This window comes from Mesorhizobium sp. B2-7-2, assembly GCF_006440775.1.
Lineage (GTDB): Bacteria > Pseudomonadota > Alphaproteobacteria > Rhizobiales > Rhizobiaceae > Mesorhizobium.
Map to the genome: position 1 here is coordinate 1 of NZ_VFTZ01000021.1, position 93,958 is coordinate 93,958.

98 protein-coding genes and 2 pseudogenes are annotated in these 93,958 nt (G+C 64.1%); 54 read left to right on the forward strand and 46 right to left on the reverse strand.

What is annotated here, in order from left to right:
- Nucleotides 1-113: 113 nt before the first annotated feature.
- Nucleotides 114-599: a hypothetical protein gene (locus tag FJ425_RS24040; RefSeq protein ID WP_140546656.1), complete on the reverse strand. Its 486-nt coding sequence runs from the start codon at nucleotides 597-599 to the stop codon at nucleotides 114-116.
- A gap of 189 nt (nucleotides 600-788) precedes the next feature.
- Between FJ425_RS24040 and FJ425_RS24045 the strand changes: the two genes are divergently transcribed.
- Both FJ425_RS24045 and FJ425_RS24050 read left to right on the forward strand, forming a co-directional pair.
- Nucleotides 789-1,154, forward strand: a complete 366-nt coding sequence (locus FJ425_RS24045) for a RidA family protein (RefSeq protein WP_140636903.1) — start codon at nucleotides 789-791, stop codon at nucleotides 1,152-1,154.
- A 118-nt stretch (nucleotides 1,155-1,272) separates the two neighbouring features.
- Nucleotides 1,273-2,512: pseudogene (locus FJ425_RS24050) on the forward strand (amidohydrolase/deacetylase family metallohydrolase).
- Between the two features lie 206 nt (nucleotides 2,513-2,718).
- Here FJ425_RS24050 and FJ425_RS24055 read toward each other — a convergent pair.
- Entirely contained in the window at nucleotides 2,719-4,509 is a 1,791-nt protein-coding gene (locus FJ425_RS24055) for an NAD(P)/FAD-dependent oxidoreductase (RefSeq protein ID WP_140726512.1), read from the reverse strand.
- A gap of 387 nt (nucleotides 4,510-4,896) precedes the next feature.
- On the opposite strand from FJ425_RS24055, the gene FJ425_RS24060 reads away from it, so the two are divergent.
- From FJ425_RS24060 to FJ425_RS24090, 7 genes are read left to right on the forward strand one after another with little or no spacing between them, the layout of a single operon-like run.
- On the forward strand, nucleotides 4,897-4,986 hold the full coding sequence (locus tag FJ425_RS24060) for a K(+)-transporting ATPase subunit F (protein ID WP_036257910.1): 90 nt from the start codon (nucleotides 4,897-4,899) through the stop codon (nucleotides 4,984-4,986).
- A gap of 21 nt (nucleotides 4,987-5,007) precedes the next feature.
- A complete protein-coding gene (gene kdpA / locus FJ425_RS24065; protein ID WP_140726515.1) occupies nucleotides 5,008-6,711 on the forward strand; it encodes a potassium-transporting ATPase subunit KdpA in 1,704 nt (567 codons plus the stop codon).
- A 7-nt stretch (nucleotides 6,712-6,718) separates the two neighbouring features.
- Entirely contained in the window at nucleotides 6,719-6,949 is a 231-nt protein-coding gene (locus tag FJ425_RS24070; protein ID WP_140546651.1) for a hypothetical protein, read from the forward strand.
- Nucleotides 6,946-9,042, forward strand: coding sequence for a potassium-transporting ATPase subunit KdpB (gene kdpB / locus FJ425_RS24075; protein WP_140546650.1), 2,097 nt, complete (start codon nucleotides 6,946-6,948; stop codon nucleotides 9,040-9,042). The genes FJ425_RS24070 and kdpB overlap by 4 nt, the downstream gene beginning before the upstream one ends.
- A gap of 12 nt (nucleotides 9,043-9,054) precedes the next feature.
- Nucleotides 9,055-9,618: a potassium-transporting ATPase subunit KdpC gene (kdpC, locus tag FJ425_RS24080; RefSeq protein WP_140726518.1), complete on the forward strand. Its 564-nt coding sequence runs from the start codon at nucleotides 9,055-9,057 to the stop codon at nucleotides 9,616-9,618.
- A gap of 54 nt (nucleotides 9,619-9,672) precedes the next feature.
- Nucleotides 9,673-12,396, forward strand: coding sequence for a sensor histidine kinase KdpD (locus FJ425_RS24085; RefSeq protein WP_140726521.1), 2,724 nt, complete (start codon nucleotides 9,673-9,675; stop codon nucleotides 12,394-12,396).
- Nucleotides 12,393-13,085, forward strand: a complete 693-nt coding sequence (locus FJ425_RS24090; RefSeq protein WP_140546647.1) for a response regulator transcription factor — start codon at nucleotides 12,393-12,395, stop codon at nucleotides 13,083-13,085. Before FJ425_RS24085 ends, FJ425_RS24090 begins: the two co-directional genes overlap by 4 nt.
- Before the next feature lie 287 nt (nucleotides 13,086-13,372).
- Here FJ425_RS24090 and FJ425_RS24095 read toward each other — a convergent pair whose 3' ends face one another.
- Together FJ425_RS24095 and FJ425_RS24100 are read right to left on the reverse strand one after the other, a co-directional pair.
- Nucleotides 13,373-13,969, reverse strand: a complete 597-nt coding sequence (locus FJ425_RS24095; RefSeq protein ID WP_140546256.1) for an invasion associated locus B family protein — start codon at nucleotides 13,967-13,969, stop codon at nucleotides 13,373-13,375.
- A 31-nt stretch (nucleotides 13,970-14,000) separates the two neighbouring features.
- Nucleotides 14,001-14,321: a hypothetical protein gene (locus FJ425_RS24100; RefSeq protein WP_140726523.1), complete on the reverse strand. Its 321-nt coding sequence runs from the start codon at nucleotides 14,319-14,321 to the stop codon at nucleotides 14,001-14,003.
- Nucleotides 14,322-14,431: 110 nt separating this feature from the next.
- On the opposite strand from FJ425_RS24100, the gene FJ425_RS24105 reads away from it, so the two are divergent.
- From FJ425_RS24105 to FJ425_RS24150, 9 genes are all read left to right on the forward strand, one after another.
- Nucleotides 14,432-14,722 carry a hypothetical protein gene (locus FJ425_RS24105; protein ID WP_246677994.1) on the forward strand — a complete coding sequence of 97 codons (291 nt, stop codon included), beginning with the start codon at nucleotides 14,432-14,434 and terminating at the stop codon, nucleotides 14,720-14,722.
- A 250-nt stretch (nucleotides 14,723-14,972) separates the two neighbouring features.
- Nucleotides 14,973-15,440 (forward strand): NUDIX hydrolase, encoded by a 468-nt coding sequence (locus tag FJ425_RS24115; RefSeq protein WP_140688345.1) that lies wholly within the window; start codon nucleotides 14,973-14,975, stop codon nucleotides 15,438-15,440.
- 140 nt (nucleotides 15,441-15,580) lie between these two features.
- Nucleotides 15,581-15,904: a metalloregulator ArsR/SmtB family transcription factor gene (locus FJ425_RS24120; protein ID WP_140726529.1), complete on the forward strand. Its 324-nt coding sequence runs from the start codon at nucleotides 15,581-15,583 to the stop codon at nucleotides 15,902-15,904.
- Nucleotides 15,901-16,305, forward strand: coding sequence for an SRPBCC domain-containing protein (locus FJ425_RS24125; RefSeq protein WP_095769285.1), 405 nt, complete (start codon nucleotides 15,901-15,903; stop codon nucleotides 16,303-16,305). Before FJ425_RS24120 ends, FJ425_RS24125 begins: the two co-directional genes overlap by 4 nt.
- Nucleotides 16,306-16,383: 78 nt before the next feature.
- The gene (locus FJ425_RS24130; RefSeq protein WP_140726532.1) at nucleotides 16,384-16,776 is read left to right on the forward strand and encodes a VOC family protein; all 393 of its coding nucleotides are present in this window, start codon (nucleotides 16,384-16,386) and stop codon (nucleotides 16,774-16,776) included.
- A 39-nt stretch (nucleotides 16,777-16,815) separates the two neighbouring features.
- Nucleotides 16,816-17,049 (forward strand): hypothetical protein, encoded by a 234-nt coding sequence (locus FJ425_RS24135; protein WP_095769283.1) that lies wholly within the window; start codon nucleotides 16,816-16,818, stop codon nucleotides 17,047-17,049.
- On the forward strand, nucleotides 17,049-17,492 hold the full coding sequence (locus FJ425_RS24140; RefSeq protein WP_181176034.1) for a DUF1801 domain-containing protein: 444 nt from the start codon (nucleotides 17,049-17,051) through the stop codon (nucleotides 17,490-17,492). The genes FJ425_RS24135 and FJ425_RS24140 overlap by 1 nt, the downstream gene beginning before the upstream one ends.
- A gap of 78 nt (nucleotides 17,493-17,570) precedes the next feature.
- The gene (locus FJ425_RS24145) at nucleotides 17,571-17,969 is read left to right on the forward strand and encodes a DUF1801 domain-containing protein (protein ID WP_140726538.1); all 399 of its coding nucleotides are present in this window, start codon (nucleotides 17,571-17,573) and stop codon (nucleotides 17,967-17,969) included.
- Between the two features lie 300 nt (nucleotides 17,970-18,269).
- Nucleotides 18,270-20,747, forward strand: coding sequence for an EAL domain-containing protein (locus FJ425_RS24150; RefSeq protein ID WP_140726541.1), 2,478 nt, complete (start codon nucleotides 18,270-18,272; stop codon nucleotides 20,745-20,747).
- Here the strand turns inward: FJ425_RS24150 and FJ425_RS24155 are convergent.
- Nucleotides 20,744-21,304 (reverse strand): GNAT family N-acetyltransferase, encoded by a 561-nt coding sequence (locus tag FJ425_RS24155; RefSeq protein ID WP_140726544.1) that lies wholly within the window; start codon nucleotides 21,302-21,304, stop codon nucleotides 20,744-20,746. The genes FJ425_RS24150 and FJ425_RS24155 overlap by 4 nt on opposite strands.
- Before the next feature lie 188 nt (nucleotides 21,305-21,492).
- On the opposite strand from FJ425_RS24155, the gene FJ425_RS24160 reads away from it, so the two are divergent.
- A complete protein-coding gene (locus FJ425_RS24160) occupies nucleotides 21,493-21,948 on the forward strand; it encodes a DUF2214 family protein (RefSeq protein ID WP_140636930.1) in 456 nt (151 codons plus the stop codon).
- Nucleotides 21,949-21,960: 12 nt separating this feature from the next.
- Here the strand turns inward: FJ425_RS24160 and nth are convergent, their stop codons facing one another.
- A complete protein-coding gene (gene nth, locus FJ425_RS24165; RefSeq protein ID WP_140726547.1) occupies nucleotides 21,961-22,770 on the reverse strand; it encodes an endonuclease III in 810 nt (269 codons plus the stop codon).
- A 22-nt stretch (nucleotides 22,771-22,792) separates the two neighbouring features.
- Here nth and FJ425_RS24170 point away from each other — a divergent pair, with 22 nt between their 5' ends.
- The gene (locus FJ425_RS24170; RefSeq protein ID WP_140726550.1) at nucleotides 22,793-23,287 is read left to right on the forward strand and encodes a DUF2244 domain-containing protein; all 495 of its coding nucleotides are present in this window, start codon (nucleotides 22,793-22,795) and stop codon (nucleotides 23,285-23,287) included.
- A 12-nt stretch (nucleotides 23,288-23,299) separates the two neighbouring features.
- Here the strand turns inward: FJ425_RS24170 and FJ425_RS24175 are convergent, their stop codons facing one another.
- Nucleotides 23,300-24,115, reverse strand: a complete 816-nt coding sequence (locus FJ425_RS24175; RefSeq protein ID WP_140726553.1) for a class I SAM-dependent methyltransferase — start codon at nucleotides 24,113-24,115, stop codon at nucleotides 23,300-23,302.
- 115 nt (nucleotides 24,116-24,230) lie between these two features.
- Here FJ425_RS24175 and FJ425_RS24180 point away from each other — a divergent pair, with 115 nt between their 5' ends.
- The 8 genes from FJ425_RS24180 (at nucleotide 24,231) to FJ425_RS24215 (ending at nucleotide 30,503) form a co-directional block, all read left to right on the forward strand.
- A complete protein-coding gene (locus FJ425_RS24180; protein ID WP_181176036.1) occupies nucleotides 24,231-25,136 on the forward strand; it encodes a methylated-DNA--[protein]-cysteine S-methyltransferase in 906 nt (301 codons plus the stop codon).
- A 236-nt stretch (nucleotides 25,137-25,372) separates the two neighbouring features.
- Complete coding sequence (locus FJ425_RS24185; RefSeq protein WP_140546268.1) at nucleotides 25,373-25,846, forward strand: hypothetical protein; 474 nt, start codon at nucleotides 25,373-25,375, stop codon at nucleotides 25,844-25,846.
- 23 nt (nucleotides 25,847-25,869) lie between these two features.
- Nucleotides 25,870-26,262 (forward strand): hypothetical protein, encoded by a 393-nt coding sequence (locus FJ425_RS24190; protein WP_140546269.1) that lies wholly within the window; start codon nucleotides 25,870-25,872, stop codon nucleotides 26,260-26,262.
- Nucleotides 26,229-26,780, forward strand: coding sequence for a hypothetical protein (locus FJ425_RS24195; RefSeq protein ID WP_140726556.1), 552 nt, complete (start codon nucleotides 26,229-26,231; stop codon nucleotides 26,778-26,780). Before FJ425_RS24190 ends, FJ425_RS24195 begins: the two co-directional genes overlap by 34 nt.
- Nucleotides 26,755-27,237 carry a hypothetical protein gene (locus FJ425_RS24200; RefSeq protein ID WP_140726559.1) on the forward strand — a complete coding sequence of 161 codons (483 nt, stop codon included), beginning with the start codon at nucleotides 26,755-26,757 and terminating at the stop codon, nucleotides 27,235-27,237. The genes FJ425_RS24195 and FJ425_RS24200 overlap by 26 nt, the downstream gene beginning before the upstream one ends.
- A 194-nt stretch (nucleotides 27,238-27,431) precedes the next feature.
- Nucleotides 27,432-28,337 (forward strand): ribokinase, encoded by a 906-nt coding sequence (locus tag FJ425_RS24205; RefSeq protein WP_140726562.1) that lies wholly within the window; start codon nucleotides 27,432-27,434, stop codon nucleotides 28,335-28,337.
- A 5-nt stretch (nucleotides 28,338-28,342) separates the two neighbouring features.
- On the forward strand, nucleotides 28,343-29,794 hold the full coding sequence (locus tag FJ425_RS24210; RefSeq protein WP_140726565.1) for an amidase: 1,452 nt from the start codon (nucleotides 28,343-28,345) through the stop codon (nucleotides 29,792-29,794).
- 94 nt (nucleotides 29,795-29,888) lie between these two features.
- On the forward strand, nucleotides 29,889-30,503 hold the full coding sequence (locus FJ425_RS24215) for a LysE family translocator (protein ID WP_140726567.1): 615 nt from the start codon (nucleotides 29,889-29,891) through the stop codon (nucleotides 30,501-30,503).
- A 164-nt stretch (nucleotides 30,504-30,667) separates the two neighbouring features.
- On the opposite strand, the gene FJ425_RS24220 is transcribed toward FJ425_RS24215, so the two are convergent.
- A complete protein-coding gene (locus FJ425_RS24220; protein WP_140726569.1) occupies nucleotides 30,668-31,609 on the reverse strand; it encodes a nucleoside hydrolase in 942 nt (313 codons plus the stop codon).
- A gap of 242 nt (nucleotides 31,610-31,851) precedes the next feature.
- Between FJ425_RS24220 and FJ425_RS24225 the strand changes: the two genes are divergently transcribed.
- On the forward strand, nucleotides 31,852-32,277 hold the full coding sequence (locus tag FJ425_RS24225) for an Hsp20 family protein (protein ID WP_095769269.1): 426 nt from the start codon (nucleotides 31,852-31,854) through the stop codon (nucleotides 32,275-32,277).
- A 63-nt stretch (nucleotides 32,278-32,340) separates the two neighbouring features.
- Nucleotides 32,341-32,598: a DUF1150 family protein gene (locus tag FJ425_RS24230; RefSeq protein ID WP_036257920.1), complete on the forward strand. Its 258-nt coding sequence runs from the start codon at nucleotides 32,341-32,343 to the stop codon at nucleotides 32,596-32,598.
- Nucleotides 32,599-32,728: 130 nt separating this feature from the next.
- Here the strand turns inward: FJ425_RS24230 and ptsN are convergent, their stop codons facing one another.
- From ptsN to lptC, 6 genes are all read right to left on the reverse strand, one after another.
- Entirely contained in the window at nucleotides 32,729-33,193 is a 465-nt protein-coding gene (gene ptsN / locus FJ425_RS24235) for a PTS IIA-like nitrogen regulatory protein PtsN (protein WP_140546444.1), read from the reverse strand.
- A 61-nt stretch (nucleotides 33,194-33,254) separates the two neighbouring features.
- Complete coding sequence (gene raiA, locus FJ425_RS24240; protein WP_140546445.1) at nucleotides 33,255-33,842, reverse strand: ribosome-associated translation inhibitor RaiA; 588 nt, start codon at nucleotides 33,840-33,842, stop codon at nucleotides 33,255-33,257.
- 305 nt (nucleotides 33,843-34,147) lie between these two features.
- Nucleotides 34,148-35,677, reverse strand: coding sequence for an RNA polymerase factor sigma-54 (rpoN, locus tag FJ425_RS24245; RefSeq protein WP_140726572.1), 1,530 nt, complete (start codon nucleotides 35,675-35,677; stop codon nucleotides 34,148-34,150).
- 176 nt (nucleotides 35,678-35,853) lie between these two features.
- Nucleotides 35,854-36,672: an LPS export ABC transporter ATP-binding protein gene (gene lptB / locus FJ425_RS24250; RefSeq protein ID WP_140636952.1), complete on the reverse strand. Its 819-nt coding sequence runs from the start codon at nucleotides 36,670-36,672 to the stop codon at nucleotides 35,854-35,856.
- Nucleotides 36,672-37,265, reverse strand: coding sequence for an LptA/OstA family protein (locus FJ425_RS24255; protein WP_140636954.1), 594 nt, complete (start codon nucleotides 37,263-37,265; stop codon nucleotides 36,672-36,674). Before FJ425_RS24255 ends, lptB begins: the two co-directional genes overlap by 1 nt.
- Entirely contained in the window at nucleotides 37,252-37,965 is a 714-nt protein-coding gene (lptC, locus tag FJ425_RS24260; protein ID WP_140546448.1) for an LPS export ABC transporter periplasmic protein LptC, read from the reverse strand. The genes FJ425_RS24255 and lptC overlap by 14 nt, the downstream gene beginning before the upstream one ends.
- A gap of 394 nt (nucleotides 37,966-38,359) precedes the next feature.
- On the opposite strand from lptC, the gene sppA reads away from it, so the two are divergent.
- The 4 genes from sppA (at nucleotide 38,360) to FJ425_RS24280 (ending at nucleotide 41,280) form a co-directional block, all read left to right on the forward strand.
- Nucleotides 38,360-39,316 (forward strand): signal peptide peptidase SppA, encoded by a 957-nt coding sequence (sppA, locus tag FJ425_RS24265; protein ID WP_140546449.1) that lies wholly within the window; start codon nucleotides 38,360-38,362, stop codon nucleotides 39,314-39,316.
- Between the two features lie 77 nt (nucleotides 39,317-39,393).
- Nucleotides 39,394-39,678, forward strand: coding sequence for an integration host factor subunit beta (locus tag FJ425_RS24270; RefSeq protein ID WP_027165368.1), 285 nt, complete (start codon nucleotides 39,394-39,396; stop codon nucleotides 39,676-39,678).
- A 117-nt stretch (nucleotides 39,679-39,795) separates the two neighbouring features.
- On the forward strand, nucleotides 39,796-40,128 hold the full coding sequence (locus FJ425_RS24275; RefSeq protein WP_140726575.1) for a LapA family protein: 333 nt from the start codon (nucleotides 39,796-39,798) through the stop codon (nucleotides 40,126-40,128).
- Nucleotides 40,129-40,317: 189 nt separating this feature from the next.
- Nucleotides 40,318-41,280: an ornithine cyclodeaminase family protein gene (locus tag FJ425_RS24280; protein WP_140726578.1), complete on the forward strand. Its 963-nt coding sequence runs from the start codon at nucleotides 40,318-40,320 to the stop codon at nucleotides 41,278-41,280.
- Nucleotides 41,281-41,368: 88 nt separating this feature from the next.
- Here FJ425_RS24280 and FJ425_RS24285 read toward each other — a convergent pair whose 3' ends face one another.
- Both FJ425_RS24285 and FJ425_RS24290 read right to left on the reverse strand, forming a co-directional pair.
- The gene (locus tag FJ425_RS24285) at nucleotides 41,369-41,740 is read right to left on the reverse strand and encodes a VOC family protein (protein ID WP_140726581.1); all 372 of its coding nucleotides are present in this window, start codon (nucleotides 41,738-41,740) and stop codon (nucleotides 41,369-41,371) included.
- Nucleotides 41,741-41,810: 70 nt separating this feature from the next.
- Nucleotides 41,811-42,521 carry a YafY family protein gene (locus tag FJ425_RS24290; RefSeq protein ID WP_140726584.1) on the reverse strand — a complete coding sequence of 237 codons (711 nt, stop codon included), beginning with the start codon at nucleotides 42,519-42,521 and terminating at the stop codon, nucleotides 41,811-41,813.
- A 101-nt stretch (nucleotides 42,522-42,622) separates the two neighbouring features.
- Here FJ425_RS24290 and FJ425_RS24295 point away from each other — a divergent pair, with 101 nt between their 5' ends.
- From FJ425_RS24295 to FJ425_RS24325, 7 genes are all read left to right on the forward strand, one after another.
- A complete protein-coding gene (locus FJ425_RS24295) occupies nucleotides 42,623-43,108 on the forward strand; it encodes a DUF1772 domain-containing protein (RefSeq protein ID WP_140726587.1) in 486 nt (161 codons plus the stop codon).
- Nucleotides 43,109-43,196: 88 nt separating this feature from the next.
- Nucleotides 43,197-44,282, forward strand: a complete 1,086-nt coding sequence (locus FJ425_RS24300; protein WP_140726590.1) for a class I SAM-dependent rRNA methyltransferase — start codon at nucleotides 43,197-43,199, stop codon at nucleotides 44,280-44,282.
- On the forward strand, nucleotides 44,283-45,143 hold the full coding sequence (locus FJ425_RS24305; RefSeq protein WP_140635627.1) for an RNA methyltransferase: 861 nt from the start codon (nucleotides 44,283-44,285) through the stop codon (nucleotides 45,141-45,143).
- 10 nt (nucleotides 45,144-45,153) lie between these two features.
- Nucleotides 45,154-45,642 (forward strand): signal peptidase II, encoded by a 489-nt coding sequence (gene lspA, locus FJ425_RS24310; RefSeq protein WP_140726593.1) that lies wholly within the window; start codon nucleotides 45,154-45,156, stop codon nucleotides 45,640-45,642.
- Nucleotides 45,643-45,697: 55 nt separating this feature from the next.
- Nucleotides 45,698-46,687, forward strand: coding sequence for an MDR family oxidoreductase (locus FJ425_RS24315; protein ID WP_140726596.1), 990 nt, complete (start codon nucleotides 45,698-45,700; stop codon nucleotides 46,685-46,687).
- A 125-nt stretch (nucleotides 46,688-46,812) separates the two neighbouring features.
- Nucleotides 46,813-49,092 (forward strand): PAS domain-containing hybrid sensor histidine kinase/response regulator, encoded by a 2,280-nt coding sequence (locus FJ425_RS24320; RefSeq protein WP_140726599.1) that lies wholly within the window; start codon nucleotides 46,813-46,815, stop codon nucleotides 49,090-49,092.
- Nucleotides 49,093-49,275: 183 nt separating this feature from the next.
- Nucleotides 49,276-50,163, forward strand: a complete 888-nt coding sequence (locus tag FJ425_RS24325) for a GNAT family N-acetyltransferase (RefSeq protein ID WP_095769253.1) — start codon at nucleotides 49,276-49,278, stop codon at nucleotides 50,161-50,163.
- Between the two features lie 99 nt (nucleotides 50,164-50,262).
- Here the strand turns inward: FJ425_RS24325 and FJ425_RS24330 are convergent, their stop codons facing one another.
- Complete coding sequence (locus tag FJ425_RS24330) at nucleotides 50,263-50,895, reverse strand: trimeric intracellular cation channel family protein (RefSeq protein ID WP_140635620.1); 633 nt, start codon at nucleotides 50,893-50,895, stop codon at nucleotides 50,263-50,265.
- Between the two features lie 103 nt (nucleotides 50,896-50,998).
- Nucleotides 50,999-51,631 (reverse strand): nucleotide exchange factor GrpE, encoded by a 633-nt coding sequence (grpE, locus tag FJ425_RS24335; RefSeq protein ID WP_140547057.1) that lies wholly within the window; start codon nucleotides 51,629-51,631, stop codon nucleotides 50,999-51,001.
- 218 nt (nucleotides 51,632-51,849) lie between these two features.
- Between grpE and FJ425_RS24340 the strand changes: the two genes are divergently transcribed.
- Nucleotides 51,850-52,050, forward strand: a complete 201-nt coding sequence (locus FJ425_RS24340) for a hypothetical protein (RefSeq protein ID WP_140726602.1) — start codon at nucleotides 51,850-51,852, stop codon at nucleotides 52,048-52,050.
- Between the two features lie 23 nt (nucleotides 52,051-52,073).
- Here the strand turns inward: FJ425_RS24340 and FJ425_RS24345 are convergent, their stop codons facing one another.
- The 6 genes from FJ425_RS24345 to cysG form a co-directional block, all read right to left on the reverse strand.
- On the reverse strand, nucleotides 52,074-52,694 hold the full coding sequence (locus tag FJ425_RS24345) for a DJ-1/PfpI family protein (protein WP_140726605.1): 621 nt from the start codon (nucleotides 52,692-52,694) through the stop codon (nucleotides 52,074-52,076).
- A gap of 217 nt (nucleotides 52,695-52,911) precedes the next feature.
- Nucleotides 52,912-53,445 (reverse strand): DUF934 domain-containing protein, encoded by a 534-nt coding sequence (locus FJ425_RS24350; RefSeq protein WP_140726608.1) that lies wholly within the window; start codon nucleotides 53,443-53,445, stop codon nucleotides 52,912-52,914.
- Nucleotides 53,446-53,542: 97 nt separating this feature from the next.
- A complete protein-coding gene (locus FJ425_RS24355) occupies nucleotides 53,543-54,304 on the reverse strand; it encodes a phosphoadenylyl-sulfate reductase (protein WP_140726611.1) in 762 nt (253 codons plus the stop codon).
- Nucleotides 54,279-55,949 (reverse strand): nitrite/sulfite reductase, encoded by a 1,671-nt coding sequence (locus FJ425_RS24360; RefSeq protein ID WP_140726614.1) that lies wholly within the window; start codon nucleotides 55,947-55,949, stop codon nucleotides 54,279-54,281. The genes FJ425_RS24355 and FJ425_RS24360 overlap by 26 nt, the downstream gene beginning before the upstream one ends.
- Nucleotides 55,950-55,990: 41 nt before the next feature.
- Nucleotides 55,991-56,296 carry a DUF2849 domain-containing protein gene (locus FJ425_RS24365; protein ID WP_140726617.1) on the reverse strand — a complete coding sequence of 102 codons (306 nt, stop codon included), beginning with the start codon at nucleotides 56,294-56,296 and terminating at the stop codon, nucleotides 55,991-55,993.
- Nucleotides 56,293-57,741 (reverse strand): siroheme synthase CysG, encoded by a 1,449-nt coding sequence (cysG, locus tag FJ425_RS24370; RefSeq protein ID WP_140726621.1) that lies wholly within the window; start codon nucleotides 57,739-57,741, stop codon nucleotides 56,293-56,295. Before cysG ends, FJ425_RS24365 begins: the two co-directional genes overlap by 4 nt.
- A 4-nt stretch (nucleotides 57,742-57,745) precedes the next feature.
- Between cysG and FJ425_RS31700 the strand changes: the two genes are divergently transcribed.
- The 3 genes and pseudogenes from FJ425_RS31700 to FJ425_RS24380 all read left to right on the forward strand — a co-directional run.
- Complete coding sequence (locus FJ425_RS31700) at nucleotides 57,746-57,907, forward strand: hypothetical protein (protein ID WP_181176038.1); 162 nt, start codon at nucleotides 57,746-57,748, stop codon at nucleotides 57,905-57,907.
- Nucleotides 57,908-58,157: 250 nt separating this feature from the next.
- Nucleotides 58,158-58,598 (forward strand): host attachment family protein, encoded by a 441-nt coding sequence (locus FJ425_RS24375; RefSeq protein ID WP_140726624.1) that lies wholly within the window; start codon nucleotides 58,158-58,160, stop codon nucleotides 58,596-58,598.
- A 53-nt stretch (nucleotides 58,599-58,651) separates the two neighbouring features.
- Nucleotides 58,652-58,845, forward strand: a pseudogene (locus FJ425_RS24380) (sodium:proton antiporter); the annotation flags it as partial.
- Nucleotides 58,846-58,851: 6 nt separating this feature from the next.
- On the opposite strand, the gene FJ425_RS24385 reads toward FJ425_RS24380, so the two are convergent.
- Nucleotides 58,852-59,658 (reverse strand): helix-turn-helix transcriptional regulator, encoded by an 807-nt coding sequence (locus FJ425_RS24385; protein WP_140635601.1) that lies wholly within the window; start codon nucleotides 59,656-59,658, stop codon nucleotides 58,852-58,854.
- Between the two features lie 126 nt (nucleotides 59,659-59,784).
- Between FJ425_RS24385 and FJ425_RS24390 the strand changes: the two genes are divergently transcribed.
- On the forward strand, nucleotides 59,785-60,621 hold the full coding sequence (locus FJ425_RS24390) for a zinc-binding dehydrogenase (RefSeq protein WP_246677995.1): 837 nt from the start codon (nucleotides 59,785-59,787) through the stop codon (nucleotides 60,619-60,621).
- Complete coding sequence (locus FJ425_RS32170; protein WP_246677996.1) at nucleotides 60,564-60,707, forward strand: zinc-binding dehydrogenase; 144 nt, start codon at nucleotides 60,564-60,566, stop codon at nucleotides 60,705-60,707. The genes FJ425_RS24390 and FJ425_RS32170 overlap by 58 nt, the downstream gene beginning before the upstream one ends.
- A 10-nt stretch (nucleotides 60,708-60,717) precedes the next feature.
- Here FJ425_RS32170 and FJ425_RS24395 read toward each other — a convergent pair whose 3' ends face one another.
- The 6 genes from FJ425_RS24395 to FJ425_RS24420 all read right to left on the reverse strand — a co-directional run bounded on the left by FJ425_RS24395 (nucleotide 60,718) and on the right by FJ425_RS24420 (nucleotide 66,638).
- Entirely contained in the window at nucleotides 60,718-61,467 is a 750-nt protein-coding gene (locus FJ425_RS24395) for an SDR family oxidoreductase (protein ID WP_095769240.1), read from the reverse strand.
- Between the two features lie 65 nt (nucleotides 61,468-61,532).
- Complete coding sequence (locus tag FJ425_RS24400) at nucleotides 61,533-63,812, reverse strand: transglycosylase domain-containing protein (RefSeq protein ID WP_140726627.1); 2,280 nt, start codon at nucleotides 63,810-63,812, stop codon at nucleotides 61,533-61,535.
- Nucleotides 63,813-64,042: 230 nt separating this feature from the next.
- Nucleotides 64,043-64,189, reverse strand: a complete 147-nt coding sequence (locus FJ425_RS24405; protein WP_140644594.1) for a hypothetical protein — start codon at nucleotides 64,187-64,189, stop codon at nucleotides 64,043-64,045.
- A gap of 60 nt (nucleotides 64,190-64,249) precedes the next feature.
- Entirely contained in the window at nucleotides 64,250-64,456 is a 207-nt protein-coding gene (locus tag FJ425_RS24410; protein WP_140726630.1) for a hypothetical protein, read from the reverse strand.
- 40 nt (nucleotides 64,457-64,496) lie between these two features.
- On the reverse strand, nucleotides 64,497-65,117 hold the full coding sequence (locus FJ425_RS24415) for a ribonuclease D (protein WP_140726632.1): 621 nt from the start codon (nucleotides 65,115-65,117) through the stop codon (nucleotides 64,497-64,499).
- 135 nt (nucleotides 65,118-65,252) lie between these two features.
- Nucleotides 65,253-66,638, reverse strand: coding sequence for a M20/M25/M40 family metallo-hydrolase (locus FJ425_RS24420; protein ID WP_140635589.1), 1,386 nt, complete (start codon nucleotides 66,636-66,638; stop codon nucleotides 65,253-65,255).
- A 430-nt stretch (nucleotides 66,639-67,068) separates the two neighbouring features.
- Here FJ425_RS24420 and polA point away from each other — a divergent pair, with 430 nt between their 5' ends.
- The gene (gene polA / locus FJ425_RS24425; protein ID WP_140635587.1) at nucleotides 67,069-70,032 is read left to right on the forward strand and encodes a DNA polymerase I; all 2,964 of its coding nucleotides are present in this window, start codon (nucleotides 67,069-67,071) and stop codon (nucleotides 70,030-70,032) included.
- Between the two features lie 235 nt (nucleotides 70,033-70,267).
- On the opposite strand, the gene FJ425_RS24430 is transcribed toward polA, so the two are convergent.
- From FJ425_RS24430 to FJ425_RS24465, 8 genes are all read right to left on the reverse strand, one after another.
- Nucleotides 70,268-70,672 (reverse strand): Fur family transcriptional regulator, encoded by a 405-nt coding sequence (locus tag FJ425_RS24430; RefSeq protein WP_042640862.1) that lies wholly within the window; start codon nucleotides 70,670-70,672, stop codon nucleotides 70,268-70,270.
- Between the two features lie 142 nt (nucleotides 70,673-70,814).
- Nucleotides 70,815-71,861, reverse strand: coding sequence for an L-glyceraldehyde 3-phosphate reductase (mgrA, locus tag FJ425_RS24435; protein ID WP_140726635.1), 1,047 nt, complete (start codon nucleotides 71,859-71,861; stop codon nucleotides 70,815-70,817).
- A 213-nt stretch (nucleotides 71,862-72,074) separates the two neighbouring features.
- Nucleotides 72,075-73,217: a Gfo/Idh/MocA family oxidoreductase gene (locus FJ425_RS24440; RefSeq protein ID WP_140635584.1), complete on the reverse strand. Its 1,143-nt coding sequence runs from the start codon at nucleotides 73,215-73,217 to the stop codon at nucleotides 72,075-72,077.
- A 5-nt stretch (nucleotides 73,218-73,222) separates the two neighbouring features.
- Complete coding sequence (locus tag FJ425_RS24445; RefSeq protein WP_140635582.1) at nucleotides 73,223-73,975, reverse strand: sugar phosphate isomerase/epimerase; 753 nt, start codon at nucleotides 73,973-73,975, stop codon at nucleotides 73,223-73,225.
- Between the two features lie 36 nt (nucleotides 73,976-74,011).
- A complete protein-coding gene (locus tag FJ425_RS24450; protein WP_181165031.1) occupies nucleotides 74,012-75,121 on the reverse strand; it encodes an ABC transporter ATP-binding protein in 1,110 nt (369 codons plus the stop codon).
- The gene (locus FJ425_RS24455) at nucleotides 75,121-76,053 is read right to left on the reverse strand and encodes a carbohydrate ABC transporter permease (RefSeq protein WP_140726638.1); all 933 of its coding nucleotides are present in this window, start codon (nucleotides 76,051-76,053) and stop codon (nucleotides 75,121-75,123) included. Before FJ425_RS24455 ends, FJ425_RS24450 begins: the two co-directional genes overlap by 1 nt.
- On the reverse strand, nucleotides 76,046-76,939 hold the full coding sequence (locus tag FJ425_RS24460; RefSeq protein WP_140544557.1) for a sugar ABC transporter permease: 894 nt from the start codon (nucleotides 76,937-76,939) through the stop codon (nucleotides 76,046-76,048). The genes FJ425_RS24455 and FJ425_RS24460 overlap by 8 nt, the downstream gene beginning before the upstream one ends.
- A gap of 84 nt (nucleotides 76,940-77,023) precedes the next feature.
- Nucleotides 77,024-78,262, reverse strand: a complete 1,239-nt coding sequence (locus tag FJ425_RS24465; protein ID WP_140544555.1) for an ABC transporter substrate-binding protein — start codon at nucleotides 78,260-78,262, stop codon at nucleotides 77,024-77,026.
- Between the two features lie 384 nt (nucleotides 78,263-78,646).
- On the opposite strand from FJ425_RS24465, the gene FJ425_RS24470 reads away from it, so the two are divergent.
- Nucleotides 78,647-79,693: a LacI family transcriptional regulator gene (locus tag FJ425_RS24470; RefSeq protein ID WP_140726641.1), complete on the forward strand. Its 1,047-nt coding sequence runs from the start codon at nucleotides 78,647-78,649 to the stop codon at nucleotides 79,691-79,693.
- Between the two features lie 309 nt (nucleotides 79,694-80,002).
- On the opposite strand, the gene gndA is transcribed toward FJ425_RS24470, so the two are convergent.
- From gndA to FJ425_RS24500, 6 genes are all read right to left on the reverse strand, one after another.
- Entirely contained in the window at nucleotides 80,003-81,490 is a 1,488-nt protein-coding gene (gndA, locus tag FJ425_RS24475) for an NADP-dependent phosphogluconate dehydrogenase (protein WP_281407519.1), read from the reverse strand.
- Nucleotides 81,491-81,678: 188 nt separating this feature from the next.
- A complete protein-coding gene (locus FJ425_RS24480; RefSeq protein WP_140726646.1) occupies nucleotides 81,679-83,307 on the reverse strand; it encodes a copper resistance CopC/CopD family protein in 1,629 nt (542 codons plus the stop codon).
- Nucleotides 83,308-83,359: 52 nt separating this feature from the next.
- Nucleotides 83,360-83,878, reverse strand: coding sequence for a YcnI family protein (locus FJ425_RS24485; RefSeq protein WP_140726649.1), 519 nt, complete (start codon nucleotides 83,876-83,878; stop codon nucleotides 83,360-83,362).
- A 31-nt stretch (nucleotides 83,879-83,909) separates the two neighbouring features.
- Nucleotides 83,910-84,467, reverse strand: a complete 558-nt coding sequence (locus FJ425_RS24490; protein WP_140726651.1) for a copper chaperone PCu(A)C — start codon at nucleotides 84,465-84,467, stop codon at nucleotides 83,910-83,912.
- 88 nt (nucleotides 84,468-84,555) lie between these two features.
- Nucleotides 84,556-84,903, reverse strand: a complete 348-nt coding sequence (locus FJ425_RS24495; RefSeq protein WP_140726654.1) for a hypothetical protein — start codon at nucleotides 84,901-84,903, stop codon at nucleotides 84,556-84,558.
- Between the two features lie 144 nt (nucleotides 84,904-85,047).
- Nucleotides 85,048-85,950 carry a GntR family transcriptional regulator gene (locus tag FJ425_RS24500; protein WP_140544539.1) on the reverse strand — a complete coding sequence of 301 codons (903 nt, stop codon included), beginning with the start codon at nucleotides 85,948-85,950 and terminating at the stop codon, nucleotides 85,048-85,050.
- 355 nt (nucleotides 85,951-86,305) lie between these two features.
- Between FJ425_RS24500 and FJ425_RS24510 the strand changes: the two genes are divergently transcribed.
- From FJ425_RS24510 to FJ425_RS24530, 5 genes are all read left to right on the forward strand, one after another.
- On the forward strand, nucleotides 86,306-87,811 hold the full coding sequence (locus FJ425_RS24510; RefSeq protein WP_140635569.1) for an altronate dehydratase family protein: 1,506 nt from the start codon (nucleotides 86,306-86,308) through the stop codon (nucleotides 87,809-87,811).
- A gap of 337 nt (nucleotides 87,812-88,148) precedes the next feature.
- Nucleotides 88,149-89,144, forward strand: coding sequence for an ABC transporter substrate-binding protein (locus tag FJ425_RS24515; RefSeq protein WP_140635567.1), 996 nt, complete (start codon nucleotides 88,149-88,151; stop codon nucleotides 89,142-89,144).
- 157 nt (nucleotides 89,145-89,301) lie between these two features.
- Nucleotides 89,302-90,855: a sugar ABC transporter ATP-binding protein gene (locus FJ425_RS24520; protein ID WP_140635565.1), complete on the forward strand. Its 1,554-nt coding sequence runs from the start codon at nucleotides 89,302-89,304 to the stop codon at nucleotides 90,853-90,855.
- Nucleotides 90,852-91,817 (forward strand): ABC transporter permease, encoded by a 966-nt coding sequence (locus FJ425_RS24525; RefSeq protein WP_140544531.1) that lies wholly within the window; start codon nucleotides 90,852-90,854, stop codon nucleotides 91,815-91,817. Before FJ425_RS24520 ends, FJ425_RS24525 begins: the two co-directional genes overlap by 4 nt.
- Nucleotides 91,818-91,879: 62 nt before the next feature.
- Nucleotides 91,880-92,896 (forward strand): zinc-binding alcohol dehydrogenase family protein, encoded by a 1,017-nt coding sequence (locus tag FJ425_RS24530; protein WP_140635563.1) that lies wholly within the window; start codon nucleotides 91,880-91,882, stop codon nucleotides 92,894-92,896.
- A gap of 302 nt (nucleotides 92,897-93,198) precedes the next feature.
- Here the strand turns inward: FJ425_RS24530 and phnF are convergent, their stop codons facing one another.
- Nucleotides 93,199-93,942, reverse strand: coding sequence for a phosphonate metabolism transcriptional regulator PhnF (gene phnF, locus FJ425_RS24540; RefSeq protein ID WP_140635561.1), 744 nt, complete (start codon nucleotides 93,940-93,942; stop codon nucleotides 93,199-93,201).
- Nucleotides 93,943-93,958 lie beyond the last annotated feature (16 nt).

Below are 93,958 nucleotides of genomic sequence, written 5' to 3' on the forward strand. Positions count from 1 at the left end.
AGCTTCGCTCCTGCTCCGCCCTGGAATGACGATCGCGATGGCGTTTCGGCAATCTCCACGCATGCCACCAACGCAAAACAGAGCCGACCGGTCAAAATCCCTGTGCAGTGCCACTAGCTACCTAGCGGATGCGGCATGTAGCCGACAAAGCCGGCAATCTTCCAGCGTCCGCCGACCTTGCGGCAGAAGTAGAGCGTCTGCCATTTGAGCCGGTCGACGCCGCCGTCGGCCTTGGCGACCGAGCCGTCAAACTTCTTGTGCAGCACCGCGCGGTCGCCGTCGATGTCGATGTCGCGCATGTTGGTGACGCGAAACAGCGCTTCGCGCAGCGGCTCGGCGAATTTCGTCGCCGCGGTTTCCTTGGCCTGCCGCAGCCATTCGTCGCGATAGACATCCAGCCTGGGGAACTGCAGCCGCCAGGCATCTGCGTTGGCAAGGAAATGCGCATGCATGCCGAAGAAGCTTTCCGCGATGAAATCGTCCTCGACCATCGACCAGTCCTGACCGAGGAAGGCATCGATGTCGCGCCGCACCAGCATTTCCCACAGCGCGTGGCGGTCGGCATCGCCTTCCGGAAACGGATTCTTGTCGAAGGTCATGCCGGATCTCCCTCATATGCGCGGCCGATTTCAAGCCGCGTCGAGCGCAAGATGCTCAGGCTTCTGTAATAAAGCAACATGGATTTCGAAAGAATGTTGCTTTCCGACATTGGCTCTAGGAGGATCGTGCCGACAGGCGTAGACGGCTATGTAACCCCGTTCCCGTCAGTCGATAGAAGGAGGCTCCCCTTGTCCAAGCAGTGCTTTGGGAAATCCCACGTTCCGCTCTCGCCCGCCGTCCGCGCCGGCGATTTCGTCTATATCTCCGGCCAGGTGCCGGTGGGCAGCGACGGGCTCGTGGTCAAGGGCGGCATCGCCGAGCAGGCCGAGGAGGTGCTGCAGAACGTCAAGGCGGCCCTGGCGCTCGCCGGCTGCACCATGGACGATGTGGTGAAGACCACCGTCTGGCTGGAGGACGCACGCGATTTCGGCACATTCAACACCGTTTATGCAAAACATTTCCCGAAGGATCCGCCAGCGCGCACCACGGTCGAATCGCGCCTGATGATCGACATCAAGATCGAAGTCGAAGCCGTCGCCTATCGGCCGGTCTGATCGCCCGGTCGGATCGCTTGAAGCAATTCCAGGAAAAGTGCTTAGCGGTTATGTTCGGCGACTTCGCCGTAGCCTTCCGTCCGGAATTGCGTGAAACGAACAAACAGCGAGGGCACCGATGCAGTTCGATCTCCTGATCAAGGGCGGGCGCCTCATCGATCCCGCATCGGGCCTGAACGCGCCACGCGATGTTGCCATTGCCGATGGCCGCGTCGCTTCGATCGATGCCGCCATCGACGCCGAGGCGGCGGGTGAAGTCGTCGACGCCAGGGATTGCATCGTCACGCCCGGCCTCATCGACCTTCACAGCCACGTCTACTGGGGCGGCACCTCGCTCGGCGTCGATGCCGACCGGCTCGCCGCCAAGAGCGGAACCACCACCTTTATCGATGCCGGCAGCGCCGGCGCCGGCAATTTCCTGGGCTTCCGCCGCCACGTCATCGAGCGCTCGAAGGTCCGCATCCTCGCTTACGTCAACATCTCCTTTGCAGGCATATTCGGCTTCGCCAAGACAGTGTCGGTCGGCGAATGCGGCGACCTCAGGCTTTGCGAGCCGCGCGAGACGGTTGCCGCGGTGCGCGAGCACGCCGATATCGTCGTCGGCGTCAAGGTCCGCTCCGGCAAGCATGCCGGCGGCTCGAGCGGCATCGCGCCGGTCGACCTCGCGCTCGAAGCCGCCGACAAGGCCGGCCTGCCGCTGATGGGCGCATATCGACGAGCCGCCGCCCGGCCGCTCGGAAGTGCTGCCCAGGCTGCGCCGCGGCGACATTCTCACCCATTGCTTCCGGCCGTTTCCCAACGCGCCGGTCTTCGCCTCCGGAGCGGTGCGGCCGGACATGCGGCTGGCGCGCGAGCGCGGCGTCATCTTCGACATCGGCCACGGCATGGGTTCCTTCGACTTCGAGGTGGCGAAGGCGATGCTTGCCGAGGGCCTCGCGCCCGACGTCATCTCCAGCGACGTGCATCTCTACTGCGTCGACGGTCCGGCCTTCGACATCCTGGTCTGCATGTCGAAGCTCATGGCGCTCGGCATGCCGCTGGTCGAGGTTCTGCGCGCGGCGACGCAGCGGCCGGCGGAGGCGATCGCAAGGCCGGAGCTCGGCACGCTGAAGGTCGGCGGCGCCGGCGACGTCGCCGTGTTGAAGCTGCAGCCCGGCCGCTTCACTTTCGTTGACGCGGTCGGGGCGTCATTGATCGCGGATCAGCGGCTGGTCTCCAACGGCATTGTCATCGGCGGCAAATGGTGGCCGAACGAAGCGCCCGACCACAATGAGACGGAGCGCTTCGAGGCGCATGCGCACCATACGCATGTGGATGTGGCTGCGGGGCATTTTGGCCCATCATCGTCGTCATTCTAGGGCGGAGCGACGCGAAGCGGAGCGCAGACCCTAGAATCCATTCCGTGACTGTCGCCGAAGAATGCAGCGGTGTAGAATGGGGTTTGAGACGATCCCGGCGAAGAATCCCGTTCTGGTCCGCTTGCACACGCCACGAATGTCACGGCATGTATCCTAGGGTCTGCGCGCGTCGCTTCGCTCCTTGCTCCGCCCTAGGATGACGACCGCTAGGTTCTCGCATTACTCGGCTCTCCATAAACCGGCGTCGCAATCCCCTCCATCCGCGCCTTGAGCTGCAGCGCAACGAACTTCGAATAGAACCTCGACAGCGCCAGATTGCCGCCGTGGAACCACAGCGCTTCCTGCGCCGTCGGTTTCCACATGTTGCGCAATTCGCCCTGCCACGGACCCGGATCGCCCTTCACGCCGGAGCCCAGGCCCCAGCACGGGCCGACCTTGTCGGCGACCTCGCGCGAGACGATGCCCGCAACCGTCTCGTTCATCGACTGGTAGCCGGTGCAGCAGACGATCGCGTCGACGGCGAGCTCGCTGCAGTCCTCGAACAGAATGCCGTCCGGCGTCAGCGACTTGATGCCGACGCCGCTTTTCACCTTGATCTCGCCGTTCAGGATCAGCTCGCAGGCGCCGACATCGATATAGTAGCCGGAGCCTGTCCGGTAGGCCTTCATCAACAGCCCGGTTTCGTCGTCGCCGAAGTCGATGGCAAAGCCGCTGTCGCTGAGGCGCTGGTAGAAATCCGCGTCGCGCGCCCGGATCACATCATAGAGCGCGCGCTGGCCCTCCGGCACCAGCGCGAAGGGCGTGGAGGCGACGATCATGTCGGCCTTGTCGGTGGTGATGCCGCGCGCCAGCGCCTTCTCCGAGAATATCTCGAAGCCGACATCCATCAGCGTGTCGGACTTCACCACCGTCGTCGGCGAGCGCTGCACCATGGTGACCTTGGCGCCCGCTTCCCACAGATCGACGCTGACATCGTGGCCTGAGCTTGCAGCACCTATCACCGCGACGCGCTTGCCGCGGAATTTCTCGCCGGTCGAATACTGGCTGGAATGCAAAAGCTCGCCCTTGAAGCTGTCGGCGCCGGGCAATTCGATCCGCCGCGGCGGCCCGTATGCGCCGGTGGCGAAGACGATGTGCTTGGGCTTCAGCGTGACACGCTGGCCGACCCGGTCGACTACGACGGTCCAGGCCTTCTCGGCCTCGTCATAGGCGGCGTTGATGCATTTGGTTGCGACCCAATAGTTCAGCTCCATGACGCGTGTATACATCTCCAGCCAGTCGCCCATCTTGTCCTTGGGCGTGAAGACCGGCCAGTTTTCCGGGAACGGAACATAGGGCAGATGATCGTACCAGACCGGGTCGTGCAGCACGAGCGAGCGGTAGCGGTTGCGCCAGGAATCGCCGGCGCGCGCGTTCTTCTCGATGATCAGCGTCGGAACGCCGAGCTGGCGCAGCCGGGCGCCCAGCATGATGCCGCCCTGCCCGCCGCCGATCACCAGGCAGTAGGGCTGCTCGTGCACGCCGAGATCGCGCGCCTCGCGCGCCCGTGCTTCCGCCCAGGTCTCGCGCCCGGGATCGGCCTTGTGGCGGATGCCGAGCGGCCGCGCCGGCCCCTTCCGCTCCTCGAACCCCTTGAGCTCGCTCATCGCCGTGAACAGCGTGCGGCAGCGGCCGTCCTTGAGCCGCAGGATCCCCTCGCCGCGCGCCACCGCCGTCTCGAATGTGAACCAGGCTTCGACGGTGCCGTCGTCGACCCTGGGCTCCCCGGACATCCGCCAGTGCGATGGCTGCGCCGATGGCTGCGTGGCCTCCAGCATGTCGCGGATCGCCGCCTGTCCTTCCATGGTTTTGATGTTCCAGGTGAAGGTCAAGAGATCGCGCCAGTAGCAATCCTGCGCGAAGAGGTTCGTCGCCGCCTCGATATCGCCGGCCTCGAGCGCCCGGCCGAATGAGCCGAGCCAGGTTGCCGCCTGTTGCGATGGTGCGATGTCGAGCATTTTTCTTCGTTCCCTTTTTGCATGGTTACAGGCGGATTTTCGCGGCCAGACCAGCTCCGGCAACGCATAGCGCGCTCCCCGCACCCAAAGCGCGCCCAGTCAAAACCCCTATAGAATTCCTATATCTTTCCCACCCGCTCCGTCTCGAACCTTTATGGCGATCGGGTCCATATTTTCCTTCGAAAAACACTGCGAACCGCCGTCGCCGACAAGGCGACGTGGGTCCGCGTAGAGTTTTGAGCCCGCCACTGCGAGCCGGAAGCGCAAGGTGGAAAACAAGGAACGCCTGCCATGGACCTCATAGTTCTCGGGATCGGGATTTTATTCTTCGCCTTGTCCTTAGCCTACGTCAAAGCCTGCGACAGAATCTAAGCAAGGGACCGTACCATGCTTTTCGACTACATCCTCGGCGGCGCGGTGACCTTGTTCCTGCTTGCCTACCTTACCTATGCGCTCATCCGCCCAGAGCGCTTCTGACCGGCACGCGGAGAGCCCATCATGACTATAAATGGCTGGATACAGATCCTCGTCTATTGCGGGATCTTGGCCTTGCTCGTGAAGCCGCTCGGCTTCCATATGCACCGCGTCTTCAGCGGCGACCGCACCGTGCTGTCGCCGCTGCTCGTGCCGATCGAGCGCGGGCTCTATCGCCTCGCCGGAACGAGCGAAAAGGAAGAACAGCATTGGGCCGTCTACGCGACCGGCATGCTGCTCTTCAACCTCGCCGGTTTCCTCGTCCTTTATGCGCTGCAGCGGCTGCAGGGCGCCCTGCCCTTCAATCCGGCCGGGATGACCGCGGTCGATCCTGAGCTTGCCTTCAACACCGCCGCCAGCTTCATCACCAATACCAATTGGCAGAACTACGGCGGCGAAAGCACGATGTCCTACCTCGTGCAGATGGCCGGCCTCACCGTTCAGAATTTCGTCTCGGCCGCCACCGGCATTGCCATCGCCATTGCCTTGATCCGCGGCTTTGCCCGCGCTTCCGGCAAGTCGATCGGCAATTTCTGGGTCGATCTCACCCGCTGCACGCTCTACGTGCTCCTGCCGATCTGCATTGTGCTGACGCTTGCCTATGTCTGGCTGGGCGTACCGCAGACGCTCGGCGCCTATGTCGACGCCACCACGCTGGAAGGCGCCAAGCAGACGATCGCGCTCGGCCCGGTGGCCTCGCAGCTCGCCATAAAGATGCTCGGCACCAATGGCGGCGGCTTCTTCAATGCCAACTCGGCGCATCCGTTCGAGAACCCGGGCGCGATCTCCAACCTGATACAGATGCTGTCGATCTTCGCGCTCGGCGCCGGTCTCACCAACGTCTTCGGCCGCATGGTCGGCAGTGAGCGCCAGGGCTGGGCGATCCTTGCCTCGATGGGCGTGCTGTTCGTCGTTGGCGTTGCCGTCTGCTACTGGGCGGAAGCCGCCGGCAACCCGCTCGTCCATGCGCTCGGCATCGACGGCGGCAACATGGAAGGCAAGGAGACGCGCTTCGGCATCGCCTTGTCGGCTCTCTTCGCCGTGATCACCACGGCCGCCTCCTGCGGTGCCGTCAACGCCATGCATGATAGCTTCACCGCGCTCGGCGGCATGATCCCGCTGATCAACATGCAGCTCGGCGAAGTCATTGTCGGCGGTGTCGGCGCCGGCTTTTACGGCATCCTGATGTTCGTCGTCCTCGCCGTCTTCGTCGCCGGCCTGATGGTCGGCCGCACGCCCGAATATCTCGGCAAGAAGATCGAGGCCAAGGAGGTCAAGATGGCGATGCTGGCGATCCTGTGCCTGCCGCTGGCGATGCTGATCTTCACGGCCATCGCGGTGGTCCTGCCGAGCGCCGTGGCCTCGATGGCCAATGCCGGCCCGCATGGCTTTACCGAGGTGCTTTATGCCTATACCTCGGCGGCCGCGAACAACGGCTCGGCCTTCGGCGGCCTCACCGGCAACACGCCCTGGTACAACGTCACCATCGGCGTCGGCATACTGATGGGCCGCTTTCTGGTCATCATCCCGGCTTTAGCCATCGCCGGCTCGCTGGCCGCGAAGAAGACCGTGCCCGCCTCCGCCGGCACTTTCCCGACCGACGGTACGCTGTTCGTCGGCCTCCTGGTGGGCGTCATCATCATCGTCGGCGGCCTCACCTTCTTCCCGTCGCTCGCCGTCGGTCCGATCGTCGAGCATCTGGCGATGATCCATGGACAGACCTTCTGAGGTGACCATGCCCCGCTTCAACGACATACGCCACAACGACCGTCCCCCGACCGGTGACGGAGCGCCCGACGACGGAAGGGACGAGAAGCCTCGTCCTTTCCCGACACTTTCAACCTTTCTCGGCATGGCGGCCGCGCTGTTCGTGTTGTGGCTGCTGGCCACCGGCCTGCCGCACCTGCTCCCGAAGACCGAACTCCCGGCGCCGTCCAACATAACCGATACCGGAACCCAAAAATGAGCCAGTCCAAATCCGCTGTTATCGTGGATGCGCGCGTTCTGGTGCCAGCCCTCGGCGGCGCCTTCCGCAAGCTTAATCCGCGCACGCTGGCCAGGAACCCGGTGATGTTTGTCGTCGCGGTCGTCTCAGCTCTCACCACCGTGCTTTTCCTCCGTGACCTGATCGCCGGCGGCGGCGATCTCGGCTTCACGCTGCAGATCATCATCTGGCTCTGGTTCACCGTGCTGTTCGCCAATTTCGCCGAGGCCGTCGCCGAAGGCCGCGGCAAGGCGCAGGCCGACTCGCTGCGCAAGGCGCGCACCGAAACCCAGGCTAAGCTGCTCACCAACGGCGAGGACCGCTCGAAATTCAAGCTGGTTCCCGGCACCAGCCTGAAGGTCGGCGATGTCGTGCTGGTCGAGGCCGGCGACATCATCCCTTCCGACGGTGAGGTGATCGAGGGCGTGGCCTCCGTCAACGAAGCCGCGATCACCGGCGAATCCGCGCCCGTCATCCGCGAATCCGGCGGCGACCGTTCGGCCGTCACCGGCGGCACCCAGGTGCTGTCCGACTGGATCCGCGTGCGCATTTCCGCCGCTTCCGGCCAGACCTTCCTCGACCGCATGATCTCGCTGGTCGAAGGAGCCGAGCGCCAGAAGACGCCGAACGAGATCGCACTCAACATCTTGCTCGTCGGCATGACGCTGATCTTCGTGCTGGCGACCGCGACCATCCCGAGCTTCGCCTCCTATTCGGGCGGCTATATCCCGGTGACGATCCTCGTCGCGCTGTTCGTGACGCTGATCCCGACCACGATCGGCGCGCTGCTGTCGGCGATCGGCATCGCCGGCATGGACCGCCTGGTGCGCTTCAACGTTCTCGCCATGTCCGGCCGCGCCGTCGAGGCCGCCGGCGACGTCGACACGCTGCTGCTCGACAAGACCGGCACCATCACGCTCGGCAACCGCCAAGCCACCGACTTCCGCCCGGTCAAGGGCGTCACCGAGCAGGAGCTGGCCGACGCGGCTCAGCTTGCATCGCTGGCCGACGAGACCCCGGAAGGCCGCTCGATCGTCGTGCTGGCCAAGGAGAAATACGCCATCCGCGCCCGCGACATGGCGACCTTGCACGCCACCTTCGTGCCGTTCACCGCGCAGACCCGCATGAGCGGCGTCGACATCGACGGCTCGTCGGTGCGCAAGGGCGCGGTCGATGCGGTGCTCAATCACGTGAACCGGTCGACTGTCGCCACCCACGGCGCGCGCCCGAGGACCGAAACGATCCGCGACCTGCAGTCGATCGCCGACGAGATCGCCAAGGCCGGCGGGACGCCGCTGGCGGTCGAGCGCGACGGCCGCCTGCTTGGCGTCGTCCACCTCAAGGACATCGTCAAGGGCGGCATCCGCGAGCGTTTCGCCGAGTTGCGCAAGATGGGCATCCGCACGGTGATGATAACCGGCGACAATCCGCTCACCGCCGCGGCAATTGCCGCCGAAGCCGGCGTCGACGACTTCCTCGCGCAGGCGACGCCGGAGAACAAGCTGTCGCTGATCCGCGAGGAGCAGGCCAAGGGCAAGCTGGTCGCCATGTGCGGCGACGGCACCAACGACGCGCCCGCGCTCGCCCAGGCCGATGTCGGCGTCGCCATGAACACCGGCACCGTCGCCGCGCGCGAGGCCGGCAACATGGTCGACCTCGACAGCGATCCCACCAAGCTGATCGAGATCGTCGAGATCGGCAAGGCGCTGCTGATGACGCGCGGCTCGCTGACCACCTTCTCGATCGCCAACGACGTGGCCAAGTATTTCGCCATCATCCCGGCGATGTTCGCGATCTTCTACGTCGCGCCCGGCCAGTCCACCGGTCCGCTGCAGGCGCTCAACATCATGCATCTGGCGACGCCACAAAGCGCCATACTGTCGGCCATCATCTTCAACGCGCTGATCATCATCGCGCTGATCCCGTTGTCGCTGAAGGGCGTGAAGTACCGAGCCATCGGCGCCGGTTCGCTGCTCACTCGCAACCTGCTCATCTACGGCCTCGGCGGCATCGTCGTGCCGTTCGTCGGCATCAAGGCGATCGACCTGATCGTCACAGCCCTCGGCCTCGCATAAGGATTTGCCCCAATGTTCAAGCAACTCAGGCCCGCTTTGGTCATGATCGTCTTCTTCACGGTGCTGACCGGCCTCATCTATCCGATCGGCATGACCGGCATCGCCCAGGCGCTGTTTCCGAACCAGGCCAATGGCAGCCTTGTCGAAAAAGACGGCAAGGTCATCGGCTCCAGCCTGATCGGCCAGGCTTTCGCCGGCGACCGCTATTTCCACGGCCGGCCGTCGGCAGCCGGTGAAGGCTACGACGCCGCCGCCTCCGGCGGCTCGAATCTCGGTCCGAGCAATCCCAAGCTCATCGAGCGCGTCAAGGGCGACGCCGAGAAACTCAAGGCCGAAAACCCGAATGCGCCGGTGCCGATGAACCTCGTCACCACCTCGGGCAGTGGTCTCGATCCCGACATCAGCCCGGACGCCGCCTATTTCCAGGTGCCGCGCGTCGCCAAGGCCCGCGGCGTGGACGAGGCCAAGGTGAAGGCGCTCGTCGACAGCCATGTCGAGGAGCGCGAGCTTGGCGTCCTCGGCGAGCCGGTGGTCAACGTGCTGGCGCTGAACCTGGCCCTGGACGACGTGAAGTAACCCGCCCGCGCCGGGGATCGACACGATCCCCGGCGCAATTCATGATTGGACCTGATGCCGGACGACAGGACCGACCCCAAGAACCGACCCTCCCCCGACGCGCTGCTGGAGCATGCCGAGCGCGAGGGCCGTGGCCGCCTGCGCATATTTCTCGGCGCCGCGCCCGGCGTCGGCAAGACCTACGAGATGTTGATGGCCGGCCGCGCCCGCCGCGCCGACGGCATCGACGTCGTGATCGGCATCGTCGAGACGCACGGCCGCAAGGAAACGCAAACCCTTGTCGACGGCTATGAGGCGATCCCGCGCCGCCTGGTCGAGTATCGCGGCCAAACCCTCGACGAGATGGACATCGACGCCATCCTGAACCGGCGTCCTGCGCTGGTCCTGGTCGACGAGCTTGCCCATACCAACGCGCCCGGCAGCCGGCATCCCAAACGCTATCTCGATGTGCAGGAGATCCTGGCGCAAGGCATCGACGTCTACACCACGCTCAACATCCAGCATGTCGAAAGCCTGAACGACGTCGTCGCCCAGATCACGCGGGTCAGGGTGCGCGAGACCGTTCCCGATTCCATCATCGACCAGGCCGACGACATCGAGATCATCGACCTCACGCCCGACGACCTGATCAAGAGGCTGCAGGACGGCAAGGTCTATTTCCCCAACACCGCGCAGCGTGCGATCGAGAATTATTTTTCGCCGGGCAATCTGACGGCGCTGCGCGAGCTGGCCCTGCGCCGCACGGCCCAGCGCGTCGATGAGCAGCTGCTCAACCACATGCAGTCGCATGCCATTCCGGGGCCGTGGGCGGCCGGCGAGCGGGTGCTCGTCTGCGTCGACTCACAGCCTGGCGGAGCGGCCCGCATCCGCTACGCACGCAGGCTCGCCGACCGGCTGCGCGCGCCCTGGACGGCGCTGCATGTCGACACGCCGCGCCTCGCCGGCCTGTCCGAGGAGGACAAGGACCGCCTGGCCAGGAACCTGCGTCTTGCCGAGCAGCTCGGCGCCGAGATCGCCACCATTCCTGGCCAGAACGTCGCCCAGGACATCGTGCGTCACGCGACGGCGAACAACTTCACCCATATCGTCGTCGGCCGGCCGACCCGCTCGCGCTGGCGCGAGCTGATCGAGGGCTCGCTCACCCATGATCTGATCCGCAATGCCGGCGACATCAGCGTCCATGTCATTTCGGGCGCCGGGCGCGATGGCGACGCGCTGTCGGCGCGGGTGAAAGCCGCGCCCGAGCAGAAGCCTTTCCAGATCTGGCCGTATTTGTTCTCGACGGCCTATGTCGCCGGCGCGCTGGCCGTCAGCTCGATCCTCGACCAGTTCTTCGATGTCCGCAATCTCGCCAGCGTCCTGCTTCTTGCCGTGCTGACCTCGGCCGTGACATTCGGGCTCTGGCCGGCGCTCTATGCCTGTTTCCTCAGCGCGCTTGCCTTCAATTTCTTCTTCCTCGAGCCGCGTTACACGCTGACGATCAGGGACCCGGAGAGCATCGTTGCCTTTACCGTTTTCCTCGTCGTCGCCGTGATCGCCAGCAATCTGACGGCACGCGTGCAGCGCCAGGCCGTCGCCGCCCGCTCGCGGGCGCGCGCCACCGGCGACATCTATTCCTTTTCCAGGAAGCTCGCCGGCGCCGGCACGCTCGACGACGTCTTATGGGCCACCGCCTTCCAGATCGCTTCGATGCTGAAGGTCCGTGTCGTGCTGCTTTTGCCGGAAAACGGCACCATCACCGTCAAGGCCGGCTATCCGCCGGACGACACCTTGGCCGAAGCCGATATCGCCGCCGCGCGCTGGGCCTGGGAGCACAATCGGCCGGCCGGCCGTGGCGCCGACACCTTGCCCGGCGCAAAACGTCTCTATCTTCCTTTGCGGACGGGCCGGACAGCGATCGGCGTGGTCGGTCTCGACAATGACAAGCAGGGCCCGCTGCTGACGCCCGAGCAGCAACGTTTGCTCGACGCCTTGGCCGACCAGGCCGCCGTCGCCATCGAGCGCGTCCAGCTCGTCGCGGATGTCGACCGCGCCAGACTTGCGGCTGAAGCCGACCGGCTGCGATCGGCGCTGCTCACCTCGATCTCGCATGACCTGAAGACGCCGCTTGCCGCGATCATGGGCGCGGCCGGCACGCTGAAGGAATTCGCGCCGGCGCTGCCGGAACAAGATCGCGCGGAGCTTCTGGCGACCGTCGTCAGCGAGTCCGAGCGGCTGAACCGCTTCATCGCCAATCTGCTCGACATGACCAGGATCGAGTCGGGCGCGATGGAGCCGAACTATGCGCTCCATTATGTCGGCGATGTCGTCGGCTCAGCGTTGAACCGGGCGCAGAAGATCACCGCCGAGCACAAAATAGAGACCGACATCCCGGCCGACCTGCCGATGCTGAGGCTCGATCCTGTGCTGTTCGAGCAGGCATTGTTCAACCTGCTCGACAATGCCGCCAAATACGCCTTGCCCGGCTCGGCCATCCGGCTGCAGGCGTGGGTAGACAGCGGCGCCGTCATCCTGCAGGTGATGGATGAGGGGCCGGGCATCCCGCCGGACGATCTGGAGCGGATATTCGATACCTTCTACCGCATGCGCAAGGGCGACCAGGTGCGCGCCGGCACGGGTCTCGGCTTGTCGATCAGCCGCGGCTTCATCGAGGCGATGGGCGGCACGGTCGCGGCGGCAAACCGCACCGACCGTCCAGGCGCGATCTTCACCATCCGCATGCCGGTGCCGGCTGAGTTGCCGGCGCTCGGCGCACCGCTTACGGACGATGCGGCATGACAAATCAGACCGTCTCCATTTTGGTCGTCGACGACGAGCCGCCGATCCGAAAGTTGCTGCGCGTCGGCCTCGGCAGCCAGGGCTATGCGGTCTCCGAGGCGCCGAATGCCAAGGCGGCCCTCGAGCTCGTCCAGGCCGAACGGCCCGACCTTATCCTGCTCGATCTCGGCCTGCCCGGCATGACCGGCCTCGAGCTGCTCGACAAATGGCGAAGCGACGGCCTCGACATTCCGGTCGTCATCCTTTCAAGCCGCACCGACGAGCCCGGTATCGTCGCAGCGCTCGAGCTCGGCGCCGACGACTACGTGACCAAGCCCTTCGGCATGAACGAGCTCGTCGCGCGCATCCGCGTGGCGCTGCGCCACAAATTCCAGCAACAGGGCGAGAAGCCGGTGTTCCATACCGGCGACCTTTCGGTCGACCTTGTGAAGCGTATCGTCATGGTCGAGGACAAGGAAGTGAAACTGTCGCCCAAGGAATACGACATCCTGCGCATGCTCGTGCAATATGCCGGCAAGGTGCTGACGCATCAGTTCCTGATGAAGCAGATCTGGAACGACTCGACCGACGTCCAGTATCTCAGGGTCTATGTGCGCCAGCTGCGGCAGAAGATCGAGAAGACGCCGGACCAGCCCCGCTACATCATCACCGAGACCGGCGTCGGCTATCGGTTGCGCGAGGTGGAGTAGCTGAGGCAAGCCGTGGTGGTTGGCCGAAGCATCTCAGGGTCGTCATCCACCGGCGGAGCGGGAGCGAAGCGGACGCGTAGACCCGAGGATCCATGCCGTTACGCCGGCCAAGGAGTGCTGCGGAGCAGAACCTGCACCGTTACAGCGCTTCGAGGTCACGGCATGGATCCTATGGTCTGCGCGCGTCGCTTCGCTCCTTGCTCCGCCATAGGATGACGATCGCGACGGGCGTTTGAGTGAAATCCCTGCATGCGCGCACGCTCACACACAGCAGCGATCCCCACGAGCTAGTCCGCCGACAGGTCCGCCGTCCGGGCGAGCGCACTGCCAAAACCGTTGAGCGAGATGGTGAAGGAGATCGGCTGCGCAGTGTCGGCCGCCGTGGCGTTGACCTTCAGCGTGGTGCCGTTCTGCAGCAACGGCGTGATATTGGCATCGAACGTCACCGGTACCAGGCAACCTACCGCCTGGCAGGTGTTGAACTGCAACGTGCCGTCCAGCTTCTTGTCGTCGATTTCGAACGAGATCCCGTTGGCCAAGGCGAGCCCGAAGGGCAGCGCCAGCGTGCCGGCGGCGTCCTGGCCGGTCTTGGTCGTCAATTCGATCGCCAGCAGCCGCTGGCCGCTCTGCTTGTTGAACTGCTGATGCGACAGGCTGCAGACCTTGTTGGTGCCGGTGACCTGGCAGTTGACCGTCCAGTCGCCATGCGTTTCCGACAGCGCCGAGGCGCCGCCCGGCAGTTGCGGCTTGGCCGCCGCACCGGTGGGCTGGGCCGCTGGAGCCACCTTGTCGGTCTTATTCTGCGCGGCAAGTCCCGCCGCCGGCACACCGGCGATGCAGGCGGTTGCCATCATCGCCGCGAGATACGCGTATTTCGTCCTCATGAGATCCCTTCTTAGCCGCCGCCCGCGTCAGCTAGAAGCTGACCTTCAGAGACGCGCTGACCGCATTCTGCTTGACCGTTTGCCCAAAGGCGCCGTTGTACCTGACAGCCAACCCGACGCCGTTGACGCCATCGAGCTCCAGCCCGGCGCCGACCCGATAGAGGGGCGAATCGATGACTTCAGTCAAGTGCAATGCCGGATTGCGGGGCAGATTCTCGGCGGCGGCGAAACGCCCCTCGATCTCCCACCGCTTGGTGGAGAACTCGACGCCGGCCTTTCCGTAGATGCGGAAACCGGCGATGGCGCTGACCGGGATGTCGGCCCCCGATCTCCAGCGCCGGCGTCGCGGCATAGTCTATCGCGCGGCTTGCGTGAGCCGCATCACGTTTCGCAGTTGCCCATAGCGTTATTGGCCATCCGCACTATATGAAACGCATGGTTTTTCGTATGGGAGCCTTGCGGATGCTTCGTCCGGCTGTTCTGGCAGGCGCCGTGCTGGCCGCCTCGGTTTGTCTGATTGCGCCGTCTTATGCGCAGATCGTCATCCCGACGAATCGCAACGCATTGGTGCAGCAGAATGAGCTGCAGCAGTTGCAGAACAGGTTGCAGCGGCAGCAATACCAGCAGCAGCAGCAATTGTATCGCGAGCTTGACCGGCAGAGCGCGCCCAAGCCCCGGCCCGATGTGCCGGTATACGGCAACACCTGTCGGATGGAATCGGTCGGCAACATTATTTCCAGGGTTTGCCGCTGACATTTTATTCTTTTCAGTTTATTAGCCGACTTACTTACTGGCAAAATGCCGGATTGCAAGGGCGGTGGTTCTAGAGCAATTCCAGGAAAAGTGTGACACGGTTTTCCGTCGGGAATTGCGTCAAAACTAAAGAGATAGAGCGGTTCGCCGTTTCCATGAAACGGTGAAACGCTCTAGGGTTTGCAGGAGAACAGGTTTTTGCCCACGCGGATGGCGTATGGCAGGGATGCTGCTCTGACCGGAATTTGGGATGGCAACAACCAAGAAAAAAGCAGTCCGCAGAGCCAGGAAAGGCCAACGGATCCGCCAGGTGGCGGCCATTCCGTATCGGGTGCGAGAAGACGGCAATCTCGAAGTGTTGCTGGTCACCTCACGCACCACGCGGCGCTTCATCGTGCCAAAGGGCTGGCCGATGAAGGGCAAGAGCGGGCGCAGGGCGGCAACGATCGAAGCCCGCGAGGAAGCCGGCGTGCTCGGCAGGACGCTGAAGCAGCCTGCCGGCACCTATTCCTATTGGAAACGCATGCCCGACGGCTTCATTCGCGTCGACGTTGTGGTCTATCTGCTCGAGGTCGCCGAGGAGCTTGTCGACTGGCAGGAAGCCGCGAACCGGCAGCGCGCATGGCTTCCGGCGGTCGACGCCGCCCTGCTCATTGACGAGCCGGACCTTTCCACGCTGCTGAGGGATTTGACCGTTCCGTCAGCAAACGCGGCATAAGCAACCATCTATTCGGTCCGGCCGTACCGGCGTGGCGGCCCACGGCCGCGGCTTCGTATGCGCGACCTCATTCGCTGCTTGACTCATGCATATCCCAATGGTTATACGTCAATCAATAGCCAACGGGTTATCGGTTAGAAATGACGACCGCGCATGATATGCTGTTCAGGACGCTCGCCGATCCGACGCGACGCGCCATCTTCGAACGGCTCTGCCGCCAGGGCGAGCAGACGGTCGGAGCCCTGACCGTCCAGGCCGGGGTGTCGCAGCCGGCGGTGTCGAAGCATCTGGGCGTCCTCAAGGAGGCGGGACTGGTGCGCGACCGCCATGAGGGCCGCCAGACCCATTACAGCGCCCAGCTCAAGGCGCTCGCGCCGCTGATGGACTGGACGCGCCACATGGTGGGGTTTTGGGAAAGCCGCTTCGACGATCTGGAAGACCTGCTCAAAAGGATGGATCAATGAATGAGGCCGCAACGCGCTCCGTCATCGTCGAGCGCGAGATACCTTTTCCGCCGGAAAAGATCTGGCGCGCGCTCACCCAACCGCATCTCATCGAGGAGTGGCTGATGAAGAACAGCTTCAAGCCGGTCGTGGACCATCGCTTCAATATGAGCGCCGAATGGGGCGGCGTCGACTGCCAGGTGCGGACGGTCGAGCCCAACCGGACCCTGTCCTACAGCTGGGACACCAAGGATCTCGAGAGCGTGGTCACCTGGACGCTCACCCCGACGGGCAAGGGCACGCATTTGCGCATGGAGCAGGTCGGCTTCCGCACCGACCAGGAGCCGTATTACCGCGGCGCCACGGTGGGCTGGAAGCGCAACTTCACGGCCCTGGAGCAGCTGCTTTCGCGGATCGATTGACGTCCGCCGAAGCCTCAAAACACAGACACGGTTCCGGCGGGGCGGCAAAACGCGAGCGTAAGCAATGGAGGCACGAAAATGAAGATCAAGCTGACCAGCATCTATGTCGACGACCAGGAAAAGGCTCTTGGCTTCTATACCGAAATTCTGGGCTTCACCAAGAAGGCCGACTTCACCAATGGGCCGTTTCGCTGGCTGACTGTCGTCTCGCCTGACGATCCGGACGGCACCGAACTGCAGCTGGCCCTCAACGACAATCCGGCGGCAAAGACTTATCAGCAGGCCATCTTCAAGCAAGGCCAGCCGGCGCTGATGCTGTTCACCGACGACATCAAGAGCGATCATGAGCACATCAAGGCGAATGGCGGCAGTTTTGCCATGGCGCCGACCGCGGTGACCGGCGCGACCATCGCGCAGCTCAACGACACCTGCGGCAACCTCATTCAGCTTTCGCAGCTGGCGCGCTGGTAGGCAACTCGATCCGTATCGTCATTCGCAAGGGAGGTTATATTGAACTGGAGCAAGTGGATCAGGCAGCTTCACCGCTGGCTTTCGATCATCTTCACCGTCACCGTCATTGCCAATTTCGCTGCCATGGCCATGGGCCCGCCGCCCGCCTGGATCGTCTATTCGCCGTTGATTCCGCTTTTCCTGCTGCTGTTCAGCGGCCTCTATATGTTCGTGCTGCCCTATGCCGCCAGATGGCGCGGGGAGCCGGCGGGCGAGCGCACGGGATCGGCCTGATGGCAAAGACGAAATCGAAGGCTGCCGAGTCCGCGGACGCGAAACCTGTCCTGCTTTCGGGCGGCAACCCGCAGATCGCCAAAGGCTATGGCGATGCTCCGGTGCAGGCCTATATCGCGGCGATGCCGGGCTGGAAGAGCGAGGTCGGGCGCCGGCTCGACCAGCTCATCATGCAGGCCGTCCCTGGTGTGCAAAAGGCCGTCAAATGGAACTCTCCCTTCTACGGCATGGAAGGCGACGGCTGGTTCCTCGGCATCCATTGCTTCGCCAAATACATCAAGGTGGCGTTCTTCCGCGGCCTGTCGCTGAAGCCGGTGCCGCCTGTCGAATCCAAGAGCAAGGACACACGCTATTTCCACATCCACGAGAACGAGCCGATCGACGAGGAGCAGTTCGTCTCCTGGGTGAAGCAGGCAAGCCAGCTGCCCGGCGAACGGATGTAAGCGCACGAAAAATCAAGCGCCGTCTCCCCGAAAGGGCCATGGTGGCGAACTCTTATCCAGCATCGAGGAGAACCGGGCATGCAACTAGGCGACGTACAGGACGGCAAGTCTGCGTCCGAACTGATCGACGGACGGATCAGGGAGCTGGGCGACTGGCGGGGCGAGACGCTTGCCCGGCTCCGCGCTCTTATCAGGGAGGCAGCGCCTGAAGTCGTCGAGACATGGAAATGGCGCGGCGTGCCGGTCTGGGAGGATGCCGGCATGATCTGCACCGGCGAGACTTACAAAGCTGTCGTCAAGCTGACCTTCGCCAAAGGCGCGGCGCTGCCCGATCCCAAGAAGCTCTTCAACTCCAGCCTGGAAGGCAACACCCGGCGCGCCATCGATTTCAAGGAAGGCGACAACGTCGACGCCGACGCCCTGAAGTCGCTCGTCCGTGAGGCCGTTGCGCTCAACAAATCCAAGACCAAGCGCTGAGACGCGACTGTCGCGCGGCGCTATCGGATTGATGTTGCCGGCTTTTTCTTCCGGCCCTCGCACCGCAAATCGATACTATGCACGAAATATCGGTATCAAGCGCGTAAGCGTCCTTCTTTTGCTGCGCAATAACTCATGAAACAAATACTGGGCAAATTTATCGACTGTTAATCCGGGCACGTTATTTGGATTGATGTCGCCAGTAACCGGACGGCATGTGGGGAAGAACATCGTCTCAACCGGCGGATGAGCCAGTCGGACAGACACCGAGGGGGCCTGCGCACGCGCCATGGGAATGGGATGAAGCTCTCATCGACCGATGCTGCCCCGCGCCTCATCGGGCTGGTCTGGCCTTTCGTCGCGGTCGTCCTGATCCAGGCGCTGGTTGCGACCCTCAGCCTCCACACGTTGTCAGCCGTCCGCGCCTATGTCGGCGGCGAAAGCCAATGGTCGAAGGGGCAGAAGCACGCCATCTATTTCCTCAGCCTTTATGCCGACACCGGCCGGGAAGAGTATTTCAGCGAATATCGCCAGGCCATCGCCGTGCCGCTGGCCGATCGAACCGCGCGGCTTGCGCTCGAACAGGCTGAACCCGACACGAATGCGGCCAGGCTCGGCTTTCTTGGCGGCAACAACCATCCCGACGATGTCGCCGGCCTGATCTGGCTGTTCCGGAATTTTCGCGGCGTCAGCTATCTCGACACCGCGATCCGCCGCTGGACGGATGCCGACGTGATGATCCTCGCCATCGAAAGGCTTGGCGACGACATGCATGGCAGGCTCGAGAAAGGGCCACCATCGTCAGCCGAGATCGCTCTCTGGAAAGTGCAAATCCACCAGATCGACCACCAGATCGGGCCGCTCGCCAAGGCCTTCTCCGACAGTCTCGGCGAGGGGTCGCGCTTCATCAAGACGGCGCTGACGGCGGCCAATCTCGCGACAGCCGCGCTGCTTATCCTGCTCGCCGTCTGGCGCACGCGAAAGCTGATGAAACAGCGCCAGGCATTTCAGACAGCCCTCAGCGCCGAGCGCGAGCGGGCTCAAATCACATTGGCCTCGATCGGCCAGGCCGTCATCAGCACCGATGCCGAGGGGCGGCTGGACTACATGAATGCTGGAGCGGAAAGGCTGCTTGCCTGCTCTTTAGCCGCCGCCAAAGGCAGGTCGGTCGCCTCGTTGTTCCGGCTCGTCGACAAGGACAGCGGTGTCGAGGAGGCCGATCTGATCCCGCGCCTGCTCGCGGGCGAGCCGCGCCGCTCCAATGTTCGCCCGCAGCTTCTGGAGCGCCCCGACGGTTCGGTCGTGCCGGTGGCGCTGAACGGCGCTCCGCTGATCGTTTCCGGCTCGATCCTGGGTTGCGTCCTGGCCCTGCACGACATGACGCGCGAGCAGGACTATATCGAGCGCCTGTCGTGGCAGGCATCGCATGATGCGCTGACCGGTCTCGTCAACCGCCGCGACTTCGAGAAACGTCTGGCGAGCGCGATCTCCGAAGCGCCGGAAAGGTCGCGCCGGCACGCGCTGATGTATCTCGATCTCGATCAGTTCAAGCTGGTCAACGATACCTGCGGCCACGCCGCCGGCGACCAGCTGCTGCGCCAGATCTCGACGCTGCTCGCCAACGAGCTGCCGCCCGGCGACATCCTGGCGAGACTGGGCGGCGACGAGTTCGGCGTGCTGCTCTTCGATTGCGATGCCGACTGTGCCGCCGCCACCGCCGAACGGTTGCGCGCCACGGTCCAGGATCTGCATTTCTCCTGGGAAGGGCGTCCCTTCAACATCAGCGTCAGCATCGGCATGGTCGAAGTCGCCAATGTCGGCATGACGCTGGAGGAAGTGCTGCGCGCCGCCGACGTCGCCTGCTACATGGCCAAGGAAAAGGGCCGCAACCGCGTCCAGCTCCACAGCGACGGCGACAGGGCGCTGCGCGAGCGCTTCGGCGAGATGGCCTGGGTGCAGCGCCTGCATGCCGCGCTGGATGAGAACCGCTTCCGGCTGCATGCGCAGGAAATCGCCCCGTTGCGGGACGATGCTGCCGAGCCGGGCGCGCATATCGAAATCCTGCTCAGGCTGACCGACGAGGACGGCAGCTTCGTCACCCCGCAGAGCTTCATCCCGGCGGCGGAGCGCTACGGACTGATGCCGGCGATCGATCGCTGGGTGGTACGCAACGCCTTCGCCATATTGGCGTCGAGACGCACCGATCCGAGCGCGACGCCGATATCCACCTGCGCGATCAATCTTTCCGGTGCAACTTTCGGCGACGAGACGTTTCTCGGCTTCATGCGCGAGCAGTTCGCCGCGCACGCCATTGCGCCCGAAACCATCTGCCTGGAGATCACCGAGACCAGCGCCATCGCCAACCTGACTGAGGCCATGCGCTTCATCGCCGATCTGCGCGGGCTGGGCTGCCGCTTCGCGCTCGACGATTTCGGCTCCGGCATGTCGTCCTTCGCCTATCTGAAGCATCTGCCGGTCGACTACCTCAAGATCGACGGCGGCTTCGTCAAGGACATGCTCGACGACCGCATCGACCGCGCGATGGTCGAGATGATCCATCACATCGGCAAGGTGACGGGAAAACGCACCATCGCCGAATTCGTCGAAAGCGATGGCATCGTCGAAGCCTTGAGGGCGATCGGCGTCGATTACGCGCAGGGCTATGCCATAGCGAGGCCCCAGCCATTCGATGTGACGACGGTGCTGGGCAGCCGTCCAGGTGCAAAGGCGGACGCGTGGAACGGAGTGGCAGGGGCGTTGCGCCGCAAGGCGGGTTAAGCGCCTCCTTTTCCGGATCCGGCCTGCCGTTCCAGCAGGATCGTCGGCTTCTCGTGATAGGTGGTCCGCAAAATCTCTCTATAGCCGTTCCTTCCAGCCACCTTCTGCGAAGCGCCGTTTTCAGGATCGATGATGCAGACGGTTCTTGCCTGTCCGAACGTCTCGTCGCTCCAGGCGACGATCCGCCCCACGACTTCGCTCGCAAGCCCTTGGCCATGCGCCTCCGAGGCCAGCGCCCAGCCGGCCTCCGGCACGCCTTCGAGAGACGGCACGATCTCGCGCTTCAGGTCGTGGAAGCCGGCCTCGCCGATGAAGCGCCCCGTCGCCTTGTCCTCGATCGCCCAGAATCCATAGCCGATCAGCGACCATAGGCCGGCATGGCGCAGGAAGCGCATCCAGCTCTCCTCGCGCGTGCGCGGCTTGCCGCCGATGAAACGGGTGACGGCGGGCTCCGCCCACATGGCGGCATAGGTTTCAAAATCGTCCAGCCTGTGCGGCCGCAAAACGGTGCGCGCCGTTTCGAGAAGCGGCACGCCGGCTTCCGTCTTGATGCTCATGGCATTGCCCTCCATCGACGCGACAGCGCTTAGCAAAACAGCACGCTCGATCAAGAGCCAGGCCAATGCGTTGGCTCTTCCAGCCATAACGGCCATGGCACGGCTGCATCGCTATGGGCTTTTCGCCCGGCGATGCTAGTTTGCGCACGAAACCGACCCAGAAACGCAAGTCGACCGAAGGAAGAACCATGGACACCACAGACCTGTTGCTGGCGATCGCGCATCACCTTCTGGTGTTCTCGCTGGCCGGCATCATCGGCGCCGAATTCGTGCTGGTGCGCGGCGATTTGGCAGCGGCGACGCTGAAGCGCCTTGCCGGCATCGACCGCCACTACGGCATCATCGCCGCGCTGATCGTCATCGTCGGCATCTGCCGGGTGTTCTTCGGTCTGAAAGGCTGGGAATTCTACGTCTACAATTGGGTGTTCTGGGCAAAGATGGCGGCCTTCGTCATCGTCGGCCTGCTTTCGATTGTGCCGACTATGCGCTTCCTCTCCTGGAACAGGCAGGCGAGCGGCAATCCGTCTTTCGCGGTGCCGGCGGCGGAACTGGCCTCGGTGAAGAACTATGTCCGCGCCGAGGGCTTTATCTTCCTGCTCATTCCGGTTTTCGCAGCGGCCATGGCGCGCGGCTACGGATATTAAAACTTTACTGAGTCAGACGGCCTCGACCGGAAACGTCTCATCCAGCGGCGCGATCGGCACCAGCGGGGCCGGCACGTCGGTGGTCTTTTCCTTCGACTTGCAGATGTCGGCGATGACGCAGACCGGGCAATCGGGCTTGCGCGCCTTGCAGACATAGCGGCCATGCAGGATCAGCCAATGATGCGCATGGCGCATATAGTCGGCGGGGATGACCTTGAGCAGCCCCTGCTCGACCTGTTCCGGCGTCTTGCCGGGCGCCAGCCCGATCCGGTTGCCGATGCGAAAGATATGCGTGTCGACCGCCATGGTGTGCTGGCCAAAGGCGACGTTGAGCACGACATTGGCGGTCTTGCGCCCGACGCCCGGCAGCTTCACCAGCTCGTCGCGGTCCTGCGGCACCTCGCCCGCATGGTCTTCGATCAACGCCTTCGACAGCGCGATCACGTTCTTGGCCTTGTTGCGCCACAGACCGATGGTGCGGATATGGTCCCCGACCTTGGCCTCGCCCAATGCCAGCACCTTGGCCGGCGTGTCGGCCGCGGCGAACAGCGCCTTGGTTGCCTTGTTGACGCCGGCGTCCGTCGCTTGCGCCGACAGCACCACTGCGACCAGCAGAGTGAAGGCGTTGACATAGTCGAGCTCGCCTTTCGGCTCAGGCCGCTGCACGGAAAAGCGCCGGAAGATCTCATGCACCTCGGCGGGGCTGTAGAGCGACCGCGTGGCGGCTTTTCGCGGCCGTCGGCCAGGCGCCCGGCCGCCGCCCGGGATAGCGGGCTGAGGTTTTTTGACAGCTGCGGATTTTTTCGACTTGGGAGGCGCCATTTCCCTCCTATAATATTCCCTCATGAGCGACACAAACGCCTCGTTCCAGGCCGACGAGCCATTTTTCCAGGCCTTGCTGACGCCGCACCGCTCGCTCGGCCGCACCGGCTTCCTGATCCTGATGGGAGCGCTTCTGTTCGGCTGGGCGGTCACCGGCGCTTTCTTCCTGACGCATGGCGCATGGCCGGTGTTCGGCTTCTTCGGCCTCGACGTGGTCGCCGTCTACATCGCTTTCCGCGCCAATTACCGGGCTGCGCGCGCCCGCGAGGAAATCTCGGTCTCGCGCACCAGTCTCGACATTCGCAAGACAGCGCCTTCCGGCCGCTCGGAAAACCATCGCTTCAACCCGTTCTGGACGCGGTTCTCGATCGCCCGCCACAGCGAGATCGGCATCACCAAGATGGCCGTCGAGGCGCAAGGCAAGAGTGTCGCGATTGGCGGCTTCCTCAATCCCGACGACCGCGAAAGTTTTGCTACCGCCTTTTCGCGCGCGCTGGCGACCGCCAAGACGCGCTGATGCGTAAGCGTTTCAGAACCGGTAGCGCAGCAGCCTGCCGACCTTGCGCATCGCGGGAATAAGCCTCCAGAGGCCAACGAACAGACGCGCGGACCAGCCCAGGCGCGCCCCTTGCTCCGGCTTGTAGGACGGAACCTCGCCGATGAAGCGAAGTTTCGGGATGGCTCGCTCCAGTTCGCGCGGATCCTCAATGGCCCAATGGACTTCTGCGCCCGTTGCCTTCAAGGCAGGGCTGAGACGCATCAGCTTCAGTCCGAAATGGCTGTAGGCGTCGAACATCAACTCGCCGCCGGCCAGATGCGAGACAAGGCGCGCAAACAGCCGCGGCCCCTCGTCGGCGGCGAGATACGGCGTCAGCCCCTCGGCCACGATCATTGCCGGGCGATTGCGCGGCACCTCGGCCAGCCAGCCCGGTTCGGTAACCGACGAAGCGATTAGATGATAATGGTCCCTGCTCGGATAAAGCCTGCGCCTAAGCGCGACGACGTCGGGATAATCGACGTCGAACCAATCGACGCCTGGCAGTGGATCGACCCGGAAGATCCGCGTATCGAGCCCGCATCCCAGATGCAGCACGATCGCGTCCGGATATCGCGCAAGGAAATCGCGGACGCGGACGTCCAGTGTCTTCGCCCTGATTGCAAATCCCAGCCCGAGATTGCCGTCGACCTTGAGCCTTGAGAAATCATAGTCGATCCTGCGCACCGCCTCGTCGGCGAAGTGATCCTGGAGCAGCGAATTGGGCAGCCGGCTCTCCAACGCCTTGCCGTAGAGTGTCATCAGCAAGGTCTCCCTTGCCCCGGTCAGATCAACCTTTTCGACGGCCATGATCGTCCTCTTCGGCGCGAAGCTGACTCTATCTGGGTGCGGATGGCGGGAAGGCAAGTTTCGGGTGGTGGCAAAGCTCTGGAGGACCGATATTCGCGATCAAGGAGATATTGCCATGAACGCCCAGATGACCATGAATACGCGGATGAAACCAACCGCGATCCTTGAGAACGACATCACGCCGGAAGGCAGCGACTACGATGTCGTGCGCCGCGCCATCGAGAAGATCAGCCTCGACTATCGCAACCAGCCCTCGCTCGAGGTCCTGGCCGAGGAAGTCGGCGAGACGCCGACCGGCCTGCAGAAACTGTTCACGCGCTGGGCCGGCCTGTCGCCCAAGGCCTTCCTGCAGGCGGTGACGCTCGACCACGCGCGCAGGCTGCTGGATTCAGGCATGCCGCTCCTGGAGACCTCGTTCGAGCTCGGCATGTCCGGTCCCGGCCGGCTGCACGACCTCTTCGTCACCCATGAGGCGATGTCGCCCGGCGACTATAAAACCCGGGGCGCGGGTCTCACCATCCGCTACGGCTATCACATCTCGCCTTTCGGCATCGCGCTGATCATGGTCACCGACCGGGGCCTCGCCGGCCTCGCCTTCTGTGACGCCGGCGGCGAGCGGGCTGCCTTCGCCGACATGTCCGGCCGCTGGCCAAACGCGACCTATGTCGAGGACATGTCCGCCACCCAGGCTTATGCCGCGCGGGTCTTCGACCCGACGCAATGGCGCGCCGACCAGCCGCTGCGCGTGGTGATGATCGGCACCGATTTCCAGCTGCGCGTCTGGGAAGCGCTGCTGCGCATCCCGATGGGCAGGGCCTGTACCTATTCCTCGATCGCGGCAAGCATCGGCGCGCCAAGCGCGAGCCGGGCCGTGGGCGCGGCGGTGGGCGCCAACCCGATGTCGTTCGTGGTGCCCTGCCACCGGGCGTTGGGCAAGTCCGGCGCGCTCACCGGCTATCACTGGGGCCTGACGCGCAAGCGCGCCATCCTCGGTTGGGAAGCGGGACAAGTGACGTCCTGAAAACAATCGATTTTTTCGCACCCTTGCGAGAAACCGCGTATCAAAATATAAAGGGGCACAAGCCAAAACAAATAAACAGCCTTGTTCATGAATGCAACCGGCGACAACCTCTGGTTATTGCCGGCTTTCTTTGAAGTTGCTTTCCGCTGTTATTTCATTTAACGCTAAATTAACCACGATAAAGAGAAGATAACCCCACATTGAGCCGCATTATCCGGCTCGAAAGCGGGGTCTCAATGAAGTTCTTTCGCGCCGTCATGGCTGCGAGCGTGCTCGCCGCCTGCGCCGGCCAGGCAGCATCGGCGGCCACCACCGGAAATGTGCTGTTCAATGGTACGATCACCGCGACCTGCACGGTCACGATCAACTCCAACGGCACGATGACCGTCAGCAGCAATCTTCAGTCGCTGAGCTCGCATAATGCAGGCGGCTCAGCCGGCAGCGCTCAGGTCGATACCACGGGCGGCGTCTCGCTCAGCGTAGACCCGGTAACCACGACGACCGTGCCGGCCTCGGACGTTACGGCGACGACATGGACCCCCACCTTCGCCACTTCCGGCGCTCAGACGATTGCCGAAACCGGCACTGCGACGGCCCTGACGGTGCCAGGCACATCCACGGTCGCCGTCAATCTTGCCGGCACCAAGAGCGGCACGAACCGCTTCTCCGCCGGCAACTACCAAGCAACGGTGACGCTGCGCTGCGAATAGTCTTGTCGCGAAAGGAGTGATCCTTGAGAACGATTGCAATTCTGGCGGCGGGCCTGACTGCCGTGCTGTTTCCCATCGCCGCGACCGGCCAGTCGATGACGCCGATGCGGGGCGAGGTGCGATCCTTCGCGGATGCCTTCGCCGTTCGTGTCTTCCCGGGCAACCCGTATAACCAGCGCATACGTGTCGAGGTTCATGTCTATGACCAGGATTTCCAGCCGGTCGACGCCAAGATCACGCCAAGCGCCTTCCTTCTGGCCGGCCAGGCGTCGCGTCCGGTTCTGGTGGTCGTCCCGTTCGACGGCGCGAACGAGCGTAAAGTGCGTATCTGTACCGAGAGTATCCCCTTTCCAAGCGAGCAGACCCAGATAAGGGCACAGATATGCGGAAAGTTTTTCGGGCATCGCAGGTTCTGACCTTGTCCCTGCTGTCCGCCTTGGCTGTCGTAAGTCAGGGGCTTGCCGAGGACATCCTGAACCTGAATCAGAACCAGACCGGTTTCAGCCTGCCCGGCGTCAGCCTGCCTCAGGGCCAGGACGAGGTTCATGCCAGCGACGGCACGACCTGCCGCTCAGCCGTCTCGGGCAGCGGCGCCTATCTCGACCTCGGCGTCATCCGGGGCAACAACAGCAGCAATCAGGCCAATAGCGACATCGCCACATACGGCCGCGTGGTGATCCCGATCGGGCGGACGCCGAAACGCGTCGATTGCAGCCGCCTCTACGAGCTGGAAGTCGAGCGCCTGCAGCTTGAATTGAAGCTCCTGAAAATGGGCCTTGGCGCCGATGGTCAGACAACGGGGAGCACGACGAGCACCGCTGCCACGGCTTCCGAGGCTCCTACGGCTCGCTCGGCCGCATCGGCAGGATGGGCCAACGAAGGCTGGAGCATTCGAGGCACAACCGGCAATGAAACGAAAAAGAAGCGGAAATAGCCGCGCGCTGCTTGCGATGGCAGCGCTTGCCGGCTTCTGTCTCCCGGCACAGGCGGCGATCATCGGCACCTGCACCATCATGATCGGTGCCTCGGGAACGATGAAGTCGAACCCCTCTATCAACATATTCGGTTCCAGGCAGGCGGGCGGGTCGAGCGCCGGTGCAACCATCATCGCGAACTCGACGCTGTGTTCGATCCTGAACCTGCTAGACTGCTATACCGTCTCCGCGCCGGCGCCGATCGCCTTCACCTCGGCTCCGAGCGGCGGCGACACCGACGTCACTTTCGCCTCCGTCTTCCGCCTCGACGGCTCGGGATTGGATAACCCAGGCAGCTCGCCGCAAAAGCTGACCAACGGCACCCATACGATCCAGGTCGATCTGACCGCCACGAAGTCGCCGGGCATCTTCCCGGCGGGCAGTTACCAGGCGGAGGTCACTGTCCGTTGCGAATGATGCTGTGGGCCAGACCGCGCCAGCGACGACATGATCTGGCAACCGGCGGGCTTTGCGGCTAGCTTCGCGCCCAGCCCGCAATTCCAGGGGTAAACACTCCATGTATTTTCCCCTGGAATTGCGCAAAAAAGCAGAAGTCTTGGAGCAGGTCCCCTTTCAGCACAGGCTGACCCGCTTCACCGGGAGGCAGTTTTTTGATTATCGTTGTCGGCTCGATCAATCTCGACCTCATCGCCAATGTCGACCGCTTGCCGGAACCCGGCGAGACGGTGCGCGGCTCCGGCTTCGCCACCGCGCCCGGCGGCAAGGGGGCCAACCAGGCCCTGTCCGCGGCGCGCGCCGGCGCGCAAGTGCGCATGGTGGGCGCGGTCGGCAAGGATAGTTTTGCTGCCGAGGCGCTCGCCCTTCTCAAGGCCGGCAATGTCGATCTGTCCGGTGTCGGCCAGAGCTTCGCCTCCACCGGCACGGCGTTGATCCTGGTCGGCGGCGACGGGGAAAATGTCATCGCCGTCGTGCCGGGCGCCAATGATTCGGTGGTGCCGGGCGATGTCGCAAAGGCCTATCTCAAGAAAGGCGACGTCGTTCTCCTGCAGCACGAGATCCCGTTGCAGACGGTCGAGGCCACACTCGACGCGGCGCGCGCGGCGGGCGCCGTCAGTGTGCTCAACACCGCCCCCTTCCGTGCCGAAGCCGCCGGCCTCCTCGGCAAGGCCGACTATGCGGTCGCCAACGAAACCGAGTTCGATCTCTATGGCGAGGCGCTGGCGCTTTCGGGGCGCGACCGCCCGGCCCGCATGCGCGACTATGCCAAAAAGACGGGCCGCATCATCGTCGTCACGCTCGGCGGCGAGGGCGTGCTGGCCGCCACGCCGGGCGATTTCCTTGCCGTCCCGGCGTTGAAGATCACCCCGGTCGACACGGTAGGCGCCGGCGATACGTTTTGCGGCTATTTCGGCGCCGGCCTGTCGTCTGGCCAGTCGCTTGAGGAAGCGCTTGCCCGCGCAGCCGTGGCCGGCTCGCTCGCCTGCCTGAAACCCGGCGCGCAGCCGGCGATTCCGTTGGCAAAAGATGTCGACACCGCCTTGGCGGCGGCGCGGTAGCGGCCATGCGTCCGATAACGAAGCATGCAGTGCCGCCGGCCGGCGATATCTGCCGCCTTTCCGCCGTCGAGCTCGCCGGCGAGATCAGGCAGCGCCGTTTGTCGGTGCGCGAGGTGGCCGGCGCCTTCCTCGACCGCATCGAGGCGGTCAACCCGCTGGTTAACGCCATCGTCTCGCTGCGCGAGCGCGCCGATGTCCTTGCCGAGGCCGACAGGGCCGATGCCCATCTGGCGCAAGGCGGCGGGGCCGGATCGCTGTACGGCCTGCCGATCGCCATCAAGGACCTTGCCCAGACCAAGGGGCTCAGAACCACCTTCGGCTCGCCGATCTTTGCCGATTTCATTCCCGACACGGACGACTTCTTCGTCGAGCGCATCCGCAAGGCCGGCGCCATCATCATCGGCAAGACCAATGTCCCGGAATTCGGGCTCGGCTCCAACACCTACAATCCGGTTTTCGGGCCGACACTCAACGCCTTCGACCCGGCGCTGACCGCCGGCGGCTCGAGCGGCGGCGCGGCTGTGGCGCTGGCGCTCGACATGGTGCCGGTCGCCGACGGCAGCGACTTCGGCGGTTCGCTGCGCAATCCGGCGGCCTATAACAACGTCTACGGCTTCCGCCCCTCGCAGGGCCTTGTGCCTGCGGGCCCGGACGTCGATGTCTTCCATTCGCAGATGGGCGTCGAGGGGCCGATGGGCCGCAACATTCGCGACATCGCACTGCTCCTCGACGAACAGGCCGGCTATCACCCGCATGCGCCGCTTTCGCACGACAAGACGGGCTCGTTCCTTGAAGGTTTGCGGACCAAAGCGTCAGGCGGCCGCATCGCCTGGCTGGGCGACCTCGGCGGCCGCCTGCCGACGGAGCCCGGCGTGCTCGGCCTTTGCGAGGCCGCGCTTGCCCGCTTCGCCGATGCTTCCTTCCACAGCGAGGCCTTGGTGCCGGATGTCGACTTCGAGGCGCTGTGGCAGGCTTTTGTCACCTTGCGCCAGGCGAGCAGCGGCTGCGGGCTGAAGGCGCACTACGACGAACCGGCAAAACGCGGGCTTCTGAAGCCTGAGGCTATCTGGGAAGTGGAGCAGGCGATGCGCCTGACCGCTCCGCAGATCCATGCCGCGACCGTCCTGCGCACCTCCTGGCACAGGGCGCTGCTTGCGCTGTTCGAGCGCTTCGACCTGATTGCGCTGCCCACCGCCCAGGTCTTCCCCTTCGACGTGACCACCCACTGGCCGCGCGACGTTGCGGGGCGGGCCATGGACAGCTATCACCGCTGGATGCAGGTCTCGGCCTTTGCCACGCTGGGCGGCTGCCCGGCGCTCAACGTGCCGGCCGGCTTCGACGAGAAGGGCCGGCCGATGGGCATGCAGCTGATCGGTCGCCCGCGCGGCGACCTAGCCGTGCTCAGGGCCGGCGCAGCCTATGAGGCGACGCTGCCCTGGGCGGCGGGGGCTGCGTGACGGGCCGCCCTGTCCGACCAGCTTGCGCGGGCGTCAATCCCGTGCATTGATCGCGCTCCGCGCAAGTCGGCGCTGTCCTGTTCCGAGGAAGATCATGTCGCTGGAACTCTACGCCACCTATGTCGTCGCCTGCATCATCATCATCCTGGTGCCGGGGCCCACGGTCACGCTGATCATCGCCAACAGCATCCGCCACGGCTCGCGCGCGGGCTTGGCCAATGTCGCCGGCACTCAGGCCGGCCTTGCCATCATGATCGCCATCGTCGGCATCGGCCTCAACACGCTGATCGCCGGCATGGGCCATTGGTTCGAATGGGTGCGGCTGATCGGCGCCGCCTATCTCATCTGGATGGGCGTGCAGATGTTCCGCGCCAAAGGCGCGCTGAACCCCGACGGTTCGGCCAAAAAGCCGCGTGGTGGCTTCTTCCTGCAGGGTTTTCTGGTGGCGATCTCAAATCCGAAGACCTTGGTCTTTTTCGGCGCTTTCTTCCCGCAGTTCATCGCGCCGCAGGGCAATTATACGCTGCAGATCGTCGTGATGGGCCTCACCGCGATGATCTTCGCCGCCATGTCGGACTCGACCTATGCCCTTGCCGCGGGCCGCGCCGGGCGCGTTCTGTCGGCCAGCCGCGTCAAACTGATGTCGCGCATCAGCGGCAGCTTCCTGGTCGGCGGCGGACTGTGGCTGGCGTTCTCGAAGGCGAAGTAGCACCTCTCCCTTCTCCCCTTGTGGGAGAAGGTGGATCGGCGCGATAGCGCCGAGACGGATGAGGGGTGTTCCAGCGGAGTGAGACGTCGGCGTTCCCTGGAACACCCCTCATCCGACCGAGCTTCGCTCGGCCACCTTCCCCCACAAGGGGGGAAGGAAAGGCGCTAAAGCCGCCCCAGCCGCTCCACCAGCAGCGCGAAGAAGCCGTCATGGTCGATGTCGCGCATCACCATGGCGTTCTTTGTGCGCTTGGTGACGCCCCACCAGTCGATCACCGTCATGCCCATGGTGAGCTCCGACACGGTTTCGACGCTGACATTGCAGCGGCGGCCCTTGAACAGTTCCGGCTTGACGAGATAGGCGATCACGCACGGGTCGTGCAGCGGCCCGCCATCGGTGCCGTATTTCTCCTCGTCATAGCGCTCGAAGAACTCCAGCATCTCGGCGGTCGCGGTGCCGACCTTGGTGCCGAGCTTGCGGAAGGCCTGGATGCGCTGGGACGTGGTCAGCGCCTTGTGGGTGACGTCGAGCGGCATCATCACGATCGGAATGCCTGATTTGAACACCAGGTCGGCGGCCTGCGGGTCGACATAGACGTTGAATTCGGCCGCCGGCGTGACGTTGCCGCCCTCGAAGAAGCCGCCGCCCATCAACACGATTTCCTTGATGCGCGGCGCGATCCTGGGCTCTCGGATCAGCGCCAGCGCGATGTTGGTGAGCGGTCCGAGCGGGCAGAGCGTGATGGTGCCGCTTTCCTCGCGCATCAGCGTCTCGACGATGAAATCGACGGCATATTGTTCCTGCAACGGCATCGTCGGCTCGGGCAGTTGCGGGCCGTTCAGGCCGGTCTTGCCGTGCACTTCCTCGGCGGTGACGAGTTCGCGCGCCAGCGGACGGATGGCGCCGGCATAAACCTTGATGTCGGGCCGGTCGGCCAGCTCGCATATCTTGCGGGCGTTGTTCTGGGTCAGATTCAGCGGCACGTTGCCGGCAACCGCGGTGATGCCGACGATCTCCAGCTCGGAACTGCCGAGCGCCAGCAATATGGCGACGGCATCGTCCTGGCCGGGATCCGTGTCGATGATGATCTTTCTGGACTGGGGCATTTCAATTCCTTTTGGGAAGTCTTTTTTGGCGGGTTTTAGAGCATGGTTCCCAAAAAGTGGGAACCGGTTTTCGGACGAAATCATGCTCCAATGAAAGGCTGGATGAAGATGACGGTTCGACGAAACGCCATCCTGGTTTGGCGGCTTGAACTTGATCGCGCGACGGACCATATCAAGACCATCGGGAAAAATGCCATCCGGGTTTTTCCAGTTTGTGTCGCTCTTCAGAGGACAGTGTAACAATGAGTCGAATGACGCCTTTCTCCAGCCCGCTTCTCCTGGGTTTTGATGCCATGGAAAAGACGCTTGAGCGTCTGGCGAAGTCCGGCGACAGCTACCCTCCGTATAACATCGAGCGCCTCAATGCCGCCGACGGCAAGGCCGAAAGGCTGCGCATCACGCTGGCCGTTGCCGGTTTTGCAGAAAGCGACCTCGATGTCACCACGGAGGAAAACCAGCTGATCGTGCGCGGTCGTCAGACCGACGACACCGAGCGCGAATTCCTGCACCGCGGCATCGCCGCGCGCCAGTTCCAGCGCTGCTTCGTGCTGGCCGACGGCATGCGGGTGATCGCGGCGGAACTGAAGAACGGTCTGCTGTCGATCGATCTCGATCGGCCGGAGTCCGAGCGGATGGTACGGAAAATAAACATATCGGTGAAAGACTGACCTTTGCCGATGGCTCTATGCGAGGCGGCCGATCCTGGCGTCCTCGCGCCAAGGAGGCTTGAAATGACCAGAACTGACGAAACGATCACCATGACCAGCGGCGAGCTCGCCCATCTCGGCGAAGGTTCGGTCGCTTATCTCAGGAAAGTGTCGAGCGACGACCTGCGCGGCCGCTTCCCCGGCCTCGGCGAGATCGCGCCCGGCCTGGAGCTGTGGGCGCTGTTTGCCGCCAACGGCCAGCCGATCCTGCTTTCCGACGCTCGCGACCGGGCGCTGGCGGGCGCGCTGGAGAACGACCTCACCACCGTCGCGATCCACTAAATCAGACTATGATCCCGAAGGTGGGACCTGTTTTCGGGAAAGGTCGATTAAAATAGCGACTGTGATGTCTGGAATCGAAAGGGCCGCCCCCGGCGGCTCTCGAGAGATTTAAGCCAAGAACCGAAAAACGTCAGGCCGCGTGCGAGGCCTGCGCATCCGACAACAACGCGTGGATCGCCACCGCGTCGCGCGTGCCCCTGATCTTGGCCACCGTGTCGGCATCGCGCAGCACGCGCGCGATGCGCGACAGCGCCTTGAGATGGTCGGCGCCGGCACCTTCCGGCGCAAGCAGCAAAAACACCAGGTCAACCGGCTGGTCGTCCAGCGCCTCGAAATCGACCGGCGTCTCCAGCCGGGCGAAGACGCCGGCGATCCGCTTCACGCCGGCGAGCTTGCCATGCGGAATGGCAATGCCGTTGCCGACGCCGGTCGAGCCCAGCCGCTCGCGCTGCAGGATGGTGTCGAACACCTCCCGCTCCGGAATCCCCGAAATCGCCGCCGCCCTCTCCGACAGCAATTGCAGAAGCTGCTTTTTGGAATTCGCCTTCAACGCCGGCATGATCGCCGGAACGCTGATGAGATCGCTGAGATCCATGCTTGAAAAATCCCTTGCTCGCCTGCCGCGCCAGTCGTCGCCCCCTTGCGCGGCTGGCTTTTTATCCTTGCGCGACTTTGGTCGTCGACGGATCGATCCAGCCGATGTTGCCATCCGGCCGGCGGTAGACGATGTTGAGATGGTCGGTTCCGGCGTTGCGGAACAGGAAGACCGGGCTGTCGCTGTTGTCGAGCTCGATGACTGCCGAAGCCACCGACATGGTCCGCAGCGTCACGCTTGATTCGGCGACAATGACCGGAGCGAAGTCCTCCGGAATGTCTTCCTCGTCGTCGGCGAGGGGAGCCATCACGGTGTAGGCGATATCGGTCGGCTCTTCGCCATTGCCGTTGCCGGTGTTGCGCGACTTCAGCCGGCGCTTGTAGCGCCGCAGCCGCGTTTCCAGGCGGTCGGCCGCCGCCTCGAAGGCAAGCGTCGGGTCCTGGGCGTCGCCGGTCGCCTGCAAAGAAGCGCCGGAATCGAGCCGGACCATGCAGTCGGCGGAGAAACGCGACCCCGATTTGATGACCGTGACATGTCCTGAAAAACCCCGATCGAAATATTTCTCGATCGCCTCGCCGACCCGGTCGTTGATGCGTGTGCGGAACGCATCGCCGATGTCCATGTGTTTTCCCGAAATGCGTAGATTCATCTGAAAACTGACCTTCCTTGCTCAGGCTTCAAACTGTTCCCGAGTTTATACCCGTGGTGCGCGCGCACAAGCTTTGCAGCGGCATGCGCGCCGATTTTAGACCCGAACTTTCCGGTTGATCACAAGTCGCCTTCTTGGCCGTCCATGGCCGTGTCTGACGGACCCATTCGCAAGCGGGCATTACCGCCCTGCTCCATGCGGGCGGGCTTCTAGACACTTCATTGCGGCTTGTCAATGAAACTTGGGAATTGTGAAAAATCAGCACTTGCCGCACCGGCCAGGGCTTGCCGGGATTCGGACCAGGCCTAGCGGCCGGCGTTCGCGAGCGCCCGCTTTTCCCGCCGCCGCTGCACCGACGATGGGATGTTCATGCCCTCGCGATATTTCGCGACGGTGCGGCGCGCGATGTCGACCCCGCTTTCCTTGAGCATGTCGACGATGGCGTCATCGGAAAGCACGTCGATGGGCTTTTCCTCGTCGATCATCTGCTTGATGCGGTCGCGCACGGCCTCCGACGAATGCGCTTCGCCGCCTTCCGCGGAGGCAATCGACGCAGTGAAGAAATAGCGCAGCTCGAAGACGCCGCGCGGCGTCAGCATATATTTGTTGGCGGTGACGCGGCTGACCGTCGATTCATGCATGCCGATGGCGTCGGCCACCGTACGCAGGTTGAGCGGCTTGAGGTGACGCACGCCATGGACGAGGAAAGCGTCCTGTTGTCGCACGATCTCGGACGCCACCTTGAGGATGGTCTTGGCCCGTTGATCGAGACTGCGCGTCAGCCAGTTGGCGTTCTGCAGGCATTCGGCGAGAAACTCTTTTTCCGCCTGGTCCTTGGCGTGGGTCGCAATGCGGGCGAAATAGACATTGTCCACCAGCACGCGCGGCAGCGTATCGGCATTGAGCTCGACCGCCCAGCTGCCGTCATTGGCGGCGCGCACCTCGACATCGGCGACAATCGCATCGCTCGCGCCGCCCGAAAACGCCAGGCCGGGCCGCGGATCGAGCGCGCGGATCTCGGCCAGCATGTCGAGCAGGTCCTCCTCGTCGACGCCGCAGATGCGTTTCAGCGTCTGGAAATCCCGTCGCGCCAGAAGCTCGAGATTGGCGACCAGCGCCTTCATCGCCGGATCGAGCCGGTCGCGCACCGCCAGTTGCAGCGACAGGCACTCGGCAAGGTCGCGCGCGAAAAGTCCTGCCGGCTCGAACGTCTGGCAGACGCCAAGCACCTGCGCTACCGTCGCGCCATCCGTGCCGAGCCGGACCGCGATCTCGTCGAGTTCGGTGCGCAGGTACCCGGCTTCGTCGAGCCCTTCGGCCAGCTCACCCGCGATAAGCCGTTCGCTGGGGCTCAGGGAGGCAAGCGCGATCTGCTCGCCGACATGGTCGCGCAGCGTGATGGCGGCCGCTGCCATGTCGCCGACGTCGAACCCCTCGGACGATGCCGCGCCCGCGCCGCCCCCAGCGGCCGACTTCCATTGCGCCGTGAGATCCGGCCCCAGCCTCTCGCTGGTGCCTGGATCGTCGGGAAACAGGTTCTCCAGGGAAGAATCGAGCTTTTGCGAGATCGCTTCCGCGCTCCACTCCATCTCGCCCGCGAACCAGTCGCCTTCGGTGTCCTTTTCCGGCGACGCCTCGCTTTTCTGGGATAGATCGCCGGCGGCGTCGTCCTGCGGTTCGGCCCGTTCCAGCAGCGGGTTGCGCTCGATCTCCTCGTCGATGAAGCGCTCGAGCTCGATATGAGTGAGCTGCAGCAGCCGGATCGACTGCATCAGCTGCGGCGTCATCACCAGCGACTGGGATTGTCTGAGCTGCAGTTTGGCTGCCAGCGCCATGATGGAATTCAAACGCCTCGTCTACGCGTCGACTGTTTTTCGGTCGGGCATAGAAACTGGCCCGGCTTTTGCTTGTCAAGCAAAACGCTATCAGCTGCGGCTTACCGGAGCGTTATCGATCGCTAAAATAACCGAAAGCCGTGACGAGGCCATCGAAACCGCGTCGAAATCCGCGGTCAGAGCGTGAAACCCTCGCCGAGATAGAGACGCCGCACATCGGCGTTGGCGACGATCTCGTCGGCGCGGCCATGCGTCAGCACCTGACCGGCATGGATGATGTAGGCGCGGTCGATCAGGCCGAGCGTCTCGCGCACATTGTGGTCGGTGATCAAGACGCCGATGCCGCGCGCCGTGAGATGGCGAACGAGCTGCTGGATGTCAGCGACGGCGATCGGGTCGATGCCGGCGAAAGGCTCGTCGAGCAGCATATAGGCAGGCCGCGTCGCCAGCGCCCGCGCGATTTCGAGGCGGCGCCGTTCGCCGCCCGACAGCGACATCGACGGCGCCTTGCGCAGATGGCTGATGTGGAACTCCTCGAGCAGTTCGTCGAGCGTGCGCTCGCGTTCCTTGCGGCTCTTTTCCACCACCTCCAGCACGGCCCGGATGTTCTGCTCGACATTCAGGCCGCGGAAGATCGACGCTTCCTGCGGCAGATAGCCTATGCCGAGGCGGGCCCGCCGGTACATCGGCATCGAGGTGACATCGAAGCCGTCGATCTCGATCGAACCTTCGTCGACGGGAACAAGGCCGGTGACCATGTAGAAACAGGTGGTCTTGCCAGCGCCGTTGGGGCCGAGCAGGCCGACGGCCTCACCGGCGCGCACGCCCAGCGTCACCCCGCTCACCACCTTGCGGCCCTTGTAGCTCTTGGTCAGCCCCTTGGCGATCAGGGTGCCCTTGAACTTCGCCTTGTCGGCGCTGACCGTCGCCGGCGCAGCGGGTTGTGCGGCTGCCCGTCCCGGAAGGCGGGCCAGCAGCGAAGTCACACCGGCCATTACTTGCTCGACGCTCCCTGCTGCTGCGCGTCCTGTTTCTGCGGCTTGAACATCATGATGACGCGAGGACAGCCTTCGACATTGCCGAGGCCGCTCTTCATCTGCACGGTGAGCTTGCAGCCCTTGAGCACATTGTCGCCCTGCGAGAGCACCACTTCCTTGCCGGAAAGCACCAGCACCTGTGTCTTCATGTCGAATTTGCCGGTGTCGCCGGTAGCGATCTGGTCGTTCGATTTGATGTAGACTTTGTTCTCGACCTCGAGGTGGTCGATATTGGCGGAGCCCGTCATCGCCGACGCGCCGGCCGCGGCGCTTTTGCCGGCATTGGCATCCTTGACATAGTAGACCGTCATCTTGCCGGCCTTGAGCAGGGTCGGCCCCTGATTCACGGTCACATTGCCGCTGAATACGGCCATGCTGTCGGCCTGGCGAACCTCGAGCTTGTCGCTTTCGATCTGGATCGGCTGGTCGCCCGACAGCTTGAGCCCGGGAATCTGGCTGGTCGCGCTCGACTGCGCGAGAGAATGCGCCGTTGCCAAAAACAGCAATGCGGAAGCAGCGCCCGGAAGCCATGCGGATTTACTGCGACGCATTCTGTTCTCCACCGTTTACCCCCGCTGCCTTCAGCGCAGCAGGATCTATGTTGACGCGAACCCGGTTCTCGAAGACCACGAGCCTGCCATTGTCCTCGACCGACATCGCGTCCGCGGTGATGCGCGACCCGCCACGGCTGACGTCGACCGGATTGCTCGTCTTCATAGAGCCTTTGCCCATGTCTAGGAAGATCGATTTGAACTTCGCCACCAGGCCGTCCGTCGTCGTCACGCTGACGTCGCTGGTCAGATCCATCGTGTTGGCGTCGCGATTGTAGATACCGTGCGCGGCATCGACCGACACGATGTTGTCGGTGGCCACCGGCAGTTTGGCGTTGATGCCTTCGAGGTCGATGACGGCCTGCTGGCCCACATCCTGCGTCGCCCTTGTCGCCGTCAGCGAATATGGCAGCTTCTGCTTGGTGAAGCCGTTGAGCTTCGGATTGGCCATCACCAGCTTGCCGTTGGAAAACGCCGTGCCGTCGGCCTGCACCGATACGGACACGGGCGCCTTGAGATAGGAATAGACCGGAAAGGCGACGGCGATCGCGACCGCGAGCAGCGGCACCGCGAATTTCAGCACGCGGACGCGGCGCGAGTGCCGCTGGGCGCGGTTGAACGCATCGCCACGCGTGCCGCCTTGGTTCGCGGGAGCCGATGCCTCACCGGCATCGCTCGTTTCGTCAGATCGCGCCAACATGACTTTTCTAATGGACCTTTGCCCGCCCAAACACCGCCTATAGGTGGTATGCCGGCACCTACAAGCAAGCACAAGCGGAGGAAAACTGCAAAAATGTGACAGCTGCCGCCCGCAAAATCGAAAGGAATTCGGCGAGACGGCCTGTACTTCATAGCAGATACGGACTGCTTGCGTTAATTTTTCGTGAGCCCGGCGTCAACGCCGGAGGCCCGAAGCCGGGGCCTTTCGGAACAGTTCCGGGAAAGCTGCGAGCGGTTTCCGACAGGAATTGCATCAGGACAAGAAAGTAGAGGGGTCACCGTTCTGTGAAGCGGATGACCCGCGCCAGGAAACGGTAGCCGTGTGTAGAAGCTTGCTTTAAAAGCGTGCTTTCCCACCACCCATGAGGCTGACAATGGCAATGAGAGCCGACGACCTGATCGACCGCCGCCGCTTGCGCCGCAAGCTGACGTTCTGGCGCGTGGTCGCGTTTCTGGTTCTGGCGGCAGCGATCATCGCCTTCTCGACCTGGGTCTATGACGACAATTTTACCGGCCGGGCGCTCCCCCACATCGCCAAAGTCAAGATCGAGGGCACCATCACCGAGGACGAGGAGCTGCTCAAAAGGCTGGAAGCGATCCGCAAGTCGCCGGAGGTAAAGGGCGTCATCCTGTCGATCGATTCGCCGGGAGGCACCACGGTCGGCGGCGAGTCCACATTCGACGCCGTGCGCAAGCTTGCCGGCGACAAGCCGGTGGTGGCCGAAGTCGGCACGCTGGCGGCATCGGCCGGCTATATGATCGCAAGTGCAGCCGACCACATCGTCGCCCGCAAGACGTCGATCGTCGGCTCGATCGGCGTGCTGATCCAGTATCCCGACGTCAGCGGTCTCATGGACAAGCTCGGCATCAAGCTGGAGGAGGTGAAATCGTCGCCGCTCAAGGCTTCGCCCTCGCCCTTCAAGCCGACCAATGACGATGAGCGCGCCATGGTGCGCAAGCTGATCCTCGACAGCTACGACTGGTTCGTCGGCATCGTCGCCGATCGCCGCAAGATGACGCATGAGCAGGCGCTGGCGCTGGCCGACGGCTCGATCTTCACCGGTCGCCAGGCTTTGGCCAACCACCTGGTCGACGCCGTCGGCGGCGAGCAGGAGGCGATCGACTGGCTGGCGACGAAGGGCGTGGACAGCAAGCTCAAGGTCGTCGAGTGGAAGGACAAGGACAGGCGTGGCGGTTTCCTGTTTTCCCAGTCGATGGCAAAAGTGGCGGCCAAGGCGCTCGGCCTGCCGGATGCCGGCGGCGATATCATTCACGAACTCGGCGCCGACCGCTTGTTTCTTGACGGTCTCGTTTCGGTCTGGCACCCTTAAGGTGCCGTTGGGACGAGCCGAAAAAGCAATAAAATCATCCTGATAATCGGTTGCAGTGGTTTTACGGGGAATGTTCTATGATCAAATCCGAGCTTGTGCAGATCATTGCTGCACGCAACCCGCACCTTTTCCTGCGCGACGTCGAAAACATCGTCGGCGCGATCTTTGACGAGATCACCGACGCGCTTGCTGAGGGCAACCGGGTCGAGTTGCGCGGTTTTGGCGCCTTTTCGGTGAAGAACCGTCCGGCCCGCACCGGCCGCAACCCGCGCACCGGCGAATCCGTCGAGGTCGAGGAAAAATGGGTGCCGTTCTTCAAGACCGGCAAGGAGTTGCGCGAAAGGCTGAACGGCGGCAAATAGGCGCCGGGCGGCGGGTCGAAACGGCATCTTGGCGCCTAAAGGCATGTCTCCCGAAAGTGGAGACCGGTTTCGGGACAAGGACATGCGCGCTTCAAGAAGCCTCTCCATGGAGATTTGATGTTCAATCGCTTCATCCTCGTCGTGGTCTTCGTGCCGCTGGCCGTCATCCTGATCGCGCTCGCCGTCGCCAATCGCGGCCCTGTCGCCTTCACGGTCGATCCATTTCATCCCGGCAATCCCGCGCTGACGCTGAGCCTGCCGCTTTTCATCTTCCTGTTCCTGGCCTTGGCCATCGGCATGGTCGTCGGAAGCCTGGCCACCTGGGTGAAGCAGGGGCGCTATCGCAAGCTCGCGCGCCAGCGCGGCCTCGAGGCGGAAAACCTGCGCCAGGCGGTGAGCCCCGCGCCCGTGGCGCCCAAGGGACCGGCGCTGCCCAGCCCGACGAACTAATGCATGTCGCCAGAAGTGCGCCGCGGTTCTCGGACAACGACATGCATCAAAACAAAGATTTAAAGCGCGTCGCCTGAATCCGTTTCAGCGCGGCGCGCTTTAGCAACTCCAGGCAAAGTGCGTAGCGGTTTTCCGTCCGGAATTGCGTAGAAGATAGTCGAGCGTCATTTCGACACCAAGGAGCTCTCAATGCTGACCATTTCGGCCGCGGAGGTCGACCGCGCGCTGACCTTTCCGGGCCTTGTCGAGACGCTGCGCACCGCCTTCCGCGATGGCGCCGTGCAGCCGGTTCGCCACCATCATGGCGTCGAACGGCCGGACGGCGCCGCCTCGACCCTGCTTTTGATGCCGGCCTGGACCGACTTCAACGCCGCCGGCACCTCTTCGGGAGGCCATATCGGCGTCAAGATCGTCACCGTGTCGCCGGACAACAACGCCATCGGCAAGCCGGCGGTCATGGGCCTTTATCTTTTGCTCGACGGCGTCACCGGCGAGCCGCAGGCGCTGATCGACGGCCAAAGGCTGACCCAATGGCGCACCGCCTGCGCATCCGCGCTTGCCGCCTCCTATCTCGCGCGCAGGGATGCCTCTCGGCTTCTGGTGATCGGCGCCGGCGCGCTGTCGCCCTTCCTTGCCAAGGCGCATTCGGCGGTCAGGCCGATCACATCCATCCGTATCTGGAACCGCACGCCGGCCAATGCCGAAAAGGTGGCCGCCGCCTTGCGCGCCGAAGGCCTTCCGGCAAATGCCGCCGGCGATCTCGACGCGGAGCTCGCCGAGGCTGACATCGTCGCCTCCGCGACCATCACGAACACGCCGCTGGTCAAGGGCGCGCTGCTGAAACCGGGCGCCCATGTCGATCTCGTCGGCGGCTTCACGCCGACGATGCGCGAAAGCGATGATGACGCCATTGCCCGTGCCCGCGTCTATGTCGACACCCGCGCCGGCGCCACCAAGGAAGCCGGCGACATCGTCCAGCCGCTGGCCTCCGGCGTGCTGAAGCCGGAAGCGATCGTCGCCGACCTGCACGAGCTCGCCCGCGGCGAGAAACAGGGCCGGCAAACCGACGACGAGATCACGCTGTTCAAGTCGGTTGGCGCAGCACTTGAGGATCTCGCCGCCGGCATCGCCGTTTACAAGGCGCTCAAATAGGCCGTAGGGATCGGGCAGCAGGCAATAGGGAAGAAAGACCTACTGCCTACTGCCTACTGCCTACTGCCTACTGCCTACTGCCTACTGCCTACTGCCCATTCGGCCAGTAGACGCGCAGGCGGTGATTGTCGGGATCGAGCGCTACGAAGGTGCGGCCGAAATCGAGATCGGTTGGTGCCTGCAGTACCTTAAGTCCTCGGCCAGTCCAATCCGCATGGGTGGCATCGACCGCGCTGGCGTCCTCGACCGCGATCACGATCTCGCCGCCCCCGCCCGCTGCCGCGGCCGCCGGTTCCACCGTGTGGCGCGACCAGAGGCCGAGCTTGAAGCCTTTGTCGAGCACGAACATCACGAAGGTCGGCGAGGATTCGACCGGCTCGCGTCCGAGCAGCGAAGCGTAGAACGCGCCGCTCTTTTCCGGATTGTCGACATAGAGGATGACGAAATTCGGCGTGGTCATATCTGATCTCCAAAGTGTCTGAACCTTGGAGACAATACGCGGACCTGCTGTCAGATTCTGGCAGCAGCGATCAGCCGGAAGCGTCTTTCGCTCCATTTTGGCCCGGCGCATCGAGGGTTGCCCGCCACTCTTTGAGCATCGCCTGGCGGCGGCGCGGGTAGCGGATGTCTGTGGCTGTCAGGCCGGACATCCGGTCGGCGCGGAAGTGCCGGAAATCCTGGCGCGTTTCGCACCACGCCACCATCACCCGCACCTTGTCGAAGAAGGCGAGCGCGAACGGCCAGACCAGACGCTTCGATGCCGCTCCCCCGGCGTCACGGTAAAGGAAGCCAAGCTTGCGCTCGTCGCGGATCGCCTGCCGCACGATGCCGAGGTCGACCGCTTCGGCATTTTCCGAGCGCGGCCCGACGAGCAGTGTCGTAGCGTCGAGATCGTCGCGCAGATCATCCGGCAGCACCGCAGCGATCTTGGCCAGCGCATCCGCCGCGGCGGCCGCCAGCCTTTTGTCCGGCTGCTTCGCCACCCAGCGCGAGCCGAGCACGATCGCCTCGATCTCCTCGTCGGTGAACATCAGCGGCGGCAGCATGAAGCCGGGCTTCAGCACATAACCAAGCCCCGCCTCGCCTTCGATCGGCGCGCCCTGCCCCTGCAGCGTCGCGATGTCGCGATAGAGGGTGCGGATCGAGACGCCGATTGCACCCGCAAGCGTGCGGCCGCTCACCGGCCGACGATGGCGGCGAAGGATCTGGACGAGATCGAGCAAGCGGGCTGAACGGGACATTGATTTGTCATCAGGTACGATCGATCATAGAGCCGGGGCGCACATCGCGGCAAGCGACCTGATGCCAAGGAACGCCTGCGTCCCATCCTCGTTGTCCCCCAATGGAGATGCGCGGGACCCTGCTGTTCTGGGCGGTTCTGACCGCCTTCGTCGCGGCCCTCAGCCTTGGACCGTCCTTTGCCCATGTGCTGGAATCGCTGCCCAGGCTAACGAAATGGTCGCCGGCGCTCTGGCGCGAGGCGACGGTCTTCAACGGTCAATTTCTGCTCTTTGCCGTCGTCGGAGCGCCGCTCGATATAGCGGCGATCCTGTGCCCAGCGTTTCTCGCATGGATGCTGCGCGGCCAAGCTGGGGCGTTCGGCTTCGTGCTCGCCGCCACACTGCTTTATGCCGTCTCGCTGGCGCTCTGGTTCGGACTGGTCAAACCGGCCAACGACATTCTCGCGACCTGGGCGCCCGGACCGATCCCGGACAATTTCGAGGCCGTCCGGCTGCGTTGGGAGACCGGCCACATGGCGGTGGCCGCGGCGAAGGCGCTTGGCTTCATTTCGCTTTGTTTCGGCCTGCTCGGCGTCCGGCATGGTTGATGACAGCACCATTGAATGAGCCGGGCTTTGTTGCGCCGGTGGGCTGAGCTGTGGCAGAAGCGGGCCGAACCGCCGGAGATGACCCTTCTTGAAATCTTTTCGCGACAAACGCCGCGATGGCCGCCGCCCGCATCCCGCAAGGGCGGAACAGCCCCGCCCGCGTGATGCGTTCGCGGCCGGACGGCAGCAGGCCGCACCTGCCGAGCGCCGTGAAACGAAGTCGGCGGAGCGGCAGGAAGCCAAGCCGGCGCCGCGCGTGCTTGCGCGCCGCGAAGGCGCGTTGCCCGCCGAGCGCCTGCCATTGATCCTCGAAGTCGCGCCCAACGCCGATTACGCCCTGCTGGACAGCGGCGCCGGCGAGAAGCTCGAGCAATACGGCCCGTACCGCATCGTGCGCCCCGAGGGCCAGGCGATCTGGCAGCGAGCCCTTCCGGCGAAGGAATGGGAGCGCGCGGACGCCATCTTCACCGGCGACACCGACGAGGAAGGCATCGGCCGCTGGCGGTTTCCCAAAACGCCGCTCGGCGAGACCTGGCCGATGAAGCATGACGGCATCGATTATCTCGGCCGCTTCACCTCGTTTCGCCATGTCGGCGTCTTCCCGGAGCAGGCGTCGCATTGGGACCATATGGCCGGGCTGATCGCGTCGGCGAGACGCCCGGTCAAGGTGCTTAACCTGTTCGGCTATACCGGCCTCGCCTCGCTGGTGGCGGCCCGCGCCGGCGCCGAGGTCACCCATGTCGATGCCTCGAAGAAGGCGATCGGCTGGGCGCGCGAGAACCAGGAGATGGCCGGCCTTGCCGACAAGCCGATCCGCTGGATCGTCGAGGACGCGATGAAATTCGCCGAGCGCGAGGAACGCCGCGGCAGCCGCTACGACATCGTGCTGTTCGACCCGCCGGCCTATGGCCGCGGCCCCAAGGGCGAGGTCTGGCAATTGTTCGAGGACCTGCCGGGGCTCACCGACCTTTGCCGCTCGATCCTGACGCCGAAACCGCTGGCTGTCGTTCTCACCGCCTATTCGATCCGCGCTTCCTTCTTCGCCATCCACGCGCTGATGCGCGACACCTTCGCCGGCATGGGCGGCACGGTCGAATCCGGCGAGCTGATCATTCGCGAGAAATCCGCCGGCCGCGCGCTGTCGACCTCGCTGTTCTCGCGCTGGGTGGCTTGAATGACGGCACATGACGGCGCTCGCCCTGTCGGGCAGGTCAAGGAAGTCACCAGCCTTGCCAATCCCCTGGTCAAGGACATCAAGGCGCTGGCGCTCAAGAAATTCCGCGACCAGCAGAACGCCTTCATGGCCGAGGGCCTGAAGCTGGTCATCGATGCCCTCGACCTCGGCTGGTCGATCAGGACCTTGGTCTTCGCCAAGGCCGGACTCGGCAACCCGGCCGTCGAAAAGGTCGCCGCGCGGACCGTCGCCGCCGGCGGCATGGTGCTCGAGGTTTCCGAAAAGGTGCTCGCTGCCATCACCCGCCGCGAGAACCCGCAAATGGTGGTCGGCGTCTTCGCGCAGCAGACCGTACCGCTGAAGGACATCCGCGCCAGGGACGGTGATGTTTGGGTCGCGCTCGACCGGGTGCGCGACCCCGGCAATCTCGGCACCGTGATCCGCACCGTCGACGCGGTCGGCGCCAAAGGCGTCATCCTGGTCGGCGACACCACCGACCCATTCTCGCTGGAGACGGTGCGCGCCACCATGGGCTCGATTTTCGCCGTGCCGGTCGCCAGGGCGACCGAGCAGGCCTTTCTCGCTTGGCGCCGCGATTTCTCCGGCCTTGTCGCCGGAACCCATCTCAAGGGCGCGGTCGACTATCGCTCGGTCGATTTCTCCAGGGGGCCGGTCTTGCTGCTGATGGGCAACGAGCAGCAGGGCCTGCCGGACAGTCTCGCTGAAAGCTGCGACCGGCTGCTCAGAATTCCCCAGGCAGGCCGGGCCGATTCGCTCAATCTGGCGGTCGCCACCGGTGTGATGTTGTTCGAGATCCGGCGTGGCGCGTTGAAGCTCGAGCCTGCCAACGACATCCGATGAGGACCGCCAAATGAAATCCTGGTCCCCTTACGTCGTGCTGGTCGTCGTCGCCATCGCGCTCGACCAGTGGGTCAAGCAGCTGGTCGAGAACGGTCTCGCCTTTCAGGAGAAGCTCGATCTGCTGCCGTTCCTGGCGCTGTTCCGCACCTACAACACCGGCATCGCTTTCTCGATGTTCCAGTCCTTCGGCGATACCGGCCTGGTGGTCATCGCCGTGCTGGTCGTCGCCTTCGTGCTCTATCTCGCCACGCGCACGCCCGCCGGCTATGTCGTCGCTCGTATCGGCTTTGCGCTGATCATCGGCGGTGCGCTCGGCAACCTCATCGACCGTGCCGTCTACGGTCACGTCATCGACTACATCCTGTTCCACACGCCCGTCTGGTCCTTCGCGGTCTTCAATCTCGCCGACGCCTTCATCTCGGTCGGCGCGGCGCTTGTCGTCTTCGACGAGCTGATCGGCTGGCGGCGCGAAGCCAAGTCCCAGGACCTTGGCAATTGACCTCACGCTGTTGAAACAGCAGACTTCCTCATCAGCCAGAGGCGAGGAGAAAATCATGCCCGACACCTTCAAAGCCATCCTCGTTTCGCGCGATGCGGACAAGAAGCAGTCCGTCGATGTCGTCGACCTCACCGAGGCCGACCTGATGGAAGGCGACGTCACCATCGCCGTCGAGGCGACGACGGTGAACTACAAGGACGGGCTCGCCATCACCGGCAAGGCGCCGGTCGTGCGCCGCTGGCCGCTGGTTCCAGGCATCGATTTCGCCGGCACCGTGATCTCCTCCTCGCATGCCGACTGGCGCAAGGGGGACAAGGTGATCCTCAACGGCTGGGGCGTCGGCGAGACGCATTACGGCGCCTATGCCGGCCGCGCCCGCGTCAAGGGCGACTGGCTGGTGCCGCTGCCCGAGGGCATGAGCGCGCATGATGCGATGGCTGTCGGCACCGCGGGCTACACGGCAATGCTCTCGGTCATGGCGCTGGAGCGGCACGGCATCGTGCCGGACCGCGGTCCCGTGGTGGTGACGGGCGCTGCCGGCGGCGTCGGCTCGGTCGCCATCTCGATCCTGTCGAGCCTCGGCTACCATGTCATCGCCTCGACCGGCCGCAACGCCGAGAGCCCCTATCTGATCGACCTTGGCGCGGCCGAGGTGATCTCGCGCGAGGAGCTCAGCCAGCCCGCGAAACCGCTCGCCAAGGAGCGCTGGGCAGGCGGCGTCGACTCGGTCGGCAGCCATACCTTGGCCAATGTGCTGTCGATGACCTCCTATGGCGGCGCGATCGCCGCTTGCGGCCTGGCCGGCGGCATGGACCTGCCGGGAAGCGTCGCGCCCTTCATCCTGCGCGGCGTCTCGCTGCTGGGCATCGATTCGGTGATGGCGCCGAAACCGGTACGCCTCGAGGCATGGCGCCGCATCGGCACCGACCTCGATTCCAAGAAGCTGTCGACTTTGTCGCGCACGATCGGTTTCGACGGCATTGTCGCTGCCGCGCGCGATATCGTCGAGGGCAAGATCAGGGGTCGCGTCGTCGTCGACATGTAGCTGGCAACGACCTCGTGAAGCTACGGTTTCGCCCGCGCATGCGGGCGGTCGGAATCCGCGCGATTCGCTAAAATTCGAACGATCCCTCCCAGCCTTCCATAATTTCTGTCTGGCATGGTCTGCGCATGGTCGCGGACTCCGACATCAGACAGGACAGCAAAGCCGCGGGCGCTGACAGGCTCATCCCCGATGCGCCGAAGCGGCAGGTGCTCGTCGCGCCGCCGCTGGCTCCCGACCTGCCGGGGGCCAGCCACGACGGCCTGCCCTTCCTGACGATCGTCGCCATTGCCGTTCTGGCGGGGCTGGCGCATCTTACCGGAGCGCCGCTGATCGTCACCATCGGCCTCGCCGCAGCGGCCTTTGCCGGCCTTGCCATGCATCTGCGCAGCCGTCGCGACGAGCGGCGCACTGCAGTGCTGCTCGACGAAACCGCGGCCCGCAGCCGCGCCGAGATCGAGACTCTCGCCGACCGCATGTGGGAGATGCAGGAGAGCGAGGAGCGCTTCCGCGGCCTGATCGACGCGCTTGGCGATCTTGTCGTCCATCGCGATCGCGACGGCCACGTCGTTTATGCCAACAGCGTCTTTGCCTCGCTTGTCGAGCTCGATGCGCGCGATCTTGCCGGCAAGACCTTGTCCGAGCTTGGCATCGATGTCGGCATCGTTCCCGACGCCGCCTTCTCCGATCATGAGTGCCTGAGCTCGACCGATGTCGCGATCCGCACCCCGAACGGACCACGCTGGTTCTCCTGGATCGAATTGTCGGTGCGCGACAAGGACACGGGCGCAGTCTCGCACCGGGCGATCGCCCGCGACATCACCGCCCGCAAGCGCGCCGAATCCTCGCTGATCACCGCGCGCGAACGGGCCGAATATGCCAGCCAGGCCAAGTCACGCTTCCTCGCCACCGTCAGCCATGAGATCCGCACGCCGATGAACGGCATCATGGGCATGGCGAAGCTGCTTGCCGATACCGACCTCTCGCCCGAACAGCGCACCTATGTCGGCGCTGTTTCCACCTCGGCCAGCGCGCTGCTCGCGCTCATCGAGGACCTGCTCGACTATTCCAAGATCGAGGCCGGCCGCTTCGAACCCGAGCCCCAGCCGACCTCGCTGCGTGAGATCGCCGACAACATCATCGAACTTCTGGCCGCAAAGGCCTTCGCCAAGAACATAGGCCTCGGCTGCCATGTCGAGCCCGATGTGCCGCAGATGATCACCGCCGATCCCGGCCGCGTGCGCCAGGTGCTGCTCAACCTCATCGGCAATGCGGTGAAGTTCACTGACACGGGCGGGGTGCTGCTGACCGTGGCGCGCGCCCGCACCGAAACCACCGACCGTATCTGCTTCACCATCGCCGACACCGGCCCTGGTCTGCGCGAAGAGGACATGGAGCGCATTTTCGAGGAATTCGAGCAGTCCGACGGCACCTCGACCAGGGTGCATGGCGGCGCCGGCCTCGGGCTTGCCATCTCGAAGCGGCTGGCGACGGCGATGGGCGGCTCGATCTCGGTCTCGAGCCGGCTCGGCGAAGGATCCGAATTCGTCCTGGAGCTTCCGGCGGTCGCCGCGACCGAGCCGCCGCCGCATCGCCACAACATCCTTGCCGACCGGCGGGCGGTGATCGTGTCGAAAAACGCCGTCGAGGCCGATGCCATCGCCCGCGCGATCAGGGCCCATGGCGGCATCGTCGAGGTTGCCGCGACACCGAGCCAGGCCGCCGCGTTCGCTGCAGGCTGCAACGTGCTCCTGATCGACGCCGCGCTCGAAAACAGCGACGGCCGGCTGCTCAAGCGGCTGCGCGATTCGGGCTTTGCCGACTGCGAGGCCATCACCCTGATTGCGCCGACGGATCGCGGCATGCTAGGCGAATTCCGCGCCAGCGGCTACGCTACCTTCCTGGCCCGGCCGGTGCGTGGCGAGACCCTGCTGCGTGTGCTGTTGACCAGCCATGGCTCAGCGCTGGCCAAGCCGCTGCCGGAGCCGCGCGGTGCCCCTTCGGTGCGCAAGCGCGACCAGGGCCTGTCGGTGCTGATCGCGGAAGACAATGACATCAACGCCATGCTCGCCCGCGCCACGCTCCTCAAGGCCGGGCATCGCGTCAAGGTCGTCGGCAACGGCAAGGCCGCGGTCGATGCCGTTACCGATGCCGGTCTCAAGTTCCGCTTCGATGTGGTGCTGATGGACCTGCATATGCCTGTTATGGACGGGCTGGACGCGATCGCCGCCATCCGTCGCCATGAAGAGTCCCTGGCCATGCCCCCGATTCCGATCATGGTGCTTTCGGCCGACAGCCAGGAAAAGACCCGGCATGCCGTGCTCGCCCATGGCGCCAGCGGTTTCGTGACCAAGCCGCTCGACCCGGACGCGCTCGTCCAGGCGGTCGAAGGCCAGGTTGCCGCCTGAGGAAATTTCTAACCGTCGAACGCCTTGGCTTGCTTGGCTTTCGCGATCACAAGATAGCCGGTTGAGTGTATTGCCCAGCCGACAAAGTATTGCCCGCCACGTCGTATCACGGTACTGTCACAATCCTGTTGCACCTACACCGTATCCCCGTGCCAAGAGGGATGGCTCGAAGGAGAATCACTCGTGCATACAGTCGTGCCTGAATGTGACACTCGGCCGAATGCCGGCGGCGCCCTGCTCGCCGCCCGTACCGCCGACGCCGTCGCAAGCGGCGCTCCGCTGGGCCGCATCGGCAATCTCGAAGTGCGGCTCGCCCGCAACGAGGCCGAAATCGCCGCCGCCCAGGAAGTGCGCTATCGGGTATTCTACGACGAGCTTGGCGCGAGGAAGGACCTGTTCCAGGCGCAGGACCGGCGCGACGCCGACCGGTTCGACCCGCTCTGCGATCACCTTCTGGTGTTGGACAATTCCCTTCCCGGCCCTGAGCACCGCCGCATCGTCGGCACCTACCGCCTGCTGCGGCAGGAAATCGCCGCGACGGCCGGCGGCTTCTATTCCGAGGGCGAGTTCGAGCTCACCAAGCTGATTGCGCGGCATCCCGGCCAGCGTTTCCTCGAGCTCGGCCGTTCCTGCGTTCTGCCGGAATACCGCTCCAAGCGCACCATTGAGGCGCTCTGGCAAGGCATCTGGGCCTATATCAACCACTACGACATCGGCGTGATGACCGGCTGCGCCTCGTTCCACGGCATCGTGCCGGCGGCGCATGCCGAGGCGCTGACCTATCTCGCCCATCATTGCCGCACCAATTCCGCCTGGGATGTTCGCGCGGTTCCGGGACGCTACTGTTCGATGGACCTGATGCCGATCGAGGCGGTGAACGCCAAGGCGGCGATCGCCGCCATGCCGCCGCTGGTCAAGGGCTATCTGCGCGTCGGCGCCCGCATCGGCGACGGCTGCGTCATCGACCACGAATTCTCGACCGTCGACGTCTTCGTCGTCATGCCGGTCAAGGAGATCGGCGCCCGCTATGTCAACTATTATGGCGGCGAAGGGCAGCGTTTCGCGGCGTGATTCCAGTGAGTAGTGAGTAGTGAGTAGTGAGTAGTGATGGACACGACCGCTCGCGCCTTGTCACTACTCACTACTCACTACTCACTACCCCCTACTCCCTCACGGAATATCCTCCGGCCTTCGCCCCGGCCGGCTCTTATAGGCCGGAAACGACCAGCCGAATTTAAGCGCTCCGCCGCGCACCGCGAATGCGCCCGCGAAGCCGAGCAGGCTGGACGCCAGCGCAGGCAGGCCGGCAACATCGCCAAGGGTGAAGATGGCGGCGCCGGCAAGGGCGGCCGTGACATAGATCTCGGGCCTGAGCAGCACCGATGGCTCGCCGGCAAGCAGGTCGCGCAGAATGCCGCCGAAGGTCGCCGTCAGCACGCCGGTGATGACCGACACGACGGGCGAGCCGGTGATCGCCAGCCCCTTGGCCGCCCCCATCACTGAAAAAGCCGCAAGGCCGACGGCATCGAGCCAGAGTAGCAGCTTGTAGCGGGATTCAAACCGGTGGGCGCTGAAGAAGACCAGCACCGCGACAACGGCACAGATCAGCACAAAGCCGCTGTTGGCGACCCAGAACACCGGCAGGTTGAGGATGACGTCGCGCAGCGTCCCGCCGCCGATGCCGGTGACGCTGGCCAGGAACAGGAAGCCGATGATGTCGAGTTCTTTGCGCGATGCGGCAAGCGCGCCCGTCGCCGCGAAGACGGCGACGCCAGCATAGTCGAGCAAGGCGATGGGATTCATGGGAGTAAGGCAGTAGGGGAGTAGGGAACAGAAAACTATGAATAGCACGAAGCCGCACCATTGGTACGGCCCCTCTTCTTCCCATACTCCCCTACTCCCTTACTCACGCATCTTTCTCGGCCTGCTCGTTCACCGGGCCCGGCTCGACCTTGGCCTCGGCGGCCGCCTTCGGGCCGCCCTTGGCGACACCGACCATCGCTGGCCGCAGCACGCGCTCGCCTATCGAGTAGCCCGGCTGCACCACCTGGACGACGGTGCCTGCGGGAACATCCGGATTGGGGATCTCGAACATCGCCTGGTGGAAGTTCGGATCGAACTTCTCGCCTTCGGGCGCGAGTCTCTTCACGCCGTGGCGCTCCAGCGCCGAAAGCATGGCGCGCTCGGTGAGGTCGACGCCTTCGATTAGCGATTTGAAGCCGGCGTCGCCGCTGGCCTTCGCCTCGGCGGGAATCGCGTCCAGCGCGCGGCGCAGATTGTCAGACACCGAGAGCATGTCGCGCGCGAAATTGGCGACGGCATAGGCGCGGGCGTCCTGGACGTCGCGCGCGGTGCGCCGCCGCAAATTCTCCATTTCGGCCGCCGTGCGCAGCGCGCGGTCCTTCAGTTCCTCGTTTTCCTTCAGCAGCCGCACCAGCGCTTCGTAGTCGCCGTCGATGCCACCCTCCGCACGCTCGCCGGAAGCCTCGGCGGCTTCCATCTCTTCGGGCGTGCGTTCGTCTTTTGCCTGGTCGCTCATCGCGTTTCCCGTCATTTCGAATTGCTCTGGATTTGCGCCCGATATCGAGGTTTGGAGGCCAAAAATCAAGGGGCAAGCGAAGGCGGCTGGTGGCAGGCTGCCGTTCCAAATTAATTCAAACTTTACCGTATCACGCAGCTTTGCTTGCTCTCGGACGCTGGCACGGGAACCATGGACTGGCTGCGGGAGTTTCGAAACCGACACAGGATTTTGGGACGATGAACGGCAACAACGGCCATAAGCACGTCGAATTGGCCAACGATATCAGGCGACAGGCGGGCAGCGAGGCGACGAAGCGCTTTCTGCGCACATTGCCGGTATTTCGCCTTGAAAAGGAAATGCCCCGGCAGTTGACCGACCTGCTTGACCGCCTCGACGGCGCCGAGGCGGAGAATGCAGGCGGCCGGCGGCGTCAATAGCCGCGCGCCGCAATTGACATGTTTCAGGCCGCCTTCCTGTCGTCACGCATCAGCACTTCGCCGTGACGGATCTCGGTGCCGAGCACCTTCAGGCATTCCCGCATGAAGGCGGCAAGGCCCGGCCAGCCCTTGGCTGAAACCAGATTGCCGTCGACATGGGCGCCGGCCGGCGCGACATCGATATAGATGCCGCCGGCGAGCGTCACTTCCGGCTCGCAATAATGCAGCGCCGCCACTTCCTTGCCGCGCACCACGCCGTCGACCGCGATCAGGATCTGCGCGCCATGACAGATGGTGAAGATCGGCTTGCCGGTTTCATGGAAATGTCTGACCAGCGCCTGCACGCGCTTGTCGATGCGAATATATTCCGGCCCGCGGCCGCCCGCCGCATAGACAGCGTCGTAGTCGGCAGGGTTCACTTCGGCGAAGGTCTTGTTGAGGATGTAATCGTGACCGGGTTTTTCGGTATAGGTCTGGTGGCCCTCGAAGTCGTGCAATGAGGTCTTGAGCACGTCGCCGGCCTTCTTGTCCGGGCACACGACATGGACGGTGTGGCCGACCGCGTGCATGGCCTGTTCAAAGACGAAAATCTCGTATTCCTCGCTGAACTCGCCAACGAGCATCAATATCTTCTTGCCTGCCATGCTGCTTCCTCCCTTAGGATAAGGCCATTATTTCGCGGTACGAAGTAATGGCCTTATCCTAAGGGCAGGTCGGCCGAAGCGGAAGCCCGAATCACCAATGTGGTCTGACCAGACCAGCACCGCGAGCTTTCCAAACCTATCTTGAACCAAGCTGACCAACAAAATGCGTGACGCTGGTCGGACCACAGCGATTTCATTGGTCGTATGAAATGCCGCGTCAGCTGGGGCGCTTGCGCCGCCAGGAATATTTTGGACCCTTGGCCTCCGGTTCGACCGCCGGCTGGTAGTAAAGCGGCAAGCCGCCGGTGCGACCTTCCTCCAGCCGCTTCAGCAGCACCGGATTGGAGACCTCGAACTCGTCGAAGCCGAGCCGCAGCATATGCGGCAGCTGGTCGACCAGCACCTGCCCGGTGGCGCGCACCGCGCCCTTGAATTGATGCCGGGCGCGCAGCAATTCGCCCTTGGAAAAAGAGCGGCCGTCATTGAAGGCCGGGAAGGCCAGCGCCACCAGCGACAGCTGGTCGAGCAGGCCGGTTATCTTGTCCAGTTCGTCGCCGGGCTGCAGCAGGACGCCGAGACGCTCCTTGGCTGACTTGCGAACGTCTTCATCCAGTCCGAGAAAAGCCTGCAGAGGCAGGATGAAGCGGCCGTTGCCGGCAAGCGCCTCGGCGCTTTCGGCGTGGGTCCACTCATCCTCGCGAAAACCGTCACGGGTCCAGAGGCGGGTCCCCGCTGTCGTCGTTCCTGTCATCAAAAATCCCAAAGTCACAAAATTTCGAGGCGAGCCGGCAGGCCGCCAGCAACCGGAAGCCGCTTGCGGACCGGCATCACGTGAATAGCGATATACCCTAAAGCGAGGCGTCGGTCAGCGACTTCTCTAAGCCCGACAAATGAATGCCGCACTCGGTCTTGGCGTGTCCCGCCCAGCGGCCGCTGCGCGCATCCTCGCCAGGCTGCACCGGCTGCGTGCAGGGGAAGCAGCCGATCGAGAGATAGCCATAGGCGACCAGCGGATTTTCGCGCAGCGCATGCGCCCGCATATAGTCGGCCTGGTCCGATGTCGTCCAATGCGCCAGCGGATTGATGCGGATGCGCGAGCCGACGGCCTCGAAGACGGGCAAAGCCGTGCGCGTCGAAGCCTGGAAGCGCTTGCGCCCGGTGAACCAGGCGCGGAACGGCTCGATGCCGCGCGCCAGCGGCTCGACCTTGCGCACATTGCAGCAGGAATCGGTGTCGGTCTCGTGCAGCCTGCCGGTCGGGTCGACGCGTTGGAGCGCGGTCTCTTCCGGCTTGATCACCCTGATGTCGGTGAGGCCGAAATCGGCGACCAGCGCGTCGCGATAGCCGAGCGTCTCCTCGAAATGCTTGCCGGTGTCGAGGAAGATGATCGGCAGCGAGCGGTCGATCTCCGAAATCATGTGCAGCAGCACGGCGGAGTCCGCGCCGAAGGAAGACACCGCGGCGACCGCGCCGCGGAATTCGTGCGCCGACCGTTCGATGATCTCGATCGGCTTCAGATGGCCCAACAGCGCGTCGAGCCCCGCTGCCTCGGCGGCAACGCCGGTCTCGACTTCGCCCGTCCGGTCAAGCGGCCTTGGTTTCGCCAGCATAGAGCGCCTCCTTGAACGGCGCGGGACCGACACGGCGGTAGGCGTCGATGAAACGTTCGTCGGGACTGAGCCGAAGGCCGAGATAGGTATCGACGATCTGCTCGATGGCATCGGTGATCTCATCCGAGGAGAAGCCGCGTCCGATGATCTCGCCGACGGATGTGTTTTCGTCGGCCGAACCGCCGAGCGTCACCTGATAGAGCTCAGTGCCTTTCTTCTCCACGCCCAGAATGCCGATATGGCCGACATGGTGATGGCCGCAGGCGTTGATGCAGCCGGAGATCTTCAGCTTCAGCTCGCCGATCTCGCGCTGGCGCTCCAGCGAGGCGAAGCGGCGTGAGATTTCCTGCGCTACCGGGATCGAGCGGGCCGTGGCCAGCGCGCAATAATCGAGGCCCGGGCAGGAGATGATGTCGCTGATCAGATTGGAATTGGCTGTCGCCAGGCCGATCTCGACCAGCGCGTCATAGACGGCCTTGAGGTCGGCGCGCGCCACATGCGGCAGGATCAGGTTCTGTTCGTGGCTGACCCGCAATTCGTCGAAGGCGTACTTCTCGGCGATATCGGCAACCGCTTCCATTTGGCTGTCCGTTGCGTCGCCGGGCACCTCGCCGATGCCTTTGAGCGAGATCGTCACCGCCGCATAGTCGGGATGGCGATGCGTCACGACATTCTGGTCGAGCCATTCCGAAAAGCTCTTGGAATCGAGCCTGGCCTGTTTCACCGCATCATCGCCTTCCGGACGGGAAACCAGCGCCGGCGGCGCGAAATAGGCGTTGATCGCCTGGATATCGGCTTCCGGCAGCTTGAGCTCGGCGTCCTTCAGCGCCTGCCACTCGGCCTCGACCTGGCGGGTGATCTCCTCCACGCCGGTCTCGTGCACCAGGATCTTGATGCGCGCCTTGAACTTGTTGTCGCGACGGCCGTAGAGGTTGTACACGCGCAGGATGGCCGTGCAGTAGGACAGCAGCTCCGCCTCCGGCAGGAAGTCGCGGATCTTTCTCGCCACCATCGGCGTGCGGCCCTGGCCGCCACCGACATAGACGGCGAAGCCCAGCTCGCCAGCCGCGTTCTTTTTCAGATGCAGGCCGATATCATGCGTCTGGATGGCGGCGCGGTCGCGCTCGGCACCGGTCACCGCGATCTTGAACTTGCGCGGCAGGTACGAGAACTCGGGATGCACCGAAGACCATTGGCGCAGGATTTCCGCATAGGGACGCGGATCGGCGACCTCGTCGGCGGCGGCTCCGGCGAAATGGTCGGCGGTGACGTTGCGGATGCAGTTGCCGCTGGTCTGGATGGCATGCATCTCGACGCTCGCCAGATCGGCGAGGATCGCCGGGATGTCCGACAGCGCCGGCCAGTTGAACTGGATGTTCTGGCGCGTGGTGAAATGGCCGTAGCCCTTGTCGTATTTGCGCGCAATGTGGCCGAGCATGCGCAATTGCCTGCTGTTCAGCGTGCCGTAGGGCACGGCGATGCGCAGCATATAGGCGTGCAGCTGCAGATAGACGCCGTTCATCAGCCTGAGCGGCCGGAACTGGTCCTCGGTGATCTCGCCGGCAAGCCGGCGCTGCACCTGGTCGCTGAACTCGGCAACACGGGCGTGAACGAAATCCTGGTCGAACTCGTCGTAACGGTACATGCTTCGTCTTTCAGGGCGCGTCCGCCCGCTGCTTTCGTTGGTTAAGCCGCCCGTGCCGGTTGCGGGCTCGCCTGCTTGCCGAGATCGGTGCGGATGGTCGGGCCCGCGGCGCGGATCTTTTCGCGCAGCCGCACCGGTTCGACCAGGCCATCGACCACCGTGACGTCGATCAGGTTGACGTCGACCACCTCGTTGTTGGCTCCAGCCGCGGCGCCGATCGCTTCCAGCCGGTCCTCCGCCGTCTTGTCATGCGCGATATCGGCGTGACCAACCGTCTCCGCCCAGCCGCCATCGGCATACCAGACGGCGATGCCGTCGGAGAGCCTGTTCGCGGTGAGAACCTTCATTGCCGGACTCCTTCGGCCACGGCTGAAGCCGCGCCCTCATGCTTATGTGCCGCGAGCGGCTCGGATTGTTCGAAATTGGCGCCGGCGACGGCGTCGCCGATGATCGTCATCACCGGTCCGGTGAGATCGGCGCGCTCCTCCAGCGACGGCAGGTCGGCAAGCGTGCCGTGGAAACGGCGGCGGTTGCCGAGGCTGGCATTCTCGACGACGGCAACTGCAGTGTCCGGCGACAGTCCCGCTTCGATCAGCCGCCCGGCGACTTCGGCGGCCACCGAACGGCCCATATAGACGGCAACGGTCGCGCCCGAGATGGCAAGCTTGGCCCAGTCGGGCAGCGAGTTGCCCTTGAGGTCGTGGCCGGTGGTGAACACCATCGAGGACGAAACGCCGCGCAGCGTCAGCGGCAGCTCGAAATCGGCGGCGGCGGCGAAGGCCGCGGTGACGCCCGGAACCACCTCATAGACGATCCCGGCCTCGCGCAGCGCCGCCATTTCCTCGCCGGCGCGGCCGAACACCAGCGGATCGCCGGACTTCAGCCGCACCACGCGGTTGCCGGCGCGGCCAAGCTCGATGAGCAGCGCGTTGATCTCTTCCTGGCTCTTGGAATGGCAGCCCTTGCGTTTTCCCACCGGCAGGCGCTCGGCGTCGCGGCGACCCATGGCGACGATCGCTTCCGGCACCAGCGCGTCATAGACGATGGCATCGGCCTCCAACAGCAGGCGATGCGCGCGCAAGGTCAAAAGGTCCTCGGCACCCGGACCGGCGCCGACCAGCGCGATATGTCCCTCGACCGGGGCGTCCTGGGCCAAGAGCTCGAGCGCCGCGCCATGCGCCTCGGCGAGGTCGCCTGCTTCAATGGCCTTGGCCGGCGCGCCGGCGAAGAAATCGCTCCAGAAGCGGCGGCGGCGATTGCCCTTCGGCAGGCGCTCGGCGGCGGCGCGGAAGGACGCGGCAAGTGCCGCCAGGCGGCCGAGCGACGGCGACAGCATGCGGTCGATGCGCCCGCGCAGCATCTGCGCCAGAACCGGTCCGGCGCCCTCTGTGCCGATGGCGATCGCCACCGGCGCCCGGTTGACCAATGCAGGCGTGAAGAAATCGCACAGCTCCGGACGGTCCACGGCGTTGACCGCAATGCCCAGCCGCCGCGCGTCCTCGACGACGCGACGATCGAGCGCCTCGTCGCCGCTGGCGGCGAACACCAGGGCGGCACCTTGGAGATGCGCGGCCTCATAGGCTGCGTCAATGTGAACAGCGCCGGCCGACGCGATGAAATCCAGCAGGCCGTCGCTGGCATCATCGGCAACGATGCGCAGCAGCGCGCTCGATTGCGAAAGCAGCCTTGCCTTGGCGAGCGCCTCCTCGCCATTGCCGACGATGGCTACGGCTTCGCCGTCGACCCGCATGAAGACGGGAAAGGCATTGAGCTTGGCGTTGGCTGGCGACATGGCGATGAGCAATACTGAAACAGTTTGGCAGTTTTACGCGGCCACGCCCAAAATCAGAAGGCAAGCACTCGCGCGCCGCCGAACGGCAGGCAATCGCTTTTTCGCAACCGCGAAGGCCAAGAGAAAAAAATTCTACTTCGAGGCTGAGACGGCCGGACCGGCATAAGAAACCGCCTTGATCCGTCGTAATTTTTAGCGCCCGACGGGGAAAGCCGCAAAGCGGTTTATTCTAAATTCTACTAAGTTACTAGATTAAAGCCGACCCTGCGGGATCGGCGCTCGACCGTGTCTGCCGGAAGCGATCGAGACGCCATCGCCGGATCGGAACAATCATGCCTCGCGGCTCGTTTGCCTAGCAATCCATTTGCCGATCCCAAGCTCCATCTATCGGCAAGCAGCGGCCAAGGAGGAACACCATGAGCATCAAGCTGAAACACGGACTGTGGGTCATCGTGGCCGATGGCGAAAAGGCGCTCTTCCTGCGCAACCGGGGCGACGCCAAGTTCCCGAACCTGGAAGTGGTGCAGGAGATGGAGCAGGACAACCCCGCCACGCGCGAGCAAGGCAGCGGAAAGCCGGGCCGGTACAGCAACGAGGGACCTCGCAGCGCCATTGAGGAGACCGACTGGCACCGTCTCGGCAAGGAACGCTTCGCCGTCGACATTGCGGACCGGCTCTACAAGCTGGCGCATCGGGGCGCGTTCGACGCGGTCGTGCTGATCGCGCCGCCGCAGGTGCTTGGCGAGATGCGCCAGAAACTGCACAAGGAGGTTTGCGAGAAGGTGCAGGCGGAAATCCCCAAGACGCTCACCAACCATACGATTCTCGACATCGAGAACCTGCTCCAGGCGGCATGAAGCGGCGAAAGAAAAGCGGCTGAGGGCAAAACAGGGTCCCGAAGCCGTCTCCCCGCGCCGCCAATCGGGCGATCAGCGCCATTGCCCGCGCTCATTGCGACGCCGAGGTCGAGCACCTCAAAGGACCGGGCCCGACGCCGTGATCATGGGCGAGCGCGAGATCGCTTGCGGTATCGTCGAGGTGGTGACCGGCAAGACCCTCGATCGGGCCGGGCCTGCCATGGAGATCAACCCGCAGCCTGCTTGATGGATGTCAGGCCCGGAACGCGGAACCGCCATTCTGCGCGATGTCGTTAAGATATTTCGCCGGCGGCTTGCCCAGCGCCTTTTTGAACATGGTGATGAAAGCGGTCACGGATTCATAGCCGAGATCGCCCGACACCTGCTGCACGCTGGCGCCGGAAGACAGCTCCCTGAGCGCGACGATCAGCTGCAGCTGCTGGCGCCAGCGCCCGAAGCTCAGGCCCGTCTCCTTCACGACGAGGCGCGCCAGGCTGCTCTCACTGAGCGCTACGCGGTCCGCCCACTCCGCCAGCGTGCTGCGATCGGCAGGGTCGTCGGCCAGCGCTTCGGCGATCCGACGCAGCCGCGGCTCGGCCGAGATCGGCAAATGCAATTGCTGGACAGGCATACGCGGCAATTCCGCGAGCAGCACGCTTCCAAGGAAATTGCCGCGCGCATCGTCCGGCGCGCACTCCGACAGTTCGACGATCAACTCGCGCAGCAGCGGCGAGATCGAAAGCGTGCAGCACCGGTCCGGCAGGTCGGCGGCGCCGGGCTCGATATAGACGAAGAAAATCCGCGCGTTCGCCGTCGCGATGTTGCTGTGTTCCATGCGGCTCGGCACCCACACCCCGCAATGCGGCGGCACCATCCAAAGACCGCTCGGAACGCGGCAGATAACGCCGCCGCCGAGCGCGACGACGAGCTGCCCCTTGCGATGCCAATGCTCACGCGCCTCGGCCCTGGTCTCGGTGACATCGACGCCGACAGCCATCGCCGGCGCGGCCACGTCGTCGACGTCGAAATCCAGCCACGGCCAGCGAAGCGGCTGTCTCATTCTTGACTGCTTTCAGCGATCATCTGGCTTTATCTCTAAATTCTTCGACCACGAAAGTCGATAGGCTCCAGCCAATTCATCAATCGATCGCGACTCCCAAACGCCAAATTCAAAAGGATGGGGCCCATGCTCGCTCTCGCCATCTCTTCCGACAGCTCCGACCGGCTGAAGCTCACCGAGGTCGATCAGCCAAACTGCAATGGAAATGAAGTATTGGTGGCAGTTCATACAACATCGTTGAATCGTGGCGAGCTGCGCCTGCTCGGCATACGACCTGACGGGTGGATACCTGGCCAGGACATCGTCGGCATTGTCGAGCGCGCGGCGGCCGATGGCTCAGGCCCGACCGCAGGCACGCGCGTTGCCGCCTTGGTCGACCAGGCCGGCTGGGCTGAACGGGTGACCGTTCCGACCGATCGTCTTGCCGTCGTGCCGGACGCAGTCAGCTTCGCCGCCGCAGCCACGCTTCCCGTGGCGGGCACGACGGCGCTGAGGACCTTGCGCCATGGCGGTGACCTGGCCGGACAGCAGGTCCTGATCACCGGCGCGAGCGGCGCGGTCGGTCGTTTCCAGGTCCAGATCGCCCGCGAGCAAGGCGCTTCGGTGACAGCGGTCGCTTCGGCGCGGCATCACGATGACCTTCGCGATCTGGGCGCCGGGCAGCTCGTCGAGTCGGTCGAACTGGCCGAGGGACCCTTTTCGCTGATCACCGAGTCGGTTGGCGGCAAAAGCCTCGCCGATGCGATCGAGCGCATCGCGCCCGGCGGGACCATCGTCATGTTCGGTTCGAGCAGCGGCGAGCTCACGCCGATCGGCTTCCGTCAATTCGCTCCCGGCCACGAAGGCGCGCGGCTACAGACCAGACCTTCGCCTATTACACGTCCGGCTCAGCCATCGGCGCCGACATCGCCGCGCTGCTCGATCTGGTCGCGGCCGGCCGGCTGGAGACCCGCGTGGCCATGACAGTGCCGTGGGCGGACATCGGCCGGGCCCTGGACGCGCTACGGCAGCGCAGCTTCAGCGGCAAGGCCGTTGTCACCATGACCTGAAGTCAGCCAATCAAACGTGCTGGCCGCCATTGATGTGGATCTCCGAGCCGGTGACGTAGGACGCCTGGCCCGAGCACAGGAAGAAGATGATGTCGGCCACTTCCGAAGTGGCGCCCAGCCGTCTCAGCGGGATCGTCTCGACTATTCTGTCGGTGCCGGGCGAAAGGATCGCCGTGTCGATCTCGCCCGGCGCGATCGCATTGACGCGGATGCCGTGCGGCCCGAAGTCATGCGCCATCTCGCGCGTCAGCGAGCCGAGCGCCGCTTTCGACGTGGCATAGGCCGTGCCGGCGAACGGATGCACCCTGGTGCCGGCGATCGAGGTGACATTGACGATCGAGCCCTTCGCGGCGGCGAGTTCCTTGAACAGGCCCCTTGCCAGCATGATCGGCGCGAAGAAATTGACCTGGAACACGTCGCGCCAGACATGCATCGGCGTCTCGATCGAGTCCATGCGCCTGCCGTCTTTCAGCTTCGGCGAAATGCCGGCATTGTTGACCAGGGCGTGCAGTTGCCCGCCATGCGCCTCCAGCCGGTGACGGATTTCCGAAACGGCGATGCCGACGTCTTCCTGGTCGGCGAGGTCGACCTTGATGTGGTCCTCCGGGCCGGCCGGCCACGGGCAGTCCTCGGCAAAGGCTTGGCGCGAGCAGGTGATGACGCGCCAGCCTTCGCGCGAAAAGCGCTTCACCGTCGCATGACCGATGCCGCGGCTGGCGCCGGTGAGCACGATCGTTTTTCTGCTGTCGGTCTCGGCCATGGTTTTGTCTCCGGCCGGACATGTAGCCGAAGGCGCTTGCCATTACGAGAGGTGAAGTTGCCGCTCTAACCGCCGCCCAGTATATCGAGGATCGAAGTCTGGCGCTTTTTCGTCGGGCCGCCGACATTTCCGGGCGGCACCGGATGCTTGATCGAGGCGGTTTCGCCGCTGTCGCTCGGCATGCCGAAGCCGCCGGTATCGACGGTCTCGGCAGGTCGCGTGGTCCGCACCTGACGCGCGGGCGCCTGCGCGACAGGCTGCGATGGAGCGGCAGGCTGTGACTGGCCGACAGCCGCGGGCGGCGCAGGCGGCGGCTGCGATGCATCCGCCGACGGGATCTCGTCCGGCACGATCGTGTCGGACGGCGTCGACTTCCAGGTGCCGGGCAGCGGCCGCACCGGCACGCCCTCATGCGCGGCCACCATGAATTCGTGCCAGGCCTGCGCCGGCAGGGCGCCGCCGGTGACCTTCTTCATCGGGCTGCCGTCGTCATTGCCGAACCACACGCCGGTGGTGAGATTGGCGGTGTAGCCGACGAACCAGGCGTCGCGCGAGTTCTGGCTGGTGCCGGTCTTGCCGGCCGACGGCCAATTGAAGGCCGCCTTCTTGGCGGTGCCGATCTCGACCGTGCCGGTCATCATCGAATTCATCATACCGACGACGTCGGCCTTGATGACGCGCGGCGCGCTGCCGCCGCTGTTCTCGTAAAGCACCTTGCCGTCGCCGGTGGTGATGCGGCGGATGAAATGGACGTCCGGCTTGTAGCCGCCATTGGCGAACGGGACGTAGGCGGAAGTCAGCTCCAGCGGCGTCACCTCCGAGGTGCCGAGCGCGATCGAGGTGTTGGCCTGCAGATCGGACTGGATGCCCATGCGATGCGCGGCTTCCACCACCGCGTCGGGCCCGACTTCCATGGTGAGCTGCGCCGCCACCGAGTTCAGCGACTTGGCCAAAGCCGTGGCCAGCGTCACCTTGCCGTAATATTTGCCGCCGTAATTGTCGGGCGTCCATTTGCCGATTTTGATCGGCGCGTCGTTGCGCACGCTGTCCGGCGTGCGGCCTGCTTCCAGCGCCGCCATGTAGACGAACGGCTTGAAGGCCGAGCCTGGCTGCCGCCGCGCTTCCGAGGCGCGATCGAACTGGCTTGTCGAATAATCATAGCCGCCGACCATGGCGCGCACCGCGCCGGAATCGTCGATCGACACCAGCGCGCCCTGCGTGACGTTGAGCTTCTTGCCGCTTTCGTCGATCAGCCGGCGGATCGACTGTTCGGCAAGCTTCTGCAGGGTCAAGTCGACGGTCGTGTCGACGACGATGTCGCCGCGCACGTCGCCGATGAGATCGGGAAGCTCCTCCATCACCGTGTCGGCGACATAATTCTCGGAGCCGGTCCAGTAGGACGGTGCGCGCGTCGCCGGCGCGCTCAGCGCCACCTTGTATTCCTTGTCGCTGATCTTGCCTTCCTCGCGCATGGCCGCGAGCACGAGCTGCGCCCGCTCCTCGGCCGCCTTCGGATCGCGCGCCGGCGAAAGCTTGGACGGCGCCTTGAGCAGCCCCGCCAGCAACGCGGCCTCCGAAAGGCTCACGTCGCGCGCGCTCTTGCCGAAATAGCGCCGCGAAGCCGCTTCCACGCCATAGGCTCCGGATCCGAAATAGACCCGGTTGAGGTACATTTCGAGGATCTGGTCCTTGCTGTGCTTGTGCTCCAGCCACAGCGCCAGGAGCACTTCCTGTACCTTGCGCTCCAGCGTGCGGTCCGGCGTCAGGAACAGGTTCTTCGCCAGCTGCTGCGTCAGCGTCGAACCGCCTTGCGAGAAATGGCCGCCGAGAACGTTGGTGACCATGGCGCGTGAAAGCCCGATCGGGTCGATGCCGAAATGCGAATAGAAGCGGCGGTCCTCGATGGCGACGACGGCTTGCGGGATATAAGGCGACATTTCATGCAGGCCGACGGCCTCGCCGCCCGACATGCCGCGATTGGCGATCAGCCCGCCATCGACCGACACGATCTTGATGTTGGGCGCGCGGTCGGGGATCGACCAGGTGGTCGCCGCCGGCATCTTGGCGCCGTAATAGACGACGATGCCGGCCGCGGCGATGCCGCCCCAGATGCAGAGCACGAAGCACCAGTAGACCAGGCGGGTGGCGATGCCGAACAGCCCGCGCCGGCTTCCGCCGCGCCCGCGGCGTGAGGTTTTCGCCTTGGCGGATCTGCCCTTCGCAGTGGATTTACGATTGCGCCGCACGACGCGATCCTCTTCGCTCACCGAAAACCCTTCGGAGGATTTCGCGCGCGGCGCCTCCTCGAAGCTCGGTTCGATGCGACTGTCTCTGCGGTTCGCCATGCGCTCTTGCTAGCCTGCCCCCGGGTGCCGATGGCGTTCGGGTTGAAGACTAGATGCGGCGATTTAAGGGCGGGTTAAAGCAGGGTTTATGCAGCCTTATGCAAACCCTCAGGATTTCCGAATCCGCTAACCGGCCGGCGTCATTTTGCCGGCATAGGTACATCATTCATGACGACAATGTTGTCGGGACCGCCGCCGAAGCGCCGGTCTCTCCCGGCTGGCCACCATGGTCAATTCTGCTGGATCGAAATTCCCTTGTCGTCGATCTTGAGCTCGACGCCTTTCGGCCTGGTCTGCTCGCGATAGACATAGATGCCGAGCGCGATGACCACCGCGACCAGCGCCCCGATGATGAGATAGAGCGTGTTCTGTCTCATTGCGCCCCCCTTGTTGCGGCCGAGCTCGTGCCCGCTCTGAAATTGTCAGGCGAGGATCGCCTACTGCTCGTCGTCCCCATGATCGGATGCCGGCCGCCAGCTCGTCGGATCGACTTTCTTCTGCGTGTCGCTGTCGGTGTAGACCCACCAGCCGCCGTCGCGATATTGCCCGACGGATTCGTTGACGACGCCGTCGCGGTCCTTCCACATGATCGTTACTTTGGAGCCGTCCTTCGGCGCGCTTTCTATCGGTTTGCGCTCTGCCATTTCACTTCTCCACGGGCTGGGGTCGACGGACCTTCGTCCCTCAACTATGCGCGAAAATATCTTCCTCAGCCCAGCCCATCAGGTCGAGCTTGGCGCGCGTCGGCAGGAAACGGAAGCAGGCGTCCGCCTCCCTGGTGCGGTTCTCGCGCGCCAGGCGCGCGCCCAGCACCTCGCGCAGCCTGTGCAGGTAGAGCACGTCCGAGGCGGCATATTCGATCTGTTCGGGCGAAAGCGTTTCGGCCGCCCAGTCGGAGGATTGCTGCACCTTGGACAGGCCGATGCCGAGCAGTTCGCCGCAGAGATCCTTCAGCCCGTGGCGATCGGTATAGGTGCGGGTGAGCCGCGAGGCGATCTTGGTGCAGAACACCGGCTCGGCCATCACGCCGAAGGCATGGTAGAGCACGGCGATGTCGAAGCGGCCGTAGTGAAACAGCTTGGTGATCGTGTTGTTTCTCAACAGGCTGGCGAGGTTCGGCGCCTCCTTCTGGCCTGGTGTGATCTGGATGACATCGGCGCTGCCGTCGCCGGGCGAGATCTGCACCACGCAGAGCCGGTCGCGATGCGGGTTGAGCCCCAGCGTTTCCGTGTCGATGGCCACCGCCCCGACATTGTATCGCGACAGGTCGGGCAGATCGTTTTTGTGGAAACGGATATCGGTCATTCTCTTCTCCGGGTCGCGCCTGCGGCGTGGCGCATCCTCGCAACGCCGCAGCATTTCGCGTAGCTAATTCGTCCTCGCCGCGATCCGGAGAAAAATCAACAGAAAGTTGAACCTCAGGGCTTTCGTGATTTTCGCTCAGCGGGTCAGCGCGTCGAGAATTCGCGCCCAGGACCGCTGCCCCTTGTGGAACGAGGTCAGCTCATACTTCTCGTTCGGCGAATGAATGCGGTCGTCGTCGAGGCCGAAGCCGACCAGCAGCGATTCCATGCCGAGATAGGTCTGGAAATCGCCGACCACGGGAATGGAGCCGCCACCGCCGGTGGTGACCGCCTGCTTCTCCCATTCGTCGGACAGCGCATCCTTGGCCTTGGCCAGGAACGGCGAATCGTAGGAAAGCTGGATCGCCGGCGAGCCGCCATGCGGGTGGAATTCGACCGAGCAATCGGCCGGGATGCGCTCGCGCACGAAGGCCTGGAAGGCGGCGCGGATCTTCTTCGGGTCCTGCTTGTGCACGAGCCGGAACGACACTTTCGCCGACGCTTGCGCCGCGATCACCGTCTTGAAACCCTTGCCGGTATAACCGCCGATGATGCCGTTGAATTCCGCCGTCGGCCGCGCCCAGGTGAGCTCGAGCACCGAGCGGCCCTTTTCGCCGGCCGGAATGGAGAGGCCGACCGGTCCGAGGAAAGTCTCGGCCGTCTCGCCAAGTCCCTCCCAGGATTTCAGCACCTGCGAAGGCGTCTCCTCGACGCCGTCATAGAAGCCTCGAATGGTGACGCGGCCGTCCTTATCGTGAATATCGGCCAGCACCTTGGCCAGGATCCGGATCGGATTGGCGGCGGGACCGCCATATAGGCCCGAATGCAGGTCGCGGTTGGCCGCCTTGACGGTGACCTCCTCGCCGACCATGCCGCGAAGCGACACGCAGATCGACGGCGTCTCGCGGTTCCACATACTGGTGTCGCAGACCAGCGCGAAATCAGCCTTCAGCTCGGCGGCGTTGGCTTCCAGGAACGGCTTCAACGACGGCGAGCCGGATTCCTCCTCGCCCTCGAACAGGATGGTGACGCGGCAGGGTAGATTGCCATGCACCTGCTTCCACGCGCGGCAGGCCTCGACGAAGGTCATCAACTGCCCCTTGTCGTCGGCCGAGCCGCGCCCGGTGATCACCTTGCGGCCGGGCTCGAGCTCCTTGACCGACGGCGCGAACGGATCGGTTTCCCACAATTCGATCGGATCGACCGGCTGGACGTCATAGTGGCCGTAGAACAGCACATGCGGCGCGCCCTCCGGTCCCTCGTGATGCGCCACCACCATCGGATGTCCGGGCGTATCGCGCATACTGGCGTCGAACCCGATCAGCTTGAGCTCGGCGACCAGCCATTCGGCACCCGTGCGGCAATCGGCGGCAAAGGCCGGATCGGTGGAGATCGACCTGATGCCGAGCAGGCCGAACAGCCGCTCCAGGCTCTGGTCGAGATTCTGGTCGAGACGGTCGAGGACGGGGGAGATTCTGGACATGCGCTTTGCCTTTCGATTTTAGGCAGACCCTAAAGGGCCATGCCGAAAACGAAAAGCCCGCGATCATTGGACCAAGCGGGAAAGGCTTGCCTGAAGGCAAAAAAGAACCGCCGTGGTGGAGGGGGAACCACGGCGGTCTTTACTTTACTCGAAACGATGCGGCAGCCCGGAGAGGGGGGATAGGCTGCCGCAATTGCCCGGGATAGGCGGGGGACGGGCCTTACTCCGGACTTCGGCGAAAAACTGCCGATGACGTGTATTTGGGTCCGTGAACATGGCGATTCAAGGGCACGAAAATTACACTTTTGTAACATGCCCGTGAGCGGCAAATTTCCAGCCGGACAGGATGTGTCAGGGGTGTTGCCCGAACCGGTGGGTTCCACAGCCTGAGCCATGGACCGCGAAGCCGGGCCGCGCTATCCCTGCCGGCATGAAAAAAGGCGATCACCTCTTCCTCGTCGACGGCTCCGGCTACATTTTCCGCGCCTACCACGCGCTGCCGCCGCTCAACCGCAAATCCGACGGCCTGCCGACCAGCGCCGTGCTCGGCTTCTGCAACATGGTGTGGAAGCTGATGCAGGACGCCCGCAACACCGATGTCGGCGTGGTGCCGACGCATTTCGCCGTCATCTTCGACTATTCGTCGAAAACCTTCCGCAGCGATCTCTACCCCGAATACAAGGCCAACCGCTCCGCGCCGCCGGAAGACCTGATCCCGCAATTCGGCCTGATCCGCCAGGCGACCGCGGCCTTCAATGTCCCTTGCATAGAGACGGAGGGTTTTGAAGCCGACGATATCATCGCGACTTACTGCCGGCTGGCTTGCGAAGCCGGCGCCGATACCACCATCATCTCTTCCGACAAGGATCTGATGCAGCTGGTCGGTCCGACCGTCGGCATGTACGACCCGATGAAGGATCGCCAGATCGGCATTCCCGAGGTGATCGAGAAATGGGGCGTGCCGCCCGAAAAGATGATCGACCTGCAGGCGCTGACCGGCGACTCGGTCGACAACGTCCCGGGCGTGCCCGGCATTGGCCCGAAAACCGCGGCGCAATTGCTCGAACAGTTCGGCGACCTTGACGGGCTGCTGGCGCGCGCTTCCGAGATCAAGCAGGACAAGCGCCGCGAGACCATCATCGCCAATGCCGACAAGGCGCGCATCTCGCGCGAGTTGGTGACGTTGAAGAACGACGTACCGCTAAGGGAAGGATTGGACGACCTTGTCCTGCATGCGCCGGATGGCCCGAAGCTGATCGGCTTCCTGAAGACGATGGAGTTCACCACGCTGACCCGACGCGTCGCCGAAGCGACCGCAACGGACATTGGCGACGTCCAGGCCACCGCCGTCACAATCGAGCGCGCCGATACCGCGCATGGCCCCGATGTCGGTGCCGGCGCTCCGCCGGTGCCAGGGCCGGCGGCCGCGCCGAACGATGCTTTAAAACCGGCTGCGCCGGTCAGGGGCGAGGACGCGCCGCCGCAAGGCGACACCCCATCGCTCCTCTCTGCCCTGCGGCTGGAGCAGGCGGCCGCTCGCAAGATCGACCCTTCGGCCTATGCGCCCATTCGCGACGCGGCAGCGCTCGAGGCCTGGATAGCCGAAGCCCGCGAGGCCGGTGTCCTTGCGTTCGACGCCGAGACCAGCTCGTCGGACCCGATGCGGGCGGACCTGATCGGCCTTTCCATGGCGCTCGCGCCTGGCCGCGCCGTCTATGTGCCGCTCGCCCACAAGAGCGGCAATGGCGACCTGCTCGGCGGCGGCATGCTGGAGAACCAGATCCCGGTCCGCAAGGCGCTGGCGCTGCTGAAGCCGCTGCTTGAGGACCGATCGGTCCTCAAGATCGTCCAGGATATGAAATACGACATCGTCGTGATGAGCCGGCACGGCATCGAGGTCGGCCCGTTCGACGACACGATGCTGATCTCCTACGTGCTCGACGCGGGCACATCCGGCGGTCACGACCTCGTCTCGCTATCGGAGAAGTGGCTCGGCCACGCGCCGGCCTCGAAGAAGGAACTCGCCGGCTCGGGTAAGAGCGCCATCGGCTTCGATCAGGTCGATATCGAACGCGCGACCGCCTATGCCGGCGAGCAGGCCGACCTGGCGCTGCAGCTCTGGCAGGTGCTGAAGCCGAGGCTTGCCGCCAAGGGCCTCGTTTCCGTCTATGAGCGGCTGGAAAGGCCGCTGGTGCCGGTGCTCGCCCGCATGGAGCAACGCGGCATCTCGATCGACCGCCAGATCCTGTCGCGGCTCTCCGGCGAGCTGGCTCAAGGCGCGGCTCGCGTCGAGGAAGAGATTTACGGGATCGTCGGCGAGCGCATCAACATCGGCTCACCGAAACAGCTCGGCGACATATTGTTCGGCAAGATGGGCCTGCCGGGCGGCTCGAAGACCAAGACCGGCCAATGGTCGACCTCGGCACAGCTTTTGGAAGATCTCGCCGCCGAGGGCCACGAGCTGCCGCGCAAGATCGTCGACTGGCGCCAGCTCACCAAGCTGAAATCGACCTATACCGACGCGCTGCCCGGTTTCATCAACCCCGGCACCAACCGCGTCCACACTTCCTATGCGCTGGCAGCGACCACCACCGGGCGCCTGTCGTCCTCCGACCCCAATCTGCAGAACATCCCGGTGCGCACGGCAGAAGGCCGCAAGATCAGGACCGCCTTCATTGCGGAGAAAGGCCACAAGCTGGTCTCGGCCGACTACAGCCAGATCGAATTGCGCGTGCTTGCCCATGTCGCCGAGATCCCGCAGCTCAAGCAAGCCTTCGCCGACGGCGCCGACATTCATGCCATCACCGCGTCGGAAATGTTCAACGTGCCGGTCGAGGGCATGCCTTCGGAAGTGCGCCGCCGCGCCAAGGCGATCAATTTCGGCATCATCTACGGCATCTCGGCCTTCGGCCTCGCCAACCAGCTGTCGATCCCGCGCGAGGAGGCGGGCGCCTACATCAAACGCTATTTCGAGCGTTTTCCGGGTATCCGGGACTATATCGAGGAAACCAAGGCCTATGCGCGCGAGAACGGTTTCGTCGAGACGATCTTCGGCCGCCGCATCCACTATCCGGAGATAAGGGCTTCCAACCCGTCGGTGCGCGCCTTCAACGAGCGCGCCTCGATCAACGCCAGGCTCCAGGGAACCGCCGCCGACATCATCCGCCGCGCCATGGTGCATATGGAAGAAGCGCTGGAGAAGGCGAAGCTCTCGGCCCGCATGCTGTTGCAGGTCCACGACGAGCTGATCTTCGAGACGGTGGAAGCGGAGGTCGAGGCGACGATCCCCGTCGTGCGTCGCGTCATGGAGAACGCGCCGATGCCGGCGGTCTCGATGTCGGTGCCGCTGCATGTCGATGCGCGAGCGGCGAACAACTGGGACGAGGCGCATTAGGCGCCTCACGTTCGTTCGTCATCCACGGGCGGAGCAAGGAGCGAAGCGACGCGGCGAAGACCCGATGATCCATGCCGTGACGCAGGCTGTAAAACGCGGCGGTTGCGGATAGCCTTGCCAGGCTCTTCGATCCAGATTCTGCGGCGTGGCGGCGCGTGCATGTCACGGCATGGATACCAGGGTCTGCGCGCGTCGCTTCGCTCCTTGCTTCGCCCTAGTATGACGAAGTGATGGCTTACGCCGCCTCAGCCCTGCACTTGGCGCACACACCGCGAAACTCGATCACCGCCTTCTTGGCGGCAAATCCCGTCGAGCGCACCCATTCGTCCAGCCGGTGGCCGACATCATGGTCGGACATCTCGGTCACCTGGCCGCAATTGTCGCAGATGGCGAAGGCCGTCATCGAATGGCTGTGGTCGTGCGGCTCGGCGCAGGCGACGAAGGAGTTTAGGCTTTCGAGCCGATGCACGAAGCCGGACTTGACCAGCGTGTCGAGCGCCCGGTAGACCTGTAGCGGCGCGCGGAAACCGCGCTCGCGCAGCTGGTCGAGCAAAGTATAGGCGCTGAGCGGCCCGCTGGACGCCTCGAGCTTCTCGAGCACGCAGAGCTGGTTTTTGGTCAGCGCATCTCTTGCCGTCATCTTGTTCGCCCAATCGACGCTCGCGGCAGATCTCGCGAACGACTTCAATTCCCCTGAGATAACGACGAACGAGCGATTTTGCCACTGTTTCCGCAGGGCATCCCTTCCGGCGCGCCGGACGGGATGTTTCGCCAGTTGATCCCTACTTGCGCGGCGGCCCCTTGCGTTCGGCCGAAGCCGCCCAGAGGTTGATGTCGGACTCGCGGGCGTGGCTGTCGATCTCGGCGAGCTCGGCGTCGGAGAACTCGAGCGTCTTGAGCGCGCCGACGCAATCCTCGACCTGTTCCGGCCGGCTGGCGCCGATCAGCGCCGTGGTCACGCGGCCTTTGCGCAGCACCCAGGCCAGCGCCATCTGCGCCAAGGTCTGTCCGCGGCGGCCGGCAATGGCGTTGAGCGCCTTGATGTTGGCGATCGACTTGTCGTTGATGAAGGCCGGTCGCAAAGACTTGCCCTGGGATGCGCGGCTGCCCTCGGGGATGCCGCCGAGATATTTGTCGGTCAGCATGCCTTGCGCCAGCGGCGAGAACACGATCGAGCCGATGCCGAGCCCCTCCAGCGTGTCAAGCAGCCCATCCTCCTCGACCCAGCGGTTGAGCATCGAATAGCTCGGCTGGTGGATCAGGCAAGGGGTGCCGAGCTGGCGCAGAATGTCGGCTGCTTCCCGCGTGCGCTGCGAATTGTAGGACGAGATGCCGGCATAGAGCGCCTTGCCCGAGCGCACCGCGTGGTCGAGCGCGCCCATCGTTTCTTCGAGCGGCGTCTCGGGATCGAAACGGTGCGAATAGAAGATGTCGACATAGTCGAGCCCCATGCGTTTGAGGCTCTGGTCGAGGCTGGCCAGCACATATTTGCGGCTGCCCCATTCGCCGTACGGACCGGCCCACATCTCGTAGCCGGCCTTGGTCGAGATGATCATCTCGTCGCGGTAGGCGGCGAAATCGGTGCGCAGGATCTCGCCGAACGCGGTTTCCGCCGAGCCGGGCGGCGGGCCGTAATTGTTGGCGAGGTCGAAATGCGTGATGCCGAGGTCGAAGGCCTTGCGCACGATCGCCTGCTTGGTCCTGTGCGGCGTGTCGTTGCCGAAATTGTGCCACAGCCCGAGCGAGATCGCCGGCAGCTTCAGGCCTGACCGTCCGCAGCGGTTATAGATCATCTTCTCGTAGCGGTTTTCGGCGGCGACATAGGGCATGGGAATCCTCGGGATCGAAACGGCGCAGCGACCACCGCCAGCCTGATTTGAATCGATGCTTGCCCCTAACCCTTACCCTCTCCCCGCCGGAACGGGGAGAGGGGGTTGCCACCTAAAGCGCGTCGCGATCTTTCAGATCGCTCCCTGCGCTTCAGGCTTTGATTTGCGCATGTCTTTGCCCCGAAACCGGTTCCCACTTTCGGGAGGCATGCTTTACTTTTTCTTCGCCAGCAACGCCTTCGCGTCCTTGACGCCGAGCGCGGCCGGCCGCTCGCAGGTCGTCTGCATGGCGACATATTTGCCGCTTTCGCCCGAGCGCAGGATGCCGGTCATCACATCGACGGCGTGCAGCGCCAGCTCCATCGAGCAGCGATGCGGCCGCCCTTCGGCGATTGCGATTGCCATGTCGGCAAGGCCGGCGGTGCGGTAATTGGCCATCATGCCCTGGCCGTGCATCTCGTTCGGCACGCCGAACGGATGGTTCCACTTGGGCAGCTTCTTTACCGGCTTGGCCGAGTCGGTGAAGCGTACATCGCCGCCGAAGAAATTCGGATCCGGCACGAAGACGGTGCCCAATTCGCCGTAGAGTTCCATCGGCGCGTGGCCATGGCTCCAGACGTCCCAGCTGGTGTTGAGCGTGATCACCGCGCCATTCGCGAATTCGAGCAGCGCATGGATGGTGGTCGGCGTGTTCACCGGGATCTTTTCACCCGCCCGCGGTTTGGAGCTGATGGTGCGCTCCTTGGCCGGCGTCGTTGCGAAGGCCGCCACCTGCTTCACCGGCCCGATCAGCTGGATCAGGTTGGTGACATAGTATGGCCCGATGTCGAGCACCGGACCGGCGCCCGGCTGGAAGAAGAAATCCGGATTGGGGTGCCAGTGCTCCATGCCGTGGCCCATCACATGGCAGGTGCCGCTGGTGATCGCGCCGAGCTTGCCGCTGTCGATGAGATCGCGGGCCAGTTGGTGCGCGCCGCCGAGAAACGTGTCCGGCGCCGAACCGATGCGCAGACCCTTCTTCTCGGCCCGTTTCTTGAGATCGAGCCCTTCCTCGATCGACAGCACGAAAGGCTTTTCCGAATAGACATGCTTGCCGGCGTCGAGCACCGCTTTGGAGATTTCGTAATGCACCGCCGGAACCGTCAGGTTGACGATGATGTCGATCTCGTCGTCCTTGAGCAGGTCGTTGACCCCCTCGGCGCGCAGCTTGAACTCCTTCGCCCGCGCTTTCGCGGCCTCCATGTTGATATCCGCGCAGGCACGCATCTTGATGCCGCGGAACAATGGCGCCAGCGAGAAATATGCCTTCGAGATGTTGCCGCAGCCGATGACGCCGATGCCAAGTTTGTCTGCCATTTCGATTACTCCTGCCAGCTCTTGGTTGCCGCGATCGAGCGGCGGGCATAGCGCTCGATGTCGTTGGGGTTGTCCTGCTCCATGACGAAATACTGCGCCGCGCTCTTGGCGCGCAACGTCTTGAACAGGCCCGCCCAGTCGATCGTGCCGTGACCGACATCGGACCAGCCATCCTCGTCCAGCCCCTCGCCCGGCTTCGCCATGTCCTTGACGTGGACGGCGACGATGCGCTTGCCATGCTTCTCGATCCAGGGCAGCGGATCGGCGCCGCCGCGCACCACCCAGGCGACGTCCATTTCCCAGCCGATGTCGGGTGCTGCGGACAGGATGTGATCCTGCGGCAGCGAGCCGTCCGCAAGCGCCTTGAACTCGAAATCGTGGTTGTGCCAGGCAAAGCCGTAGCCGGCCTTTTCTGCCGTCTCGCCGACCTTGGCCAGGCGCTCGCCGAAGCCGCGCCAGCCGGCGGCGTCGGACGGGCGCTGATCGGGCATCAGATAGGGGCAGATCAGCAGCTTGATGCCGAGCGCGTCGGCGATCTTGCGCACGCCGTCGAAATCGTTCTCCAGCGCGTCGATCGAGAAATGCCCGGTCGGCATCGCAAGCCCGTTCTTGTCGAGCTCGGCGCGAAACGCCTTCGGGTCGTCATAGACGCCGCCAAAGCCTTCGACCTGGCTGTAGCCGAGCTCGCCGAGCATTTTCACCACGCCGTTCCATGGTTGAAAATTGCGGGCGCTGTAGAGTTGGAATGACCAGTTCATGTCCTGTCCGTTCTGCTTGGGGGATGGTTTTGGGCGTTAAAGGCGGCTGTCGGTTTGAGCGTCGAAGAGCGAGGCGCGCGCCGGATCGAAGCCGATGCGGATAGCTTCGCCGTTGCGCAGCGTCTTGTCGGCTTCGACGCGGAACGAGATGATCTGGCCGGCGAGCTTCGTCCACACCAGCGTGTCGGACCCCATCGGGTCGACGATCTCGACGGTCGATTCGGCGGTAAACGGCATCGCCTTGGCGGCTTCGCCGAAGGCGATGTGCTCGGGCCGGATGCCGAACACGCAGGACTTGGCCGTGCGGCCACCATCGCCCTCGAACTGATAGCGGTCGAGCGGCACGGAAACGCCATCGCCCTTGAACGTCGGCGTGGCGCCCGTCTCCAGCTCCCCTTTGAGAAAATTCATCGCCGGCGAGCCGAGGAAACCGGCGACGAAGCGGTTGACCGGGCGGTTGTAGATGGTCTGCGGCGCATCGAGCTGCTGGATGACGCCGCCCTTCATCACCGCGATGCGGTCGGCGAGCGTCATCGCCTCGATCTGGTCGTGGGTGACGTAGATCATAGTGTTTTCGAGCTTGCGGTGCAAAAGCTTGATCTCGACGCGCAGTTCGGCCCGCAGCTTGGCATCGAGATTGGAGAGCGGCTCGTCGAACAGGAAGACGTCTACGTCGCGCACCAGTGCCCGCCCGATCGCTACGCGCTGGCGCTGGCCGCCGGAGAGCGCCGAGGGCTTGCGCTGCAACAGCGGCTCGATCTGCAGGATCTCGGCGGCGCGTGCGATGCGCTTGGCGATCTCGTCCTTGGCCACGCCGGCGACGCGCAGGCCGAAGGACAGGTTCTTCTCGACCGTCATCTGCGGATAAAGCGCGTAGGACTGGAAGACCATGCCGATGCCGCGATCCTTCGGCTCCTCCCAGGTGACGTTCTTGCCTTTGATGAAGATACGGCCTTCCGAGATGTCGAGCAGGCCGGCGATACAGTTGAGCAAGGTGGATTTGCCGCAGCCGGACGGTCCCAGAAGCACGATGAACTCGCCCTCGGCGACGTCGAGATTGAGCGTCTTCAGCACCGACATCACACCGAAATTGAGCGACAGGTCCTGGATCGAAACGCTGGGATTGGCGATTGCCGCTGCCATCATCATCCTTTCACCGCGCCGGCGGCGATGCCGCGCACGAAGAGCTTGCCGGAAATGAAATAGACGATGAGCGGCACAAGGCCGGTCAGGATGGTAGCCGCCATGTTGACATTGTATTCCTTCACGCCTTGCACCGAATTGACGATGTTGTTGAGCTGCACCGTCATCGGATAGGTGTCGGGGCGCGTGTAGACGACGCCGAACAGGAAGTCGTTCCAGATGCCGGTGACCTGCAGGATGATGGCGACGACGAAGATCGGCAGCGACATCGGCAGCATGATGCGCAGATAGATGCCCCAGAAACCGGCGCCGTCGACGCGCGCCGCGCGGAACAGTTCCTCCGGCATCGACGTGAAATAGTTGCGGAACAAGAGCGTCAGGATCGGCATGCCGAAGATCGAATGCACGATCACAAGGCCGGTCAGCGTGCCGTATATGCCGATCTCGCGCAAGATGATGACGATCGGGTAGATCATCACCTGGTAGGGGATGAAGGCACCGACGATCAGGATGATGAAGAAGGTGTCGGCGCCCTTGAAGCGCCAGTTGGCCAAGGCATAGCCGTTCATCGAGGCGATCGCGATCGACAGCAGCACCGACGGCACGGTGATGCGCACCGAATTCCAGAAACCGCGCGAGAGCCCGTCGCAGTTGAGGCCGGTGCAGGCGGTCGCCCAAGCTTTCACCCAGGGTTCGAAGGTGATTTCCACCGGCGGCGAGAAGATGTTGCCGAGGCGGATTTCCGGCATGCCCTTCAGCGACGTGACGATCATCACGTAGAGCGGCAAAAGGTAGTAGAGCGCCACGACGATCAGCGTGCCGTAGAGGAAGATGTTGCGGCGCGAGAGCGCATGCCGCGGCTTCGCTCCGGCAGGCCCGGCGTCGTCGCGCGGAAGGACGCCCGCATCGGACGGGGAGGCAGCGACATCAACCACGCCGGCGGCCTCCGAATTCGAGATAGGCCCATGGCACGATGACGATCATCACCGAGAGCAGCATCATCGTCGAGGCGGCGAAACCCTGGCCGAGATTCTGGGCGAAGAACATGTAGTCGTAGACGTATTTTGCCGGCACCTCGGAGGCGATGCCCGGCCCGCCGCTGGTCTGCGCCACGACGAGATCATAGACCTTGACGATGCCGGCGGCGATGATGACCAGCGTGGTGATGAAGACCGGCCGCATCATCGGGATGACGATGAACAGGTAGGTCTTCCACATCGGGATGCCGTCCACCCGCGCGGCCTTCCATATGTCTTCGTCGATGCCGCGCAGGCCGGCAAGCATCAGGCACATGATCAGCCCCGTGCCCTGCCAGAGCGCGGCGATGGAAATGCCGTAGATGACGATACTGGAATTATAGAGCGGGTCGAAGCTGAAGCTCGTCCAGCCGAGATCGCGCACGACGCGCTGGATGCCGAAATCCGGGTTGAGCAGCCATTGCCAGACCAGCCCGGTGACGATGAAGGAGAGCGCGAACGGATAGAGGAAGATGGTGCGGAACGTATCCTCGAAGCGGATCTTCTGGTCGAGGAGCGCCGCCAGGACGAAGCCGATCACCAGTGAGAACACCAGCGAGATCACGCCGTAGATCAGGAGGTTCTCGATCGAGATCAGCCAGCGCGGCGTCGCCCACAACCGGTGATACTGGTCGAGCCCAACGAAGTTGAGCCGTGGCAGCAGCTTCGAATTGGTGAAGGAGTAGAGAACCGTCCACGCCGTGCCGCCGACGAACACCACAAGCGCGGTGAGCACCATCGGAATCGATGCGATCTTCGCATTGAGGTTACGGAAAAGCTGGTTGGGGCGTTCGCTATTGCTCATCTAGACAGCCGGCTGGGGCAATGAGGACATCATGCTCCCAACCCCCGATAGGCAGGGGCCGGGAGCTGGCGGGGCGCCGGTAGATCAATCGGCCGAAGCGATGATGGCGGCGAAGCGCTTCTGCGCTTCTTCGACTGTCATGTCCGGCTTGGCGAAGAACTCGGAGAACAGGTCCTCCTTCTGCTTCTGGCTGTCCTGCGAAAGCAGTTGGTCCGTCCACGGCATGACGGCGCCCTTGGCGAGGATGGCGAGGCCCTTCTTCATGCAGTCGTTCGCCGCGTTGAGATCGACGTCGCCACGCACCGGCAGCGAGCCCTTCTTGAGATTGAAGGCGACTTGCGTCTTCGGATCGAGCAGCGTCTCGGCCAGCACCTCCTGGGCCTTGGACTTGTCGGCATCTTTCAGCAGCGGGAAGTAGAAGGCGTCGCCGCCGGTGGCGATGACTTCGTTCAGGCCGAGGCCGGGCAGGCAGGTATAGTCCTTGCCGGCAGTCTTGCCGGCGACCTGGAACTCACCCTGCGCCCAGTCGCCCATGATCTGGCCGGCGGCCTTGCCGGTGATGACCAGATTGGTGGCCTGGTTCCAGTCCTGCACATTGGTGTTCTTGGCCATCTTGCGGGCGTCGTCCGCCGCCTTGAACACCTTGGCAATCTCCGGGCCTGCCGCGAAGGTGGCATCCTTGTCCTTGTAGACCTTGAGGAACGTGTCGGTGCCCCCGGTCGCGGCCATCAGCACGTCGAAGGCGCCCGAGGCTTGCCAGGCCTGTCCGCCGACCGCGAGCGGAATGATGCCGGCCTTTTCGAGCGCCGGCGCATCCGCCACCAATTCATTCCAGTCCTTCGGCACTGGCAGGCCGGCCTTCTGGAAGGCCTCGTTGGACAGCCACAGCCACTGCCAGGAATGGATGTTGACCGGCACGCAATAGATCTTGCCGTCGATGGTGCAGCTATCGAGCAGGCTCTTCGGCCGCACGATCTCCGTCCACTTGTCCTTGGTGGCGATATCGGTGAGGTCGCGCATCAGCCCTGCCTGCACCAGTTCCTCCGCCTGGCGACCGTGGTTGAACTGGGTGGCGCCCATTGGATCGCCGCCGGTGATGCGGCTGATCATGATCGGCCGCGCCGTGCCGCCGGAGCCTGCGATAGCGCCGTCGACCCAGTGGTTGCCCGTCGCGTCGAACGCCTTGGCAAGCTCGGCCACCGCCGCCGCCTCGCCGCCGGAAGTCCACCAATGGGTGACTTCCAGGTCGGTCGCGGCCGCCGGGCCGGCGAAGTTTAGCGCAACTGTCGCGGCAAAGGCGGCAGTCAGGATTTTGTATCGCATTTCGGCTCCTCCCAGAATCTGAAACGTTACAGATTTTCGATACGGCAAATGATCCGCCTAGGCAACCCCTCGCCTTAAGGCCGGTCAAGATTTTTTCGCGGCGCGAACAAAATCTTTTTTCCGAGGCGGTAATGCGGGTGCCGGATCAGGCGAGTGGTGCAAAAAGCAGGCTCGGACCGATATTTCTTTGTGATTTCAGCGAGCTTCGGCCCCTCTCCGCATCTGTGATTCAGAGGGTGCGATCTCGCCGGTCGATCACGAAGATTGGCAATCTGTAACGTTTCAGTATATTGAGCCGAGCCGCAAACTGAAGGTCGCGCAAATGTCACCGCCGCCCGATTGCCGGTCGGCCCCGCGACTGCTATGCGCCTGACGGGCGGGACTATGGATAGACGGATAACGAAGAAGGGCGACGACGACGCGTCGGGCAAGGAACGGCCGACGCTGAAGACGCTTGCCTTCATGACCGGGCTGGGCGTCACGACGGTCTCGCGCGCGCTGAAGGATGCGCCCGAGATCGGCGCCGAGACAAGGCGCCGCGTCCAGCTCGTCGCCAAGCAGATCGGCTATCGCCCGAACCGCGCCGGCGTACGCTTGAGAACCGGCAAGACCAACGTGATATCGCTTGTGCTGAACACCGAGCACGAGCTGATGAGCTTCGTCTCGGACATCATCTACGGCGTCACCGAGGTGATCGCCGACACGCCCTACCATCTGATCGTCACGCCCTATTCGCGCTCGCAGGATCCGCTGGACCCGGTGCGCTATCTGGTCGAGACGGGTTCGGCCGACGGCGTCATCATCTCGCGCACCCAGCCCAACGATCCACGGGCGCGCTATATGCTGGAGCGCGGCATTCCTTTCGCCACGCATGGCCGTACCGACATGGGGCTGGTGCATCCCTATCACGACTTCGACAACTACGCCTTTGCCGCCGAAGCCGTCCGCTACCTCGCCGGCAGGGGCCGCAACCGGCTTGCCCTGGTGACGCCTCCGGTCGGCCTCACCTATCACGGCCATACGGTCGCCGGCTTTGCCGATGCGCTGAGCGAGGTGGGTGCCAGCGAGGTGCCGTTCAACACCGTCTCCATCGATCAGTCGATCGAGCAGATCAGGATGCGGACCGCGCAATTGATGCGGCGCAAGGACCGTCCGGACGGCTTCGTCAGCAGCGCCGCCGCCGCGACGCTCGCCATCGTCGCCGGCATCGAGGACGCCGGGCTGAAGCTCGGCCGCGACGTCGACGTGGTGTCGAAACAATCGTCGGAACTGCTGCATCTGTTCCGGCGCGAGCTGCTCGTCGTTAACGAGAATTTCCGGCTCGCCGGCTCCGAGCTCGCCCGCGCCGTGCTCGGCTGGATCGGCGGCGCCGATCCAGGCACGCTGCAATCGCTCAGCACGCCGAGCGAGGTTTTGCCCTATCGGGGTTAGTTCTGATCCCTGACAAAATGATTTTCGCCGGGTTGCGACTACGGCGGAGATTGGCCGAAGCCCTTGAACTTCGTCATCCACGGGCGGAGCGGGAGCGAAGCGGACGCGCAGACCCGAGGATCCATTCCGTGAATTCCGAGAGCTGCAGCGGTGCAGACAATGATGCCATCGGAGCGCTTTTCTGGGCCGCAGTATTCTGTGGCAAACGTGACGGCATGGATCCTCGGGTCTGCGCCGCGTCGCTTCGCTCCTTGCTTCGCCCGTGGATGACGACGGGAGAGTCGCCCCACGGCTCGGCGCGAGCCAAGTCTAGGCGGCCCCCCTCCCCCATGGGCCATGAAACGTCCCCTCTTCCCCGATGCGCTCGAAACCGTGCGCGCCGAAGAAGTCGCGCTGCGCCTGGATCAGGTTCGAGGTGCCGCGTCCTTGGCGGTAGCTGTCGAAATAGGCGAGCGCCGACGACAGTGCCGGCACCGGCGAGCCGGCTTCCGAGGCGCGCGCCACAATGCGCCTCAGCGATGGATGCGCCTCCTTCATCATGGCGATGAAGGCCGGCGCCATCAGCAGATTGGTGGAAGCGCCGCCCGAACCGAAGGCCTCGGCCATCGTGTCAAGCATCTGCGAGCGGATGATGCAGCCGGCGCGCCAGATCTTGGCGATGGTCGGCATGGGCAGGTTCCAGTTGAATTCCTTGGAAGCGCCGCTCATCACCGCGAAACCTTGCGCGTAAGCCGCGATCTTGCCGGCGAACAATGCCAACTCCAGGTCCTTGAGCAGCGCGCCCTTGTCGCCGGAAATCTTCTCGACACCGATATTGCCATAGGCCTTTTCCGCCGCCTGCCGCTCATCCTTGATTGAGGACAGCACGCGGGCCGCGACCGCCGCCTCGATCGCCGTCGCCGGAATGCCGAGCTGCTGCGCTTCGATGACCGACCATTTGCCGGTGCCCTTCTGCCCGGCGCGGTCGAGGATGATGTCGGCAACCGGCTTGCCGGTCTTGGGATCGTCGGCGGCGAGAACTTTTGCGGTGATCTCGATCAGGTAGGAGTTGAGCCGGCCTCTGTTCCATTCTTCGAAGACCTTGCCGATTTCCTTCGGCGCCATACCGAGGCCGTCGCGCAAGATGCCGTAGATCTCGGCGATCATCTGCATGTCGGCATATTCGATGCCGTTGTGGATGGTCTTGACGAAATGGCCGGCGCCGTCGGTGCCGAGCCAGGCGGCGCAGGGCTCGTCCTTGAACTTGGCCGAGATCGCCGTCAGCACTTTCTCGACGCGCTTCCAGGACTCTTCCGTGCCGCCGACCATGATCGAGGGGCCGTGCCGCGCGCCCTCCTCGCCGCCCGATACGCCCATGCCGATGAAGGTCAGGCCCGAGCCGGACAGCTCCGAGAAGCGGCGCATCGTGTCGCGGAAATTGGCGTTGCCGGCATCGATGACGATGTCGTTGGCCGACAGCACGCCGCGCAGCGCCGCGATCTGCTCGTCGACCGGCTTGCCGGCCAGCACCATGATGATGATCGGCCGCGGTGGCCGGATCGCAGCGGCGAGCTCCTCCAGGCTGTAGCACGGGACGACCATGTCCCTCAGCGAACCGGCACTATCGACAAAGGCGTCGGTGCGCGACCGCGTGCGGTTGAAGACGGCGATGCGGTGCCCGTGCTCGGCGATGTTGAGCGCCAGGTTGGAACCCATCGTGCCAAGGCCGATCAGGCCGATTTCGGCTTTTTCCATCGTTTCTTCCCTGCGTTCGGATGCTTGTTGTGGGTTGCGTCCTGGAGAACGCCTTTCCCAGATGAATGACGGGCCTTGGCGGCTGCGTCAACCGTCTCGCCGAATTGTGTCGAGGTCGGTGAGACCGAGGGTGAAGACTGAGGGCGAATGGTGAATGGTGAATAGTGAAATGGACAGGCGAACGTCGTCGCGACGCGGAAACGAAAATCGCCTGCTATTCACCATTCACTATTCACCATTCACTCTCAATTTCACTCTGCGCGGATATCGATCGGCGCCTGGATCTTCACCACCTCGAAGTCCGAAACGAGGATATCGAGCCGGGCGTTCCAGCGGCCGGGGAGCGGGATGACGAGATTGCCGATACGCCAGGTGCCGTCGCCGGATTTTCTCGCCGGCCGCTTGATCGGCTCGATGCCGGAATCCGGCTTCGACAGCACCAGCGTCACCTCCTTGGCGTCGAGCGGCCCGAAATCGCCGGTCATGATCATCATCGAAGCGGCGACCTCGCCGGCATGGCCCGGCGTGATGCTGAGATCGGCCATCGCCTTCAGCGTGTGGATGTGGATCGACACCGGCTGCGCGGCGGCGATCGCCAGCGCGCGCGGCGGCGGGGTGAAACGCCAGCCGGCAGCGACGCCGAAGATGGCAAGCACGATGGCCACCTCGATGCCGATCGAGCGCACCATCCGCCGCTGCACCTCGGTGTCGCCGGCCACGGCCGGCGCCGTCAGCGTCCACCGGTTGATGGCGGCCAACGTGAACAGGAAGAGCAGCAGCGTGAGCTTGAGCAGCAGCAGCCGGCCATAAGCGGTATGGATCAACGCCACCGGCTGCTGCACCTGGATGATCGCCAGTACGATGCCGCTGGCGGCAAGGACTGCCACGACCGGCAGGATCGCGCGCGAGAGGCGCCGCAGGAAAGCCTTCGCTTCCGCCGGCTGCTGCCGCAGCGCGAGGCCGAGCGGCGCCAGCGCACCGGCCCAGAAGGCGATCGCGGTGCCGTGCAGGAACACCAGCGGCCGCGTCAGCCATTGCGGTTCGGCGGCGCTGGCGTGACCGCTCGCGGCAAGGGCCGCACCAACCCCGAGAAGCGCTACGGACGCCGACGGCTTGCGCAAGCCCGACGGTCCGGCAAGGGAAAGCAAAGCCAGGCCAAGCGCGATCAGACCGAGCAACACAGTCCAGACGAAGCTCGTCTCGAGCGCGGTCTTCCAGACAGCCGGTGTCGCAAACCGGGCGAGCGGCGCGCCGAGCGCATCCAGCCCCTGCAGGCCGAGCGAAAGCGGCGCTCCGACGAGGCCGAAAACAAGCGCCGCGATGACGAAGCATTGGCCGCGGCGCCGCTCCTCGGCCAACCAGGCAAGCGCGAACGCGCCGCCGATGCCGAGAAAAAGCCCGGCATAGAGAAACAGCTTGCCGAGCCAGATCATCGCCCGCAGCGTCCAGTCGACCGCCTCGCCCGCCACTGGTGCCGCGCTCAGCGCGCCTATGGAAAACAGCGCCGAGCCGCCGACCGGATGACCGTCGACCGAAACGACCCGCCAACTCAGCACATGCGTGCCGGATTTGAGCGCTTCGGGATTGTCGATCTCGACCGTCTGGTCCTTGAGACGGAAGGATGTCAGCGCAAGCTGCGAGCCGTCCGGCCGCACAAGCGTCAGCACCAGCGGCGAGACGGGCTCGCTGAAGGTCAGCGAGAATTTGCCGGGACTTTGCGTCAGCACGGCGCCGTCAGCCGGGTCGGTCGCGATGAGCGCGGCATGCGCCAAAGCGCGGCCGGGCACGACGAGCAGCGCCATCGCCACGAGCATTGCCGCCAGCCAGACAAGCGAGCCGGCAAGCATGCGGTTCATCGAGGAAGGCAGTGCTGCGTTCATGCCGTCATAACTGGAAATGGTGGCGCATCCCGAGGGAGCGCGCCAACAGAGATCATTTCTTCGGCAGCAATTTGATGCCGGGCGCCGGCGTTTCCAAGGCGTCCTCGTCCTGGCCCGCCGCTGGGATCTCGATCCAGCGCTCGGCGGCATCGCCGCATTCCTGCACCACCGGGAAATAGAGCATCTGGCCGGCCGGCAGATCGGCCGCCAGCGAAGCGCGGAAGACGAACTCGTCATAGAATTCGTCGGGCAGATTGCCGCCGCTCCAGTCGACTTCCTTTACGCCGGTGGTCAACGTCTCGCCATAGAGCTGGTAGGATTTCTCGTATTTGCCCTTCTTGACCTGCAGCGTCCAGCCGGGCTTGGGCATCGGCTTCACCGCGATGACGCCTTCAGGTATCTGCACGCGCACCGCGGTCGTCGCCTTGCCCTCGCAGCCATGCGGCATGCGCAAGACGGCCTTGTAGGTCGAGCCGACGGCCGCTTCCTGCGTTTCGAGCGTGATGTGGGCGAGCGCGGCATTGGTCCCGAGCGCGCAAAGCGCGCCCGCCGCCAAAAGATACTTGTTCATGAATTGTCCCTCTGATTTCGAATTGGGCGGATTATTCGGCGTGATCCATGTCGCCCATATCGCCACTGCCCGTCTCGCCCATGCCTCCGACGGCGAACTCGACGGTGACGCTGCCGGCCTTCTCGAAGGTCAGCGTCGCGGGGAATTTCTCGCCCTGCTTCGGCTGCCGCTTCAGGCCGGTGAACATCAGGTGGTAGGCGCCCGGCGTCAGCGCGACCTTGCCGCCGGCAGGGATCTCCAACCCGCCCTCGACCGGCCGCATGGTCATGACGCCGTCCTTGACGCCCATCTCATGCAGTTCGGCCTTGTCGGAGATGTCGGAGGAGATCGACAGCAGCCGGTCCGGCACGCTGCCCTTGTTGATCACGGTGAAATAGCCGCCGGCCACCTTGGCGCCCGGCGGCGTCGCCCGCGACCAGGGATGCTCGATCTCGAGATCGCCAACCTTGAACTCATGCGCCAGGGCGGCGGGAATGCAGGCCAAGAGAAGAAAAAGGCTGAGCACGGCAAGGCCAACGCGCAGCTGGAGGTGGAACGGCGGCGCGCCGCGAAGGGCGAAGGCTTGCGCCTTGGGAAGAAGATTGGACATGGTTGCTCCATGAGTAGGGGATCGCGCCGGAAAGCGGCCGCGAACAGTCTGATCTTTGGATGAATAGGCGCGCGGAAGGTTCCGCGGATCAGACCATCGCCGGCGGCGCGCGCGGATTGGCCGGAGAGCGGCCGCGGGCAAAATCCTGGTGCCGGAAGGCCGGAAGCTGGAAGGTGACGGCCTCGAAAAGCCGGGTTCTGGAGAGCGCGCCGGCTTCCGGCGGCGGCAGATGCGCCGCCGAAACCATGTTGCAGCCGAGCGAGCAGCAGGCCGGCAGATGCTGCTGGTGGGGATCGCCGCCGGGGAGTTTTACGGCCCCTTCATGCGTGCAGATGACGTTGCCGAAGGCGTCGAGCTGCGAAGGCGCGCCGAAGGCGAAAGCGCCGAGAGAGGACTGAAGCAAGAGAAGCAGCGCCGCGACGAACGCGGCCGGCATGCTCCTTCGTCTCAGCCGGATATCCAACGCAAAGCCTCTCCCGGAAACGCCTCGACGGTAGCACGCGGAATGCGCGCGGGAAATCGGCAAAACCGCGCTGCGGCAACGCGGCGCGATGGGTCGTCGTGGATCGCGGCCCGCCTATCAGGCGGGCTGCATCTGCCGCCCTTCAGGAATGGAGGTCAGCAGCGTCTGGCGCGCCGACTTCAGGTGCTTGCGACAGGCGGCGTCCACCTTGCCGGGATCACGCGATTTCAGCGCCGCGATGTAAGCGAGATGCTCCTGAATAGCGACCTCGTTGCGCTGGCGCTCCTCAGCCTTGTTCCACTGATAGTGGTAGTGGAAGATCATCGCGATGACATCGTAGAAGTCGACGATAAAGCGATTGTGCGAGGCGCGGTGGATCAGCCGGTGGAAGCGCTCGTCGAGCTCGGAGAATTCGTTGAAGCGCGTGGCGATTTCGCTGGCGAGCTGACGATGCTCGAGCTCCAGCCGGTCAAGATCGGCCCATACCGCGCTATCTTCCGGCAGCGCGGCGAAAGCCGCTGCCGAACGCAGCTCGAAAATCTCGCGGATCTCGGTCAGCTCCAGCGCGAAGGCGCGCGTGAAACCCTTCAGCACCCAGTGGCTGTTGCGCCGCTTCTCGATCAGCCCGAAGCGCGAGAAGCGGATCAGGAATTCGCGCACGCTGGTGGTGCCGACGCCGATCTCGCGCGCCAGCTCCAGCTCGTTGATCTGCATGCCGGCTTCCGCGCCCCCCGCAAGCAGGCGACGCATGAAGGAGCGCTCGATGATCTCGGCCAGCGAGTCGGTCTCCTCCTCGGGGAAGAAATCCTCCGGCCGCGGCGCCCTGAGCACCGTCTTGTTGCGCTTGTTCCAGTCGATCAGCCCGGTTTCTTCCATGCGCGCAAGGATGCTGCGCACCGTGGTGCGGCTGACGCCGAGCAGCGTGCCGAGTTCCGGTTCCGACGGCAGGCTCTTGGTCTCGTCGAGCAGCCGCAGACAGCGGTTATAGGCATCCTTGTAGACATTGTTGCTTTTCGACATGCCCCGTATCCCCCAACGCTTGCGGCGGCCTGCCGGAAACGCGATATGGTCGGTGTTCCTAGAGCAGTTCAGCGTTTCTCGGAATCGCCGAACTGCGCTAAATCTTTGTTTCTGCGCAATTCCGGACGGAAAGCCGCTACGCACTTTTCCTGGAATTGCTCTGGCTCAAGCCTCCGAAAAGCGGAACGTTTTTCGCCGGCTTGCCAAACGGGCGGCGCTGGCGTCCAAAAGACGAGCGCCAACCGAGCGAAAAAACAATTGACGCAAAATTGTTTTTTCCCGATAAAAGACATTACCTTTAAACGGGCGCAAGTCAATCCGCCCGCATTCCCAGGATCACCCAGGACAGCCGCCCGTGAACGTTGCAAACACCATCCTTCTCTCACCCTCCGATAATGTCGCCGTCGCCAACGGGCGCATCGAGATCGGAACGCCATTGCCGGGCGGCGCAACCGCGGCTGCCGTGATCGAGCCGGGCCACAAGGTGGCGATCAAGCCGATCCCGGCGGGCGAAGCGGTTGTGAAATACGCGCAGGCGATCGGCCGCGCCACGCAAGACATCGCGCCCGGCGAGCATGTTCATTCGCACAATCTGGTTTTCGAGAGCGGCCGCTTGCCGGTGGTGCCGCCGAGCGAGGCCGAGCACGCCACCGAGGCCGACCGCAAGCGCACCTTCATGGGTTACCGCCGCGCCGATGGGCGCTCCGGCACGCGCAACTTCATCGGCATCATCGCCAGCGTCAATTGCTCGTCGACCGTCTGCCACGCCATTGCGGACGAAGCCAACCGCACGCTTCTGCCGAAATATCCCGGCATCGACGGCTTCGTGCCGATCGTGCACGGCCAGGGCTGCGGCATGAGCGCCACCGGCGACGGCATGATGGTTCTGCACCGCACTTTAGCCGGCTATGCGCGCCATCCGAATTTCGGCGGCATCCTGATGGTGGGCCTGGGCTGCGAAGTCAACCAGCTTACGCTTTACGGCCAGAAGGGAGCGGCCGCGGGAAAACGGCATTTCAACATCCAGGAAGCCGGCGGCTCGCGCAAATCGGTCGAACGCGCGATGGGCGTTCTGGCCGAGATCGCCGAGGAGGTCGGCCAGCTGCAGCGTGAGCCGATCCCGGTCTCGGAGATCGTCGTCGGCCTGCAATGCGGCGGCTCGGACGGCATGTCCGGCATCACGGCAAACCCGGCATTGGGCGCCGCTGTCGATATCCTGGCAGACTGCGGCGGCATCGGCATCCTGTCGGAGACGACCGAGATCTACGGCGCCGAGCATCTGCTGGCCTACCGCGCCGCTTCTCCCGAAATCGCCGCCAAGCTCGACGGCTTTGTGAAGTGGTGGGAGGACCATACCGCCAAACACGGCGCCTCGATCGACAACAACCCCTCGCCCGGCAACAAGCGCGGCGGCCTGACCACGATCCTCGAGAAATCGCTGGGCGCGGTCGCCAAGGGGGGCCAGACGCCGCTCAACGGCGTCTTCGGCTACGCCGAGAAGGTTTCGGGCAGCGGCCTGGTGTTCATGGATACGCCCGGCTACGACCCGGTCTCGGCGACCGGACAGGTCGCCGGCGGCGCCAACGTCATCGTCTTCACCACCGGCCGCGGCTCCTGCTTCGGCTGCCGGCCGACTCCGTCGATCAAGGTCGCCACCAACTCCACCATGTATCACCAGATGGAAGAGGACATGGACGTCAATTGCGGCGTCATCGCCTCGGGCGAGAAGACGATAGCCGGCATGGGCCGCGAGATCTTCGAGCTGATCATCGAGACGGCGTCCGGCCGCAAGACCAAGAGCGAGGCGTTCGGCTACGGCGACAACGAATTCGTGCCCTGGCACCTCGGCGCGACGCTTTAATCGCAGGCCGTATCGCGTCGGAAGCGCCACCGACAACAGGAGGCGACCTTCACAACCGTGCAGGCTTTTTCTATGGAATGAATATTCCATATTGACAGAAATATGAAATTATCGTTCCATGCCGATAAGGAGGAACGGGAGCATCCGAGCACTGCCAGGGAGGAGCCGAACGGGCCCTGACCCGCATCATGCATGGCAACAGACATCGCTTGCATCGGTCACGGCAATGCTCTATCAAAAAACGGTATCTGTTTTTTATTGATAAAGTTCTGTTTGGGCCGCGCCTATCCAGATGGAGCTTCCGCAACCTTCACCAGGCGACTTAGGGAGGAACCTAATGAAATTCGTGACCAGCCTTCTCAACCGCCGCGGCTTCGTGGCTTTGGCCGCCGCTTCGATGCTCGCCGGGGTGATGCATTCCGCGCCCGTCTCGGCGGCCGACGTGACCATTCCGATCATCGTCAAGGATACCACATCCTTCTATTGGCAGATCGTTCTGGCCGGTGCCCGCAAGGCCGGCAAGGATCTCGGCGTCAACGTGCCGGAACTCGGCGCCCAGGCCGAAACCGACGTCAACGGCCAGATCTCGATCCTGGAAAACGCCGTCGCCAGCAACCCGGCGGCCGTTGTCATCTCGCCGACCGAGTTCAAGGCGCTCGGCAAGCCAATCGACGAGGCTGCCTCCAAGGTCAAGGTCATCGGCATCGACTCCGGCGCCGATTCCAAGGCCTTCACTTCCTTCCTGACCACCGACAACGTGCAGGGCGGCCGCGTCGCCGCTGACGGCCTCGCCGCCGCCATCGGCGCCGCCAACGGCGGCAAGGTAGAAGGCAAAGTCGCGCTGATCACGGCGCTTCCCGGCGCCGGCTCGCTCGAGCAGCGCAAGCAAGGCTTCATCGAGCAGATCAAGGCCAAGTATCCTGGCCTCGAGCTTGTCGCTGACAAATATGCCGACGGCCAGGCCACCACGGGCTTGAACATCGCGACCGACCTGATCACTGCCAATCCGGACCTCAAGGGCATCTTCGCCTCGAACCTGATCATGGCACAGGGCGTCGGCCAGGCGATCGCCGAAAACAATCTCGGCGGCAAGGTGGCGCTGATCGGCTTCGACAGCGACGAAAAGCTGATCAAGTTCCTCAATGACGGCGTCATCTCGGGCCTCGTCGTCCAGGATCCGTATCGGATGGGCTATGACGGCATCAAGACCGCCTTGGCCGCCTCGAAGGGCGAGAAGGTCGAGGCTAATGTCGACACCGGCGCGAACCTCGTCACCAAGGACAACATGAAGGATCCCAAGATCGACGCGCTGCTCAACCCGAAGCTCAAGTGAGCAGCGTCGCGACACTCGTTTCCGGGGCCTCGCGCCCCGGAAACATCCATCAGGACGATTTGGAAATTCGCCGGCTCGATTTAGGCTCCGCCTTCAAGATGCGCGTCAGATGCATCGCTGCGTACCCAATGGTTGAGGCCAATCTGGGAGGATTGTCATGACGTCGACGGCGCAGGAATTGCACCCGGCCCCCACGTTGGAACCGGGCAGGACGATCCTCGAGCTCAACGGCCTGGAAAAGCGCTACCCCGGCACGCATGCGCTGAAGCCTGTGCATCTTGCCTTCAAGGCAGGCGAGATCCACGCAATCGTCGGCGAGAACGGCGCCGGCAAGTCCACCCTCATCAAGCTTCTGACCGGCGTCATGCCGCGCACTTCCGGCGAGGTGATCTGGGAAGGCAAAGCCGAGGCGCTCGCCACCCCTTACGAGGCGATGGCGCTCGGCATCAACGCCGTCCACCAGGAGGTGGTGCTGTGCCGCCATCTCACCGTCGCCGCCAACATGTTCCTCGGAGAGGAGGAATCCCGCTTCGGCCTGCTGCAGCAGCGCGCCATGGTCAAGGACGCGCAGAAGATCATCGACGGCCTCGGCTTCGACCTGCCGGCGCATGTCGTGCTCGGCGACCTCACCATCGGCCAGCAGCAGTTGATCGCCGCGGCGCGAGCCACTGTGCGCGGCACCAAATTCCTGATCTTCGACGAGCCGACCGCCTACCTCACTCGCAAGGAGGCCGACCAGCTCTTCAAGCTGATCCGGCGGCTCAAAGGCGAAGGCGTCACCATCATCTATATCAGCCACCGCATGGAGGAAGTGTTCGAGCTCGCCGACCGCGTTTCCGTGCTGCGCGACGGCACTTTGGTCGGCACCCGCAACATCACCGAGACGGACGAGGCCGAGCTGGTCAAGCTGATGATCAACCGCTCGATCGAGCAGATCTACCACAAGGAGCATTTCACCCCCGGCGCCACGATCGTCGAGACGAAGAACCTTTCGGGCAAAGGCTTCGAGAATGTCTCGGTGACCGTCCGCGCCGGCGAGATCGTCGGCCTCTACGGCCTGATCGGCGCCGGCCGCAGCGAGTTCGTCACCACGCTTTACGGCCGCCACAGGAAATCGGCCGGCCAGATCCTGTGGCAAGGCAAGGAGGTCCAGGTCAATTCCGAGCACGACGCGATCCGGCTCGGCATGGCGCTGGCCCCGGAAAGCCGCCGCGACCAAGGCCTGTGCCTCAATTTGCCGGTCGGCATGAACCTCAACCTGCCGATCTACAAACGCATCTCCAGCAATTTTCTGATCTCCGGCGCCAAGGAGAAGGCCGAGGCCGACCGCCAGATCGCCGACCTGCGCATCAAGACGCCGACGCGCCATGCGCTCGCCTCCAGCCTGTCGGGCGGCAACCAGCAGAAGATCGTCATCGGCAAATGGCTGGCGCATGGCGCCAAGCTGTTCATCTTCGACGAGCCGACGGTGGGCGTCGATGTCGGCACCAAGGCCGAGATCTACCGCCTGTTCTCGACGCTCTTGTCCAAGGGCGCCGGCATCATCCTGATCTCGTCCTATCTGCCGGAAGTCTACGAGCTTGCCGACGCGCTGCATGTGTTCCGGCGCGGCAAGCTGGTCGCGACCCATGGTTTCCGGACCGCGAGCCACGAGGACATTTTGGGTCAGGCACTGGCCGAGAAACAAGAAAAGTCGGGAGGACAGATATGAGCACCGAGGCGATCCCCGCCGAACGATCCAAGCGCAATTTCAACGCCCTGTTCGGCTTGACGCTGCTTGGCCTTCTGCTCCTGATGTGGATCGTGCTGGCTTTCGCCACGCCGTCCTTCGCCACGACGCTCAACATCACCAACCTTCTGCGTCAAGGCTCGCTGATCGCCATCCTGGCCGTCGGCCAGACCTTCGTCATCATCACCGGCGGCATCGACCTGTCCGTCGGCGCGGTGGTCGGCTTCACCACGGTCATCGTCGCGCTGTTGATCAATGCCGGCTGGCCGATCTGGGCGGCGGTGCTGGCGACCTTGCTGGTCGGCGTCGCTATCGGCCTCTTCCACGGCTTCGGCATCGTCAAGATGGGCCTGCCGCCCTTCATCATCACCTTGGCCACCATGACCTCGCTGCGCGGCATCGGCCTTTTGATGACCAACGGCAACTCGATCTCCATCAACAGCGACCCTTTTCAGGCGTTTTCCCGCGGCTCGCTGCTCGGCATCCCCTATCTGTTCTGGATGGTCATCCTGGTCGCCATCCCCTCCTACGTGTTCCTGCACCACACGCGCTGGGGCCGTTACCTGTTCTCGGTCGGCTCCAATGCGGAGGCCGCGCGTCTGTCGGGCGTCAATGTGCCGCGCACCATCTTCATGGCCTACATCCTGTCCGGCCTGCTTGCCGCCATCGTCGGCGTTCTGCTGGCCTCGCGCATCGGCATCGGCAACCCCACACAGGGCGACACCTATGAGCTTCAGGCTATCGCCTCGTCGGTGATCGGCGGCACCTCGCTGTTCGGCGCCATCGGCTCCGTGCATGGACCGCTGATCGGCTCCTTCATCCTTTCAACGATCAACAACGGCGCCAACCTGCTCAACGTCAACACCTTCTGGCAGCGCGTCATCACCGGCCTGCTGATCATCGTCATCGTCTACTTCGACGGCCTGCGCCGTCGCGGCAAATGACTCCTACCTGAACCTTCCGCGCCGGCCCGCGCGAGGCCGGCGCTTTTTGCCTTGGATTGCCTATGAAAGCCGTTGTCTGCCTCTCGCCCGGCGAGCTTGTCCTCGAAGACCGCGCCGGGCCCGGCACACCGCCGCCCGGCTGGGCGCGCGTCGCGGTCAGCCATGTCGGCATATGCGGCACCGATTATCATATCTTCGAAGGCAAGCACCCGTTTCTGGCCTATCCGCGCGTCATGGGGCACGAGGTCTCGGGCACTGTCATCGAGAAAGGCGAAGGTGTCGATCTCGCCGTCGGCGAGCCGGTCGTCATCAACCCCTATCTTTCATGCGGCAAATGCATCGCCTGCCGGCGCGGCAAGCCGAACTGCTGCGTGAGGATCGAGGTGCTGGGCGTCCATCGCGACGGCGCCATGTGCGACGAAATTCTGGTGCCGGCGCAGAACCTCTACCCGGCGAACGGCCTGTCGCTGGCCGACGCCGCGGCGGTCGAATTCCTGGCCATCGGCGCGCATGCGGTGCGCCGCTCGCTCGGGCTGCCCGGCCAGCGCACGCTGGTCATCGGCGCCGGCCCGATCGGCCTCGGCACGGCGATTTTCGCGCGCATCGCCGGGCTGGATGTCAGCCTGCTCGACATGAGCGCCGAACGTCTCGGCTTCGCCGAAAAGCAGCTCGGCTTTGTCCCGTTGGACAGCTCGAAGGTGCCGGCTGCCGAGTTGGTCCGGCAGGCAACCGCCGGCGAAGGGTTCGACCTTGTGTTCGACGCGACCGGCAACACCCAGTCCGTGCAGTCGGCCTTCGCCCATGTCGCGCATGGCGGCACGCTGGTGCTGGTCAGCGTCGTCAAGGACGACATCACCTTCTCCGACCCCGAATTCCACAAGCGCGAGATGATGTTGATCGGCAGCCGCAACGCGCTGAAGGCCGATTTCGACCATGTCGCAGATTCGATCCGCAACGGCGCCGTGCCGTTGAACAAGCTCGTCACCCATCGCACCACGCTCGCCGGAACGCCGCGCGACCTTGCCCGGTGGACGCATGAGAAGTCGGGACTGATCAAGGCGGTTATCGAGGTCGGGTGATAACAGGACAGGCGGTGAACTCGGCCCGAATTGACGGAGCGCCGCACGGGTCGACCCCCACTCCGTCTCGGCTTCGCCGAGCCACCTCTCCCCCGGTCGACGGGGGAGAGGAAAGGCACGAGGCGATTCCAGCTGGCACCCTTCCTCTCCCTCCGGAGGGGGGAGAGGTGGCGCCGCGAAGCGGCGACGGAGTGGGGGAAGGCGATCCTCAAACGCGAAGCCGCTGACAATTAAGCGGCCGAGCTGAGCTGACATCAGCGTGGGTCGGATAAATCACGGGTCTCGTATAAGGCCGGCACTCCCTACAACACCGACAACTTCAGCTCCACCCGCTCAGCGGGAAAGCGCGACTCCGCGAACTGGATCGGCTCACCGTCGAGCGTCACGTTAATGGCGACGGTGACCAGCACGATGGCGCCGGGCTGCAGATCGAGGGCTGCAAGGTCGTCGGCGTCGGCGTGTCGCGCCGACAGCACGGTCGAATGCCGCAGATAATCATTGATGCCGAAGCGTTTGAGCGAGGCGGTGATCGATCCCGTTTCCGCCATTGCCGCCTCGATTCCGGCGAAGCGCTTGGCATCGAACCAGGTCGTCGCGCGCGACACCGCATGACCGTCGGCCTCGCCGCGCGTCTCCAAGCGGATGACGGCAGCGCCTTTGGCGATGCCCAGCGCCTCGGCGATGCGCCGGCTGGCCGGCTCGGTGGATGACGACAGCAGCGCGATATGCCGCTCGCTCGTCTGCCCCTGCAGCCCGGTCGAGAAGCGCGTGCGCGCGCCGATCGGATAGGACAGCCGCTTGCGCGACAACACGAAGGTGCCGCGTCCCTGCTCGGCCCTCAGCACGCCTTCCTGCACCAGCGCTGCAATGGCGCTACGCACCGTATGGCGGTTGACGCCGTAGCGCTCCGCCAGCGCGACTTCAGGCGGCAGCGCGGCATTCTCGGCGAAATCGCCATTGGCGACCGCCTGCAGGATCCTGTCGGCGATCTGCCGCCATAGCGATACGCCGTTACGCCTCTCGATGCTGCTTGCCAGCCCGGTCATTTCCCCGCCCCCAACG

Coding starts and splice junctions, on each gene's coding strand:
- FJ425_RS24040 (WP_140546656.1), bottom strand. CDS start 599: ATGACCTTCGACAAGAATCCGTTTCCGGAAGGCGATGCCGACCGCCAC.
- FJ425_RS24055 (WP_140726512.1), bottom strand. CDS start 4,509: ATGCTCGACATCGCACCATCGCAACAGGCGGCAACCTGGCTCGGCTCA.
- FJ425_RS24060 (WP_036257910.1), top strand. CDS start 4,897: ATGCTTTTCGACTACATCCTCGGCGGCGCGGTGACCTTGTTCCTGCTT.
- kdpA (WP_140726515.1), top strand. CDS start 5,008: ATGACTATAAATGGCTGGATACAGATCCTCGTCTATTGCGGGATCTTG.
- FJ425_RS24070 (WP_140546651.1), top strand. CDS start 6,719: ATGCCCCGCTTCAACGACATACGCCACAACGACCGTCCCCCGACCGGT.
- kdpB (WP_140546650.1), top strand. CDS start 6,946: ATGAGCCAGTCCAAATCCGCTGTTATCGTGGATGCGCGCGTTCTGGTG.
- kdpC (WP_140726518.1), top strand. CDS start 9,055: ATGTTCAAGCAACTCAGGCCCGCTTTGGTCATGATCGTCTTCTTCACG.
- FJ425_RS24085 (WP_140726521.1), top strand. CDS start 9,673: ATGCCGGACGACAGGACCGACCCCAAGAACCGACCCTCCCCCGACGCG.
- FJ425_RS24090 (WP_140546647.1), top strand. CDS start 12,393: ATGACAAATCAGACCGTCTCCATTTTGGTCGTCGACGACGAGCCGCCG.
- FJ425_RS24095 (WP_140546256.1), bottom strand. CDS start 13,969: ATGAGGACGAAATACGCGTATCTCGCGGCGATGATGGCAACCGCCTGC.
- FJ425_RS24100 (WP_140726523.1), bottom strand. CDS start 14,321: ATGCCGCGACGCCGGCGCTGGAGATCGGGGGCCGACATCCCGGTCAGC.
- FJ425_RS24105 (WP_246677994.1), top strand. CDS start 14,432: ATGCTTCGTCCGGCTGTTCTGGCAGGCGCCGTGCTGGCCGCCTCGGTT.
- FJ425_RS24115 (WP_140688345.1), top strand. CDS start 14,973: ATGGCAACAACCAAGAAAAAAGCAGTCCGCAGAGCCAGGAAAGGCCAA.
- FJ425_RS24120 (WP_140726529.1), top strand. CDS start 15,581: ATGACGACCGCGCATGATATGCTGTTCAGGACGCTCGCCGATCCGACG.
- FJ425_RS24125 (WP_095769285.1), top strand. CDS start 15,901: ATGAATGAGGCCGCAACGCGCTCCGTCATCGTCGAGCGCGAGATACCT.
- FJ425_RS24130 (WP_140726532.1), top strand. CDS start 16,384: ATGAAGATCAAGCTGACCAGCATCTATGTCGACGACCAGGAAAAGGCT.
- FJ425_RS24140 (WP_181176034.1), top strand. CDS start 17,049: ATGGCAAAGACGAAATCGAAGGCTGCCGAGTCCGCGGACGCGAAACCT.
- FJ425_RS24145 (WP_140726538.1), top strand. CDS start 17,571: ATGCAACTAGGCGACGTACAGGACGGCAAGTCTGCGTCCGAACTGATC.
- FJ425_RS24150 (WP_140726541.1), top strand. CDS start 18,270: ATGAAGCTCTCATCGACCGATGCTGCCCCGCGCCTCATCGGGCTGGTC.
- FJ425_RS24155 (WP_140726544.1), bottom strand. CDS start 21,304: ATGAGCATCAAGACGGAAGCCGGCGTGCCGCTTCTCGAAACGGCGCGC.
- FJ425_RS24160 (WP_140636930.1), top strand. CDS start 21,493: ATGGACACCACAGACCTGTTGCTGGCGATCGCGCATCACCTTCTGGTG.
- nth (WP_140726547.1), bottom strand. CDS start 22,770: ATGGCGCCTCCCAAGTCGAAAAAATCCGCAGCTGTCAAAAAACCTCAG.
- FJ425_RS24170 (WP_140726550.1), top strand. CDS start 22,793: ATGAGCGACACAAACGCCTCGTTCCAGGCCGACGAGCCATTTTTCCAG.
- FJ425_RS24175 (WP_140726553.1), bottom strand. CDS start 24,115: ATGGCCGTCGAAAAGGTTGATCTGACCGGGGCAAGGGAGACCTTGCTG.
- FJ425_RS24180 (WP_181176036.1), top strand. CDS start 24,231: ATGAACGCCCAGATGACCATGAATACGCGGATGAAACCAACCGCGATC.
- FJ425_RS24185 (WP_140546268.1), top strand. CDS start 25,373: ATGAAGTTCTTTCGCGCCGTCATGGCTGCGAGCGTGCTCGCCGCCTGC.
- FJ425_RS24195 (WP_140726556.1), top strand. CDS start 26,229: ATGCGGAAAGTTTTTCGGGCATCGCAGGTTCTGACCTTGTCCCTGCTG.
- FJ425_RS24200 (WP_140726559.1), top strand. CDS start 26,755: ATGAAACGAAAAAGAAGCGGAAATAGCCGCGCGCTGCTTGCGATGGCA.
- FJ425_RS24210 (WP_140726565.1), top strand. CDS start 28,343: ATGCGTCCGATAACGAAGCATGCAGTGCCGCCGGCCGGCGATATCTGC.
- FJ425_RS24215 (WP_140726567.1), top strand. CDS start 29,889: ATGTCGCTGGAACTCTACGCCACCTATGTCGTCGCCTGCATCATCATC.
- FJ425_RS24220 (WP_140726569.1), bottom strand. CDS start 31,609: ATGCCCCAGTCCAGAAAGATCATCATCGACACGGATCCCGGCCAGGAC.
- FJ425_RS24225 (WP_095769269.1), top strand. CDS start 31,852: ATGAGTCGAATGACGCCTTTCTCCAGCCCGCTTCTCCTGGGTTTTGAT.
- FJ425_RS24230 (WP_036257920.1), top strand. CDS start 32,341: ATGACCAGAACTGACGAAACGATCACCATGACCAGCGGCGAGCTCGCC.
- ptsN (WP_140546444.1), bottom strand. CDS start 33,193: ATGGATCTCAGCGATCTCATCAGCGTTCCGGCGATCATGCCGGCGTTG.
- raiA (WP_140546445.1), bottom strand. CDS start 33,842: ATGAATCTACGCATTTCGGGAAAACACATGGACATCGGCGATGCGTTC.
- rpoN (WP_140726572.1), bottom strand. CDS start 35,677: ATGGCGCTGGCAGCCAAACTGCAGCTCAGACAATCCCAGTCGCTGGTG.
- lptB (WP_140636952.1), bottom strand. CDS start 36,672: ATGGCCGGTGTGACTTCGCTGCTGGCCCGCCTTCCGGGACGGGCAGCC.
- FJ425_RS24255 (WP_140636954.1), bottom strand. CDS start 37,265: ATGCGTCGCAGTAAATCCGCATGGCTTCCGGGCGCTGCTTCCGCATTG.
- lptC (WP_140546448.1), bottom strand. CDS start 37,965: ATGTTGGCGCGATCTGACGAAACGAGCGATGCCGGTGAGGCATCGGCT.
- sppA (WP_140546449.1), top strand. CDS start 38,360: ATGGCAATGAGAGCCGACGACCTGATCGACCGCCGCCGCTTGCGCCGC.
- FJ425_RS24270 (WP_027165368.1), top strand. CDS start 39,394: ATGATCAAATCCGAGCTTGTGCAGATCATTGCTGCACGCAACCCGCAC.
- FJ425_RS24275 (WP_140726575.1), top strand. CDS start 39,796: ATGTTCAATCGCTTCATCCTCGTCGTGGTCTTCGTGCCGCTGGCCGTC.
- FJ425_RS24280 (WP_140726578.1), top strand. CDS start 40,318: ATGCTGACCATTTCGGCCGCGGAGGTCGACCGCGCGCTGACCTTTCCG.
- FJ425_RS24285 (WP_140726581.1), bottom strand. CDS start 41,740: ATGACCACGCCGAATTTCGTCATCCTCTATGTCGACAATCCGGAAAAG.
- FJ425_RS24290 (WP_140726584.1), bottom strand. CDS start 42,521: ATGTCCCGTTCAGCCCGCTTGCTCGATCTCGTCCAGATCCTTCGCCGC.
- FJ425_RS24295 (WP_140726587.1), top strand. CDS start 42,623: ATGGAGATGCGCGGGACCCTGCTGTTCTGGGCGGTTCTGACCGCCTTC.
- FJ425_RS24305 (WP_140635627.1), top strand. CDS start 44,283: ATGACGGCACATGACGGCGCTCGCCCTGTCGGGCAGGTCAAGGAAGTC.
- lspA (WP_140726593.1), top strand. CDS start 45,154: ATGAAATCCTGGTCCCCTTACGTCGTGCTGGTCGTCGTCGCCATCGCG.
- FJ425_RS24315 (WP_140726596.1), top strand. CDS start 45,698: ATGCCCGACACCTTCAAAGCCATCCTCGTTTCGCGCGATGCGGACAAG.
- FJ425_RS24320 (WP_140726599.1), top strand. CDS start 46,813: ATGGTCGCGGACTCCGACATCAGACAGGACAGCAAAGCCGCGGGCGCT.
- FJ425_RS24330 (WP_140635620.1), bottom strand. CDS start 50,895: ATGAATCCCATCGCCTTGCTCGACTATGCTGGCGTCGCCGTCTTCGCG.
- grpE (WP_140547057.1), bottom strand. CDS start 51,631: ATGAGCGACCAGGCAAAAGACGAACGCACGCCCGAAGAGATGGAAGCC.
- FJ425_RS24340 (WP_140726602.1), top strand. CDS start 51,850: ATGAACGGCAACAACGGCCATAAGCACGTCGAATTGGCCAACGATATC.
- FJ425_RS24345 (WP_140726605.1), bottom strand. CDS start 52,694: ATGGCAGGCAAGAAGATATTGATGCTCGTTGGCGAGTTCAGCGAGGAA.
- FJ425_RS24350 (WP_140726608.1), bottom strand. CDS start 53,445: ATGACAGGAACGACGACAGCGGGGACCCGCCTCTGGACCCGTGACGGT.
- FJ425_RS24355 (WP_140726611.1), bottom strand. CDS start 54,304: ATGCTGGCGAAACCAAGGCCGCTTGACCGGACGGGCGAAGTCGAGACC.
- FJ425_RS24360 (WP_140726614.1), bottom strand. CDS start 55,949: ATGTACCGTTACGACGAGTTCGACCAGGATTTCGTTCACGCCCGTGTT.
- FJ425_RS24365 (WP_140726617.1), bottom strand. CDS start 56,296: ATGAAGGTTCTCACCGCGAACAGGCTCTCCGACGGCATCGCCGTCTGG.
- cysG (WP_140726621.1), bottom strand. CDS start 57,741: ATGTCGCCAGCCAACGCCAAGCTCAATGCCTTTCCCGTCTTCATGCGG.
- FJ425_RS31700 (WP_181176038.1), top strand. CDS start 57,746: ATGAGCAATACTGAAACAGTTTGGCAGTTTTACGCGGCCACGCCCAAA.
- FJ425_RS24375 (WP_140726624.1), top strand. CDS start 58,158: ATGAGCATCAAGCTGAAACACGGACTGTGGGTCATCGTGGCCGATGGC.
- FJ425_RS24385 (WP_140635601.1), bottom strand. CDS start 59,658: ATGAGACAGCCGCTTCGCTGGCCGTGGCTGGATTTCGACGTCGACGAC.
- FJ425_RS24390 (WP_246677995.1), top strand. CDS start 59,785: ATGCTCGCTCTCGCCATCTCTTCCGACAGCTCCGACCGGCTGAAGCTC.
- FJ425_RS24395 (WP_095769240.1), bottom strand. CDS start 61,467: ATGGCCGAGACCGACAGCAGAAAAACGATCGTGCTCACCGGCGCCAGC.
- FJ425_RS24400 (WP_140726627.1), bottom strand. CDS start 63,812: ATGGCGAACCGCAGAGACAGTCGCATCGAACCGAGCTTCGAGGAGGCG.
- FJ425_RS24405 (WP_140644594.1), bottom strand. CDS start 64,189: ATGAGACAGAACACGCTCTATCTCATCATCGGGGCGCTGGTCGCGGTG.
- FJ425_RS24410 (WP_140726630.1), bottom strand. CDS start 64,456: ATGGCAGAGCGCAAACCGATAGAAAGCGCGCCGAAGGACGGCTCCAAA.
- FJ425_RS24415 (WP_140726632.1), bottom strand. CDS start 65,117: ATGACCGATATCCGTTTCCACAAAAACGATCTGCCCGACCTGTCGCGA.
- FJ425_RS24420 (WP_140635589.1), bottom strand. CDS start 66,638: ATGTCCAGAATCTCCCCCGTCCTCGACCGTCTCGACCAGAATCTCGAC.
- polA (WP_140635587.1), top strand. CDS start 67,069: ATGAAAAAAGGCGATCACCTCTTCCTCGTCGACGGCTCCGGCTACATT.
- FJ425_RS24430 (WP_042640862.1), bottom strand. CDS start 70,672: ATGACGGCAAGAGATGCGCTGACCAAAAACCAGCTCTGCGTGCTCGAG.
- mgrA (WP_140726635.1), bottom strand. CDS start 71,861: ATGCCCTATGTCGCCGCCGAAAACCGCTACGAGAAGATGATCTATAAC.
- FJ425_RS24440 (WP_140635584.1), bottom strand. CDS start 73,217: ATGGCAGACAAACTTGGCATCGGCGTCATCGGCTGCGGCAACATCTCG.
- FJ425_RS24445 (WP_140635582.1), bottom strand. CDS start 73,975: ATGAACTGGTCATTCCAACTCTACAGCGCCCGCAATTTTCAACCATGG.
- FJ425_RS24450 (WP_181165031.1), bottom strand. CDS start 75,121: ATGATGGCAGCGGCAATCGCCAATCCCAGCGTTTCGATCCAGGACCTG.
- FJ425_RS24460 (WP_140544557.1), bottom strand. CDS start 76,939: ATGAGCAATAGCGAACGCCCCAACCAGCTTTTCCGTAACCTCAATGCG.
- FJ425_RS24465 (WP_140544555.1), bottom strand. CDS start 78,262: ATGCGATACAAAATCCTGACTGCCGCCTTTGCCGCGACAGTTGCGCTA.
- FJ425_RS24470 (WP_140726641.1), top strand. CDS start 78,647: ATGGATAGACGGATAACGAAGAAGGGCGACGACGACGCGTCGGGCAAG.
- FJ425_RS24480 (WP_140726646.1), bottom strand. CDS start 83,307: ATGAACGCAGCACTGCCTTCCTCGATGAACCGCATGCTTGCCGGCTCG.
- FJ425_RS24485 (WP_140726649.1), bottom strand. CDS start 83,878: ATGAACAAGTATCTTTTGGCGGCGGGCGCGCTTTGCGCGCTCGGGACC.
- FJ425_RS24490 (WP_140726651.1), bottom strand. CDS start 84,467: ATGTCCAATCTTCTTCCCAAGGCGCAAGCCTTCGCCCTTCGCGGCGCG.
- FJ425_RS24495 (WP_140726654.1), bottom strand. CDS start 84,903: ATGCCGGCCGCGTTCGTCGCGGCGCTGCTTCTCTTGCTTCAGTCCTCT.
- FJ425_RS24500 (WP_140544539.1), bottom strand. CDS start 85,950: ATGTCGAAAAGCAACAATGTCTACAAGGATGCCTATAACCGCTGTCTG.
- FJ425_RS24515 (WP_140635567.1), top strand. CDS start 88,149: ATGAAATTCGTGACCAGCCTTCTCAACCGCCGCGGCTTCGTGGCTTTG.
- FJ425_RS24520 (WP_140635565.1), top strand. CDS start 89,302: ATGACGTCGACGGCGCAGGAATTGCACCCGGCCCCCACGTTGGAACCG.
- FJ425_RS24525 (WP_140544531.1), top strand. CDS start 90,852: ATGAGCACCGAGGCGATCCCCGCCGAACGATCCAAGCGCAATTTCAAC.
- FJ425_RS24530 (WP_140635563.1), top strand. CDS start 91,880: ATGAAAGCCGTTGTCTGCCTCTCGCCCGGCGAGCTTGTCCTCGAAGAC.
- phnF (WP_140635561.1), bottom strand. CDS start 93,942: ATGACCGGGCTGGCAAGCAGCATCGAGAGGCGTAACGGCGTATCGCTA.